Source organism: Janthinobacterium sp. SUN026, from assembly GCF_030397625.1.
Taxonomy (GTDB): Bacteria; Pseudomonadota; Gammaproteobacteria; order Burkholderiales; family Burkholderiaceae_D; genus Janthinobacterium; species Janthinobacterium kumbetense.
In genome coordinates, this window is the sequence record NZ_JAPQNU010000007.1 from 57,672 (window position 1) to 173,014 (window position 115,343).

100 protein-coding genes, 4 tRNA genes and 1 pseudogene (2 of these 105 cut by a window edge) are annotated in these 115,343 nt (G+C 62.2%); 38 read left to right on the forward strand and 67 right to left on the reverse strand.

Annotated elements, in window-relative coordinates; translation table 11 throughout:
- Window positions 1-2,241 carry the 3' portion of an AAA domain-containing protein gene (locus tag OX459_RS24860; RefSeq protein WP_289906947.1) on the forward strand. 1,098 nt of this gene lie to the left of the window's left edge, so the window shows 2,241 of its 3,339 coding nt (coding positions 1,099-3,339); its start codon lies beyond the left edge, outside the window; its stop codon occupies window positions 2,239-2,241.
- 96 nt (window positions 2,242-2,337) lie between these two features.
- Here the strand turns inward: OX459_RS24860 and OX459_RS24865 are convergent, their stop codons facing one another.
- Complete coding sequence (locus OX459_RS24865; RefSeq protein ID WP_289906948.1) at window positions 2,338-3,747, reverse strand: heavy metal sensor histidine kinase; 1,410 nt, start codon at window positions 3,745-3,747, stop codon at window positions 2,338-2,340.
- Window positions 3,744-4,454 (reverse strand): heavy metal response regulator transcription factor, encoded by a 711-nt coding sequence (locus OX459_RS24870; RefSeq protein WP_289906949.1) that lies wholly within the window; start codon window positions 4,452-4,454, stop codon window positions 3,744-3,746. The genes OX459_RS24865 and OX459_RS24870 overlap by 4 nt, the downstream gene beginning before the upstream one ends.
- 138 nt (window positions 4,455-4,592) lie before the next feature.
- On the opposite strand from OX459_RS24870, the gene OX459_RS24875 reads away from it, so the two are divergent.
- Window positions 4,593-5,087, forward strand: a complete 495-nt coding sequence (locus OX459_RS24875) for a heme-binding protein (RefSeq protein WP_289906950.1) — start codon at window positions 4,593-4,595, stop codon at window positions 5,085-5,087.
- Between the two features lie 11 nt (window positions 5,088-5,098).
- Window positions 5,099-5,509, forward strand: a complete 411-nt coding sequence (uraH, locus tag OX459_RS24880; RefSeq protein ID WP_289906951.1) for a hydroxyisourate hydrolase — start codon at window positions 5,099-5,101, stop codon at window positions 5,507-5,509.
- A gap of 7 nt (window positions 5,510-5,516) precedes the next feature.
- Here the strand turns inward: uraH and OX459_RS24885 are convergent, their stop codons facing one another.
- Window positions 5,517-6,215, reverse strand: a complete 699-nt coding sequence (locus tag OX459_RS24885; protein ID WP_289906952.1) for a glutathione binding-like protein — start codon at window positions 6,213-6,215, stop codon at window positions 5,517-5,519.
- Window positions 6,216-6,403: 188 nt separating this feature from the next.
- Here OX459_RS24885 and OX459_RS24890 point away from each other — a divergent pair, with 188 nt between their 5' ends.
- Window positions 6,404-6,829 carry a hypothetical protein gene (locus OX459_RS24890; protein WP_251351680.1) on the forward strand — a complete coding sequence of 142 codons (426 nt, stop codon included), beginning with the start codon at window positions 6,404-6,406 and terminating at the stop codon, window positions 6,827-6,829.
- 16 nt (window positions 6,830-6,845) lie between these two features.
- On the opposite strand, the gene OX459_RS24895 is transcribed toward OX459_RS24890, so the two are convergent.
- Window positions 6,846-8,492 (reverse strand): methyl-accepting chemotaxis protein, encoded by a 1,647-nt coding sequence (locus OX459_RS24895; RefSeq protein ID WP_289900508.1) that lies wholly within the window; start codon window positions 8,490-8,492, stop codon window positions 6,846-6,848.
- 288 nt (window positions 8,493-8,780) lie between these two features.
- Between OX459_RS24895 and OX459_RS24900 the strand changes: the two genes are divergently transcribed.
- Together OX459_RS24900 and OX459_RS24905 are read left to right on the forward strand one after the other, a co-directional pair.
- On the forward strand, window positions 8,781-9,209 hold the full coding sequence (locus OX459_RS24900; protein WP_218965295.1) for an EamA family transporter: 429 nt from the start codon (window positions 8,781-8,783) through the stop codon (window positions 9,207-9,209).
- Between the two features lie 73 nt (window positions 9,210-9,282).
- Entirely contained in the window at window positions 9,283-9,648 is a 366-nt protein-coding gene (locus tag OX459_RS24905; protein ID WP_070224789.1) for a hypothetical protein, read from the forward strand.
- On the opposite strand, the gene OX459_RS24910 is transcribed toward OX459_RS24905, so the two are convergent.
- Complete coding sequence (locus OX459_RS24910) at window positions 9,642-10,079, reverse strand: hypothetical protein (protein ID WP_289906953.1); 438 nt, start codon at window positions 10,077-10,079, stop codon at window positions 9,642-9,644. The genes OX459_RS24905 and OX459_RS24910 overlap by 7 nt on opposite strands.
- A gap of 170 nt (window positions 10,080-10,249) precedes the next feature.
- Between OX459_RS24910 and OX459_RS24915 the strand changes: the two genes are divergently transcribed.
- Window positions 10,250-11,092 carry a helix-turn-helix transcriptional regulator gene (locus tag OX459_RS24915; RefSeq protein ID WP_289906954.1) on the forward strand — a complete coding sequence of 281 codons (843 nt, stop codon included), beginning with the start codon at window positions 10,250-10,252 and terminating at the stop codon, window positions 11,090-11,092.
- A 57-nt stretch (window positions 11,093-11,149) separates the two neighbouring features.
- Here OX459_RS24915 and folE read toward each other — a convergent pair whose 3' ends face one another.
- A complete protein-coding gene (gene folE / locus OX459_RS24920; protein ID WP_099666133.1) occupies window positions 11,150-11,713 on the reverse strand; it encodes a GTP cyclohydrolase I FolE in 564 nt (187 codons plus the stop codon).
- A gap of 74 nt (window positions 11,714-11,787) precedes the next feature.
- Window positions 11,788-12,627, reverse strand: a complete 840-nt coding sequence (gene nudC, locus OX459_RS24925; protein WP_289907060.1) for an NAD(+) diphosphatase — start codon at window positions 12,625-12,627, stop codon at window positions 11,788-11,790.
- Between the two features lie 291 nt (window positions 12,628-12,918).
- Here nudC and OX459_RS24930 point away from each other — a divergent pair, with 291 nt between their 5' ends.
- The 5 genes from OX459_RS24930 (at window position 12,919) to OX459_RS24950 (ending at window position 21,416) form a co-directional block, all read left to right on the forward strand.
- Window positions 12,919-15,252, forward strand: a complete 2,334-nt coding sequence (locus OX459_RS24930) for a catecholate siderophore receptor Fiu (RefSeq protein WP_289906955.1) — start codon at window positions 12,919-12,921, stop codon at window positions 15,250-15,252.
- 384 nt (window positions 15,253-15,636) lie between these two features.
- On the forward strand, window positions 15,637-16,950 hold the full coding sequence (locus tag OX459_RS24935) for a dicarboxylate/amino acid:cation symporter (RefSeq protein WP_077398166.1): 1,314 nt from the start codon (window positions 15,637-15,639) through the stop codon (window positions 16,948-16,950).
- Window positions 16,951-17,058: 108 nt separating this feature from the next.
- Complete coding sequence (locus OX459_RS24940) at window positions 17,059-18,048, forward strand: porin (protein WP_289906956.1); 990 nt, start codon at window positions 17,059-17,061, stop codon at window positions 18,046-18,048.
- A 121-nt stretch (window positions 18,049-18,169) separates the two neighbouring features.
- Window positions 18,170-20,080: an ATP-binding protein gene (locus OX459_RS24945; RefSeq protein WP_289906957.1), complete on the forward strand. Its 1,911-nt coding sequence runs from the start codon at window positions 18,170-18,172 to the stop codon at window positions 20,078-20,080.
- Complete coding sequence (locus OX459_RS24950) at window positions 20,073-21,416, forward strand: sigma-54 dependent transcriptional regulator (protein ID WP_077398169.1); 1,344 nt, start codon at window positions 20,073-20,075, stop codon at window positions 21,414-21,416. The genes OX459_RS24945 and OX459_RS24950 overlap by 8 nt, the downstream gene beginning before the upstream one ends.
- On the opposite strand, the gene OX459_RS24955 is transcribed toward OX459_RS24950, so the two are convergent.
- Window positions 21,417-22,154, reverse strand: a complete 738-nt coding sequence (locus OX459_RS24955; RefSeq protein ID WP_289906958.1) for a metallophosphoesterase family protein — start codon at window positions 22,152-22,154, stop codon at window positions 21,417-21,419.
- Between the two features lie 227 nt (window positions 22,155-22,381).
- On the opposite strand from OX459_RS24955, the gene OX459_RS24960 reads away from it, so the two are divergent.
- Window positions 22,382-23,230, forward strand: coding sequence for a hypothetical protein (locus tag OX459_RS24960; RefSeq protein WP_099666128.1), 849 nt, complete (start codon window positions 22,382-22,384; stop codon window positions 23,228-23,230).
- Between the two features lie 6 nt (window positions 23,231-23,236).
- Here the strand turns inward: OX459_RS24960 and OX459_RS24965 are convergent, their stop codons facing one another.
- Window positions 23,237-23,746, reverse strand: a complete 510-nt coding sequence (locus tag OX459_RS24965) for a GNAT family N-acetyltransferase (protein WP_289906959.1) — start codon at window positions 23,744-23,746, stop codon at window positions 23,237-23,239.
- A 257-nt stretch (window positions 23,747-24,003) separates the two neighbouring features.
- On the opposite strand from OX459_RS24965, the gene OX459_RS24970 reads away from it, so the two are divergent.
- Window positions 24,004-24,921 (forward strand): ABC transporter ATP-binding protein, encoded by a 918-nt coding sequence (locus OX459_RS24970; protein WP_289906960.1) that lies wholly within the window; start codon window positions 24,004-24,006, stop codon window positions 24,919-24,921.
- 10 nt (window positions 24,922-24,931) lie between these two features.
- Entirely contained in the window at window positions 24,932-28,513 is a 3,582-nt protein-coding gene (locus tag OX459_RS24975) for a M1 family aminopeptidase (RefSeq protein WP_289906962.1), read from the forward strand.
- Window positions 28,514-28,602: 89 nt separating this feature from the next.
- Here the strand turns inward: OX459_RS24975 and OX459_RS24980 are convergent, their stop codons facing one another.
- Both OX459_RS24980 and OX459_RS24985 read right to left on the reverse strand, forming a co-directional pair.
- Window positions 28,603-29,001 carry a hypothetical protein gene (locus tag OX459_RS24980; protein ID WP_289906963.1) on the reverse strand — a complete coding sequence of 133 codons (399 nt, stop codon included), beginning with the start codon at window positions 28,999-29,001 and terminating at the stop codon, window positions 28,603-28,605.
- Window positions 29,002-29,139: 138 nt separating this feature from the next.
- Window positions 29,140-29,403 carry a hypothetical protein gene (locus tag OX459_RS24985; protein WP_289900520.1) on the reverse strand — a complete coding sequence of 88 codons (264 nt, stop codon included), beginning with the start codon at window positions 29,401-29,403 and terminating at the stop codon, window positions 29,140-29,142.
- 383 nt (window positions 29,404-29,786) lie between these two features.
- Between OX459_RS24985 and OX459_RS24990 the strand changes: the two genes are divergently transcribed.
- On the forward strand, window positions 29,787-30,203 hold the full coding sequence (locus OX459_RS24990) for a hypothetical protein (protein WP_289906964.1): 417 nt from the start codon (window positions 29,787-29,789) through the stop codon (window positions 30,201-30,203).
- Between the two features lie 98 nt (window positions 30,204-30,301).
- Here the strand turns inward: OX459_RS24990 and OX459_RS24995 are convergent, their stop codons facing one another.
- The 4 genes from OX459_RS24995 to ssb all read right to left on the reverse strand — a co-directional run bounded on the left by OX459_RS24995 (window position 30,302) and on the right by ssb (window position 34,104).
- Window positions 30,302-31,543, reverse strand: coding sequence for a glycosyltransferase family 39 protein (locus OX459_RS24995; RefSeq protein ID WP_289906966.1), 1,242 nt, complete (start codon window positions 31,541-31,543; stop codon window positions 30,302-30,304).
- Window positions 31,543-31,908: a hypothetical protein gene (locus OX459_RS25000; RefSeq protein WP_289906968.1), complete on the reverse strand. Its 366-nt coding sequence runs from the start codon at window positions 31,906-31,908 to the stop codon at window positions 31,543-31,545. Before OX459_RS25000 ends, OX459_RS24995 begins: the two co-directional genes overlap by 1 nt.
- On the reverse strand, window positions 31,905-33,356 hold the full coding sequence (locus OX459_RS25005) for a UbiA family prenyltransferase (RefSeq protein WP_289907061.1): 1,452 nt from the start codon (window positions 33,354-33,356) through the stop codon (window positions 31,905-31,907). The genes OX459_RS25000 and OX459_RS25005 overlap by 4 nt, the downstream gene beginning before the upstream one ends.
- A 238-nt stretch (window positions 33,357-33,594) precedes the next feature.
- Complete coding sequence (gene ssb, locus OX459_RS25010; protein ID WP_034781209.1) at window positions 33,595-34,104, reverse strand: single-stranded DNA-binding protein; 510 nt, start codon at window positions 34,102-34,104, stop codon at window positions 33,595-33,597.
- A gap of 381 nt (window positions 34,105-34,485) precedes the next feature.
- On the opposite strand from ssb, the gene uvrA reads away from it, so the two are divergent.
- Both uvrA and OX459_RS25020 read left to right on the forward strand, forming a co-directional pair.
- A complete protein-coding gene (uvrA, locus tag OX459_RS25015; RefSeq protein ID WP_077398180.1) occupies window positions 34,486-37,335 on the forward strand; it encodes an excinuclease ABC subunit UvrA in 2,850 nt (949 codons plus the stop codon).
- Between the two features lie 197 nt (window positions 37,336-37,532).
- Window positions 37,533-38,618 carry a hypothetical protein gene (locus OX459_RS25020; RefSeq protein ID WP_289906971.1) on the forward strand — a complete coding sequence of 362 codons (1,086 nt, stop codon included), beginning with the start codon at window positions 37,533-37,535 and terminating at the stop codon, window positions 38,616-38,618.
- Between the two features lie 185 nt (window positions 38,619-38,803).
- On the opposite strand, the gene OX459_RS25025 is transcribed toward OX459_RS25020, so the two are convergent.
- On the reverse strand, window positions 38,804-40,675 hold the full coding sequence (locus tag OX459_RS25025) for a phosphoenolpyruvate carboxykinase (GTP) (protein ID WP_289906972.1): 1,872 nt from the start codon (window positions 40,673-40,675) through the stop codon (window positions 38,804-38,806).
- 328 nt (window positions 40,676-41,003) lie between these two features.
- Between OX459_RS25025 and OX459_RS25030 the strand changes: the two genes are divergently transcribed.
- Window positions 41,004-42,017 carry a D-2-hydroxyacid dehydrogenase family protein gene (locus OX459_RS25030; RefSeq protein WP_289906974.1) on the forward strand — a complete coding sequence of 338 codons (1,014 nt, stop codon included), beginning with the start codon at window positions 41,004-41,006 and terminating at the stop codon, window positions 42,015-42,017.
- On the opposite strand, the gene OX459_RS25035 is transcribed toward OX459_RS25030, so the two are convergent.
- Window positions 42,005-42,778: an L-asparaginase gene (locus OX459_RS25035; protein ID WP_289906975.1), complete on the reverse strand. Its 774-nt coding sequence runs from the start codon at window positions 42,776-42,778 to the stop codon at window positions 42,005-42,007. The two genes, OX459_RS25030 and OX459_RS25035, sit on opposite strands and share 13 nt — an antisense overlap.
- Window positions 42,779-42,956: 178 nt before the next feature.
- On the opposite strand from OX459_RS25035, the gene OX459_RS25040 reads away from it, so the two are divergent.
- Window positions 42,957-43,442, forward strand: coding sequence for an asparaginase domain-containing protein (locus OX459_RS25040; RefSeq protein WP_034781194.1), 486 nt, complete (start codon window positions 42,957-42,959; stop codon window positions 43,440-43,442).
- 609 nt (window positions 43,443-44,051) lie between these two features.
- Window positions 44,052-46,733: a TonB-dependent receptor gene (locus OX459_RS25045; protein ID WP_289906976.1), complete on the forward strand. Its 2,682-nt coding sequence runs from the start codon at window positions 44,052-44,054 to the stop codon at window positions 46,731-46,733.
- 132 nt (window positions 46,734-46,865) lie between these two features.
- Here the strand turns inward: OX459_RS25045 and OX459_RS25050 are convergent, their stop codons facing one another.
- Together OX459_RS25050 and dinB are read right to left on the reverse strand one after the other, a co-directional pair.
- A complete protein-coding gene (locus tag OX459_RS25050) occupies window positions 46,866-47,762 on the reverse strand; it encodes a recombination-associated protein RdgC (protein ID WP_034754435.1) in 897 nt (298 codons plus the stop codon).
- Between the two features lie 118 nt (window positions 47,763-47,880).
- A complete protein-coding gene (gene dinB, locus OX459_RS25055) occupies window positions 47,881-49,065 on the reverse strand; it encodes a DNA polymerase IV (protein ID WP_289906977.1) in 1,185 nt (394 codons plus the stop codon).
- Between the two features lie 181 nt (window positions 49,066-49,246).
- Between dinB and OX459_RS25060 the strand changes: the two genes are divergently transcribed.
- From OX459_RS25060 to OX459_RS25095, 8 genes are all read left to right on the forward strand, one after another.
- Entirely contained in the window at window positions 49,247-51,418 is a 2,172-nt protein-coding gene (locus OX459_RS25060; RefSeq protein ID WP_289906979.1) for a S9 family peptidase, read from the forward strand.
- Window positions 51,419-51,597: 179 nt separating this feature from the next.
- Window positions 51,598-51,673 (forward strand) — tRNA-Val (locus OX459_RS25065).
- A gap of 54 nt (window positions 51,674-51,727) precedes the next feature.
- Window positions 51,728-51,804, forward strand: a tRNA-Asp gene (locus OX459_RS25070).
- Window positions 51,805-52,021: 217 nt separating this feature from the next.
- Window positions 52,022-52,097: transfer RNA gene (locus OX459_RS25075), tRNA-Val, on the forward strand.
- Window positions 52,098-52,153: 56 nt separating this feature from the next.
- Window positions 52,154-52,230: transfer RNA gene (locus OX459_RS25080), tRNA-Asp, on the forward strand.
- A 105-nt stretch (window positions 52,231-52,335) separates the two neighbouring features.
- Window positions 52,336-53,439, forward strand: a complete 1,104-nt coding sequence (locus OX459_RS25085; RefSeq protein ID WP_289906983.1) for a hypothetical protein — start codon at window positions 52,336-52,338, stop codon at window positions 53,437-53,439.
- Window positions 53,430-54,056 (forward strand): ATP-binding cassette domain-containing protein, encoded by a 627-nt coding sequence (locus tag OX459_RS25090; RefSeq protein WP_289906985.1) that lies wholly within the window; start codon window positions 53,430-53,432, stop codon window positions 54,054-54,056. Before OX459_RS25085 ends, OX459_RS25090 begins: the two co-directional genes overlap by 10 nt.
- 136 nt (window positions 54,057-54,192) lie before the next feature.
- A complete protein-coding gene (locus tag OX459_RS25095; RefSeq protein WP_289906987.1) occupies window positions 54,193-54,531 on the forward strand; it encodes a CzcE family metal-binding protein in 339 nt (112 codons plus the stop codon).
- A gap of 73 nt (window positions 54,532-54,604) precedes the next feature.
- Here OX459_RS25095 and ahpF read toward each other — a convergent pair whose 3' ends face one another.
- The 22 genes and pseudogenes from ahpF to OX459_RS25205 all read right to left on the reverse strand — a co-directional run bounded on the left by ahpF (window position 54,605) and on the right by OX459_RS25205 (window position 80,371).
- Window positions 54,605-56,200, reverse strand: a complete 1,596-nt coding sequence (gene ahpF / locus OX459_RS25100) for an alkyl hydroperoxide reductase subunit F (RefSeq protein ID WP_099666110.1) — start codon at window positions 56,198-56,200, stop codon at window positions 54,605-54,607.
- A gap of 106 nt (window positions 56,201-56,306) precedes the next feature.
- Complete coding sequence (ahpC, locus tag OX459_RS25105; protein ID WP_077398190.1) at window positions 56,307-56,870, reverse strand: alkyl hydroperoxide reductase subunit C; 564 nt, start codon at window positions 56,868-56,870, stop codon at window positions 56,307-56,309.
- Window positions 56,871-57,065: 195 nt separating this feature from the next.
- Window positions 57,066-57,458 (reverse strand): DUF3597 domain-containing protein, encoded by a 393-nt coding sequence (locus tag OX459_RS25110; RefSeq protein ID WP_099666109.1) that lies wholly within the window; start codon window positions 57,456-57,458, stop codon window positions 57,066-57,068.
- 170 nt (window positions 57,459-57,628) lie between these two features.
- On the reverse strand, window positions 57,629-60,472 hold the full coding sequence (locus OX459_RS25115; protein WP_289906989.1) for an EAL domain-containing protein: 2,844 nt from the start codon (window positions 60,470-60,472) through the stop codon (window positions 57,629-57,631).
- Between the two features lie 134 nt (window positions 60,473-60,606).
- Window positions 60,607-60,999, reverse strand: a complete 393-nt coding sequence (gene rbsD, locus OX459_RS25120) for a D-ribose pyranase (protein ID WP_099666108.1) — start codon at window positions 60,997-60,999, stop codon at window positions 60,607-60,609.
- 13 nt (window positions 61,000-61,012) lie between these two features.
- Complete coding sequence (gene rbsK, locus OX459_RS25125; protein WP_289906992.1) at window positions 61,013-61,921, reverse strand: ribokinase; 909 nt, start codon at window positions 61,919-61,921, stop codon at window positions 61,013-61,015.
- Window positions 61,918-62,976 (reverse strand): LacI family DNA-binding transcriptional regulator, encoded by a 1,059-nt coding sequence (locus OX459_RS25130; protein WP_289906994.1) that lies wholly within the window; start codon window positions 62,974-62,976, stop codon window positions 61,918-61,920. The genes rbsK and OX459_RS25130 overlap by 4 nt, the downstream gene beginning before the upstream one ends.
- Window positions 62,977-62,990: 14 nt before the next feature.
- Window positions 62,991-63,962, reverse strand: coding sequence for an ABC transporter permease (locus OX459_RS25135; RefSeq protein WP_099666105.1), 972 nt, complete (start codon window positions 63,960-63,962; stop codon window positions 62,991-62,993).
- Between the two features lie 18 nt (window positions 63,963-63,980).
- Window positions 63,981-65,531 carry a sugar ABC transporter ATP-binding protein gene (locus OX459_RS25140; RefSeq protein WP_289906996.1) on the reverse strand — a complete coding sequence of 517 codons (1,551 nt, stop codon included), beginning with the start codon at window positions 65,529-65,531 and terminating at the stop codon, window positions 63,981-63,983.
- Between the two features lie 84 nt (window positions 65,532-65,615).
- On the reverse strand, window positions 65,616-66,551 hold the full coding sequence (locus tag OX459_RS25145) for a sugar ABC transporter substrate-binding protein (protein WP_251351573.1): 936 nt from the start codon (window positions 66,549-66,551) through the stop codon (window positions 65,616-65,618).
- Between the two features lie 232 nt (window positions 66,552-66,783).
- Window positions 66,784-67,665, reverse strand: a complete 882-nt coding sequence (locus OX459_RS25150; RefSeq protein WP_289906998.1) for an EamA family transporter — start codon at window positions 67,663-67,665, stop codon at window positions 66,784-66,786.
- Window positions 67,666-67,829: 164 nt separating this feature from the next.
- Complete coding sequence (locus tag OX459_RS25155) at window positions 67,830-68,918, reverse strand: zinc ribbon domain-containing protein (protein WP_289907000.1); 1,089 nt, start codon at window positions 68,916-68,918, stop codon at window positions 67,830-67,832.
- 9 nt (window positions 68,919-68,927) lie between these two features.
- Window positions 68,928-70,058 (reverse strand): zinc ribbon domain-containing protein, encoded by a 1,131-nt coding sequence (locus tag OX459_RS25160; protein WP_289907001.1) that lies wholly within the window; start codon window positions 70,056-70,058, stop codon window positions 68,928-68,930.
- 65 nt (window positions 70,059-70,123) lie between these two features.
- Window positions 70,124-70,849 (reverse strand): hypothetical protein, encoded by a 726-nt coding sequence (locus OX459_RS25165; RefSeq protein ID WP_289907002.1) that lies wholly within the window; start codon window positions 70,847-70,849, stop codon window positions 70,124-70,126.
- A 47-nt stretch (window positions 70,850-70,896) separates the two neighbouring features.
- A complete protein-coding gene (locus tag OX459_RS25170; protein WP_289907003.1) occupies window positions 70,897-71,577 on the reverse strand; it encodes a hypothetical protein in 681 nt (226 codons plus the stop codon).
- A gap of 264 nt (window positions 71,578-71,841) precedes the next feature.
- A pseudogene (locus tag OX459_RS28075) lies at window positions 71,842-71,949 on the reverse strand (zinc-ribbon domain-containing protein); the annotation flags it as partial.
- Between the two features lie 281 nt (window positions 71,950-72,230).
- Window positions 72,231-74,492 carry a YgiQ family radical SAM protein gene (locus tag OX459_RS25180; RefSeq protein WP_289900575.1) on the reverse strand — a complete coding sequence of 754 codons (2,262 nt, stop codon included), beginning with the start codon at window positions 74,490-74,492 and terminating at the stop codon, window positions 72,231-72,233.
- 357 nt (window positions 74,493-74,849) lie between these two features.
- Window positions 74,850-75,128, reverse strand: coding sequence for a DUF4404 family protein (locus tag OX459_RS25185; RefSeq protein ID WP_034753883.1), 279 nt, complete (start codon window positions 75,126-75,128; stop codon window positions 74,850-74,852).
- Window positions 75,129-75,139: 11 nt separating this feature from the next.
- Complete coding sequence (locus OX459_RS25190) at window positions 75,140-75,352, reverse strand: VF530 family protein (RefSeq protein WP_070219603.1); 213 nt, start codon at window positions 75,350-75,352, stop codon at window positions 75,140-75,142.
- 109 nt (window positions 75,353-75,461) lie between these two features.
- Window positions 75,462-77,615: a M3 family metallopeptidase gene (locus OX459_RS25195; RefSeq protein WP_289907006.1), complete on the reverse strand. Its 2,154-nt coding sequence runs from the start codon at window positions 77,613-77,615 to the stop codon at window positions 75,462-75,464.
- 223 nt (window positions 77,616-77,838) lie between these two features.
- On the reverse strand, window positions 77,839-79,998 hold the full coding sequence (locus OX459_RS25200; RefSeq protein ID WP_289907007.1) for a M3 family metallopeptidase: 2,160 nt from the start codon (window positions 79,996-79,998) through the stop codon (window positions 77,839-77,841).
- Window positions 79,999-80,152: 154 nt separating this feature from the next.
- Complete coding sequence (locus OX459_RS25205; RefSeq protein WP_046683207.1) at window positions 80,153-80,371, reverse strand: SlyX family protein; 219 nt, start codon at window positions 80,369-80,371, stop codon at window positions 80,153-80,155.
- Between the two features lie 160 nt (window positions 80,372-80,531).
- On the opposite strand from OX459_RS25205, the gene OX459_RS25210 reads away from it, so the two are divergent.
- A complete protein-coding gene (locus OX459_RS25210; RefSeq protein ID WP_251351553.1) occupies window positions 80,532-80,924 on the forward strand; it encodes a type II toxin-antitoxin system RelE/ParE family toxin in 393 nt (130 codons plus the stop codon).
- The gene (locus tag OX459_RS25215; protein ID WP_052140027.1) at window positions 80,921-81,277 is read left to right on the forward strand and encodes an addiction module antidote protein; all 357 of its coding nucleotides are present in this window, start codon (window positions 80,921-80,923) and stop codon (window positions 81,275-81,277) included. Before OX459_RS25210 ends, OX459_RS25215 begins: the two co-directional genes overlap by 4 nt.
- A 7-nt stretch (window positions 81,278-81,284) precedes the next feature.
- Here the strand turns inward: OX459_RS25215 and OX459_RS25220 are convergent, their stop codons facing one another.
- The gene (locus tag OX459_RS25220; protein ID WP_086137636.1) at window positions 81,285-83,345 is read right to left on the reverse strand and encodes a UvrD-helicase domain-containing protein; all 2,061 of its coding nucleotides are present in this window, start codon (window positions 83,343-83,345) and stop codon (window positions 81,285-81,287) included.
- Window positions 83,346-83,554: 209 nt separating this feature from the next.
- On the opposite strand from OX459_RS25220, the gene OX459_RS25225 reads away from it, so the two are divergent.
- Window positions 83,555-84,040 carry an SRPBCC family protein gene (locus tag OX459_RS25225; RefSeq protein WP_099666092.1) on the forward strand — a complete coding sequence of 162 codons (486 nt, stop codon included), beginning with the start codon at window positions 83,555-83,557 and terminating at the stop codon, window positions 84,038-84,040.
- Window positions 84,041-84,153: 113 nt separating this feature from the next.
- Here OX459_RS25225 and OX459_RS25230 read toward each other — a convergent pair whose 3' ends face one another.
- The 3 genes from OX459_RS25230 to OX459_RS25240 form a co-directional block, all read right to left on the reverse strand.
- Window positions 84,154-84,819 (reverse strand): HD domain-containing phosphohydrolase, encoded by a 666-nt coding sequence (locus OX459_RS25230; RefSeq protein WP_289907010.1) that lies wholly within the window; start codon window positions 84,817-84,819, stop codon window positions 84,154-84,156.
- Window positions 84,816-85,274 carry a hypothetical protein gene (locus OX459_RS25235; protein ID WP_289907012.1) on the reverse strand — a complete coding sequence of 153 codons (459 nt, stop codon included), beginning with the start codon at window positions 85,272-85,274 and terminating at the stop codon, window positions 84,816-84,818. The genes OX459_RS25230 and OX459_RS25235 overlap by 4 nt, the downstream gene beginning before the upstream one ends.
- A gap of 165 nt (window positions 85,275-85,439) precedes the next feature.
- The gene (locus OX459_RS25240) at window positions 85,440-86,888 is read right to left on the reverse strand and encodes a dihydrolipoyl dehydrogenase (protein WP_289907014.1); all 1,449 of its coding nucleotides are present in this window, start codon (window positions 86,886-86,888) and stop codon (window positions 85,440-85,442) included.
- A gap of 129 nt (window positions 86,889-87,017) precedes the next feature.
- Between OX459_RS25240 and OX459_RS25245 the strand changes: the two genes are divergently transcribed.
- Window positions 87,018-87,908 (forward strand): ArgP/LysG family DNA-binding transcriptional regulator, encoded by an 891-nt coding sequence (locus tag OX459_RS25245; RefSeq protein WP_251351549.1) that lies wholly within the window; start codon window positions 87,018-87,020, stop codon window positions 87,906-87,908.
- Between the two features lie 14 nt (window positions 87,909-87,922).
- Here OX459_RS25245 and OX459_RS25250 read toward each other — a convergent pair whose 3' ends face one another.
- Both OX459_RS25250 and hemE read right to left on the reverse strand, forming a co-directional pair.
- A complete protein-coding gene (locus OX459_RS25250; protein ID WP_289907016.1) occupies window positions 87,923-89,974 on the reverse strand; it encodes a primosomal protein N' in 2,052 nt (683 codons plus the stop codon).
- An 840-nt stretch (window positions 89,975-90,814) separates the two neighbouring features.
- Window positions 90,815-91,900 carry a uroporphyrinogen decarboxylase gene (hemE, locus tag OX459_RS25255; RefSeq protein ID WP_099666089.1) on the reverse strand — a complete coding sequence of 362 codons (1,086 nt, stop codon included), beginning with the start codon at window positions 91,898-91,900 and terminating at the stop codon, window positions 90,815-90,817.
- A gap of 200 nt (window positions 91,901-92,100) precedes the next feature.
- Between hemE and OX459_RS25260 the strand changes: the two genes are divergently transcribed.
- The 5 genes from OX459_RS25260 to OX459_RS25280 all read left to right on the forward strand — a co-directional run bounded on the left by OX459_RS25260 (window position 92,101) and on the right by OX459_RS25280 (window position 101,361).
- Window positions 92,101-94,044: a S9 family peptidase gene (locus OX459_RS25260; RefSeq protein ID WP_289907018.1), complete on the forward strand. Its 1,944-nt coding sequence runs from the start codon at window positions 92,101-92,103 to the stop codon at window positions 94,042-94,044.
- Window positions 94,041-98,222: a DEAD/DEAH box helicase gene (locus OX459_RS25265; protein ID WP_289907020.1), complete on the forward strand. Its 4,182-nt coding sequence runs from the start codon at window positions 94,041-94,043 to the stop codon at window positions 98,220-98,222. Before OX459_RS25260 ends, OX459_RS25265 begins: the two co-directional genes overlap by 4 nt.
- A 69-nt stretch (window positions 98,223-98,291) precedes the next feature.
- Window positions 98,292-98,780 carry a hypothetical protein gene (locus OX459_RS25270; protein ID WP_289907022.1) on the forward strand — a complete coding sequence of 163 codons (489 nt, stop codon included), beginning with the start codon at window positions 98,292-98,294 and terminating at the stop codon, window positions 98,778-98,780.
- A 169-nt stretch (window positions 98,781-98,949) separates the two neighbouring features.
- Window positions 98,950-100,809, forward strand: coding sequence for a DUF885 domain-containing protein (locus OX459_RS25275; RefSeq protein WP_289907063.1), 1,860 nt, complete (start codon window positions 98,950-98,952; stop codon window positions 100,807-100,809).
- Window positions 100,810-100,980: 171 nt separating this feature from the next.
- Entirely contained in the window at window positions 100,981-101,361 is a 381-nt protein-coding gene (locus OX459_RS25280; RefSeq protein WP_289907024.1) for a hypothetical protein, read from the forward strand.
- Window positions 101,362-101,445: 84 nt separating this feature from the next.
- Here the strand turns inward: OX459_RS25280 and tatC are convergent, their stop codons facing one another.
- The 20 genes from tatC to OX459_RS25380 form a co-directional block, all read right to left on the reverse strand.
- Entirely contained in the window at window positions 101,446-102,201 is a 756-nt protein-coding gene (gene tatC, locus OX459_RS25285) for a twin-arginine translocase subunit TatC (RefSeq protein ID WP_289907025.1), read from the reverse strand.
- The gene (gene tatB, locus OX459_RS25290) at window positions 102,198-102,731 is read right to left on the reverse strand and encodes a Sec-independent protein translocase protein TatB (RefSeq protein ID WP_289907027.1); all 534 of its coding nucleotides are present in this window, start codon (window positions 102,729-102,731) and stop codon (window positions 102,198-102,200) included. Before tatB ends, tatC begins: the two co-directional genes overlap by 4 nt.
- Window positions 102,732-102,779: 48 nt before the next feature.
- The gene (tatA, locus tag OX459_RS25295; protein WP_034780931.1) at window positions 102,780-103,016 is read right to left on the reverse strand and encodes a Sec-independent protein translocase subunit TatA; all 237 of its coding nucleotides are present in this window, start codon (window positions 103,014-103,016) and stop codon (window positions 102,780-102,782) included.
- Between the two features lie 80 nt (window positions 103,017-103,096).
- Window positions 103,097-103,468 (reverse strand): histidine triad nucleotide-binding protein, encoded by a 372-nt coding sequence (locus OX459_RS25300; protein ID WP_099666083.1) that lies wholly within the window; start codon window positions 103,466-103,468, stop codon window positions 103,097-103,099.
- 15 nt (window positions 103,469-103,483) lie between these two features.
- Complete coding sequence (locus OX459_RS25305) at window positions 103,484-103,855, reverse strand: phosphoribosyl-ATP diphosphatase (protein WP_034753849.1); 372 nt, start codon at window positions 103,853-103,855, stop codon at window positions 103,484-103,486.
- Window positions 103,852-104,289, reverse strand: coding sequence for a phosphoribosyl-AMP cyclohydrolase (hisI, locus tag OX459_RS25310; protein ID WP_034753847.1), 438 nt, complete (start codon window positions 104,287-104,289; stop codon window positions 103,852-103,854). Before hisI ends, OX459_RS25305 begins: the two co-directional genes overlap by 4 nt.
- A 26-nt stretch (window positions 104,290-104,315) precedes the next feature.
- Window positions 104,316-105,077 carry an imidazole glycerol phosphate synthase subunit HisF gene (gene hisF, locus OX459_RS25315; RefSeq protein WP_099666082.1) on the reverse strand — a complete coding sequence of 254 codons (762 nt, stop codon included), beginning with the start codon at window positions 105,075-105,077 and terminating at the stop codon, window positions 104,316-104,318.
- 60 nt (window positions 105,078-105,137) lie between these two features.
- Window positions 105,138-105,911 carry a 1-(5-phosphoribosyl)-5-[(5-phosphoribosylamino)methylideneamino]imidazole-4-carboxamide isomerase gene (hisA, locus tag OX459_RS25320; RefSeq protein ID WP_070219639.1) on the reverse strand — a complete coding sequence of 258 codons (774 nt, stop codon included), beginning with the start codon at window positions 105,909-105,911 and terminating at the stop codon, window positions 105,138-105,140.
- A 54-nt stretch (window positions 105,912-105,965) separates the two neighbouring features.
- The gene (hisH, locus tag OX459_RS25325; RefSeq protein WP_099666081.1) at window positions 105,966-106,604 is read right to left on the reverse strand and encodes an imidazole glycerol phosphate synthase subunit HisH; all 639 of its coding nucleotides are present in this window, start codon (window positions 106,602-106,604) and stop codon (window positions 105,966-105,968) included.
- A gap of 38 nt (window positions 106,605-106,642) precedes the next feature.
- A complete protein-coding gene (hisB, locus tag OX459_RS25330) occupies window positions 106,643-107,233 on the reverse strand; it encodes an imidazoleglycerol-phosphate dehydratase HisB (RefSeq protein WP_010402123.1) in 591 nt (196 codons plus the stop codon).
- Window positions 107,234-107,252: 19 nt separating this feature from the next.
- Window positions 107,253-108,347, reverse strand: a complete 1,095-nt coding sequence (gene hisC, locus OX459_RS25335; protein ID WP_289907032.1) for a histidinol-phosphate transaminase — start codon at window positions 108,345-108,347, stop codon at window positions 107,253-107,255.
- A 33-nt stretch (window positions 108,348-108,380) separates the two neighbouring features.
- Window positions 108,381-109,340: a site-specific DNA-methyltransferase gene (locus tag OX459_RS25340; RefSeq protein ID WP_289907065.1), complete on the reverse strand. Its 960-nt coding sequence runs from the start codon at window positions 109,338-109,340 to the stop codon at window positions 108,381-108,383.
- A 5-nt stretch (window positions 109,341-109,345) separates the two neighbouring features.
- Window positions 109,346-110,671 (reverse strand): histidinol dehydrogenase, encoded by a 1,326-nt coding sequence (gene hisD / locus OX459_RS25345; protein ID WP_289907033.1) that lies wholly within the window; start codon window positions 110,669-110,671, stop codon window positions 109,346-109,348.
- Between the two features lie 26 nt (window positions 110,672-110,697).
- Complete coding sequence (gene hisG / locus OX459_RS25350) at window positions 110,698-111,366, reverse strand: ATP phosphoribosyltransferase (protein WP_077398226.1); 669 nt, start codon at window positions 111,364-111,366, stop codon at window positions 110,698-110,700.
- Window positions 111,367-111,378: 12 nt separating this feature from the next.
- Complete coding sequence (gene murA, locus OX459_RS25355; RefSeq protein WP_289907034.1) at window positions 111,379-112,629, reverse strand: UDP-N-acetylglucosamine 1-carboxyvinyltransferase; 1,251 nt, start codon at window positions 112,627-112,629, stop codon at window positions 111,379-111,381.
- Window positions 112,630-112,633: 4 nt separating this feature from the next.
- Window positions 112,634-112,870, reverse strand: a complete 237-nt coding sequence (locus tag OX459_RS25360) for a BolA/IbaG family iron-sulfur metabolism protein (protein ID WP_034753824.1) — start codon at window positions 112,868-112,870, stop codon at window positions 112,634-112,636.
- A gap of 70 nt (window positions 112,871-112,940) precedes the next feature.
- Window positions 112,941-113,702 carry an ABC transporter permease gene (locus tag OX459_RS25365; RefSeq protein WP_099379209.1) on the reverse strand — a complete coding sequence of 254 codons (762 nt, stop codon included), beginning with the start codon at window positions 113,700-113,702 and terminating at the stop codon, window positions 112,941-112,943.
- A complete protein-coding gene (locus OX459_RS25370; protein ID WP_077398228.1) occupies window positions 113,699-114,616 on the reverse strand; it encodes an ABC transporter ATP-binding protein in 918 nt (305 codons plus the stop codon). Before OX459_RS25370 ends, OX459_RS25365 begins: the two co-directional genes overlap by 4 nt.
- A 210-nt stretch (window positions 114,617-114,826) precedes the next feature.
- On the reverse strand, window positions 114,827-115,174 hold the full coding sequence (locus OX459_RS25375; protein WP_077398229.1) for an STAS domain-containing protein: 348 nt from the start codon (window positions 115,172-115,174) through the stop codon (window positions 114,827-114,829).
- 52 nt (window positions 115,175-115,226) lie between these two features.
- On the reverse strand, window positions 115,227-115,343 hold the 3' portion of the coding sequence (locus OX459_RS25380) for an ABC transporter substrate-binding protein (RefSeq protein WP_099666076.1). It continues 519 nt past the right edge of the window; 117 of the gene's 636 nt are visible here — the last part of the coding sequence; its start codon lies beyond the right edge, outside the window — the gene reads right to left on this strand; its stop codon occupies window positions 115,227-115,229.

Here is a 115,343-nt window from a genome sequence, read left to right on the forward strand (position 1 = left end):
GCTGCCGTGCTGTCTTGCCTGGACCGCGCCGGCGACGCCTTCATCGGCAAGGTAGCCGTGGCCTTCGAAGGCGTGCGCGACCCCATCACCATCGCCCGCTTGCGCCCAGAACTGACGGGCTTTGAAATGGTCGTCGCTTCGTCAAACAATGCGGCCGTGGAAAACATTTCCGGCGACCTCCCTAAACCCAAGCAGCTGGGCAAGGAATGGGCGCGCACGCGCTATTTCGAAAGCGTGGCGCGCCGGGTCGTGGCGGACGGCAATGGCGCCAACCGCGCCCTGGGCGAGGCGGAAGCGCCCTGGGGTTTGATGTCCTGTGCGCTGGGCAACAGCGCGAACCGCCGCCGCTTCGTCAGCAATTTCTATGACGACGACTGGGAAAAGAGCACGGTGCGCAAGACGCCGAACGCGCAGAATATCCGCCAGTGGCTGGCCAGCTACCAGGGCGTGAGCTTCGCCCAGGCCGCGCGCGAATTTCGCGAGACGGAACACGTGGTGGAAAAGGCCCTGGCCGAGCACGCCCAATACGCGGCCCTGTGGCAAGCCGTGGGCACCTGCACGGAAGCCGATTTCATCGAGGCCAGCCAGCACGCGCTAATTGCCGCGGAACAAGAAATGGATGCGGCCAACGGCGCCCTGTCCGGCGCGCTGGCGCAGCAGGACACCTTGCTCGCCAGCAAGAAGGATTTGCTGGAAGAGGAACGCCTGGTAGCGCTGACGCAGCCCGGCTTCTTTGCCCGCCTGTTCCGCACGGCCCCGGCGCGCGCCTACAAGGATGCCGTCGTGGCCAATGCCGAAGCGCAACGCCAGGCTGCGCGCGACGTGTCCGCCATCAAGCTGCTGCTGAAAGGCGAACTGGAGCCGCGCTGCGAGCGCGCCCGCAACAGCCTGCACATCGCCCTGCGCACGGCGCAATCGCGCCAGCGCGAATGGGATGACAGCACGGAACTGCTGCGCCGTGCGCGCATGCGCTTCCCCACCATCCTCGCGCCGGCCACCTTGGACGAGCTGGACGGCGACGCCCTGCAAATTGGCGGCCTGTGGCATGAACCGGCCCTGGCGCGCCTGCGCTCGCGCCTGTTCGCCAAGGCCCTGGCCCTGCATGAAGCGTGGCTGGCCGAGGTGGCGAAGAAGGGCGGACCCGGCTTTGGCGGCAACTTGCTGGCCGTCTCCAAATTGCTGAAAAACAAGCGCGCCTATGACCAGTCGCATATCGCCATGGTGTGGCACAGCCTGTTCATGGTGGTGCCCGTCGTGTCGACCACGTTTGCCTCGTTCGCGCGCCAGTTCCAGGGCATGGGTCCCGAATCGCTGGGCTGGCTGTTCATCGATGAAGCGGGCCAGGCCGTGCCGCAAGCGGCGCTGGGCAGCCTGTGGCGCGCCAAGCGCGCCGTCGTCGTGGGCGACCCGCTGCAGATCGAACCCGTATTCACGGTGCCGGGCCGCCTCGTGCAAACCTTGTCCGCCCTGTCGCCGCACACGCGCGATGGCAGTTACGCGCCGACCAGCGTTTCCGTGCAGACCCTGGCCGACAAGGCCAACCGCTATGGCGCCGTCGTCGGCGCCGGCAGCGCACAGCCGCTGTGGATAGGCAGCCCCCTGCGCGTGCACCGCCGCTGCGTGGAACCGATGTTTTCGCTGGCCAACAGCATCGCCTACGAAGACAAGATGGTCTACGGGCTGGCCGAGCGCACGCCGCAGGCCGGCGCCCGGGGCCTGACGCGGGGCCCCAGCTGCTGGATCGACGCCGTCAGCCCCGTCAGCTACAAGCAGGTGGTGCCCGTGCAGCTCGATTTCGTGCTGGAAGTACTGTTGAAGCTGTATCGCCGCGACGGCAAGCTGCCGGACATGTATGTGATCACGCCGTTCAAGGCCGTGCGCAACGAATTGCGTTCGCGCATCGTCGACATGGACTGGGACCGCCGCCTCGGCTATGGCAAGGCGCCGACGGCGCGCGAATTGCGCCAGTGGAGCAGCCAGATGGTGGGTACCGTGCACACCTTCCAGGGCAAGGAACAAAGCGTGGTGATGCTGGTCCTCGGCGCCGACGACAGCACGGCCGGCGCCGCGCAATGGGCGGCGGCCACGCCGAACCTGCTCAACGTGGCCCTGACGCGCGCGCAGCATTACGTGTACATCGTCGGCAACCCGCTGCTGTGGGGGCAGTTGCCGCACTTTGCGCCGGCGTGTGCGCAATTGCCGCATACGGGCATGCATGAGTTTTTGGTGGAAATGGGGTAAAACACCTGATCAAACCTGCTGCGCATCGCGATTTGCCGCCTCCGATGCTCACTGCCTCGGGGGAGCCGAACCTCTCTTGCGCTCGCTACGGTTTTATCAGGCGTTCTCAACGGGGAAAACAAGGGTAAACGTCGTGGCGGCCGCGTCGGACGCCACGCTTGCGCTGCCGCCATGCAGCTGCATGATGGCCGTGACGATGGCCAATCCTAAGCCTGTGGAAGCGGCCGAATCGCTGCGGGCCGGGTCGGCGCGGTAGAAGCGCTCGAACAGGTGCGGCAGGTGGCGCGCAGGGATGGCGGGACCGAGGTTGCTCACGCTCAATTCCACACCGTCGTTCGTCGCGTGCGAACGCAGCAGTATCGTGCTGCCGGGCGCCGCGTGGCGGATGGCGTTCGACAGCAAATTGCCCAACGCGCGGCGCAGCAGTTGCGGCTCGGCCGTGACATTGCCGCTGCCGTGACAGGCCAGCGCCAGCTCCCGCTCTTCGGCCAAACCTTCAAAGAAATCGGCCAGCCTTAAAAACTCGTCCTGCACGGGCAGGACTTGCTTGACGAGCACCATTTCATCCTGCTGCGCCCGCGCCAGGAACAGCATGCTGTCGATCATGCGCGACAGCCGTTCCAGCTCTTCCACATTCGACGACACCAGCTGTTCATACTCGTGCGCACTGCGGGGGCGAGCCAGCATCACCTGGCTTTGCCCCAGCAGATTGGTGACGGGCGTGCGGAATTCATGCGCGAGATCGGCGGAAAACTGCGACAGCCGCGCATAGCCTTCCTGCAGCCGCGCCAGCATGGCGTTCAGCGCCTGGATCAAGGGCAAGAGCTCCGTCGGCGCCCCGCGCGCATCGAGTTGCTGCTCCAGCTTGCCCGGCCGTACGAGGGCCGCATGCGCGGCGATATTGCGCAATGGCCGCAATCCCCGCAACAACATCACGCTGGCCAGCAAGGCCGCCACCAGCGCGCTGACGGCCACCGATACGACGATCTGCCAGCGGTAGGCGGCAAACATGGCCGTGCGGTCGCCATAGACCCGGGCGACGGAAATGTCGGCCATCTGCGCGGGATCGCCGATGCGCGCGCTGGCCGCCACGACCCTGGCCGGATAGCCGTCGCGGCTGATCCAGCTGACGATATCGCCGGCCGTCACGGGCACATCGACGGCCACGGGAACAGCATGCGCCACCATCTCGCCGTGCGGATTGACATCGATCAAACGCGTGCCATCGGCGCGCACGATGCGGACCAGGGAATTCTCTTGCCCGCTCATGGTGTCGCGGAAATACTGGGGCCGTTCGCGGATGATGTCCAGGGTGCCCGCATTGCCCAGCAACTGCTGGATTTGCCGCAGTTTTCCCAACAATAAAATATCGTCGCGGCGCTCGATTTCCGCCACAAATGAACGGTACAGATGCATGCCCAGCCCGGCTGACACGAGCGCCACGATCAGCACGAACACGAGCGTGACGCGCAGGGTCAGCGAGCGGCGCAGTTGCGAGAATTTCATGCGCCGGCGCCGTTGTCGGATACGATCGGCGCGCGCACTTCGCAGACATAGCCCATGCCCCGCAAGGTGTGGATCAGCTTGGGTTCGAAGGGGTCGTCGAGCTTGCTGCGCAGGCGGCGGATGGCCGCGTCGATGACGTTGGTGTCGCTCTCGAAATTGATGTCCCACACTTGCGAGGCGATGATAGAGCGCGACAGCACTTCGCCCTGGCGCCGCGCCAGCAGATGCAGCAAGCCGAATTCCTTGGCCGTCAGGGTGATGCGCTGGCCTTGCCGGCTGACCTTGCGTTTCATCACATCGATTTCCATGTCGCCGATGCGGATCACGTCGTCTTCGCGCGGCGGGCCCCGGCGCAACAGGGTGCGGATGCGCGCCACCAGTTCGGCAAAGGCAAACGGTTTCACCAGGTAATCGTCGGCGCCCAGTTCCAGCCCTTTCACGCGGTCCTGCACCTCGTCGCGCGCCGTGAGGAAAATCACGGGCACGTCGGCGCCGCCCTCCTGCAGCCGCAGTGCGCGCAAGACTTGCCAGCCATCCATGATGGGCAGCATGACGTCGAGCACGATCAGATCGGGCGCCTCGCTGCCGGCCATGTGCAGGCCGTCGCGGCCGTTGCGCGCCAGGCTCACCGTGAAACCGGACTCGGCCAGGCCGCGCAACAGGTAGTCGCCCGTCTTCGGTTCGTCTTCAATGACCAGGATGCGCATGGCGGCTTTCTAATGGGAATATGAAACCATTTTACGCCGCACGCACGCCGCCGCGGATGATAAAAATGTCATGCGGCGATCATCTTCGCGTAGGGCAAGCCTGGCCATACTGGCGTCACTTGATTCCCTGGACGCCACATGAAAACCCTGTTACTCGGCAGTACCCTGCTGTACCTGCTGGCCAGTCCCGCCCACGCGCAATTGCGCAATATCAATGATCTGCCGCTGGCGGCGGCCAACAAGCTGGCCAACGCGGCCATGGCCGCGTGCCAGGCGCAGGGCCGGCACATCGTCGTCACCATACTGGACCATGGCGGCAATGTCGTCGCCGTGCAGCGCGCCGACGGCGTCGGTCCCCACAACACGGAAGCCAGCCGGCGCAAGGCGTACACGGCCTTGTCCACCAAAAGCGATACCTATGCGCTGGCCGTGGCCGCCCGCAACAATCCGGACATGAGCAATTTGACCACCGTGCCGGAACTCTTGCTGCTGGGCGGCGGCTTGCCGTTGATGGCACAGGGGCAGGTGGTTGGCGCCATCGGCGTCGCCGGTGGCGGTGGCGCCCTGCAAGACCGTGCCTGCGCCCAGGCGGCGCTGGCCGCCCTCCCCGAACTCGATTCCCCCCCACCTTGAAAGCAACAACGATGACTTGTCTGAAAAAAATCACCGCCGCCCTGGCTTTCGCCAGCCTGTCCAGCACGGCCCTGGCCGCCGCCAATCCCTTGAGCGTGCACATCCTCGACTTGCAAAGCGGCCAGCCGACGGCGGGCGTGACGGTGACCCTGGAACACAAGAAGGGAGATGACTGGAAGCAATTGAGCAGCGCCGTGACGAATGCGCAGGGGCGCATCGCGGCCATGTATCCGGCCGATACGCCCTTGCAGGCGGGCGATTACCGCATCGTGTTCAAGACAGGCGAGCACTATGCGCGCCTGAAACAGGAAACTTTTTTCCCGGAAATCCCCGTGCAATTTCACGTGAAAAAGACCGACCAACATTATCACATTCCCTTGCTGCTCAGTCCTTTCGGTTTTTCCACTTACCGAGGAAACTGACCGTCGATCACGCCACCGTCTTCGCCGTCTGTCCGAACAGCACGCTTTTCGCGTCGCCGCTGACGGTGGGCTGCACATTGATTTCGGCCGCCCGCGCATACGCGCGCACGGTGGCGGGACGGGCGGCGATGGCCGCGAACCAGCGCGCCAGGTGCGGGAAATCTTCCAGCTTCTGGCGCTGGCGGGCGTGCGGCACGATCCACGGGTAGATCGCCATGTCGGCGATGGAATAGTTGTCGCCAGCCACGAATGCACGGTCCGCCAGGCGCTTGTTCAGCACGCCGTACAGCCGGTTCGTTTCATTCACGTAGCGCGTGATGGCGTACTCGATGGGTTCCGGCGCATATTGCACGAAATGGTGGTTTTGCCCGGCCATGGGGCCCAGGCCGCCCATTTGCCAGAACAGCCACTGCATGACTTCGGCGCGTCCCCGCACGTCGTCCGGCAGGAATTGCCCGCTTTTCTCGGCCAGGTATTGCAAAATGGCGCCCGACTCGAACAGGGACAGCGGCGCGCCGCCATCTGCCGGCGCCTGGTCGACGATGGCGGGGATGCGGTTGTTCGGCGCGATGGCGAGAAACTCGGGCTGGAACTGTTCGCCCTTGCCGATATGCACGGGAATGAGGTTGTAGGGGATGCCCGCTTCTTCCAGGAACATCGTCACTTTGTGCCCGTTGGGCGTGGTCCAGTAATACAGGTCGATCATCGTGGTCTTTCCAGGTAGATAAGTAGGGCAGGCGGCCTCCGCATCACTATTGTCGCGCCGCAACTGATATGCATGGATATAATGCCACGTAAGCGAAAAACAAGACGGCGCCCAAGCGAGGCAAGCGCCCACTCGCGCCGTCACGCAGGCATCCCGACATTCCAGAGCACAAACAAAGAAAGCCGACCATGCGCAAACTCCTGATCGTCACGCTGTCCGTCCTGCTGTCAGGCTGTGTCCAGGACTTCGCCATCTATATGTTCGATGGACAGGACCATTCCCTGACCGTGCGCCGCCAGCAACGTTATTTTTGGCAAGATACCGTGGAAGTGCAGCTGATGGCGACCAATTTGCCGCAATGCCAGCGCCTGCATACCTTGTCGACGGATGCGCCGGCCGACATCACCGTCGAGCTGTTTGCGGCCGGCGATGGCATATGGAATATCCGCATGGGCAAGCAGCTGTGGCAGGCGGAAACAAATACCTGTAATGAGCTGACGGAAATGGAAAACGACCCGAAAGCCGACCTGGGCCAGCCGATCGGGCAATTCGTGGTCGTCGATGACAAGCTGGAATTCGAACCGGCGCCGCAAGCGGCGGCGCCAGCCCAGTAAGTCCTGAACGAAACCCCTAGCGCGCTGCCAGGCTGCGCAGCGGTTTTTTCGCCACGGCGCGTGGCGCGCCAGCCGAGCTTGCCGCCAGGCGCGGCGCCGTCCCCGATTCCTGCGCCGACAGCTTGAAGCGCGCCACCAGTTGCGCCAGCACGGCCGCCTGGTCTTGCATGCTCGACGCCGCTGCCGCCGCCTCTTCCACCAGTGCCGCATTTTGCTGCGTCACGCTATCCATCTCCGTGATTGCCTGGTTGACATGGCCGATGCCCGTGCTTTGCTCATGCGAGGCGGCCGTGATGTCGGCCATGATGTCGGTCACGCGCGAAACGGAAGCGACCACCTGATCCATGGTCGTGCCCGCCTGTGCGACGAGGGTGCTGCCGGCCGCGATGCTGTCGACGGAAGCGCCGATCAGCTCCTTGATTTCCTTCGCCGCGCCGGCGGACCGTTGCGCCAGGTTGCGCACTTCCGACGCCACGACGGCAAAGCCGCGTCCCTGCTCGCCCGCGCGCGCCGCTTCCACGGCCGCGTTCAAGGCGAGGATATTCGTCTGGAAGGCGATGCCGTCGATGACGCCGATGATGTCGACGATCTTGCGCGACGAAGCGTTGATGGTATCCATGGTGCCGATCACTTGCGCCACCACGGCGCCGCCCTGGCGGGCCACGGCGGAAGCGGACTGCGCCAGTTCATTCGCCTGCACGGCGTTGCCCGCGTTCTGGGTCACGGTCGACGTCAATTCCTCCATCGAGGCGGCCGTTTCTTCCAGCGAACTGGCTTGCATTTCCGTGCGCGCCGACAAGTCCATATTGCCGCTGGCAATCTCGCTCGATGCCGTGGCAATCGTCTCGGCGCTGTGGCGGATTTCGCTGATCGCATCGACCAGGTTGGTCTGCATGGTTTTCATCGCGTACAGCACGCTGTGGCGGTCGTTGGCATGCGTGCGCACGACGCCGCTCAAATCGTTATTCGCGATCTTTTCCGCCACGTCGGCCGCATACTCGGGATCGCCGCCCAGCGCATGGCGCAGGCTGCGGTTGATCACCACGACGACGGCCGCCAGCAAGCCGCATACCAGTACCAGCACGCCCAGCGAGGTGAGCAGCGACTGGCGGAAGGCCGCATCGATATCATCCATGTACACGCCCACCACCAGGGTCCAGGCCCATGGCTTGTAAGCCACCACGCGGCTCATCTTCGGTTCGGGGGTTTTCTGGCCGGGACGGGGGAAATAGTAATGGACGAAGCCCTTGCCCGCATCGCTCTTGCCGACGGTAACGATGTCGCGGTACAGATAAGTACCGTTGGCATCTTTAAAATCCGACATGTTCTTGCCGTTCGTTTGCGGCGCGGCGGGATTCATCACGACGACGGCATCGAGGTTGATAATGGACAAATAACCGGTCTCGCCGAAACGCATGCTCTTGATGACGGCCGTGGCCTGCTTCTGCGCTTCTTCCTTCGTCAGGGCACCGCTGGCGGCCAGGTCGCCGAACATCTTGACGGCGCCCAGGCCCAGGTCGGCGGCATTGCTCAGGTCGGCGCTGCGCTCTTCGATGCGGATCTTGCGCACTTCCAGGGCGTTATAGACAAAAATAACGGTGATGCACAACAGGCTGCAAATCAGGGGAATCCATAACTTTTGCTGGAACGTCAATTTCTTCATGCTGTGTCTCCAACTATCTATTTGCGGCAAAGGGGCGTGGCCCGCTTCCAGCTCGGCTGGCCAGGAATGCGGCGGCGACGGTGCTCTGGCGGCACCGTTCAGACTGCTTCAGCATACGCTCGAACGACCGATATTTACAATGCCGGGAAGCAATGAATTTTGCCCAGTGTTGTTAATGCGTTGCGACAATTGATGAGAATTGATGGTGCATTGCAATAAAATTGAGGCCAGCGGCCGCCGTTCTTTTGCGCTACAGTCACTCCCATTCCCCACCGCGCAAGGAGTTCCATGTCCACCACCATGAGCTGGCAAGGCTTTGCCATCCTGTCGGCCGTGTTCGCGGCCCTGACGGCCATCCTGGGCAAGCTGGGCGTGGCCCACCTGAACAGCAACATGGCCACCTTGATACGCACGGGCGTCATCCTGCTGGTGACGGCGGCCATCATCTCGCTGCGCGCGGAATGGCAGCGCCCCGCCGGCGGCAACTGGGTGGGCTGGACTTGCCTGATCGCCTCGGGCGTGGCCACGGGCTTGTCGTGGCTATGCTATTTCCGCGCGCTGCAGCTGGGGCCCGTGTCGCTGGTGGCGCCCGTCGACAAGCTCAGCGTGGCGCTGGTGATGCTGGCCGGCTGGCTGGTGCTGGGCGAACCGTTCACGCTGAAAGGGGCCCTCGGTGGCGGCTTGATCGTGCTCGGCTCGCTGATTTTGCTGCTGTGACGCATTCCACGGCACGCGGCGGCGCGCCTGTGTCAGAATGCACGCCGCATAGATCGAATCACGAAAGAACAGCATGACCAAGAATGAAGCCATGAAACGCATCAACGACCGCCTGGGCAAACCCACCCTGACGGACAAGAACACGCACTTTGCCAGCGTCGCCAGCTATGGCACGGACGAAGGTTGGTGGCTGAAGATCCCCTTCCTGACGTTCAAGCAGGAATTGCACTTCATCCTCAACAATGAAAAAACGAAAAGCTTCCAGCACCTGAAGATCGGCGCCAACCAGATCCTCAGCCCCGGCATGAAGTTCCGCAGCACGGGCGGCGCCGCCGACGCCTTCATGTCGGCCTCGGCGCCGAAACGCCTGATCGACTTGCTCGACGGCGGCAGCAAGTACAACTTTACAAAACACTTCGTCAACGATTATCGCTACTGATGCACAGCCGTGCTGGCGTCGCCCGGCGGCAGTTGTGGCGGCAGCCACGCCCTGAGCAAATGCTGGGCGATGTCGAGCGCGTCGTCGCGGCTGGTGCCGAAATGCAGGGGATAGCCCCAGAACTTGCCAAATAGAACGGCAAAGGCCTTGCCGGCCAGGCGCTTGGCGGCGCTCGGTTCGATCAGCACCATGCCCTGGATATACGCGCGGATGGCGGCCTTGTTCTGCTTCATCCACAGCGATGCGCGCTTGCGCTCCGCCTGCGGGTGTTCATGCCCGTCCTCGTCAAAGCCTTCTTCGCTGAGGATGACAAACGCCTGCCGGCGCGCCAGCAGCGCGTCGAACTGGGCAAAAAGCACATCGGCCTGGGTATCTGCCGCGCCGTCGCGGCGCATCCAGACGAGTGGGAATGTGGAAAAATCGAGTTGCATGGGATGACTCCTTCAAGGGGGTTGCCGTTCCTCCTCACCTTCATCAGAACACTGGCGGCGGCGGTTGCCGTGGAAGCGGGGCTGCGGATGCCCATACGATAGCGTTGGCAGTGCTGCGCGTCATTGCATAAAATAGCCACAATATTATTCAATCCAGCCAAAGTCTTCCCATGCCCCATCCCCTTTTGCCCAGCATGCTGACGCCCCGCCTGGGCCTGGACGACGACGCCTCCATCCTCGATTTCGATGTCGATGGCGTGCTGCGACCCTTGCTGGCCGTGGGCCTGGCCAGCGTGCGCGAGGATGCGGAACAGGCGCCGCACCAGCACCGCAAGGGACAGCTGCTGTATGCCACGCGGGGCGTGATTCATTGCGAGGTGGAAAGCGGCGTGTGGATCGTGCCGCCCCAGTGCGCCGTGTGGATACCGGGCGGCCTGATGCACGCGGCGCAGGGCGTGGGCGAGGCGCAATGTTACTGCCTGTTTGTCGAGCCAGGCATGGCGCCGGCCTTGCCCGCCGTCTGCTGCACCGTGGCCGTCTCGCCATTGCTGCGCGAACTGATCGCCAAGGCGGCCGGTTTTCCCACCCTGGCCGCGCTGCAGGGCGCGCAGGAACGCCTGGTGCTCACCCTGCTCGATGAATTGGCGGCCGCGCCCGTGGAAGACTTGCATTTGCCGATGCCGCGCGATGCGCGGCTGCGCCGCCTGGCCGCCCTGCTGCTGGCGCAGCCTGCCGATAAACGCACGCTGGCCGAGTGGGCCAGCCGCATCGGCATGAGCGAGCGCAGCATGACCCGGCAATCCCTGGAGGAAATGGGCATGAGCGTGGGCCGCTGGCGCCGGCAATTGCACGTCATCCTGGCCTTGCAACGGCTGGCGCAAGGGCGCAGCGTGAAAGCGGTGGGGCTGGAACTCGGCTATGAAAATACCAGCGGTTTTGTCACCATGTTCCGCAAGGCGGTGGGCAAGCCGCCGGCCCGCTACCTGGCGGAACGGGAATCCAGGAGAATCTAAAAACGCATAAAAAAAGGCGGCATATGCCGCCTTCGTCTTGCATTGTCGCTCAAATCATCATACTTCGCGCGCCAGCGCCAGGAACTCCGTGCGCAGCGCCAGGTTCGGCTGCATCTCGCCCAGCATGGCCGAGGTGATGGTTTCTTCGCCCGGCGTGCGGATGCCGCGGCTTTCCATGCACAGGTGGCGGCAGCGTACGACCACGCCCACCGATTTCGGTTCCAGCACTTCCATCAAGGCATTGGCGATCTGCATCGTCATGCGCTCCTGCACTTGCAGGCGCTTGGAGAAGCAATCGACGAGGCGCGTCAATTTCGACAGGCCGACGATCTTGCCATTGGGCACGTAGCCGATGGTGGCCTTGCCGAAGAACGGCGCCAGATGGTGTTCGCAATGGCTGTAGACGGGGATGCCGCGCACGACGATCAGCTCGTTGTACTGTTCCGCGCCATCCTCAAAGGCTTTCAGCAAATCGACCGGGTCCTGGCCATAGCCGGAGGTCCAATGCTTCCAGGCTTTTGCCACGCGCGCCGGCGTTTCCAGCAAGCCAGGACGCTGCGGATCTTCACCAAAGCTGCTGATGAGCCGGCGCCAGTCGTTTTCGGAGAATTCTTGAGACATGCTAAACCACCCTAAAATTTGCAATTGCCGCCAGTATATAGAAAATGCGGCAAGCTGCCTGAGCAGCCCCCGCTTTACGGCACTGCCGGCGGGCGGTGCGCCTGCACCAGCAGCGCGGAAATCGACACGCTGGAACTCGCTTCCGGCCAGGCATCGCCGGGGCCGAACCAGCGCGCCTCGGCGATCTCGTTCTCGTCGAGGCGGATCTCGCCATCGAGGTAATCGGCCGTAAACGCGATCATCAGCGAATGGGGAAACGGCCAGGATTGGCTCATGAAGTACTGCAGGTTATGCACGCGCAAGCCCACCTCTTCCATCACTTCGCGGTGCACGGCTTCCTCGATCGATTCGCCCGCTTCCAGGAAACCGGCCAGGGGACTGAAACGCTGCGATGGCGAATGCTTGTGCATGGCCAGCAGCACTTGCTCGCCCTTGCGGATGAGTACCATCATGGCGGGCGAAATGCGCGGATACGCGAGCATGCCGCAGGCCGCGCAGGTGAAACAGCGTTCGCCGCGCGTGCGCTGCATGGGCCTGGCGCACACGCCGCAATGACAGTGCGTGCGCGCCCACTCGGCCAGTTGCGCGGCGCGGCTGGCCAGGCCCAGGAAAGCATCGTCGACGGCATGGAACAGCGAGCGCATGCCGTGCCAGGCCAGGGGGCCGTCGGCGGGCAAGGCCTCGTCATCCGTCCAGACGGTCTGGCAATAGCGGCCCTGCCACAAGCCCACGGGCTGGGCGCGGCTCAGGTCGATATCGAGCGCGGCCGCCTCGGCGGCAGTGGGCAGGGTCAGCTCGGGGGTACGCAACAATAAACGCCCGCGGTGAAAGACGAAGGTGAGCGTGTCTGCTGCCGCCGGGGCCGGTTCGGGAGCATCGATCAGGGGGACGAAGGCATCGGGTGTCTGCAGCATGCTTGGCGGAAATTTGTAAAGGTTGCTCATCATACTCCCGCCGGCGGACGCCTGCGCGCGTAGCAGCGGCCATGCAGCAAAGCAAGCATTCATGGGCCATGACAGTGTTTTTTTTACGGCACACCCAATCCGTTGCGTAAACGAGACTGATAACGATTCTCATTTACGAATTAGCGCCCAATAATTACAATGTCTGCCAACCCGTCCATCGCCAGCCACTTGCCCGCTTGCCACAGCACAGCGTCGCGCAGCCAGCCAGGAACCACTACCTGACCTTATCGAGAGAGCAAGATGGCAATCAAGAGCCGCAAACACGTCCAATCCCGTTTCAACCAGCACATCGGCGCCGCCCTGGCCGTGATGCTGCTGCCCGTTGCCGCCCAGGCCGCCGATCCGGCCGGTCAGAGCGCGCCCGCATCGCAGCAAACCCTGAACGAAGTCAAGGTCATTGGTTCCAAGGAAAATGATTTCAAGGCCGAAAAAGCCTCGTCGCCGAAATACACGGAAGAGCTGGTCAACACGCCGCAAACCATCGTCGTGATCAAGAAGGAATTGATCGAACAGCAAGGCGCGCTGACCCTGACGGATGCGCTGCGCAACACGCCGGGCGTGGGCACTTTCTTCCTCGGTGAAAACGGCAACACGAACACGGGCGACGCCGTCTACATGCGCGGTTTCGATTCGTCGGGCAGCATCTATGTCGATGGCGTGCGCGACGTGGGCTCCATTTCGCGCGACGTCTTCAACATCGAACAGATCGACGTCTTGAAGGGCCCGGCGGGCACCGACAGCGGCCGCGGCTCGCCGACTGGCTCGATCAATCTGGTCAGCAAGACGGCCACCATGGAAAACAAATTCAATTCGCTGCTGACGGCGGGCAGCGGCAAGCAGAAACGCGCCACGGCCGACTGGAACCGCATCCTCGACAGCGATACGGGCACGGCCTTGCGCCTGAACCTGATGACGCAGGACAGCGGCAATCCGGCACGCGATGAAGTCAAGAACAAGCGCTGGGCCTTCGCGCCCACCGTCACCTTCGGCATCGGTAAACCAACGCGCATCACGGCCAGCTACCTGCACGTGGATCAAAACAACGTGCCCGACGGCGGCGTGCCGACCATCGGCTTGCCGGGCTACTCGACACCGGACGTTCCAACGAAGGATCAACCGGTCATCCGCAGCTTCCTGAACAGCGCCGCCAGGGTCGATCCGAAGAATTTCTACGGTTCTACCTCGGACTACGACAAGATCAAGGCCGACATGGGCACCTTGCGCATCGACCATGATTTCTCGCCCAACGTGCAGCTGCAGAACACCACGCGCTACGGCAAGACCCAGCAAGACTACCTGCTGACGGCCTTCATGGGCAGCATGGGCAACCTGAAGACACCGGTCACCACCGATCCGTCGACCTGGACGCTGGCGCGCTCGCTGCGCACCGTGAAGGACCAGGAAAACACGATCCTGACCAACCAGACCGTGGTCAGCGCGCAATTCGACACGGGCGTGCTGAAGCACTCCGTGGTGGCCGGCGCCGAGTTCACCAGCGAAAAACAGACCAACTACAGCTATGTGCCCGCCAGCCTGGGCACCTTGCCGGCAGCGAACCTGTACAAGCCGAATCCGCGCGACACCGTCACCGGCCACAACCCTGTGCGCAGCGGCGCCTTCACCGAAGGCGAAGTCAACACGCAAAGCCTGTATGTGTTCGATACCATCAAGTTCGGCGACAAGTGGCTCTTCAACGGCGGCGTGCGCTTCGACCATTTCAACACCACGTATGACGCCGTCGCCCTGCAAGGGGCCGTGACTGCGCCTGCGGTACAGCCATTGCCAGTGGGCACGCCAATTCCCACCCACCTGACCCTGAGCGACACCCTGGCCAACGGCAAGATCTCGGCCATGTACAAGCCGACGCCGGACAGCAGCGTGTACGCCTTGCTGGCCACGTCGAAAGCACCGCCAGGCACCAATTTTGCCCTGAGCACCGCCGCCAGCAGCGCGCAAAACCTGAACTATGACCCACAGGAAACCATCACCAAGGAAATCGGCACCAAGTGGGACTTCCTGAAGCAAAAACTGTCGCTGTCGGCCGCCGTCTACCAGACCACCGTCAAGAATGAAGTGGAGCAAGATCCCGTCATCTCGACCATTTATTACCAGACCGGCAAGAAACGCGTGCAAGGCCTGGAACTGGGCGTGGTGGGCGAAATCATGCCGAACTGGCTGGTCAGCGCCGGCTACACCCGCATGAATACCAAGGTCGAGTCGAACAAGGTCTTCACGGCCAGCGGCGACAAGAACCTCACCTACACGCCAAAACAGGCGTTCACCAGCTGGACTTCGTACACCCTGCCATTCGGCCTGAAGATCGGCGGCGGCGCGCGTTACGTGGGTGAAATGCTGCGCGGCACCGACGGCGCCGTCGGCACGCCGGCCCGCGTGGATGCCTACTGGGTCTTCGACGCCATGGCAACCTACACCGTCAACAAGAACCTCGACGTGCAGTTGAACGCCTACAACCTGGCCGACAAGACCTATGTGGCGGCCATCAACAAGTCCGGCTTCCGCTACACCCCGGGCCAGCCCCGTTCGTTCAGCCTGACGGCGAATATCAAGTTCTAACGTCAAGAGAACACGCATTGCGTCACATCAAGCCCCTCTTCGGAGGGGCTTTTTTATTGTCCTGATAATCTTGTCTTTTTGGCGCACCGCCGCCCTGCCGCGACTAGCGTATGAAAAGTCATACAGCGATGTCCCGCCGCGTCCAATATTTCGCGCAAGCGCGCCAAGTTGCGACATCTAAACAACAAAAAAGCATCCTTAAATCAACAACTTAAGAAGTTAGGTTCCAAATTCCCATTTCAGGCATATCCTTTGCTATGTACAGGTTTTGCTGCAAATAATCGCTGGCACGCAAGGGCTTGTTTTTGAGAAATATTGACTCCAAGCTTGAGTTGCTCGCTATCAATAATCCGCTCACAGCGGCGTTTCACCGGAGGAGTCAAAATGAAAAAGAAACGGCCATTAACCCTGTACATCCTGATTGCCATGATCCTCGGCATTGCCGTGGGCTATGGATGCAACACCGCTTTCCCTGATGCCAAGCTCAGCGCTCAAATCGCTGGCAATATTTCTATCGTCACCGACGTCTTCCTGCGCCTGATCAAGATGATCATTGCGCTGCTGGTGTTCTCCACCCTGACCGTCGGTATCGCCCACATGGGCGACGGCAAGACGGCGGGCCGCATCGGCCTGAAAGCCATGTGCTGGTTCGTGGTGGCCTCGCTGGTGTCGCTGGCGCTGGGCATGGTGCTGTCGAACCTGATGCAGCTGGGAACCAACCTGGGTTTGCCATTGCCGGACATCCACGCGTCGACCAATCTGAAAACGGCCGCCTTCACCTTGAAAGATTTCTTCACGCACCTGGTGCCGAAGTCGCCGATCGAGGCCATGGCCAACAATGAAATCCTGCAAGTGCTGGTATTCTCGATCTTCTTCGGCGGCGCACTGGCCGGCCTGGGCGAATCGGGCAAGACCCTGACGGCCGTCGTCGACCAGCTGGCGCAAGTCATGCTGCGCATCACCGGCACCATCATGAACCTGGCCCCGCTGGCCGTGTTCGCCGCGATGGCTTCCGTCATCACCACCCACGGCCTGGGCGTGCTGGTCACGTTTGCCAAGTTCATGGGCGGCTTCTACGTTGGCCTGCTGTGCCTGTGGGCTCTGCTGATCGGCGCCGGTTTCGTGGTCATCGGCCCGCGCATCTTCAAACTGGTCGGCCTGATCCGCGAACCGTTCCTGCTGGCATTCTCGACGGCCAGCTCGGAAGCGGCCTATCCAAAACTGCTGACGGCGCTCGACCAGTTCGGCGTGGACCGCAAGATTTCCAGCTTCGTGTTGCCAATGGGCTACTCCTTCAACCTCGACGGTTCGATGATGTACTGCACCTTTGCCGTGCTGTTCATTGCGCAAGCCTACGGCATCGACCTGTCGATCGGCACCCAGATCACCATGCTGCTGCTGCTGATGCTGACCTCGAAAGGCATGGCCGGCGTGCCGCGCGCCTCGCTGGTGGTGATTGCCGCTACCCTGAACCAGTTCAATATTCCGGAAGCGGGCTTGCTGCTGCTGATGGGCGTCGACCAATTCCTCGACATGGGCCGTTCGGCCACCAACGCGGTCGGCAACGCCGTCGCCACGGCCGTCGTCGCCAAGTGGGAAGGTGGCCTGGCCACCGAGGAAGAAGCCGCCGCAGCCAACGCGGCCAGCCTGAACACGGAAAGCCATTGGGGCGAAGCGGATCACGCTAGCAAAGCCTGATAGCGCCATGGCCCGCCACAAGCGGGCCATTTATTTGTTGTCGATGTTGAGTAACAAGCAGTCAGGTAGTGCGATCAGTAGTCATTCCAACTTATTAGAGAGATTTTCATGAAAAAAGTCCTGTTTACCCTGCTGACCCTCGGCGCAGCCTCCACTGGCGCCATGGCCCAATCGAGCGTGACCATCTACGGCGTGGCTGACGCCGGCCTGGTGTTCGACAAGGATGCGGCTGGAGACCGCCTGAACCGCGTCGCTTCCGGCGTCGCTTCCGGCTCGCGCATCGGCTTCAAGGGCAAGGAAGACCTGGGCGGCGGCCTGGCCGCTACCTTCGTGCTGGAAAGCGGCTTCAATATCGACACCGGCACCTCGGGCCAGGGCGGTCTGCTGTTCGGCCGCCAGGCATATGTCGGCCTGACCGGCAGCGCCGGCGCCGTCACCCTGGGCCGCCAATATTCCCCGTACTACCTGGCCCTGCGCGACGTGGCCGATCCGTTCGTCATCGGCCTGGCCGGCACGGCATCGAACCTGATGGTGACGAATATCCGCGTCGATAACATGGTGCAATACACCACGCCGACCTGGAGCAAGCTGTCGGCCGACCTGGCGTATGGCTTTGGCGAAGTGGCCGGCGACAATGCGAAAAACCGCAGTATGGGCGGCGCCGTGCATTACATCGACGGTCCGCTGAACGTGACCCTGACGCACCACCGCAAGGAAAACTTGGTAGCGCAGCAAACGCGCAACACCCTGCTGGCCACGCGTTACGACTTTGGCGTGCTGCAAGGCAACTTCGGCTACGCCGACAACCGCGCCCTCGACAACAGCAAGAGCAACGACATCCTGCTCGGCTTCAGCGCCCCGTTCGGCGCCACCAAGCTGGTCGCGTCCTACATCCGCCACAACGACAAGAGCAACGCCAACCGTGACGCCCAGCAGTGGGCCATCGGCGCCTTCTACGCCCTGTCCAAGCGCAGCGACCTGTACACCGGTTACGGCCACATCAGCAACAAGAACGGCGCCACCTTCGTCGTCGGCAATGCCACGGACAATGGCACCGGCAACAGCGGCTTCAACCTGGGCATGCGCCATACCTTCTAAGGACGTCGAGCTGTCCGTGACATAGAAGTGTGAGCCGCCGGATGCATATCCGGCGGCTTTTTCTTTTTACGCAATATTTAAATGCGATACTGTGGGTTCTTGCAAGTTGGCAGCTGATTTTATGAATAGCAGTACTACGAAACCCTCCCTTTCCTGGCGCCAGCGCCTGTCGCAACGGTCGGGCCGCGAAACGCTGGCCTGGGGCGTGGTGCTGGCCGCCTGTCTGGCCACCGTCTGGCTCGTGTATTTCTGGACCGAACGCATCGCCATCGGCAAGCTGCAGGCCAGCGGCGCGCAGCGCCTCGAGGTATATGTCAGCAGCCTGGAAAATGCGCTGGAAAAATACGATTTCCTGCCCAAGACGCTGGAACTGAACCGCGACGTCATCCGCCTGCTGCAACATCCGGAAGACCCGGTGCTGGTCGATACGGTCAACCATTACCTCGAGCAAATGAATGCTCAGGCGAAATCATCGACCATTTTCATCAGCAACCTCGACGGCAACACGCGGGCCGCCAGCAACTGGCAACAGCCCGATAGCTTTATTGGCGACAATATCTCGTTCCGCCCCTACGCCCAGGACGCCCTGCGCGGCACGCCGGGCCGCTTCTATGGCGTGGGCACGACGCGGCTCGAACCCGGCTATTTCTTTGCCCACGGCATCTACCAGAATGGCCACATGCTGGGCCTGGCAACGGTGAAGGTGAACCTGGAAAACCTGGAAAAACGCTGGGTGCAAGGTGCCGACAAGGTGATGCTGGCCGACGAGCACGGCGTGATCTTCCTCAGCTCCATGGCGGACTGGAAATACAAGACCCTGGCGCCGCTGTCGCCCGCCATCGTCGAGGAACTCAACCGTACGCGCCAGTATTATTCGAAGCAGCTGGCAGCCATCCCCTTCGTTTCCGACCGCCAGCTGGGCAATGGCGCCCGCGTGATCAGCGTGCGCGAGCAGGAACACGCCGACACGCCGCCGAAGATCAGCTCGAGCGTCATGACGCAGATCAAGCTCAAGTCCCCGCAAGGCTGGACGTTCATTTACCTGTCCGACCTGGCGCAGGCCAAGGCCAGCGCGCGCGCCGCGGCCGCCTTTTCCTGCGTGCTGCTGGGCTTTTTCATGCTGCTGTTCTTTTACCTGCGCCAGCGCCGCGCGGCCGTGGCGCAAAAATTGCGCGCCCGCGAAGATCTGCAGCATGCCTATGACAACCTGGAAGCCATGGTCGAGGAACGCACGTCCGAACTCAATGCCATGACGCAAAGCCTGAGCCAGGAAATCGACGTGCGCAGCAAGGCCGAGCAAAAACTCCACATCACGCAAAACGAACTGTTTCAAGCCGGCAAGATGGCCGTGCTGGGACAAATGTCCGCCAGCATCACGCATGAACTCAACCAGCCGCTGACGGCGCTGCGCACCATGTCCGACAATGCCGTCATCCTGCTCGAACGGGGACGGCTCGACGACGCACGGCGCAACCTGGCAAAGATCTCGCAAATTGCAGCCAGGATGGGGACCATTACGGGTCAATTGAAGATTTTTGCGCGCAAATCGACGACCAGCCTGACCTCCGTCTCGATCCCCACGGCGATCAGCAACGCCCTGTTCCTCGTCGAACGCCGGCTGCAGGTGGAAAATGTGCGTTTTACTTTGCAACTGCCGCCCGAAGACATCTTCGCCATGTGCGAAAGCAACCGCCTGGAGCAAGTGCTGGTGAACCTGTACGCCAACGCGCTCGACGCCATGAACGGCAGCGACGTGCGCAGCCTGCGCGTGGCCGTCGAATGCACGCCGGAGCACGTGCTGATCCACGTGGCCGACACGGGACCTGGCCTGTCGACGGAAGTGTGCGAACACCTGTTCGAACCGTTCTTCACGACCAAGCCGCAAGGCCTGGGACTGGGACTGGGGCTGGCCATTTCCGAACAGATCACGCGCCAGTTCGGCGGCGTGCTGCGCGCCGAAAACGCCCCCGGCGGCGGCGCCATCTTCACCATCGAACTACAGATTGCAACGCAGGAGGAAAAACATGTTTGACGGCTTGAAGGTCTTGCTGGTCGAGGACGACCCCACCGTACGCGAAGGCAGCGAGCAGGCACTGCAGCTGGCCGGCCTGGACGTGCTGGCGTTTCACTCGGCCGAGCTGGCCTATAAACTGCTGACGCCGGATTTCCCCGGCATCGTCGTCAGCGACGTGCGCCTGCCCGGCATGAGCGGCCTGGAATTGCTGCAAGCGGTCAAGACGCTCGACGCCAACCTGCCCGTGATCCTCGTCACGGGCCACGGCGACATCACGATGGCCGTACACGCCATGCGCACGGGCGCCTACGATTTCATCGAAAAGCCGTATTCATCCGAGCAACTGGTCGACGTCATCCTGCGCGCGCTGGAAACGCGGCGCCTGACCCTGGAAGTGCACAGCCTGCGCCGCCAGCTCGAGGACGGTGGCGGCATCGAAGCTCGCCTGCTGGGCAATTCCGTGGCGATGCGCGACATACGGCGCCTGATACTCGACGTTGCCGACGAACCGGCCGACGTGCTGATCTATGGCGACACAGGCACGGGCAAGGAAATGGTGGCGCGCTGCCTGCATGACTTCAGCCACCGCCGCAAGCACAACTTCGTCGCCGTCAACTGCGGCGCGATTCCCGAAAGCATTTTTGAAAGCGAAGTCTTCGGCCACGAACCGGGCGCGTTCACGGGCGCGGCCAAGCGGCAGGTGGGCAAGATCGAGCACGCGGATCAAGGCACGTTTTTCCTCGACGAAATCGAATCGCTGCCCCTGTCCCTGCAAGTCAAATTGCTGCGCGTGCTGCAGGAACGCTATATCGAGCGCCTGGGCTCGAACGTGCCCACGCCCGTCGACGTGCGCGTCATCGCGGCGGCCAAGCTGGACCTGGAAGACTTGTCGCAGCAACAGAAATTCCGCAGCGACCTGTACTACCGCCTGAATCTGATCGTGCTGCATCTGCCGCCGCTGCGCGAACGGCGCGAGGACATTCCCATCCTGTTCGAACACTTCGTGCTGGCCGCCGCCGCCCGCTACAACCGCGCCGCGCCCGTCGTCTCCAGCGCGCAGATGCGCAACCTGATGGCCCATTCCTGGCCCGGCAATGTGCGCGAGCTGCGCAATATCGCCGACCGTTTCGTGCTGGGCATCGCCGGCGGCGCCTCGAGCTTGCTGGCGGCCGGGCTGGCCAGTCCCCTGTCGCTGGCGGAGCAGGTCAACGGCTTCGAACGCGCACTGATCGAACAGGAACTGCGCGCATATTCCGGCAACGTCAGCGAAGTGAGCGCAGTGCTCGGCTTGCCGAAGCAAACCTTGTACCACAAGATGCAGAAGTACAACCTGGTGGCCGAAGAGTTCCGCTGATCAGCCGACCCGGCCCGTGCGCAAGGGCGCGGCCCAGTCGGGCCGCCCGTTCGCCAGCGCCAGCCGGGCTGCCTTTTCCCAGTCATATACCACGGCGTGCAACTGCGCCGTCCAGGCACCATCGGTGCCCTGTTCGGCGATCGCATAGCGCGCATGCGGCGTGCCGTTTTCCATCACGTGCGGATAACCATGTTCGTCGTCGTAGGCTTGCAAGCCCACGCTGCCCGGATTGACGACCAGTCTGCCATCGGGCAAGCGCACCTGGCGCGGCATGTGCGTGTGGCCGCACAGGATCAGGGCCGCGTCCGTCGTCCCCGCCCGTTCGGCCACCTCGTCCGGCGTGGCGGCACGGCTGCCTTGCGGCGTGACGCTGTCGAGAAAATACACGAGATCGCTTTGCGGCGTGCCATGCACGAGCAGCACATCCTTGCGCAAGCGCAAGGTGGCAGGCAGGGCATTGATCCACGCGAGTTGTTCAGGCAACAGCTGCGCGCGCGCAAAAGCGTCCGACACGCCCATGCGGGCCGGGTCGCCGAACAATTGCCGCTCGTGGTTGCCGCGGATGGTGGGCAAGTCCAGCCCCATCAGGCGCGCCGCCGTGGCGCGCGGCTGCAGATGGCCCGAGACGATATCGCCCAGGTTGACGATCATGTCCACGCCACGCAGGGCGATGTCGGCCAGCACGGCCTCGAGCGCATCGAGGTTGCCGTGAATATCGGAAATGGCGGCAATTTTCATGCGGTGTCTCCTCCTCGTACACACCATTCTGCCCGCGTTCCCCCTTGCAGGCAATGCCGGCATGTGTACCGGCTCTTACACACGGTAGGACAAATCCGACGGGAATTTGCGTCGTGCGGCTACGTGATCCAAAAGTAACAATTGCTACCATTTCCTCATTGCATTACCGCATCACGCCAGCCGCCCCGACGTCGCGGCCCGTTCACTTTATTTTGAGGAGTAGCCCCATGTTTGCCACGCCCGTTCCCGCCCGCCTGACCCCGCCACGTTTGCGCCATCTTGCCTTGCGCAGCACCATGATGCTGGGCGTGCTGGGTGTCGCCACGGCCGCCGCCACGGCGCGGGCGGAACCGTCGCCCGCGCTGGATCGCGTCAGCATCTCGGTGGGGGCGTTTTCCGCCGATCCGCGCATCAATATCGGCGCCGACACGCAGTTTGGCCGCATCGATGCGCCCGAATCGAAGCAAAGCCACACGACCATCCCCCGCATCAAGGCGGACTTGCTGATCGGCGACCGCCATGGCCTGGCATTCGACTACTACCGCTACGACAAATCCTACACGCCAAGCCTGACAGGCGACACCATCATCAATGGCCAGCCCGTCACGGGCACGGCCACGGCGAATGCCGATTTAAAACTGGACCTGGCCAAGCTGGCCTATAAATGGTGGCTGGGCAGCGGCAACGATACCTTCGGCATCGGCCTGGGCGCCGCCTACTACCACGCCAGCCTGAATGGCACGGCCACCGGCATCGTCAATGGCGAGACGGCCACGGCGCGCGATTCCATCGGCGAGCACGCGTTCGCGCCGCTGCTGGAAGTGGGCTGGCGCCACGCGTTTACACCGGACTTGCGCATGTATGCGGAAGCGTCGGGCATCAAGAAAAACGGCGGGCGCATCAACGGCCACATCTACGGCGGCAATATCGGCGTGGAATGGTTTCCGTTCAAAAATATCGGTTTCGTGGCCGACTACGGCATTTCGAAAATCAAGCTGCACCGCGACAGCGAACGCGATGCCGACCTGAACGTGCGCCTGACGGGGCCGTCGGCGTATGTGAAAGTACGCTTCTAAACGCGCTCAAGCCGCCGGTTTCAGCAAGGTCAGCTGGAACTGCGGCAAGGCAGGGTCGTCATACGCCTCGACCCTGGCAAACGGCAGACGCGCAAACGCGTGATGCCAGAACGCGCAGGCAGCGGCATCGTCGCGGAATGTCGCCACCAGCCACGTCTGCGCGCTGTCCAGCAGCACCCTGCGTACCACTTCCAGCGCCACGCCCCGGCGCCGGTATTTCTTCAGGACAAAAAAGTCGCTGAATTCCTGCACCGGCAGCTCACCCGCCATGCCAGGTTCCGTGAGGAAAAAGCCGGCCAGTTCGCCATCGACCTCGATCCAGCTGGCCGTGTGGCCGGCTGCGTGCACATACGACGCCAGCCCCGCGTCGCACACGTCATAGCGGCCACCGGCCAGCAGCGCCTCGCCGCTCCAGGCGGAATTGTCATAGCAGTACAGTTGAAACAGCTGCGCCAATGCGCCCTCTTCGCCCGGGGCAATGGCGCGCAACGCGATGACCTTGTTTATTGCATGCATGAAGAGCTTTCCCGCACGATGGCGCCCATCCAGTCCGCGATCTTATCACCGTCACTCACCCCCGCCCTCCCGCATTTCATGCCTGCATTTCCTCCCTTGGTCGCAAAAGCATTAATTTTCTTCCAATTGGTTATATATTATTGTTTTTAAGTAACATCCGCCATCGCGGTTGACGAAAAACAAGGGTGATCCCCTTCCACAGACCGGCAGACACGCATCTGCCGGCTTTCATACCCAAGCTCTGGAGAGTGCTGCACATGCTATCGATCAAACAGCTGAACAAAACGTATGCGAATGGCGTCAAGGCCATCAACAATGTCAGCCTGGAGATTCCCAACGGAATGTTCGGCTTGCTGGGGCCTAACGGCGCGGGCAAGTCCTCGCTGATGCGCACCATTGCGACATTGCAAGATCCCGATAGCGGCAGCATCCATTTCGATGGCATCGATGTGCTGCAGGACAAGGCCGGCCTGCGCCGCCAGCTCGGCTATCTGCCGCAGGATTTCGGCGTGTATCCGAAGGTCAGCGCGGAAACCCTGCTCAACCACTTTGCCGTCCTGAAAGGCTTGACGGAGAAGGGCCCGCGCAAGGAAGCAGTGGAAGCCCTGTTGCAGCAAACCAATCTGTGGGAAGCGCGCAAGCGCAACCTGGGCACGTATTCGGGCGGCATGCGCCAGCGCTTCGGCATCGCCCAGGCGCTGCTGGGCGCGCCGCGCCTGGTGATCGTCGATGAGCCGACGGCCGGCCTGGACCCGGACGAACGCAACCGCTTCCTGAACCTGCTGGCGAAGATCGGCGAACAGGTGGTGGTGATCCTGTCGACCCACATCGTCGACGACGTGACGGACCTGTGCCCGCGCATGGCCATGATCGTCAAGGGGCAAGTGCTGGTGCAAGGCGAGCCGCAGGCGGCCATCGACACCCTGCTCGGCAAGGTGTGGCGCCGCAGCGTCGGCATGGACGAGCTGGCGCAGTACCAGCAGTCGCACAATGTGCTGTCGACGCGCCTGGTGGGCGGCAAGCCGCAAATCAATGTGTATGCCGACAGCCAGCCCGACAGCGGCTTCGTGCAGATCGCCCCGGACCTGGAAGACGTGTACTTCTTGCATGTGCGCAACGCTGCCCGCAACGGCGCCGCCGTTCCCGCTGCGGCACCGTCCGCCATCGCGGCGTAAGGAGCGCGCCATGTGGAAGGAATTTTTCAAGTTTGACCTCGGCTATCAGCTGAAACAGCCGCTGCTGTGGGTATTTGCCGTCATCCTGGCCTTGCTGGCCTTTGGCGCCAGCAGCAGCGATTCGATCCAGATCGGCGGCGCCATCGGCAACATCAACCGCAATGCGCCCACCGTGGTGGCGCAGCTGCTGACGATGTTCAGCCTGCTGTCGATGTTGCTCATCACCATCTTCATCGCCGGCGCCGTGCTGCGCGACAGCGAAGTGGGCATGGCCGACATGCTGTTCGCCACGCCCATGCGTAAATGGGATTACCTGTTCGGCCGCTTCGCCGCCGGCTTTGTCGCCTGCCTGGTCATCTTCGCCTGCATCGCCTTCGGCACCATGCTCGGCCCCCTCATGCCCTGGGTCGATGCGCAGCGCGTGGGCGCGTTCCCGCTGCAGGCGTATGCGTGGAGCTTCGCCGTGATGGTGATCCCCAACCTGCTCTTCATCGGCGCCCTGCTGATGCTGCTGGCGGCCACCACGCGCTCGATGATGCTGGTCTACGTGGGCGTGCTGGGCTTTTTCGTGCTGTGGGGCACGGCCGGCGCCTTTACGCGCGACATCAACAACGAATGGATCGCCGTCCTGCTCGACCCGTTCGGCATGCGCGCCCTGGGCCGCATGACGCGCTACTTCACGTCCGCCGAAGCGAACGCGGGGCTGCCGCCGTTTGCCGGCTTCCTGCTGGCCAACCGCCTGCTGTGGCTGGGTATCACGGCGGTGCTGTTCGCCGCCACCGTGATCCTGTTCAAGCCGCAGCGCACGGGCACGGGAAAACGCCTGTTCGGCAAGCACAAGGCCGAAACGAGCGGCCCCGCCGTCACGGCGCCGCGGGACCTGCCGCGCAGCGTCCCCACCTTGACGGCCGCGACGGCCTGGCGCCAGTGGTGGCAAATCCTGCGCTTCGACGCCGTCGGCGTCTTCAAGAGCCTGCCCTTCCTCGTCATGCTGCTGTTCGGCATGATCAACCTGATCGCTGCCGCGAATGTCGGCAAGAATATGTATGGCACGGCCGTGTATCCGATGACACATTTGCTGTTACAGCAGATCAGCAACAGCTTCAGCTTCCTCCTGATCATCATCGTCACCTTCTATGCGGGCGAACTGATCTTCAAGGAACGGCAAGCGAGGATGGCCGACGTCAGCGACGCCATGCCCGTGCCCGACTGGGTTCCCCTGCTGGCCAAATGCACGGCCCTGATCGGCGTCATCGCCGGCTACCTGCTGGCGGGCGTCCTCACGGCCATCGGCTTCCAGCTCGTCAAGGGCGGCGCGCCCGTGGAACTGGGGCTGTACCTGAAAGGCACCCTGCTGGGCGCCCTCTTCTTCGTGCTGATGGGCTTGTGCGCGCTCACCCTGCAAGTGTTGTCGAATAACAAGTTCATCGGCTACCTGCTGGTGATCCTGCTGATGGTGGCGCAAGCCGTGCAGGGCATGCTGCACTTCGAACACAATCTGTACGCGTTTGGCGGCACGCCGGCCATCCCGTATTCGGACATGAATGGCTATGGCCACTTCTTGACGGGCTGGGCCTGGTTCGCGCTGTACTGGAGCCTGTTTACCGTGGCCCTCGTCATGCTGGCGCAGGCGTTCTGGGTGCGCGGCCTGCCGAACGGCTGGCGCGCGCGCGTGGGCCTGGCCCATCAGCGCCTGCAGGGCCGTGCAGGCGCCGCGCTGGCCGTGGTGCTGCTGTGCTGGGCAGGCACGGGCGGCTGGATCTTCTACAACACGAACGTGCTGAACAAGTACGAGACGTCGAACATCGGCATGGACAAGCAGGCGCGCTACGAAAAACTGTACCAGCGCTACCAGCACTTGCCCCAGCCGAAGATCACGGAAGTCCAGGCCAATGTGGATATTTATCCTGAGCAGCGTAAAGTCTTGATCAAGGGCCATTATGTGCTGCAAAACAAGACGGCGCAGCCACTCGATACCCTGCGCATCCAGCTCGACCCGCAACTGAAGACGACGTGGTTGAACTTGCCGGCGCACAAGGTCGTACTCGACGACAAGGAGCTCGGTTTCAGCATCCTCAAGCTGGCGCAAGCGCTGGCGCCCGGCGCCACCCTGCCGCTGGACTTCACGGTAGCCGTCACGCACCAGGGTTTCACCAACAGCGGCGCGCCGGACCAGGTCAACCTGAACGGCAGCTTCTTCAACAACCAGGCTTATTTCCCCCACTTCGGCTATGCGAAGGAAATGGAATTGCTTGACCGCAATGAACGCCGCAAGCGGGGCCTGGGCGAACCGCAGCGCATGGCCAAGCTGGAAGACACGTCCGCGTATGGCAACACGGTGCTGGGCGGCGATGCCGACTGGATCCATTTCGACACGACGGTGTCCACCAGCGGCGAGCAGATCGCCCTGGCGCCCGGCTATCTGCAAGGCAGCTGGGAAAAGGATGGCCGCCGCTATTACCGCTACAAGATGGACCAGCCGATGCTGCCGTTCTTTGCCTACCTGTCGGCGCGCTGGGAAGTCAAGAAAGGTGCGTGGCGCGGCTTGCCGATCGAAATTTATTTCGACAAGAAACACGGCTACAACACGGATCGCATGATCACGTCCGTGCAAAAGTCGCTCGACTATTACAGCACCGAGTTTACGCCCTACCAGCACAAGCAGGTGCGCATCCTGGAATTCCCCGGCTACCAGAGCTTCGCCCAGTCGTTTGCCAACACGATTCCGTATTCGGAAGGCATCGGCTTCATCGCCGACCTGCGCAACAAGGATGACATCGACTATGTGTTTTACGTCACGGCGCATGAAATGGCGCACCAGTGGTGGGGCCACCAGGTGATCGGCGCCAATGTGCAGGGCGCCAGCATGCTGATGGAATCGCTGGCGCAATACTCGGCCTTGATGGTGATGGAAAAGGAATACGGCCGCGACAAGATGCGCCGCTTCCTGCGCTATGAACTGGACCGCTATCTGAGCGGACGCGGCGGCGAAGCCATCGAGGAATTGCCGCTGGCGCGTGTAGAGGGACAGCAATACATCCACTACAACAAGGGCAGCCTGGTGTTCTACCGCCTGCGCGATGAAATCGGCGAAGCCGCCCTGAACCGTGCCCTGAAACGCTATCTGCAGGACAAGGGTTACCAGCAGGTGCCGTTCACCACGTCGTCGGAATTGCTGGCCTATATCCGCGCCGAAGCACCGCAGGACAAGCAAGCCCTGATCACGGACCTGTTCGAGAAGATCGTGTTCTACGATAACCGCGTCACGCAAGCGACGGCCGTCAAGCGCCCGGATGGCCAGTGGGATGTCACCATGCAATTGCACCTGGCCAAGCTGGAGTCCGACGGCAAGGGCAAGGAAAGCCCGCGCGCCTACGACGAACCGGTGGAGATCGCCATCTTCGCGCGCGCGCCGGGCGCCGGGGAGAAGGATGAAAAAGTCTTGTTCACCGACAAGCGCATGTTGTCCGGCAGCGACCCCGTGGTCACCATCACGGTGAAGGAAAAACCATTTGAAGTGGGTGTCGATCCGTACAACAAGATGATCGACCGGGTCTCGCGCGATAACCGCAAGGAAGTCAGCGTGAATTAAGGCTGCAATGAAACCTTGATGCAACGCAAACAGGCCGCCCTATCCGTGATAGCGCGGCCTGTTTTTTTTACGGCGGACCCGGTACTTTTTCAGGCCAGAAAAAAGATCTGGCGCAGCGCACAGCCCACCTGTACCACACAGAACACCATGGCAAGGAGCAATAGCCCCAGATGGATTTTTAAAAAGATATCCAGTCGTTCCCGGCAGGCCACGGGCGGCACGGCGGCCGTTTTAAAACGCAGCCCTTTGCCGGCCAGTAGCAACAACACTATGCTGACTGGAAAAGATTGCAGAAAAATACGTCCTGGATACAAAGTCCACGCCAGTCCGATCAGGATGGAAATCAATGCCAGCACATCGCACAAGAGAAATAGATATTTTCTTTTTTGAAAATTCGCCAGCGATGCAAGCAGCCATCCCTTTTCCTTCCCGAATATGCGCTCCAGAACCAGCCATTGCGAACCTGATGAATCGACAGCTATATGCATTGCAAGATTTTTCTTCAATTAAGCCAGTGACATTATCTGCGCACCAATAGCCGCAATATACGCACAGCATATTGCGGCCACGTTACGAGCAGCGGCATACATCAAGCGGGCATGTTCAACCCGCCATTATCTGTCCGCTTATGCCGAACAATAGGAATTATAGGCATACATCACGCCGGCGCCAATCAAGATGCCGCCACCGAGCGCCTGGCCGCCTGGCACGGTAGCCACGCCCGCACCGACAGTGCCGACACCGCCCCAGAAACCTGCCGTGGCGGTATATTCGCTCGACGACATGCTATCCGAACAAAATGCACGACCGCCCGAGATGTCTTGAATTTCCATTTCCGATAAAACTTGCATTCTTACTCCAGTAATTACATCAGCATGGAAAATGTCCATGCGCCACGTCTGCAGAAAACACGATATCGGTAAATAGCATGTCTTCCATCAGATTCGTATTCATCGCATGCTTGAATTACATGCAATGCAGCCCTCCGATAAAATTTATTCAGAGAAACATTGCAAACAATATACCATCGCATAAACAATCGCCAAAATAACTTTATTGGCGAAATAAACAATGGCAAAGCGATTATTCTCCTTATGCGAAAATATCATAAGAATATTTGTATTTTGTTTTATTCAAACCGGGGCTTGAAGAGAAGCGCAATCCGCACCATGCGATGGAAATGCGGATGGCACTGCGGTACAGGCAAAGCCTGGCGTAAGATGGACGGTATCGTCGGCGAGAGCGCCGGCACCACGTTCAAGGGGAATTGCTTATGCTGCATCGTCACCTGCCCATCCGCGCCAGCCTGCTGCTGGCGGCCCTCGTTTTCACGGCGCCCGCCTGGAGCGCCGATGCTGTCCACAAGGAAACAGTAGAGCTAACGGCAGGCAAGGCTGCGCTCAGCGTGAAAGGCAAGATCAAGGGCTATGCCACGGCCGAATACACGCTGGCAGGCAAGGCGGGCCAGACTCTCGGCGTCAAGCTCAAGACCAATCAACCGTCGAATTATTTCAACCTCCGTCAAGCCGGGCAGGAGGACGCCCTGTTCATCGGCTCGAGCGGCGGCAACAGTTACGAGGCAACACTGCCGGCCGATGGCGAGTACACGGTGCAGGTGTATTTGATGCGCAATGCGGCGCGCAGGAATGCCGTGGCCAGCTACAGCCTGGAGATGCGGCTGCGCAATTGAGTCTCCGCGGCCATGACAGCGCAAGAGGTGCGTTCGCCACCACATGCTCCCCATGTTATGGCAAGGGGCCAATAAGATGCGGGAGCGCCGCCCCTGTCTTATCTGGCCGGATGCGCGGCCTGGCGTCGGGCGGTCACGAGCGATTCCAGCACCAGGCCCGTCATCACGGCCAGGACCGGCATCATGGGTTCACGGTATCGGAAGATCACGTAAAACAGCATGTGAACGCCCGTGTAGCACGCAAGCGCCAGCCAGAGCAGGGCGACCTGCCGATTCCTGAGCCTTGGCATCAGCACAGTCCCGATAGCACCGGCAATCAGGAGCAGGAACTGTATCGTCCACAGCAGACGTACAAGCTTTTCTGCCGGCGACTGGTTGCCTTTTCCCGCATGCAGGGGAGGCGTCCAGAAGTACGCCGCTTTTTTCGCTGCCAATGCCAGGAACGCTGCCGGGTGGGCCTTCACCCAAGATATAGCCTCCTGTTTCAAGGTCTCGGAAGCCTGGACTTCCCCCGTTTTCCGAAGGGCATCCCAGGTAGGGCCGCGTGGAGTTTCCGAGATGGAAATGAACATGCCTGTCGCGGCGGGATTGTTACCCAAATACAGATTGAAGCCGCCATTGGTGTTCAAGACAGGGGCGCCTATCACTTGCATGTTCCGGAGCAGCCATGGGCTGGAAATCACCAGCGCCGCTGACAGCGCGAGCATGGCCAGGCTTGCCCGCCGGGCCGTCGATGCGGGAGACAGCAGCAACGCCCATGCAAGGACTGCAAGCAGTGACAAGGCGGCATTGCCCGTCAATGCCAACAGACCGAAGAGTACTCCGCACCCGGTCGCCACGCTCTTCGAGGGCTGGCGTGCCAGTCTCAGCGCACACCACATGACACCCAGCATCAGGGGAATCATCAGGTTTTCCTTCGCCAGATAGATCCCGTAGATGCCGCCTGGCAGATAGAGCGCCCAGGCAGCCGCGGCGATGAGACGCCCCGACCGGCCTGCGCCAGCCTCTCTGGCCACCAGGTAGCACAGCACGATTGCCGCGCCGCCCAGGCACATGTTCACCAGGCGAACCGCCAGGAGATCGTCGCCAAAGAGGAAAAAGACAGGCGCGAGTATCAACAGGGGATAGCCCACGTTATACATCGCGCGGTTACCCATGCTGTCGACGATGCCATTCCCGCCAAGCAAGTTAAGCGCCATGCTCCGGTAGGCAAGTTCATCGCCTTCCGGCACATGCTGGAAGCCCGCAATTGCCGCCACCCTCAGGGCAAGGCCGATGCCTGCGATGATTGCCAGCCACAGCCAATCTCGCTGTTGTTGGGCATCATGCTTGTCATTCATCAACTCCTCCCCACCAAAAATACTCCCGCACAAATCAGCGCCACGCCCATCACACGGGGCAGGCTGACCTGCTCGCCCAGCAGGCAGGCGATTGGCAGGGTGAGCACGAATCCCAAGCCTGCCAGCGGATAGGCCTTGCTCACTTCCCATTGCGACAGCACGCCTAGCCAGGCCACCGCTCCCAGGCCATACAGGAGGAATCCCCCCAGCACATACTTGTCCGTGAGGATATGCATGAGGGTCATGAAGGACTTGGGCTGCGCCATCATCGCCTGCACCCCGTCACTGGACATGCCGGTCTTCAATGAGAACTGCGCCATGACGGATAGCGCGATGCTCAGGATGGCAATGCAGAACGTGTTCATGGGTAAGTACCCAACACCAGAAAATGCGCGCCCAGCATGACGGCCACCATGGCGCAGACGGTCATGCGGCTGCCGTGGTCCTTGAGGGCGTAGATCACCGGGTCATCGTGCATTTCACCCCGGGAAGTTTTCACCCACAGGCGCGCAAGCCAGTAAATCAATCCCAGGGCAACCAGCCACAGCATCTGCGGGGTGCCATAGCGCCCCTGCGTTTCCGGCGCACTGATGAACAGTCCGAACACCACCACGGCGGAGAGGGCCGCCCCGCCCCCCAGGGGCCACAACACGGCCAGGTCGCTCACCCGGTAATCCCGTCCACGCGTGGCTGCCTTGCCATTTCCCTCCAGGGTGACCAGCTCCGCACAGCGCTTCACCAGGGCGAGGCTGAGGAACATGAAGACCGAGAAAGCCAGCAACCAGGAACTCGTGGCAGTGCCAATGGCAACGGAACCGGCCAGGATCCGCAAGGTATATAGCAAGGACAGCATGAGCACGTCGATCAGCACGTATTCCTTGAGCACCCAGCTATACGCGCTGGTCAGCACCAGGTAAAGCAGGAGCATCAGGAGAAAGGCATTCGACACGGACCAGGCCAGAACGAGGGCCAGGAGCAAGGCCCCCGCGGCCACGACCAAGCCCTTCAGAATCGGCAGGCGGCCGCTGGCAAAAGGGCGAAGCCGCTTGCGGGGGTGCGCCCTGTCGCTTTCCAGGTCCCACAGGTCGTTGACCATGTAGGTGGCGGAGGCCGCCAAGGAGAACGCCAGGAAAGCCACGGCCATGGTGCTCATCTTGCCCAGGTCGAGGAAGGAAAATGCCGTCAGCAGGGGCACGAACAGCAGCAGATTCTTTAACCACTGGTGGACACGCAGGGCTTTGAGCCACACGCCAAGCCCGCCGCTCGCTCCCGGAAACTCGCGTTCGATCGGAACGTGCCGCCGCACGGCTTGGGCCGTATTCCAGGCGACATCCACCAGCACCGCCGCCTCGGCGGCTTGCCAGATGGGAATATCTGCCTTGCTGTCGCCGGCATACACAAAGCATGGCCCGACTTGCTCCCGAATGGCTTGCAGCTTGGCCTTGCCCTTGAGGTTGCGACCGGCCTGCGTCGCCAGCACCTTGTCGAACAGGCCCAGGTGCCCGGCCACGTTGCGGGCAATCGAATGGTGGGCCGCCGTCGCCAGGACAATCATGCGGCCCTTGCGCTTTTCCTCGCGCAGGTAGTCCAGCAGGGACGCGCGGTAAGGGAGATGTTCGCCCGAGATGCCGGCATGCGCCGCAATGGCTTCCTTGAAGCCCGCCCGCCCTCGCATGAGCCAGAACGGCATGCGGAGCACATTGAGCGGGGAGTGCTTCACCACCTGGATGACGGATTCCAGCAGGGTATCGGTTGGCGTCAGCGTTCCGTCAAGATCGACAACCAGGGGCGCTTTGGTCGAAATAGCCACCATTTTCTCCCGATTCTGGTGTGGCATGGCAGATGGAGTGCTGAAAGCAGTGATTAAATTATAGGGGGAGCCACGATGGCGATGACCAACATATATCAAGGAAGAGAGCGGTTATCTGCTTGAGCTGAACGCCCGTAGCACCTGAAAGAGACCCGCAAAAAAAGAAACCCGCAACAACAAATAAAAACGCCTCGCAAATCCAGGATTTGCGAGGCGTTATGCAGCAATGACGTAGTGCGTCTTAGAACGGAATATCGTCATCCATGTCCGAGAAGTTCGGCGCCGGCTTCGGTGCCGGACGTGGCGCCGGGGCTGGTGCCGGACGCGGGGCCGGTGCCTGGCGTGGGGCCGGGGCTTCGTAGCCGCCGCCACCGCCGTAGCTGTCATCGCCACCGCCGGCGTCGCCGCCCATGCCGGAACGGCCGCCCAGCATTTGCATCTGTTCCGCGATGATGTCGGTTGCGTACTTCTCGACGCCGTCCTTGTCCGTGTATTTACGGGTTTGCAGGCGGCCTTCCACGTAGACGGACGAACCTTTTTTCAGGTATTGGCCGACGATTTCCGCCAGGCGGCCGAAGAACGAGATACGGTGCCACTCTGTCAATTCTTTTTGTTCGCCCGTGTTGCGGTCCTTCGATTTGTACGAAGTGGCCACGGCGATGTTGGCGATCGCGTCGCCGCTAGGCATGTAGCGGATTTCCGGGTCACGGCCCAGATTGCCGACGATGATGACTTTGTTGACTGATGCCATGAATAACTCCTGATGAACTGCAGCGGGAGCCGGTGTCCCGCGCGTTAGTTTAGTGTACTAAACGAGGATTATAAGCGACCACGCGGCGCAAAGCACCCGCTTTCTGGCGGACGCCCTCTCCCGTGCGGCAGCACGTTTTTTTCACGGCAGGTGAAAACAAGAAACTTGAATACTGGTATTATATACAGTGTTTAAACGTCTGCACGCATCTGTATCAAACTTTGTCAGGGCACGTTCGCCTGGCGGCGCAATCCGCCCGTGGCTGCCTCAGGCATGCAGAGCAAAACCCGGCTATAGTAACAGGTTGACCCGTTGTGGCTCCTCATCTGCACCCAGGCACAATGCGCCGGCCGCACCACTCACTGAAAGCAAGGCAATCACATGGAACAGATCCGCATTCGCGGCGCTCGCACGCATAACCTCAAGAATATCAATCTCGATTTGCCGCGCAATAAGCTGATCGTGATTACCGGCTTGTCCGGCTCCGGCAAGTCTTCGCTGGCCTTCGACACCCTGTATGCGGAAGGCCAGCGCCGCTATGTCGAGTCGCTGTCGGCGTATGCGCGCCAGTTCCTGCAGCTGATGGAAAAACCGGACGTCGACCTGATCGAGGGATTATCTCCCGCCATCTCCATCGAACAGAAGGCAACTTCGCACAACCCACGCTCGACGGTGGGCACCGTGACGGAAATCCACGATTATTTGCGCCTGCTGTATGCGCGCGTGGGCACGCCCTACTGCCCCGACCACCCGGAAAACGCGCTGGCCGCCCAGTCCGTGTCGCAAATGGTCGACGCCGTGCTGGCCATGCCGGAAGACACCAAGCTGATGATCCTGGCGCCCGTCGTCGCCAACCGCAAGGGCGAACACGTAGACCTGTTCGAGCAGATGCAGGCGCAGGGCTTCGTGCGTTTTCGCGTGCAGAGCGGCACGCACGCGGCGAAAATCTATGAAGTCGATGACCTCCCGAAATTAAAGAAAACAGAAAAACACACGATCGACGTCGTCATCGACCGCGTCAAGGTGAACCAGGACATCAAGCAGCGCCTGGCGGAAAGTTTCGAAACGGCCCTGCGCCTGGCCGATGGCCGCGCCATCGCCTACGAAATGGATACGGCCCAGGAACACGTGTACTCCAACAAGTTCGCCTGCAATGTGTGTGGCTATTCCCTGCAGGAACTGGAACCGCGCCTGTTCTCGTTCAACAACCCCATGGGCGCCTGCCCCGAATGCGACGGCCTGGGACACATTGAATTCTTTGACCCGAAACGCATCGTCGCGTTCCCGAACCTGTCGCTCGCCTCGGGCGCCGTCAAGGGCTGGGACCGCCGCAACCAGTTTTACTTCCAGATGCTGTCGAACCTGGCCGCATATTACGAGTTCGACCTGGACATGCCGTTCGAGCAGTTGGCACTGAATGCCCAGCAAGCCGTGCTGTACGGTTCCGGCAAGCAAGTGATTCCGTTTACCTATGTCAACGAACGGGGCCGCACCGTCATCAAGGAACACACGTTCGAAGGCGTGGTCAACAATCTGCAGCGCCGCTACCGCGAAACGGACTCGATGGCCGTCAAGGAAGAGCTGGCCAAGTTCATCAATGAAAAATGCTGCCCCTCATGCGATGGCGCGCGCCTGCGCGTGGAGGCGCGCTTCGTCAAGGTCGGCACGGGCAAGCAGCAGCGCGCCATCTATGAAGTGGCGGAAAAACCGCTGCGCGAGACGCTGGAATTCTTTGAAAAGCTGAAACTGACGGGCGCCAAGAAAGAGATCGCCGACCGCGTGGTCAAGGAAATCATTTCTCGCCTGAAATTCCTCAACAATGTGGGCCTCGATTACCTGTCGCTGGACCGCAGCGCCGACACGCTGTCCGGCGGCGAAGCACAACGCATCCGCCTAGCGTCGCAGATCGGCTCCGGTTTGACGGGCGTCATGTATGTGCTCGATGAACCGTCGATCGGCTTGCATCAGCGCGATAATGACCGCTTGATCGAAACCTTGAAACACTTGCGCGACATCGGCAACAGCGTGCTGGTGGTCGAGCATGACGAAGACGCCATCCGCACGGCCGACTATATCGTCGACATGGGCATCGGCGCGGGCGTGCACGGCGGCGAAATCATCGCCGAAGGCACCTTGCCCGAGATCTTGAAGAACAAGAAATCGCTGACGGCGCAGTACCTGAACGGCAAGCTGAAAATCGCCGTGCCGGCCAAGCGCCACGCCAGCAATCCGGAAAAGCAGTTGCTCATTACTGGCGCGACGGGCAACAACCTGAAAAAGGTGTCGCTGAGCTTGCCGGTGGGCTTGATGACGTGCGTCACGGGCGTGTCCGGCTCGGGCAAGTCGTCGCTCGTCAACGATACCTTGTATCCTGCCCTGTCGCGCCATTTGTATGGTTCGCAGACGGAACCGGCGCCGCACGACTCGATCAGCGGCCTGGAACACTTCGACAAGGTCATTTCCGTCGACCAGGCGCCGATCGGCCGCACGCCGCGCTCGAATCCCGCCACCTACACGGGCTTGTTTACGCCGATCCGCGACCTGTTCTCCACCGTGCCGACGGCCAAGGAACGCGGTTACAGCGCGGGCCGCTTCTCGTTCAACGTGAAGGGCGGACGTTGCGAAGCCTGCCAGGGCGATGGCGTGATCAAGGTCGAGATGCATTTCTTGCCCGACGTCTACGTGCCATGCGACGTGTGCCACGGCAAGCGCTACAACCGCGAAACGCTGGAAGTGCAATACAAGGGCAAGAACATCACGGAAGTGCTGGGCATGACGGTGGAAGAGGCGCATGAATTCTTCAAGCCGGTCCCCTTGATCGCGCGCAAACTGCAAACCCTGCTCGACGTGGGCCTGGGCTACATCAAGCTGGGGCAAAGCGCCACCACCCTGTCCGGCGGCGAGGCGCAGCGCGTGAAACTGTCGCTGGAATTGTCCAAGCGCGACACGGGCCGCACCCTGTACATCCTCGATGAACCGACGACGGGCTTGCACTTCCACGACATCGACTTGCTGCTCAAAGTCATCCACCGCCTGCGCGACCAGGGCAACACCCTCGTCATCATCGAGCACAACCTGGACGTCATCAAGACGGCCGACTGGATCGTCGACCTGGGCCCCGAAGGGGGCGCCGGCGGCGGACAGATCATCGCCACGGGCACGCCGGAAGACGTGGCCCTGAATCCGGCCAGCGTGACGGGTAAATACCTGGGGCCGCTGCTCAAGCAATAAGCCGCGCCTCCCGCTCGATCCCCCGGCGAATGATCTTGTCCGGGGGATTTTTCTATGGGAAACTATTTTCTCTGGTCACAGCACCGGCTTTCAGAGAAAACATGCCGCACTTCCCTTCACGTTTATCCAGCTGGGTTCGCCATTGCGTAACCACGTCATGGTTGCTGTCGTCCAGCGTGGCGGTGGCGTGTTCCTGCATGCAGGCGATATCCGGCGAGTTCCTCCATGCGGCACCGGCCGCATCCGGCAAGCCGGCCGTGGTCACGGTGCCTGCCAATGCACGCGGCATCCTGTTTCTTCCAAATCAATCTCCCGATTTCCTGCTCAGGGATCAGGATGGCCATATCCTTGTCGGCCCGCCAGTCCCCCTTTCCACCAAGCGGTTTCGTATTATCGAACGCGGTACGGGGCGCAAGCTGACACCGGTGGCGGTACGATTGCGCGTGGAAAAACAGGTGGGAGTACAGCCCTATATTTACTATCTGGCCAGCCCGGAAATGCAGCAATGCGCCGAAGAGAAGAACGCGTCCATGCCGATATGCCGCAGAGTGAAAGCCATGGAACGGAGCTGGGACAAACCGGAACCGGAGGGGCCGAGCGATGCTGTCAAGCGCTTCGCCATGCAGCAGGGCTTGCGTGAGGTCAGCGAGGAAATCGATGCCAACTATGGCTTATACAGGATCGAGGCGCGCGAAGGCTTCAAGCCTGGCAAGCTGTACGACATCAGCTATCGCTCTACAGAGCGCAAGCTAACAGCGGTGCTGCGCATGGGCACCACGCCCTTGCGCATCAATGCCCCAGGCCAATTTTCCATTCGCACAGACGGCGCACCGCGGCGTGAGCGTTTGCAGATGGCGCAGGGTGGCACTTGCTCCAGGACCGCCAAGCTGGCCAGCCAGCCCTTGCAACTGGCTTGGCCACCAGCCTACGACGCGTATGAGTCGCTTGTGATGTACTTCATGCGGCACAAATTACATCAGGAAGACAGGCAGCAAACCGCGCCGCCAGGACGCTTTTTTTCATTCCAATACTGGCCGTCCCTGTGTACCGACATCGCCCATGGCAGCAGCTTTCATGGCAATGGCCGCGAACTGGCGGTCGGCGATTGCCAGGCGCCTGCCGCACGCGAGGTCAAGGCCTACGCAGGCGTGCTGGAAGTGGAAGACCGCTTGCATGAGACAGCGTCCCTGTCAGTCACATTTCCAAAGGCAAAGCCGGATGAATGCCCAGCAATGATGGACGAGGTCTATCCGATTTACTTCGTGCCGGCCCAGACAGGCTAGACGCCTCAAACGCGCAATAAAAAACGGCGCGGATTGCTCATGCAATCCGCGCCGTTTCTCTTTTTGCTAGCACCCCAGTCATTGCCGGCGTGTCATTTATCTCACGCCAGTCTTTGCCGGCGTGTTTCTCCCCCACTACAACTCTTCACACCTGACAAGCTTGTCAGGCGCCGCTTGACGCTAACTTACGCACTCAGCCGCTTTTCCAGCGCCGCCTTGTGACCTGCCAATTCCTGCGGCAGATGATACGCGAGTTTTTCGAACAACTCCGTATGCAATTTCAATTCTTCCACCCACGCGGCCTTGTCGATCGAGGTGATGGTGTCGAACTGTTCTTGCGTGAATGGCAAGCCATCCCAGTTCAGGTCGCCATACTGCGGCGTCGTGCCGAACAGGTTTTCCACGCCGCCCGCCTTGCCTTCGATACGCTCCAGCATCCATTTGAGCACGCGCATGTTGTCGCCAAAGCCAGGCCAGACGAATTTGCCAGCCTCGTCCGTACGGAACCAGTTGACGCAATAGATCTTCGGCAGGGCAGCCGAGTTGACCTTGCCCACCTTGACGCCCATGTCCAGCCAGTGCTGGAAGTAATCGCTCATGTTATAGCCGATAAACGGCAACATGGCAAATGGATCGCGGCGCACGACGCCCATCTGGCCCACGGCGGCAGCCGTCGTTTCCGAGCCCATGGTGGCGGCCATGTAGACGCCCTCGACCCAGTTGCGCGCTTCAGTGACGAGCGGCACGGTGGTGGAGCGGCGACCGCCGAAGATGAAGGCCGAGATCGGCACGCCGGCCGGATCGTCCCAGGCGGCGTCGATCACAGGGTTTTGCGTTGCCGCAACCGTGAAGCGCGCGTTCGGATGCGCCGCCTTGGTGCCGGACGCGGGCGTCCAGTCCTTGCCCTGCCAGTCGATCAGGTGGCTTGGCGCTTCTTTCGTCAAACCTTCCCACCAGACGTCGCCGTCGTCCGTCAACGCCACGTTGGTGAAGATCGTGTTGTCGCGCATGGACGCCATGCAGTTGTAATTGGTTTTTTCGTTGGTGCCCGGCGCCACGCCAAAATAACCGGCTTCCGGGTTGATGGCGTACAAACGGCCGTCGGCACCCGGCTTGATCCAGGCGATATCGTCGCCGATGGTCGTCACTTTCCAGCCGTTAAAACTTGCCGGCGGAATCAGCATGGCGAAGTTGGTCTTGCCGCAAGCGGACGGGAACGCTGCCGCCACGTAGTGTTTCTTGCCTTCCGGCGATTCCACGCCGAGGATCAGCATGTGTTCGGCCAGCCAGCCCGGGTTGCTGTCCGATGCTTGCGCTTCCTGGTAACCCATGTTCGAGGCGATGCGCAGGGCGAAACATTTCTTGCCCAGCAAGGCGTTGCCGCCGTAACCCGAACCGAAGGACCAGATTTCGCGCGTTTCCGGGAAATGCACGATGTATTTGGTGCTGTTGCACGGCCATTTCACGTCGGCCTGGCCGGCGGCCAGCGGTGCGCCCACGCTGTGTACGCACGGCACGAACTCGCCATCCGCGCCCAGCACGTCGTACACGGCACGGCCCATGCGGGTCATGATCTTCATGTTGACGGCGACATATGGCGAATCGGACAGTTCCACGCCGATGTGCGCGATCGGCGAACCCAGCGGGCCCATCGAGAAGGGCACGACGTACATGGTGCGGCCGCGCATGCAACCATCGAACAGGCCATTCAAGGTGTGGCGCATTTCGCCAGGCTCGGTCCAGTTGTTCGTCGGGCCGGCCGCTTCTTTTGTTGCCGAGCAGATATACGTGCGGTCTTCGACGCGGGCCACGTCGCTCGGATCGGAGCAGGCCAGGTAGGAATTCGGGCGCTTTTGCGCATTCAGTTTTTTCATGGTGCCGCTGGCAACCATTTCAGCGCACAGGCGCTCATACTCTTCTTGCGAACCATCGCACCAGTAAATACGCTCTGGCTTGGTCAGCGCAGCAATGTCGGCCACCCAGTTGATCAGTTTCTGTTGTTTAATATAAGCTGGGACGTTGAGTGCGGCGACGCCACCCATGACGGGCTGATTCATATTACCTCCAATACCAATAAAAGAAATTCTGGTCATTCCGGCAAGACAGGCAGCATCGTTGAGAGGTGGCTGCGGCTCACTGCGGGCGGTATGCTCACGCCGGCAGGGCTCTGGTGTCGTTTACCTGGATCATGCACCCAGGCTGCAGGAACAGTTTGCGCTATAACTATAATCAGGAAGCTTCAAAAGTGCCGGCGATTGTACACCCGCGTAACGGCTATTCTCGCAAAAATGTAGGAGAATAGCTTGACTAATGTAGTAGGCTATTCAGCATTTCCCGTATCCTGTTATTTCCCTACCAAATCCTCACTAAAATCGGCCATCCACCATGAAAATTGCCATACTCGATGATTACCAGGATGCCGTGCGCGGCCTCGATTGCTTCCAGTTGCTCGATGGCCACGAGGTCAAGGTGTTCAGCAACACGGCGCGGGGCCTGGGCCAGCTGGCGATCCGCCTGGCGCCATACGACGCGCTGGTGCTGATCCGCGAACGCAGCAGTTTCAACCGCGCCCTGCTGTCGAAACTGCCGAACCTGAAACTGATTTCGCAAACGGGCAAAGTCAGCGGGCACATCGACGTGCCGGCCGCCACCGAGCTGGGCATCGCCATCGCGGAAGGCATCGGCTCGCCCACGGCGCCGGCCGAACTGACGTGGGCGCTGATCATGGCGGCGCAGCGCAAGATCGTGCCGTACGCGCAACATTTACAGGAAGGGCTGTGGCAGACATCGTCGCTGGAGCCACAGCGCAATACGCTCGGCACGGTATTGAAAGGGCGCACCCTGGCGATCTGGGGCTACGGCAAGATCGGGCAATTGATCGCCGGCTATGGCCGCGCCTTCGGCATGACCATCCTCGTGTGGGGCAGCGAAGCGAGCCGCGCGGCGGCCGTGGCGGCCGGCGATACGGCCGCCACATCGCGGGAAGCGTTCTTTGAACAGGCCGACGTCTTGACCCTGCACCTGCGCCTGTCCGATGCGACGCGTGGCCTGGTAACAGCCGAGGACCTGGCGCGCATGAAGCCGACGTCCCTGTTCGTCAACACGAGCCGCGCCGAGCTGGTGATGGAGGGCGCGCTGGAAGCGGCACTGTCGCAGGGTCGCCCGGGCGCCGCCGCGCTGGACGTATTTACGGACGAGCCGCTGCCGCCAGGCTCGCCATTGCTGCTGCTGCCGAACGTGCTGGCCACGCCACACCTGGGCTACGTCGAGCGTGACAGCTATGAACTGTATTTCCGCTACGCCTTGCAAAACATCGTTGATTTTGCGCAAGGTCAATGCACGCGCCTGCTCAATCCCGAGGCGCTGGCGCATGCGCGGCAAGCTCCTCAGGAACGCTGAAAGCCCTTCAACAAGTCCGGTTCGCCCGTGATGCGGATGGCGGGCGCGGGCAGCACGTGGCGGCCGCGCCACAGGCCGGCCCAGCCGGGCGGCCAGGCGATGTCCGGTCCCGTGTACGCCGCCACGCCGGCGCGCACGGCAACGACCGGCACGGGCGGCATGTCGGCCAAGGGTTCGCCTGGCGTGCGCTGCATGTCCAGGCTGTACATGTAATCGGGTAATAAAGCATCGCAGACGCGGCCAAACCAATCGCTATGGTCATCGTCGCGTCCCAGCGCCTGCGCCAGGCCCTGCGGGTCGAAACGGGCCAGGGCATCGATCAGCTCGCCAGTGGTGGCGCCCGGCGTATCGCCCCAGCCCATCACCGGGTTGACGTTGTAATCGGCGCCCGAACCGTACCAGCCTTCGCGCCAGGGCCGCTGCATCCAGTCGCGCGGCCCCGTAAACAAATGCCAGCGCCAGTGCAGGCCGGACGGCTTGGGCCACGAGTACAGATACAGCTTCTGATAGCCGGCCTGGTGCAGTTCGCGCACCATGGCCATCAGGCGCGCATGCGGCATGCGGTCCGGCGGCGCGCGGCGAAACAGGATCGCTTCGCCATCGGCAAACTGCACGTCGTCGGTCGACAGGTTCAGGTCCAGGGTCCGCGCTTCGCTGCCGAAACGGGCGGCGATCCAGCCCGTCAGCAAATTGACGGACGTGATCACCCCGTAACCGCGGTGGCGGTGAAAAATGACGGTGCCGGGAGCGAGCGCTTTCATACGGAGTCGGGGTGGCAGGCAAACAAAGAAACCAGTGTACTCACAGATGGCCAAATTTTCCAGATGCGGCGCGGTAGCGGGGCGGCAGGCACGCTGGCCCATCTGCGGCAGCATTCACGCAACGCTGCCAATCCACGCTATCATGCGCGTCATTCTCCACTGACATCGTGACCACATCATGACTTTGCGCATACTCGCCACTGGCGGCACTTTCGACAAACACTACAACGAATTGAACGGTACCCTGGGCTTTTCCGACAGTCATTTGCCGGCAGCGATTGCCCGCGCGCGCATGACGGCGCCCGTGGCGCTGGAGCAATTGCCCCTGCTCGATTCGCTCGACATGCAGGATGCGGACCGCCAGCGCGTGCTGGCCTCGTGCCGCGCGGCACAGGAAAAAGCCATCGTCATCATCCACGGCACCGACACCATGCGCGAAACGGCGCAGGTGCTGGGCGCGGCGAACCTGCAGCAAACGGTCATTTTGACGGGCGCCATGATTCCCTACGAAATCGACAACTCCGACGCCCTGTTCAACCTGGGCTTTGCCTGCGGCGTGGCGCAAACCTTGCCAGCCGGCGTGTACGTGGCCATGAATGGCCAGATCTTCGCCTGGGACAATGTGCAAAAGAACCGCGCCGCCGGCGTATTCCAGCCCTTGTAAGCCGATGCCAGGACAGGGGGTAAAAGCAGACCGGCCCGCGGCCTGACTGACCCTTTGTCACAATTCGACCAGCCCGTTTTCAACGGGCTTTTTTTATGTTTTTTGGCCATTCATAAATTCTGCGAAACCACAGATTTCATCGAATTATTGCAGGTAAAACATCAAATTGCCAATACAATAATTTTATGTTGTAAAAAAACGCCATTGATCATTTTTAAAAACACCGATATTATTAAATATAAAACTGCAATTTAACAATTAAATTAAATATTCTTCTGTATCCATAATTTATTGCCAAATCTGACACGGTTGATATGCATTTTTTCTTGCTGAGACGACATAATGTTCGCCTCGACAAGTCAAAAGTGCATTTATAACAATATTGCGCTAAGTAGTCTTCCACCTCCCACCGACGTGGTTCCGCCTACCGTACACGAGCACCGCTGGTCATCTACCCGATGGCCAGAGCGGTGCTCGTGTACTGCTTGTCGTTATTAAAACTACTACGGAGTAATTGTTACAATGGCATTTAAAGAAAAAATTGGCGTACGCAGCGTACGCCTGGCCCTGACCGTACTGGCAGGTAGCGTCTTGTTCTCTGGCCAATCCATGGCGGACGAAGCAATTCAAAAAGTTGAAATTACCGGTTCGAGTATCAAGCGTATCGCTGTCGAAGGCGCCTTGCCTGTGCAGCGCCTGTCGCTCGAAGCGATCGCCAAGACCGGCGCCACCACGATTGCCGACCTGGTGCAAAATCTGCCTGCCATGCAAGGTTTCCAGATCGGCGCCACGGCAGCCGGCTCCGATTCCGGTGGCCGTACCAGCGCCTCGATCCATGACATCGGCGAAAGCTATACCCTGGTCCTGCTGAACGGCCGCCGCATTGCTCCGCAAGGCGCCGACAACACGGTCAACCTGAACGCCATTCCGATGAGCGCGGTTGAACGTGTCGAAATCCTGACCGACGGCGCTTCGGCCCTGTACGGCTCGGACGCCATTGCCGGCGTGATTAACTTCATCCTGAAGAAGAACCTGCAAGGCGGCAACGTCGAAGCCACCTACACCGCGCCAGAACACAGCGGCGGCGGCAATAGCTGGAATACCAACATCACCTACGGTTTCGGTAATCTGGACGAAGACCGCTACAACGTGATGGTCAGCTATCGTCACGATGAGCAAGAGAAAGTGCGCGCCACCGACCGCTCGTTCGCCCGCAGCGGCTACATTCCGTTCAGCCGCAACGGCAAAAACTACGTCTACAACAACACCAGCTCGTCGGCAGCTCCGGCCAACGTCGCGCTGTCCTTCAAGGACAACAATCCGACCGAGGGCTACACCTACAATCCCTACAAGCAGGCCAACGGCGATTGCGCACCGCAAAACTATGTCTCGCACACGAATAGCAATGCGTGCGGCTTCGACGGCGCCTCGATGGTGGAAATCGTGCCGCAATCGAAACGCGACAGCCTGTTTACCCGCGCCAGCTACAAGGTCTCGGACGACATGACGGCCTTTGCCGAAGTGGCGCTGTCGCACTATGACCTGACGGCGCGTATCGCCGCCAATCCGGTACCGATCACGCTGTTCAACCGCGATGAAAAAACTGGCAAGATCACGCAATTGCCTGGTTACGGCCAATACATCCAGCCTGGCCTGACGGATGCCCAGCAAGACGGCCTGTCATCGGTCATCGCCAACTACCGTCTCGTCGACTGGGGCCCGCGTGCCAGCCAGTCGATTACCGACACCAAGCATCTGGTGGTCGGTGTCGAAGGCGAGTTCGCCGGCTGGAACTACAGCAGCGGCCTGACCTGGTCGAAAAACGCGATCAACGAGCGCTACGTGGGCGGCTATGCGAAACGCGGGAACCTCCTGTCCTTGCTCAACAACAAGGATTTCAATCCCTTGGCGTTGCCAGGCCAACAATCGGCCGCGATCCAGCAACTGATCAACGACTCGCAATTCAGCGGTTCCGTGCGTACCGCATCGACCACCCTGCGCGGCGTGGATGCCCATGGTTCGCGTGAAGTGTTTAGCTTGCCAGGCGGTATGGCCAACATCGGTATCGGCGGCGACTACCGCGAATACAGCTACGAGCAAACGCCAGATGCCGGTGCCACCAAGGACACCATCTATGGCTTTGAAAGCAAGAAGGCCTATGACCTGAGCCGCAAGACGTATGGCGTTTTCGCCGAATTGCTGGCCCCAGTCACCAAGACCGTGGAAGTGACCATCGGCGCGCGTCTGGACAATGTGTCGGCAGTCGACAATGGCTTGACCCACACCACCACCGGCAAGAGCGAAAGCGCATCGACCTACAAGGTGTCGGCACGCTGGCAGCCAGTGCAGTCGTTGTTGATCCGCGGCTCCTACGGCACGGGCTTCAAGGCGCCAAGCATGCTGGACCTGGGCCAGCCACTGGTCAGCTCCGGTTTCACCTCCACCTCGTATGACTGCCCATTCCCGGGTACGCCAGGTTGCCAGGACAGCAAAAAGCAATACAACCGCCTGTCCGGTGGCAATCCTGAGCTGAAATCGGAAACGTCGAAGCAATTCACGGCCGGTTTCCGCGTCGAGCCTAACTCGAGCTTCTCGTTCGGCGCCGACCTGTGGGATGTGAAAATCTTTGACGCCGTATCGTCGGTGGCCGAATCGCTGGCCTTCTCGAATCCGGAAAAATACAAGGATTACTTCGTCATGTTCACGCCGGCGGAAAGCCCGAAGGCATTCTATGCATTCAAGTCGCTGGCCATGAACATCGGCCAAATGCATAACCGCGGTATCGACTGGGACATGACGGCACGCAAGAAGCTGGACTTCGGCAACCTGACGGTCAACCTGAACGGCACCCACATGCTCAAGGCAGACTACACCGTGCCAGGTACGCGTAACGACTGGACCAGCAGCCTGAACATCTACGGCATCAACCAGGCCGTGACGTTCCGCGATCTGATCAAGCTGACCGCCACGCTGGACACCGGCAAGCTGAGCAACACGATGGTGATGAACTATCGCAATGGCTACACCGATGCCCTGACCGAGGTATACAACGTCGACACCAAAGGCATCGAAAAGATCCGCCTGGACGTGCCGTCGCACATCACCTTCGATTGGCAAGGCCGCTACGCGATCAACAACAAAACGTCGATCCGTGCCGGTATCAAGAACCTGTTTGACCGCAATCCACCGCTGTCGCTGCGTGCGTCGTCCGGCCACCAGGTTGGCTTCGATCCGCGTTACGCCGATCCGATGCTGCGCACGTTCTACATCACCGGCAACTACAAGTTCTAATTTGACGTCGTGAATTAGCTTGTCCGAAAGCGCCTTGCACTTCACCGTGCAAGGCGCTTTTTTTATCTTTTCGCAATCCACAGGCGAAAAAAAAGGAGCCGCAGCTCCTTTTTCGTACCGGTATGACTGCGCTTATGCAGTCGCTTCGCCGCCCAGGGCTTCGACCACGTCGGCCATCAGCTTGCTCAACTCGCCCGTCATCAGCATCACGTCGCCGTCGAAACGCTCTTCGTCGTTCTTCGTGCTCGATTCCGTTTCCTTGATCACGTCCAGCGGCTTGACGCTCTTGATGGCCAGCGATTCCGTCAGCACGAACGAAATCTTGTCGTTCCACGTCATGGCCAGGCGCGTGCACTGCTTGCCGGCCGCGATGTGGCGGCGCACGTCGTCCGCTTCCAGGGTGTGGCGCACGTAGCGCACGGTGGCCTTGCTCTCGCCCGTGGCGCGCAATTCCGTATCCATGTCGACCGTGAAGCCGGCAGGCGCATCGTCCGCCTGCAGCCATTCCGTCATCACCGCCACGGGCGAGCGCTGCACGCGCAGGCTTTCCAGCGGCAACTTGTCCACGGCTTTGAGCAGCAGCTTGATGACTTCATCGGCTTTCGCCGGGCTGGCGGCATCGACCACCAGCCAGCCATTGACGGGATCGATCCACGTCCAGACGTTGCTGCGGATGCTGAAGGCGCGCGGCAACAGCTCGTCGGCCACGCGTTCCTTCAATTCCTTCATGGCTTTCTTGCCTGGTGCAAAGCCTTGCGCTTCTTCCATCTCGGCGGCGCGGGCCTTGGCCACCTGGTTGATGACGGTCGCTGGCAACAGTTTCTTTTCCGTACCCAGCAAGATCAGCATCTGCTTGTTGACCACGTGGACCAGGCCGCCGTTCGGGCGTGGCGTATCCCAGCCCTGGCGCATCAGATCCATGCTGGTCGCCGGCGTAAATTTGTTCGAGGACAAGGCCTCTTCCAGTTGTTCTGGCGTATAGGCCCATGGTGCGGGCAGGCGGTAAATCTGAAGATTCTTGAACCACATAGTTTTTGTCTTCCGTTTGTTTCAGTAGTGCCAGGGGAACGCCATTCTACACTTTCGACACGGGAATGCCGTCAAAAGCGCGGACTGACGCGGTGTTGTTGATGCGTGGGGAATGCCGCTACAGGGCTGGAAACAGCTCCGCCTGGGCCGGCGCCTGCCGCATCACGATGGCCGGATCGGACAAGGTCGAGATACGCACGCCCAGCAGGCGGATTTTCTTTTCAAATGGCACGCGCCGCAAGCAATCGCGGCTGGCCCGCAGGATGGCGGCGGCGTCCGCCGTGGCGCTGGGCAAGGTGATGTCGCGCGTGACGGTGCTGAAATCCTCGAAACGCAGCTTGATGCCCACCGTGCGCCCCGCCAGCGACTGCTTGTCCAGGTCGCCCGCCACGCGCGTGCACAGGCTTTCCAGCTTTTCCGACAGCGTGGCGCGGTCGCGCACCACCTGCAAGTCGCGCTCAAACGTCGTTTCGCGGCTGACGGACTTGGTTTCCCGGCTCGTCTGCACGGGCCGCTCGTCGATGCCCAGCGCCGCCTGGCGCAGCCAGCCCGTGTACAGGTCGCCAAACTGCGTGCGCAGCATGGCCATGTCGGCTTGCGCCAGTTCGCCGATGGTGATGATGCCCAGGGCTTCCAGCTTGGCCGTCGCCTTCGGGCCGATACCGTTGATCTTTTTCGCCGGCAAGGGCCACACGCGCGTGGCGATATCCTCGGGCGACAAAATGGTGAGTCCGTCGGGTTTTTCCAAGTCGGAACAGATTTTCGCCAGCAATTTGTTGGGCGCCAGGCCAATCGAGCACGACAGGCCCGTCGCCTCGAACACGGCCGCCTTCAGGCGCGCCGCCATGGCCGGCGCCTGCGCGCCGTGTTCCGTCAGGTCGACATAGATTTCATCGATGCCCACGTTCTGGATGATGGGGCACAACTGGGCCACGGCTTGTTTGAAGCGGGCCGAATACTCGCGGTAGGCCTCGAAATCGGCCGGCAGCAGGATGCTGTCGGGCGCCAGTTTCGCCGCCTTCATGATGCCCATGGCGGAAAACACGCCAAACGCGCGCGCCGCATAGGTCGACGTGGTGACGACGCCGCGCCCCACGTAATCGCGCATGCGCGCAAACTGCCGCGTGCCGTCTATCTGCAGCACGGGCTGCTGCAGGCGCCCGCCGCCGATGACGACGGCTTCGCCGCGCAATTCCGGATATTTCAACAGTTCCACGGAAGCGAAGAAGGCGTCCATGTCCAGGTGGGCGATCCAGCGGCGCGCGGCGGGTGCTTCGGCAAGTGTGGGGGCAGATGAAATCAAAAAACACCTCGCGGCGGATCGGCTTGCCTTCATTGCGGCAAGATACTGTGCATGCATACAGTATTACCGGAAATGACCGCGGATGCAAGTTGAAACGCACGGGACCCGATGGCGACGATCAGCGGTTGCTTTTCTCAATAGCAAGATTACAATCCTGACACAACTATTCAAAGGAGTTGCCTTGTCTACAGCACATCATGCCTTGCGCCGCCGGTCCGTCTGGTCATCCATCCTGCCGGCCCTGCTACTGTCCACGCTGGCGCCATCCGCGCTGGCCGCCGACGCCACCACCACCATCGCCACGGCCGTCGCCCCCGTCGCCGCCAAGACGGCCTGGCAGGAAACGCGCCACGGCACGGTCGTCACGGACGACTACCGCTGGCTGCAAAAGAAAGCCGATCCTGCCGTGATCGACTACCTGAATGCGGAAAACGCCTACACGGCCGCCGTCACGGCGCCGATCCAGCCGCTGGCCGACAAGGTATATGCGGAAGTCAAGGGACGCATGCAGGAAGTGGACTTGTCCGTGCCTGCGCGCCAGGGCAATTTCTACTATTACACGCGTGTGGAAGCGGGCAAGCAATACCCGATTCACTGCCGCCGCCCCGTCGGCGCCAGCGGCGCCTATGATGCGCAGGCGGCCGAGGAAATCTTGCTGGATCAGAATCAATTGGCCGAAGGCCACAAATTCTTTGCCGTGCGCGCATTTAGCATCAGCCCGAATGAACAGTTGCTTGCCTACACCACCGACACGACGGGTTTCCGCCAGTACGAGCTGCATGTCAAGGATTTGAAAACGGGCAAGTTGCTAGGCGACAGCATGCCGCGCGTGACATCGCTGGCCTGGGCGGCGGATAACGCCACCCTGATGCTGGCGCAGGAAGACGCCACCACCAAGCGCTCGGACCGCTTGTTCCGCCTGGCCCTGGGCGGTGCGCCGCAACAGGTCTACCACGAGCCGGTGGAGCAGTTCGCCATCCATGTGGACCGCACGCGCGACAAGCAATTCTTCGTGCTCACCTCGGGCAGCACGGACACGAGCGAAGTGCTGCTGCTGCCAACGAGCAAGCCGCAAGGCACGTTCCAATCCGTGCTGAAACGTGAAAAAGGCCACCGCTACGGCATCGAGCACCGCGACGGCCAGCTGTATATTCTGACCAACAAGGGGGCGAAGAATTTCCGTGTCGTCAGCGCGCCATTCTCCGCGCCGCAGCCGAAGAACTGGAAGCCCGTCGTGCCGCACAACAAGGATGCCGTGATCCAGTCCATCGACGTCTTCCAGGGCTACCTGGTGGTGATGGAAAAGGCACGCGCCCTGAACCGCGCCCGCATCTTTGATTTTGCGCAAAAGAACTGGAAGGCGGTGCAGTTCGACGACCCCGTCTACCTGGCCACGGCGGCCGGCACGCCGGAATTTTCCGCCACGCAATTTCGCATGTCCTACCAGTCGCCCGTCACGCCGCCCACCGTCATCGACGTCAGCATGCAGGACGGCAAGCGCACGGTGCTGAAGCAGCAGGAAATCGTCGGCGGCTTCGACAGCAGCCGCTACACCACGCAGCGCTTGTGGGTGAAGGCGCGCGATGGCGTGCAAGTGCCGCTGTGGGTCGTCTACAAGAAAGGCGTCAAGCTCGACGGTTCAGCGCCGCTGCTGCTGTACTCGTACGGCTCCTACGGCATTTCCACGGAAGCCACTTTTTCCATCAGCCGCATCAGCCTGCTGGAACGGGGCGTCATCTATGCGCAAGCGCATATCCGCGGCGGCACCGACATGGGCGAAGCCTGGCATGAAGACGGCATGCTGATGAAGAAGAAAAACACCTTCAATGACTTCATCGACAGCGCCGACTACCTGGTGCGCGAAAAATGGACCAGCCCGAACCGCCTCATCATCCAGGGCGGCAGCGCGGGCGGCTTGCTGATGGGCGCCGTCGTCAACATGCGCCCCGACCTGTTCCACGCCGTGCACGCGGCCGTGCCGTTTGTCGACGTGATGAACACCATGATGGACGCCAGCCTGCCCCTGACCACGGGCGAGTACCTGGAATGGGGCGACCCGAACCAGAAGGCCGCGTACGACTACATGCTCAGCTACTCGCCGTACGACAACATTGCGCGCAAGAACTATCCCGCCATGCTGGTGACGACGGGCCTGAACGACAGCCAGGTCATGTACTGGGAACCGGCAAAATATGTGGCCAAGCTGCGCGCGTATAAAACGGACAGCAACCCCCTGCTGCTGAAAACGAATATGGGTGCCGGCCACGGCGGCGCGTCGGGCCGCTATAACGCCATCGCCGAAAACGCGTTCAATATGGCGTGGATGCTATCGCAATGGGGCATCACGGAATAGGAGCCCTGAGAAAAAGCCCATGGCAGCGTTACATTGCCCTGCACTTTTTTCAGATGCTCCCAACCGCATTCGGGCAATAATGTGAAAAAAGCGCTTGCAGAAGGATTTTACCCGTCCTATAATAGCGCCTCTTCCAGACGTGGTGACAAACGTCGGGATGGTTTTCTGAGACAAGCAACGGGTGCTTAGCTCAGTTGGTAGAGCGGCGCCCTTACAAGGCGTAGGTCGGGAGTTCGAGCCTCTCAGCACCCACCAAATCAGAAAACTGTCCAGTGCTTCATGGATCAGCAATACAGATCATACGAGCTTGGAGTGGTAGTTCAGTTGGTTAGAATACCGGCCTGTCACGTCGGGGGTCGCGGGTTCGAGTCCCGTCCGCTCCGCCAATAAAAGAAAAGCCCTTTGGTTCCTTGAACCGAAGGGCTTTTCCCATTTCAGAAGCCAAAAACACGTCCATCCCCCCTCGCCTGAACATTTTTGCGCTTTTCAGCAAAAAAACTGCCATTCCCCCTCAAGAATAGTTGCACAAGCATGAAAGCGCCCCCTATAATAGTGCCTCTTCCAGACGTGGTGACAAACGTCGGGATAGTTTTCTGGGTATGCGGGTGCTTAGCTCAGTTGGTAGAGCGGCGCCCTTACAAGGCGTAGGTCGGGAGTTCGAGCCTCTCAGCACCCACCACCAAACAGAAAATTATCCAGTGCTTCATGGATCAGCAACACAGATCATACGAGCTTGGAGTGGTAGTTCAGTTGGTTAGAATACCGGCCTGTCACGTCGGGGGTCGCGGGTTCGAGTCCCGTCCGCTCCGCCAATAAAAGAAAAGCCCTTTGGTTCCTGGAACCGAAGGGCTTTTCCCATTGTGGGAGCGCAAATGCACTAGAATCAGCGCTCTTGCCGACTCCGCCGTTCCTGCCTGATGCGCCTGCCCCGCAGCTTTTCCCCCTACCTCGCCCTGCGCTTGCGCCTGGCCCATCATGCTTTGCTGCAATTTGCCGCCAGCCTGGCCAGTTCCATGGAAATTCTCGTGTTCCTGGCCGGTCCCGTCCTGCTGGGTCTGCTCAGCGTCATCGCCCTGCCCGGATTTCTCGCCATGAACCTGCCCTGGCCAGCGGCCCTGGGCTTGCTGGCGGCGCAAGTGCTGCTGACATGCCTGCCCGCCTGGCTGCTGCGCAAGCGATTGTTGCCTGCCGCCACCGCCGCGTGGCTGCGCCAGCTGCCCTTGCCGCGCCACCTGCGCTGGCAAGCCGACATCGCCGTGGCTGGCCTGCTGATGCTGCCGCTGGGCCTCGCCTATGCCGTCTCGGCCACCATCTGGCTGCTGCAGTCGCCGCCCTGGCTGCGCCCCATTGCCGCGCCCGGCATGGCCGCCACCCTCGCCGTCTGGCTGCTGGCGTGGCTGCTGACGGCGCGCATCGTGGCGCAACGCCTGCGCGCGCCGCGGCCCACATACAGGGCGCGCCCGCCCACGATGACGGCGTATGTGCCGCAACGGCCCCGCTGGCGCACGATATTCCTGTGGCGGCAGCTGTTCTGGCTGCCATTCTGGCGCAATGAAAATGTGATCGGCCAGCAGCAAAGCGTGCTGCTGGCCACGGCTGGCGCCAGCATGCTGGCCTGGCTGCTGCGCGCGCCGCTCGTGCCCGCACCGCTGCTCGGTTTGCTGGCCAGCGCCAGCCTGGTCATCGTGACGGACCGGGGCGACAAGGCCGTGCGCGAACAGATCGCCGTGCTGCGCCCCGCATTGGACGCCTGGCCCCTGGCCAGCACGGCCTTGACGCGCCTGGCCTGCGCCGCCAGCCTGCTCCCCGCCTTTGCCGTGCTGCTGGGCGCTGGCGTCTTGCTGTATTGCATCGATCCCGCCGCCCTGCAGCGGCGCGTGACCGGCGTCTACGCCCTCACCGCCAGCGCGACCCTGCTGGCCATCGTCGGCCTGCCCCGTCTGACGCCGCGCGGGCGCGTCGCCCTCGTCGTTTTCTCCATCCTTGCCTTGAGCGCCATCGGAAGCGAATTATGGAATTGAACCTGCCAACTCCCGTGCTGCACCTCGAGCACCTCGATTTTCACTTCCCCACGCACAGCGTCTTCCAGGGCTACAACCAGCAATTCGGCCCCGGCGTCACCTGGCTGCGCGGCGCAAACGGCGCCGGCAAGACAACCCTGCTGAAACTGGCGGGCGGCGCCCTGCTGCCCGCGCGCGGCGCCATCCGCCTCGATGACGTCGACAGCGTCGCCATGCCGCTGGCCTACCGTGCCCAAACCTTCTATTGCGGCGGCGACACGCCCGCCCTGCCCTGGCTGCAAGTGCACGAGTTTCTCGACCTGCACCTGGCCCTGTACCCAGGCAGCGACCAATCGCTGCTGAACGCGGAATTGCACGCCTTTGCCATGACATCAACCTTGCAGCAAAGCATCACCGCCCTCTCGCTGGGCCAGCATAAGAAGCTGCAACTGGCCCTGGCCCTGGCCTTGCCGGTGCGCCTGCTGCTGATCGACGAACCGTTCAACGGTCTCGACGCGGCCGCCATGACCCACTTGCGCGCGCGCCTGGCCGAACCATCCCGCCTGGCGCGCCAATGCATCGTGCTGACCAGCCATTTGGCGCCGGACGTGTCGCTGGCGGCGACGCTGGAAATATAGACAGGAAATACAGCTTTGCAGATCGGCCAAGGACAGCTTACGATGCCGTGTTGCAAAAACCGGCGATCCCGGTGCAGCCATTACCCATAACACGGCGCGCTTATTCACCGCGCCTGGCTTATTCTTGGAGATTACTATGTTGAACACCCACCGCCGCGCCCTGGCGATTTTGTGCGCCGCCTTCGCCACCTCGGCCATCGCCGCCGGCCCCACGGGCACGGCTACCGACTATGGCTGCAGCGCCCCGCACGCCGCCGCCCAGCGCACCATCGAGCTGCAGGCCGACGCCCGCCACATCAACGTCACGCACGGCGAAACCGTCACCATCGCGCGCGCCGGCCAGCGTTTTACGTGGCACGTGCACACCTTCAACAACAGGACCGTCTTCGCCCTGGCCGACATCGCGCCGAAGGACATGCCCGTCGACGGGATTCAAGTGTATGTGGCCGGCAACCCGCTGTACGCGGGCAGCTAAGTTTCTTCTATGCATAAAAAAAACCGGAACCCCCTTGCGGCAGTTCCGGTTTTTTCTTGATACGGCTCAATAGTTACGCCGTCAGTGCTTCCTTGGCGGCAGACTCTTCGACCACTTCCTCGTCGTCCGAGCGGATCAGGTGGTCAAAGGCGGACAGGGCTGCCTTGGCGCCTTCGCCGGTGGCGATGATGATCTGCTTGTACGGTACCGTGGTGACGTCGCCGGCCGCAAACACGCCGGGGATCGAGGTCTGGCCGCGTGCATCGACTTCGATTTCGCCGTGGCGCGACAACGCTACCGTGCCTTTCAGCCATTCCGTGTTCGGCACCAGGCCGATTTGCACGAAGACGCCTTCCAGCTCGACCTTCTTCGATTCGCCGCTGACCCGGTCCGTGTAGCTCAGGCCATTGACGATCTTGCCGTCGCCGTGGATCTCGGTGGTTTGCGCCGAGGTGATCACGGTCACGTTAGGCAAGCTGTGCAGCTTGCGTTGCAGCACCGCATCGGCGCGCAGTTCCGCGCCGAACTCGATCAGGGTCACGTGTTTCACGAGGCCGGCCAGGTCGATCGCCGCTTCCACGCCCGAATTGCCGCCGCCGATCACGGCCACGCGCTTGCCCTTGAACAGCGGGCCATCGCAGTGCGGGCAGTAGGCGACACCGTGGTTGCGGTATTCCTTCTCGCCCGGCACGTTGATTTCGCGCCAGCGGGCGCCGGTGGCCAGGATGACGGTCTTGGCTTTCAGGATCGCGCCATTCGCCGTTTCGATCTGCACCAATTTGCCCGGCGTCAATTTCGCGGCGCGCTGGGTGTTCATGATGTCGACTTCGTATTCCTTGACGTGCTGTTCCAGCGCCATGGCAAACTTCGGACCATCCGTTTCCTTGACGGAAATAAAATTCTCGATGGCAAGGGTGTCGAGCACCTGACCGCCGAAACGCTCGGCCAGCACGCCCGTCTTGATGCCTTTGCGGGCCGCGTAGATGGCCGCTGCCGCGCCGGCAGGGCCGCCGCCGACGATCAGCACGTCGAACACGTCTTTCTTGTTCAGCGCTTCGGCCTGGCGGGCGCCGGCATTGGTGTCGAGCTTGGCGAGGATTTCCTCGACATTCGTGCGGCCCTGGCCGAAGTGTTCACCGTTCAGGAACATCATCGGCACGGCCATGATCTGGCGCGCTTCCACTTCTTGCGGGAACACGCCGCCATCGATGGTGGTGACCTTGATGCGCGGGTTGATCACGGCCATGGCATTCAATGCCTGCACCACTTCCGGGCAGTTATGGCAGGAGAGCGAAATAAACGTTTCAAACTCGTAATCGCCGTCGAGGTTGCGGATCTGCTCGATCACGGCATCGTCGAACTTGATGGTGTGGCCGCCCACTTGCAGCAGCGCCAGCACCAGCGAGGTAAATTCATGGCCCAGCGGCACACCGGCGAAACGCACGCCGATATCGGTGCCTGGGCGGTTGATGCTGAACGACGGGGTCCGTACGCCAGCGTCAGTGCGCTCGACCAGCGTGATCTTGTCGCTCAACAGGACTATTTCCTGGAGCAATTCTTTCATCTCGCGGGCTTTTGCGCTGTCATCGAGAGAAGCGACCAACTCAAGCGGATACACCACTTTTTCCAGGTAGGATTTCAGTTGGGTTTTGAGGGTGGCGTCTAACATGATGTTTTCCTTTTCTACAAATATTTAGGCGAATGCCGGGCCGGACACCCGGTCCGGCATCGCGGTAACTACTTGTTTGCTGCTAGATGTTGCAAGGTTTCAAGACTTAGATCTTGCCAACCAGGTCCAGCGATGGGGTCAGGGTCGCTGCGCCTTCCGTCCATTTGGCTGGGCACACTTCGCCTGGGTGGTTCGCCACGTACTGAGCGGCTTTGACTTTGCGCAACAGTTCCGCTGCGTCACGGCCGATGCCGTTGTCATGCACTTCCAGTACTTTGATGAAGCCGTCAGGATTGATGACGAAGGTACCGCGCAGTGCCAGGCCTTCTTCTTCGATCATGACTTCGAAGTTGCGCGACAGGGCGCCGGTCGGGTCGCCGATCAGTGCGTATTGCACTTTCTTGATCGCGTCCGAGGTGTCGTGCCAGGCTTTGTGCGCGAAGTGGGTATCGGTCGAGATACCGTAGACATCGACGCCCAGCTTCTGGAATTCAGCGTGGTGATCGGCCAGATCTTCCAGTTCGGTTGGGCAAACGAAGGTGAAGTCGGCTGGGTAGAAGACGAATACCGACCACTTGCCTTTCAGCGACGCTTCCGTCAGGTCGACGAATTTGCCATTGTGGTAAGCGGTTGCCTTGAATGGTTTAACTTGGGTATTGATCAGCGACATAGTCATTTCCTCTCGTGTGGTGAATCAGTAAGACTCTAGTGTAAGGGGTTTTAACCCATATGCAAAATTGATTGTCACAATAGTTTCAATTAGTTTTAGCTATCATGACGCCATGGGAACTCCATGATAGGCAGTTCCCACGGGATTGGATAGCGGTGACAGTGGATACCCCTGCCGCCGCCAGGTGTTCAATTCTTAATTCTTCAGCTCTTCCGGTACCTTGCCGCCGTTTTCCGCCAGCTTGATCATCACCTGGCGGTGCAGCCAGATATTCATGCTGGCCGAATCGTTGGTGTCGCCCGTGAAATGCAGTTCTTGTGCCAGTTCCTTGCGCGAAGCCAGGCTGCTGTCCAGTTGAAGCAGTTTCATCAGGTCAACGATGGACGTGCGCCAATTGAGTTTTTCCGCGTTCTTGCTGGCCAGGTCGACCAGCACCACTTCCACGTCCACCACCGGCACGGCAGCCGCTGGTGCAGCAGCCGGTGCGGCGGCCGCTGGCGCGTCGGTAGCGGCGGCTGGCGTGGCTGCCGGGGCAGCGTCGGACGAATGGTGGAAGATCTTGTTGTAGATATTGCTGAAAATGCCCATGAGGTCACCTCGAGTTGAGTGAATGGAAGAAATACTGCCTGCGCTCCCGGTGTAGGTACCGGTGACAGCAAAGCCGGGCGCAGGCGCCAGCCCGTCGAGTATAAGCCCGTTCAAGCCGGGAGCCCTGTCCCGCAGGCGTGAATGCCATCTGGTGGCAGGCGATGCCTGTTTCAAGGGTGCAAGGGGCGCTGTGCGCGCAGCAGCGCGTCGAACGCTTCGATGGCCAGCGGCGGCGCAAACAGCTCGCCTTGCGCAAAATCGCAGCCGATCTCCAGCAGGCGCGCGCGCTGCTCGTCGGTCTCCACCCCTTCGGCAATCACCCGCAAGCCCAGCTTGTGGGCCATGGTGACGATGGCTTCGCACAGCACCAGCTCGCTGGCGCCGGGCGCCAGCTTGCGCACCAGCACGCCGTCGAGCTTCAGGTAATCGATGCCGCATTGCTGCAATTGCGTGAGCGAAGCATGGCCGCTGCCGAAGTCATCCAGGGCGATCTGCAAGCCCGCTTCGCGCAAGTGCTGCAAGCGTGGCGCCATGCTGGTGCCGCCAGGTAAAAGCACATCTTCACGCATGTCGAGCACGATGGCCGAGGCCGGCACACCGAGCGCCGCCAGCTGGCGCAGCCAGGTGCCGGGCGCCTCGACTTCGCGCTGCAATTCCAGCGACGACTGGTTCAGGCACAGTTGCAGCCCCGGCAAGCCGATGGCATGGCCCTGCGCACGCCAATGCAGCAGTTGCGCCGCCGCCGTGCACAGCACCCAATCGCCGATCTCCACGATCAGGCCGCTGCTTTCGGCCAGCGCGAGGAAATCCGGCGGGCACACGAGGCCCCGCTGCGGATGGTGCCAGCGCAGCAAGGCTTCCGCCTTCTCGATGCGTCCGCCATGCAGCGCGACGATGGGCTGGTAATACAGCTGCATCTGCTGTTCGCGCAGGGCCGTGCGCAAGTCCGCCCCAAGGCGCATGCGGTTGACGGCCGCCACCTGCATGGCGGGCGTAAAGTAGCTGTAACGGTTGCGCCCCGCCCCTTTCGACACGTACATGGCCTGGTCCGCGTGCTTGAGCAATTCCTCGATGGTGCCCGCGTCGTCCGGATACAGGGTGATGCCGATCGAGGCCGAGACGAACGCCTGCTCCTGCCCCAGCAGGAATGGCGCCAGCAAGCCGTCGAGTATCTGCCGCGCGATGCGGTCGACTTGCTGCAGATCATCGAGGTCGGACAGGATCACCGTGAATTCATCGCCGCCCAGGCGCGCCACCGTGTCCGTCTCGCGCACGCCCACGCGGATGCGCCGCGCCGCCTCGATCAGCAGGATATCGCCCTGGTGGTGGCCGAGGGTGTCGTTGACTTCCTTGAAATGGTCGAGATCGATGAACAGGATGGCCACGCGGCTCGTATCGCGCCGCCCCTGGGCCAGCGCCTGGCGCAGGCGTTCGTGGAACATGCGCCGGTTCGGCAATTGCGTCAGGGTATCGAAGTTGGCTTGCTGCCAGATCAGCGCTTCCGTTTGCCGCTTGTCCGTCACGTCTTCAAGCATGCACAGGTGGTGCGGGCCGCCATGGCGCGCCGTGGCGATGGCCGTCACCGAGGCGTCGACCCACACCACGCCGCCATCGGGCCGGACGATCCGCTTGGCGTGGCGAAATCCCTGCAGACTGCGCGCCAGCAACTGCGCCACCTGCTCCTGCTCGCCGGGCACATCGTCGGGATGGCTGATTTCCATCCAGCTCGTTTGCTTCATGTGTTCCAGGCTGCGCCCGCTGATGGCCAGGTAGCGTGGATTGATGTCGAGAAACTGTCCGCTCACGGTATCGATCAGGGCGATGCCCATGGGCGCTTCCTCGAACATGGTGCGAAAGCGCAATTCCCCCTGGCGGATGGTTTCCTCCGTGCGGCGGCGCTCGCGGGCCAGGTTGTTGAAGTGAAAGGCCGCCGACACGGCCAGCAAGCTGCCCGCCAGGCCCAGCGACAGGTAGAGCCAGCCCAGGTCGGCGCCCGGCACGGGGCGATACAGGAAACCCTTGTAGGCGCGGCTGTCCGTGGCATTGCGCGGCAGCACGCCCATGCTGGCATACGTGTCGGCGATGTGCTGCCAGCGCTGGGGATTCATGTAGCCAAGCTCCACCAGCACGGGCTGCAGCAGCAATTCCATCTGCTGCGCCTCGTACAGCAGGTGCGCGCGGTCGTGGCGCTGGCTGTACTTGACATGGATCAGTTGCGCCATTTCCTCGCGGTGCGCCATCGCGTATTGCCAGCCGCGCAGGCTGGCCGCGCGGAACGCTTTCACGCGCTCGGGATGGCGGCGCAGTTCGTGCTCGCTGGTAAACAGGTTGTCGCCGTAGAAATCGATGCCGGCCGTGCGCGGCGTAAATTGGTAATAGGGAAAGCCCGCCCGGTCCAGGTAGTCCGGTTCGTTGGTGGAATACGCGGCGATGGCGTCGACCTTGCCATCGATCAAATCCTCGATGCGGTAGCTGGGCGGCAGGTGGCGCATCTGCTGCGGCGCGACGCCCATTTTCGCCAGGAACAGCGACACTTCATCGGCGGCAAGGGCCACGTCGCCGGCCGCGCCGATCATCACGGGCGCCCCCACCAGCTTGCGCACGTCGGGCGCGCCGCCCTGCTGGCGCATCAGCAGCACGCTGGGCGAATGCTGGAACACGACGGCCAGCACCACCAGGGGCTTGCCGGCCAGGCGGCTGAGCAGCAAGGTGCTGTTGCCCACGCCATACTCGGCCTGGCCCGCCAGCACGGCCGCCTCGGCCAGCGGCCCGCCGCCCCCTTCGACCAGCCTGACTTCCAGCCCCGCCTCGCGGTAATAGCCTTGCTCGATGGCCGCGTAATAGCCGGCAAACTGGAACTGGTGCGTGAAATTGAGTTGCAGGGTAACGGGTTCCAGCGCCCGGGCTGGTGTGGCCAGGCACAGCAGCAGGAAGACAAAGCCACGCCAGGCGCGCGCCAGCCTGCCGGCGAGCGGCAAGACAAGGCGGAAAGCGTCGCGGGCTTTCATCGGCATGGCGGAACACCACAGGAAGCTGCCGAGCTGGCAGGGGTAAGGCTATTGTAGCCGCCCCTTTTGCCAATGGATAACTATTTCAGTGAGGACAATAGCGTTGATGTTTTTGGCAAACAATGTCGCCATTGTTTGCGCTAGAACACGACGCCGGCCACCAAAATGATGTTGGCGTACGGACTGCACTCGCCCGTGCGCACGATGGCGCGCGCGCCCTTGCTCAATTGCTTGAACTCCTCATGCGTCACCTGGCGCGCATCGGGCAGGGACAAGGCCGCCACCTGCGCCGCCATGGCCGGATTATGCTGCGGCAACTCGCTGGCGAGCAAATGGTATTCCACCTGCATTTCAGTCAATACCGTGTTGACGGTATCGATGAAGCCGGGGATGCCGCGCGTCAGGGCCAGGTCGATCAGGGGCACGCCCGGCTGCGACGGCAAGCCCGCGTCGCCGATGACGAGCATGTCGCCATGGCCGAGCGACGCGATCAGTTGCGACAGTGCGATATTGAGCAGCGGTGATTTTTTCATGGGCGTCGTGTCGTTAGAACAGCTCGTGCAAGTGAGGGATCGAGGTTTGCGCACCGGGCTTGGTGACGCTCCAGGCAGCCGCGCGCTGGCCTTGCTGGATCGCTTCCGCCTCGTCCATGCCGGACGCCAGGCCCGCCACAAAACCGCCGATGAAGGTGTCGCCGGCGGCCGTCGTGTCGACGGCTTGCACCACTTCGGCGGGGAAGGTGTAATCGCCACCGTACAGGGCCGCATGCACGCCCTTGGAACCCAGGGTGATAATGACGTTGTCGCTGCCCAGCTTTTGCAGCGCGGCGGCCAGCGCCTTGGCATCCGCGCCATCCGGGCTGACGCCGGCCAGCATGGCCGCTTCGATTTCATTCGGTATCAGGTAGTCGACCAGTTCCAGCACGCCGTCCGGCAGGCTGGCCGCCGGGGCCGGGTTCAGCACCACGGTCTTGCCCAGCGAACGGGCCAGCTTGATCGCATGCACGACGGTGGCCATCGGCGTTTCCAGCTGCAGCACGACGATATCGGCCTGTTCGATCAAGCCTTGCGCCGCATCAATGTGTGCCGGGCTCAACAGATCGTTGGCGCCGCCGGCGATGACGATGCTGTTCTGGCCATTGTCATCGACAAGAATCGAGGCGATGCCGGACGCCACGCCCGGCAAGGTGGTGATGTGGCTATCGATGATGCCGTCGCCGACCAGCGCCGCGCGCAACGTCGCGCCGAACGCGTCGTCGCCCACGCATCCGACCATGGCCACTTGCTGGGCGCCCGCCACTTTGCCGCTCAGGCGCGCGCAGGCCACGGCCTGGTTGGCGCCTTTGCCGCCAGGAATGGTGCGAAAGGCGCCGCCCGTCAGGGTTTCGCCGGGGAGGGGCATGCGCGGCACGCGCAAGACCAGGTCCATATTGATGCTGCCGATAACCACGATCATGATGTCATTCCCATCAGTTCAGTTGCAGGTGAAGAAGTAGGTGCGGAAGAAGGTAGCGTGACGGCCGCGCTGGAGCCGCGCACGTGCAATTCCGGGGCGATGCTGCGCTGCTGGCGCGGCAAGGCGGGGTCGGCGATGCGCGCCAGCAGGCAGGCGGCCGTGATGCGGCCCAGTTCGCGCGTATTTTGCGCCACGCTGGTCAAGGCCGGATGCACGAAGCTGGCCAGGTCGATATCGTCGAAGCCGACGACGGCCAGTTCGCCCGGCACGGCAATGCCCCGCTCGGCGGCGGCGCGCAAGGCGCCGAAGGCCATCAGGTCGTTGCAGCAGAACAAGGCGTCGGGGCGCTGGTCTGGCGGCAGCGCCAGCAAGTCCAGCGCGGCCGCATAGCCGCCGGCGCTCGTAAAATCGCTGTGGCGGCACAGGGCGTCGGCCAGGACCACGCCGGCGTCCGCCATGGCGCTGCGCGCGCCGGCGATGCGGTCGTTGGAAATGCTCACTTCGCGGGGACCGGCGATGCAGGCGAGGCGCCGGCGTCCCAGGCCCAGCAAATGGCGCGCGGCCAGCACGCCGCCGGCGCGGTTGTCGACGGCCACGGCATCGATGGACAAGTCGCTGGGCGCGCGGTCGAGCAGCACGGCCGGCACCTTCATCTTGCGCAGCAATTCGCCGTCGCTGTCGGCCAGCGCGGACAAAATCAATCCGTCGCAGCGCTTGGTCAGCAGCACGTTCAGGTAATCGCGCTGCTTGACGGGGTCGTCATCGGAATTGCACAAAATGACGCTGTAGCCGGCCGCGTAGCAGCTGTCCTCGATGCCGCGCGCCACTTCCGAAAAATACGGGTTCGTATTGTTGGGAATGATCAGGCCGATGGTGCCCGTGCTGCGGCTGCGCAGGGAACGCGCCAGCGCGCTGGGCACGTAATGCAATTGCTCCGCCGCCGCCAGCACGGCGCGGCGCGCCTCGTCGCTGACGGGGCGGGTATTGTTGAGGACGTGCGACACGGTGGTAAACGACACCCCCGCCGCCTGCGCCACTTGCTTGATGGTTGCCATGGGCGATGTGGCGCTTAGGCGCGTTCGCCGCGGCGGCGGTAGGTGTCGAGCACCACGGCGGCGACGATCACCAGGCCCGTGACGATGCGTTTCACGGGTTCCGACACGCCCACTTGCGCCAGGCCCGCTTCCAGCACGGAGATGATCAACACGCCGATAAAGGTGCTGATGACGGAACCGCGCCCGCCCATCAGGCTCGTGCCGCCGATCACCACGGCGGCGATCACTTGCAATTCCATGCCCACGCCGCCGTTCGGGTCGGCCGCTTCCAGGCGCGACACCTGGAACAGCGCGCCCACGCCGGCAAGAAAGCCCATCAGGGCGAACACCAGCACCTTCGACGGTTTTGTATTGATGCCGGACAAACGTACGGCTTCCTCATTCGTGCCGATGCCGATCCAGTGGCGGCCCAGCACCGTGCGCGTGAGCACCAGGTGGCCGATGACGACGATGGCGATCGAGGCGATGAAGGCGGGCGACAGGCCGAACGCGATTGGCGAGCTGATGCCGTCAACGGCGCTGCCGATGTACTCCGTGCGCGAGTTCGTCACTTGATACGCCATGCCGCGCGCCATTTCCAGCACACCCAGCGAGACGATGAACGAGGGAATGCGCCAGCCGACGGAAATGAGGCCCGTGGTGGCGCCGCACAAGGCGGCGACGAACATGCCCAGCAGGGCCGCGCTCCACACGGGCCAGCCCCAGTGCACAACGGCCAGCGACAGCACGGACGCGGCCAGCGCCATCACGGAACCGACGGACAAATCGATGCCGCCGATGATCAGCACGAACGTCATGCCGACGGCCATCACCACCAGGGTCGGGATGTTGTTCGACAGGGTGCTCAGGGTGGCGAGCGTGAAGAAGTTTTCGCTGGCAAACGAGAACAGTACGCACATGGCGACCAGGGCGCCGATCAGGCCCGCATAGTTTTTCAGGTCGGCCAGGCTGCGCTGCAGATACGAAGGAGAGGAGTTGGTGGTCATGGGAATCTTTCCGGCGGATCAGTCCGCAGCTGGAGTGGAAGTGGGGGTCAAATAGCCGGAGAAGGCGGCCGACAGCAGCGCGTCCTGGCTCCAGGCGCCGCGCTCGAAGGTGTCGACGATGCTGCCGGCGCTCATGACGGCGATGCGGTCGCAGATCAGCATCAGTTCGCGCAAGTCGCTCGACACGATGACGAGGCCCTTGCCCTGGCGCGCCTGTTCGGCCAGCACCTGATAAATATCAAACTTGGCGCCGATATCGATGCCGCGCGTAGGCTCGTCGAACAGCATGACGGGGCAGTCGCGGTACAGCCAGCGGGCGATCACCACCTTTTGCTGGTTGCCGCCGGACAATTCCGCCACCGTTTGCGCGCTGTTGCGCGAGCGGATGCCCAGGCGCTGGATATAGTCGTCGGCCACCGTCGCTTCGGCCGCGTCGTTGAGCCAGCCAGCGCCGCTGACGGTGTCGAGCGACGCCAGGGTCGTATTCACGGCGATGGACTGGCGCAACAGCAAGCCTTGGCCCTTGCGGTCTTCCGTGATCATGGCGATGCCCGCTTGCACGGCGGCCTGCGGCGAGTGCAAGGCGGCGGGCGTGGCGCTGTCGCCGAGGAACACGTCACCAGCGTCGGCGCGGTCGGCGCCAAAGATCAGGCGCAGCAATTCCGTGCGGCCCGAACCGATCAGGCCGGCGATGCCGAGAATTTCGCCGGCGCGCAAGTCGAACGAGGTGGGGTTGACGACCTTGCCGCGCGCCAGGCCCCGCACGCGCAGCAGCGGTGCGCCGATGGTTCGCCCGCTCAGGTCGACGGCGTCGTCGGCCGAGCGGCCCACCATCAGGCTGACCAGGTCGGCTGCGGAGTGGCCCGCGATATCGTCGTCGCACACGAGCTGGCCGTCGCGCAGCACGGCGATGCGGTCGGCCACGCGCTTGAGTTCTTCCAGGCGGTGGGAAATATAGATGATGCACACGCCTTCGGCTTTCAGGCGTTCGATCTGCAGGAACAGCAATTCCACTTCGCGGTGCGTCAACATGGCCGTCGGTTCATCGAGCACCAGCAAGCGGCAGGCGCCAATTAGATTGCGCGCGATCTCGATCATTTGCTGGTGGCCGATGCCCAGTTCGCCGACCAAGGTCCACGGGTCGAGGCCGCCCAATCCCACTTTTTCCATCTGTTCGCGCGCGTCGCGCTCGAGGCGCGTACGGTCGATGAAGCCGAAACGCTGCGGCAAATTCTTCAGGTACAGGTTTTCCGCGATCGACAGGGTGGGAATCAGGTTGAGTTCCTGCATCACCATGCGGATGCCCAGCGCCTCGGCGGCGCCGCGCGAGGCTGGCTGGTAAGGCTTGCCGTCGAGCAACATCGTGCCCGTGGTGGCTTGCTCCAGGCCGCAGATGATCTTCGACAGGGTGCTCTTGCCTGCGCCGTTCTCGCCCGTCAGCGCCAGCACCTGGCCAGGGGCGAAGCGCAGGCCCACGCCACCGAGGACGGGGCCGACATAGGACTTGCCGATGTTATCGAGCGTTAACAAGGGGATGGCGGCTGGCGCCGGTGGAATGTCGGTGGGCATGATAAAACTCCGCGGTAGTGGCGGCGGGGCCGGCGCCGCCTGCTCGGTGAGCAAGCGGGCGCCGGCCCCGGCGGGATCAAACGATCAGGACTTGGCGCCCTTGGCGACCAGTTCGACCTTGGTTTCGATGACGCCACCAAGCTCGGCCTGTTTCTTCTTCTGCGCCAGGGCTTTCAGCACGGTCTCGATGCCGAACACGGCTTGTTGCGAACCGAACTGGTCGGCTGTAGCCAGCACGCGGCCATCGGCCAGCATCGGCTTGATGGCGTTGATGTTGTCGTAGCCGACGACGAGCACCTTGCCCGTCTTGCCGGCCGCCTTGATGGCGGAAATGGCGCCGATGGCCATGTTGTCGTTACCGCACAGCAAAGCCTTGATATTCGGATTGGCGTTCAGCATGGCGGCCGCCACCGTGTTGGCGGGGGCGATTTCCCACTGGCCCGACTGCACGCTGACGACTTTCGCACCGGCTGCCGTCATGGCATCCTGGAAACCCAGGGTACGTTGCTGCGCGTTGTAGGTGGTGGACACGCCTTCGATGATGCCGACGGGGTCGCCCTTCTTGATTTGCTGCGCCAGGTAGTCGCCGACGACCTTGGCGCCCTTGCGGTTGTCCGGGCCGACGAACGGCACGGTGATGCCCTTCTCTTTCAGGGCGCCCGCGTCGAGCTTGTTATCGATATTGACGACGATGATGCCCGCGTCGATGGCTTTTTTCAGCACTGGCACCAGCGCTTTCGAGTCGGCCGGCGCGATCACCAGCGCGTTGACGCGCGAGACGATCATTTGCTCGACCAGCTTGATCTGGCTCGACGTATCCGTTTCATCCTTGATGCCGTTCGACAGCAGGTCGTACTTGGCGGCATTCGCCTTCTGATGCGCCTTGGCGCCATTTTCCATGGTCAGGAAAAATTCATTGGCGAGCGACTTCATCACCAGCGCCACCTTTGGTTTGGCAGGTGTCTGCGCCATCGCCGGCACGGCGGGCAGGGCACACACCAGGACAGCGGCGGCAATCATTTTCAGGCGAATACGGGATGTCATGAGCGTCTCCAGAGTTGTTGGTCAAGCACGTGTACTGCATGCTTTTTAGGAAATTCGTTGCGCGCAAACGTTTGCGCGAAGCGAATAGTGCCTCAATGCCCCATATCAGTGCAAGCAAAACTGTATGTGCGGTGCAGCAAAAAGGGAGCGCCCAGAGGGAAACAGGCAGGCTGATGCCATCAGCCTGCCGGAGGGAAATACGTGGAAGTCAGGACTTTGTTGCGGGACGGGCGCTGGCCCACTGCACGGCCAGCACGCTGGCCAACACCAACAGCAAGCCCAGCATCGACCAGCCCGTCATGGCCTGGCCCAGCAAGGCCCAGCCCAGCACGACGGCCATCAGGGGGCTGAGCAAGCCCAGCGAGGACACGGCCACGGGCGACAGGCGGGCGATGCCGCGGAACCACAAGGCATACGCCAGCAGGGCGCCGGCCAGGCACAGGTAGGCGTAGGCCAGCACTTGCTGCACGGACAGTGCCGGCAAGGGCGCGTCGGCCAGCCAGGCGACGGGCGCCAGCATCAGGCCGCCGAGCAGCAATTGCCAGCCCGTCAGCGCCAGCACGGGCAAGTCCGGCTTCCAGCGCCGCGTCAGGTAAGTGCCGGCCGCCATGCAGGCCGTGCCACCCAGCGCGGCGGCGATGCCGATGGGTTCCCACACCGTGCGCGGCGACAACAGCAAGACGCCCATGCCGGCCACGCCCAGCACGCTGGCGCCCAGGGCCAGGCGGGCGGGCCGGCGCCCTTCCACGCCCCAGGCGAGCCCCATCACCAGCAGCGGCTGGATGGCCCCCACCACGGCCGCCAGGCCGCCCGGCAAGCGGTAGGCGGCCACGAACAGCAGCGCCTGGAACACGCCGATATTCAGGGCGGACAGGATCAGCACGCGGCCCCAGTCGCGCCGTGCGGGCAGGCGCCGCATCAGCAGCAGCAACAGCAGACCGGCCGGCAGCACGCGGATCAGGGCCGCCGTGAAGGGACGGTGCGGCGGCAGCAGTTCGGACGTGACGATATACGTGGAACCCCAGATCAGGGGCGCCAGCGCCGTGAGCAGAATATCGCCCCAGGCGGGGCGGACAAAGGAAGAGGTCATGAAACTATCTCGACATTAAGATAAAAGACCAGTGTGGGCGCGAACTATCTTGATGTCAAGATAAATACCTGCCTCCCTTGCCTGGCCGGCGGCGTAAAAAAACCCGGCATGGCCGGGCTTCTGGAATGCTGCAAGGCGGCAAGCTGCGCCGCCTGGATAGCTGCCTAATCGCGCATGCGGCGCAGGGTCGTCACCCGCATGCCGCCCATGCTGATCTGCGCCGTGCTGCCGTCGTCGCTGACGATAATGTCCATGGCCGCTTCGCCCGCGCCTTCCGGCGCGATCGTCACGGTATTGCCCTTGGTGGTGAAAGTGGCCCTGGTCGAAGTCCCGTTATTGATCACGCTGTCGCGTGTAAATTCCAGGACATTGCCCATCGCCGCCTGCCATTTTCCCACGGCCGGGTGACCGCCAAAGCTGAACACGCTTTTCAGCTTGTCCAGCATGCCCGCGCCCTGCGCCGCCCGCGCTTTGCCCATCACGCCGGTCATGGCCGCCTGGCTCATCTGCGCTTGGTCGATGACTTGCCACTGCTTGTCGACCAGCGCCAGCGGCAGCCGCACTTCCAGGTCGCCGTCCGGCAAGCGTTGCAGGATCAATGCGCGGTCCGGCGACTTGGCGAACCACGCCGCCTCATCGGTCAACGCCAGGGTGGCCTTGGCCATCGCCACCTGCTGTTCGCCCAGGTCGCGCATCTGATCGTAGCCGCTGACCTTGGCCACTTTCACGCCCTTGGCCACGCACAGCTTGTCGCCGCGCAAGGCCGCCTTGCCCGGCGCGGCCAGCGCGTAGACGAATTGCGATTGCGCAACCCAGCCGCCGCTGCTTTGCTCGACGGGAGTGTTGTACAGCCCGCTACGCACGAGGATATCCAGCCATTGCCGAGTGGAACTGTCGTACGACGCCACGCGGATCTCTTCCTTCTGATACGGCAAGTTGGCAAGGCACAGCAACTTGTCGCGCGCCGCCTCGTCGGCCGCCAGGTGGGCGTCGATGGCGCGGCTGAAACTGCTGGACGAGGCTGCCTCTGGCGCCAGCAACCACGCCAGTGCGCCACCGGCCACGACGACCACCGCCAGCACGCCGCCGGCAAGGAGGAGGTGGCGCCGCTGCACACCGGCCGGCTTGACGGGCGCGACGGGCGACGGCGCAGGTGCGGGCGACGGCGCGGCGTTTACGGCCTTGCCGCATTCATCGCAAAAACGCGCGCCGGGAACATGGGCGGTGCCGCATTGGGTGCAGAAGTGAGCCATGGCGTGCCTTTACTTGAGTTTATGCGCGCAATCGCCGCAGAAGACATCATCGGATGCGACCGGTGCCTTGCAGCTTGGGCACTGCAGGCTGTCAGCCGGCGCGGCGGCCGGTGCAGCGGCAGCGGCGGGCGCGGCGGGGGCGCTCGCCTGCTCGGCCAGGGCACGCGCGCGCTCGCGCGCTTCCTCGGCTTTTTTCTTGACCGTAGCCAGGCCGTCGTTCAGGCTCGCTTCCGAGGCGCTGAAGTCGACATTGCGCGTGGCGTCCAGGTAAATGATGCACACGCCCTTGGTAAAGATCAGGCCAGGCACTACGGCCGCGGCCGCCATCAGCAAGCCGCCGCCCAGGCCGGCTGCGACGATGTAGCCGGAACCGGAGCCGCCGCGACCCAGGCCCGCAGCCAGCGCATACATATTCATCTCGCCCAGGCTGAGGATGCCAGCCGACATGCCCGTGGTGAGCGACACGCCGGTACCGAGCACTCCAAAGATCAGCAGGGCCACAAACGCGGTGATCAGGAACAGCAGCACTTCCAGCAAGATCACGGACACCAGCTTGGTGCGCACGATCTGGTTCAGGCGGGCAATGATCTGGAACACGCTGGCGCCCGACCAGGCGGCAGGGCCGGCCAGCGGCAGCATCACGTAGAACAGTGCAAACACCAGCACGCCCAGCACGATGGCCGACAGCGGGAAAACGACCGCGTACAGCACGGGGCCGAGCACGGGGATCTTGCAGACGAACAAGATGATGGCGATGGCGATCATGGCCGCCAGCACGATCAGAAATTCAAGGAAGACGACCGCGATCAGGCGGTGGCTCGTGTACAGCGAAACGAGCACGGCATCCACCAGGCTCATGCCCGGCTGGCCTTGCGCATCGCGCATCAGCAGGATGCCCACGGCATTGGAACCGTAGAACATCACGAGGAAGGCCATCAAGGCGCCCAGGAAGGCCAGCAGCGCACTGCTCATGCCGCCGGCAAGCATCGTCAGCACGCCACCGACGAGCACGGCGCCGATGAAGGTCAGGGCCAGCAAGGCAATCGCGCGGAAGTTCCTGATGGCGTCGGTCGCTTCGATCAGCGAGCCCACGGCGGAAGAAAAGGGAAGAGGTTTAGCTGCTTCTGTGGAAATGGTCATGTCTAGCCTGAAAGGGGGAAATCGGGAGGGGACGGCCTGCCTGGCCGCCCCGTGGTAACACGGTGTTAGTAGGCCTGCGCCAGTTGCAGCTCGGATACAGGCGCCTGGCGCTGGACGATCTGCAGCTTGACGTCCTGGCCACCGACGCGCTTGCTATTCAGGTACAGGGCCGTGCGCACCGGGTAAATGCCCTGCGGCACGCCTTCGGGCATGGGAATCGAGAAGCCGCCCTTGTAGGCGCCGCTGCCGTTATTGCTGCTGACCACCTTGCGCACGGTTTTGATCAAGTCGCCATTTGGCTTGTACAGGCTCAATTCCTCTTCCACCAGCGGGTTCGGATCGCGCGTGCCGGCTGCCACTTCGATATACGAATTGGTCTGCGCCTTCTGGCCCGGACGCACGGAGGAAGGCGTAAAGCCCGTCTCGTATTTCACCAAGGTCGACTGCTCGGGCAGCTTGCCCTTGTTGGCCACCTTGTAGTCGGTCTGCACTTGCTGCGCCGTCTTGACTTGCTGGCTTTGATAATTCAAGGCCACGCAAGCGAGCGCGCCCAGGCTGGCGCCCAGGGCCGCGCCGCGCACGGTATTGTTGCCACCGCCCAGCAAGCCGCCCACGACGGCGCCGATGCCGGCCAGCATGGCCGTATTGCATTCGCCGCTGGCCGCTTCCGTGCCGGCGGCGGTGGTATTGCCGGTGGCGCCAGGGCCGCCCGGCGCGGCGCAACCGGCCAGCATCGAGGACACGACCAGCATCGCCACCAGGGGCTTGGCCATTTGTTTCAGGTTTTTCACGTTATTCTCCGGAAAGGTCAAAATAGGGGGAAGGCAAGCAGCGCGGCTTACTCGATCTGGATTTGCGACAGCGCCTTGTCCTGCGCTTCTTTCGCCTTGCGCTTGATGTCGAGCGCGTAGCGGTTGCCCGTGTCCATGCGCAACACGGCATTCGCGTTGGCAATGGCACAGTCGTATTTGCGCTGGCTCATGCAGTGGCTCGCTTCCGACAGGCTGTCCGTGATCACGCTTTCGAGACCGGAAGGCTTGCTGACAGGCGCGGCCGGCGGCGTCACCTTGATGGGCTTGGCGGGTTTTTCCGCGACAGGTGCCGGTGCAGGCGCTGGCGCTGGCGCCGGCGCCGGTGCAAGAGCTGCCGCTGGCTCAGGCTCAGGCTCGGCAGCAGGTGTCGCGGCATGGTCGGCCGTCGTGGCGCCATCGAGCGCAGGGTCGCTGATGGCCAGCGGCTGCTCGGCGGCAGCCGTCGTGTCTTCGGCGGGAAGCGTCGGCGTGGAGATTGGCGCGGGTTCGGCAGGCTTGGCTGACAGGTAATAGTATCCGCCTGCCGCACCCACTACCACTACCGCCGCGACGGCTGCGACGATCAGCTTGATGCGGCTGCCACCGGCCGGGCTGTCGGATGCCGCTGCGGGCACGCTGGCGGGTGCGGGAGTAGGTTCCGCTGCGGGGCCAGGATCGGCACGGCGCTTTTCCAGCACTGGCGCTGGCGGCGCGACAGGCTCCGCCACGGGCGCTGGGGCAGGCTCAGGTTCCGGCTCAGGCACGGGTATGGATGCAATGACGGGCTCAGGCTCGATAACGGGTACGCTCGCAGCCTCGATAAGCGGCTCGATCACGGGGGCGATCGCAGCCTCGATGACCGGCTCGATGACCGCTTCTGGCAGCGGCGGCGGCACCGCTGCGGCAACGGGCGCCACGGCAAAGCTGAATGCGCACTTGGGGCAGAACTTGGCGTCCGGCTTGCAGTCATGGCCGCACTGGCCGCAGGCTTTGCCTGGCACGGGAGGGGCGGCGGCAGGAGCAACGGCAAACGTCGTGCCGCAGGAAGAACAGAATTTTGCGCCCGGCTTATTCTCGGCCTGGCAGGAAAGGCATTTCAATTGGCATCTCTTTTCATCTAAACGCTGGAAGGCGCGTACGCTGGCGCTTGCCAGAATGGCAGCATTGTTGCCGTACGGCTAAATATTCAACGAGTATATTTTCAAACACCAAGTTGCCACAAGGGAAAATTGCCTTTTGCTCTATTCATTTTTTAAATATTGGTAAAAATTCTGCTGCCCCCACATTTTTGCGCCCCATCCTGGTGCGCAGATAACAAAAAACCCGGCAACGCTGTGTGCGTTGCCGGGTTTTCAGGCGATGCCCGGGTGCCGAGGGCCGTCTACTTGCGTCCGCCCCGTGCCGGCGCGGCATGGCCGCCCTTGGCTGGCGGCTTGCTGCCACGGCCCATCGGCACGGCGGCCGGCTTGGCCTTCGTCTTGATGGTCGACAAGATCGATGGACGCACCTTCGACTCGACGGCGGTCGCCTTCGGCGCCGCGGCCGTACCGCCCAGGGCGATACGGTTCTTGCCCGGCGTGACCTTGAACTTGTCCGGCGTGCCGGCGCCATGCGTCTGGCGGCTGCGTTCGCCGGCGGCCAGGCCGCCCGACTCGGACGAGGTCCAGGCAGGAATCAAATGCTTGTCGCCATTGCCGATCAAGTCGCCACGGCCCATGTTGACCAGCGCTTCGCGCAGGATAGGCCAGTTGGCCGGGTCCTGGTAGCGCAGGAACGCCTTGTGCGTGCGGCGGATCTTGCCGCTGCGCGCCGTTTCCACCACTTCCGAGTCTGCCGTGACCTTGCGCAAAGGATTCTTGCGCGTGTGATACATGGTCGTCGCCATGGCCATCGGCGTGGGCATGAAGGTTTGCACCTGGTCCAGCTTGAAATTGTTTTTCTTCAGCCACAGGGCCAGGTTCAGCATATCCACGTCCGTCGTGCCCGGATGGGCGGCGATGAAGTAGGGAATCAAATACTGCTTCTTGCCTGCTTCCAGGGAGAAACGGTCGAACATTTCCTTGAACTCATCATACGCGCCGATGCCGGGCTTCATCATCTTCGACAAAGTCCCCTCTTCCGTATGCTCGGGCGCGATTTTCAACAGGCCACCCACGTGGTGCGTCACCAGTTCCTTCACGTACTCGGGGGAACGCACGGCCAGGTCGTAGCGCAGGCCCGAGCTGATCAAGACTTTCTTGATGCCGGGAATGGCGCGCGCCTTGCGGTACAGGGAAATGAGCTTGCTGTGGTCCGTGCCCAGGTTGACGCAGATGGACGGGTACACGCAGGACAGCCGGCGGCACGAGACTTCGATCTCTTTTTCCTTGCAAGCGAGGCGGTACATATTCGCCGTCGGGCCACCCATATCGGAAATGGTGCCCGTAAAGCCTTTGGTTTTATCGCGGATATGTTCAATCTCGCGCAAAATCGACGGTTCCGAACGGCTCTGGATGATGCGTCCTTCATGCTCCGTGATCGAGCAGAAGGTGCAGCCGCCGAAGCAGCCGCGCATGATGTTGACGGAAAAGCGGATCATTTCCCAGGCGGGGATATGCGCCTTGCCATAGCTCGGGTGCGGGGCGCGCGCATAATTCATGTCGTACACGCCATCCATCTCGTCCATGGCCAGCGGCAGCGGCGGCGGGTTAAGCCACACGTCGCGTTCGCCGTGCGCCTGCACCATGGCGCGCGCATTGCCGGGATTCGATTCCAGATGGAACACGCGCGAAGCGTGCGCATACATGACGGGGTCATCCTTGACGACGTCGTAGGCGGGCAGGCGCACCACCGTCTTGTCGTGCTTTTCCTTGGCCATGGCCAGGCGTTCTTCGCGGCTCATGATGCGGATCGGCTTGATGACTTCGGCCGACTTCGACGCATTTTCCGTGGCGCAGGCGGTCTTGTCTTCCTGCACCATCTCGTACGGGCTGTAGTGCGGGTCGATCTTGCCGGGCACGTCGACGCGGGTGGAATTGTGCACGCCCCAGTCGTCGCCGGGCAGCCAGCCGGACGGCACCATGAAGGCCGTACCGCGCAAGTCGCGGATATCCTTGATCGATTCGCCGGCGGCCAGGCGGTGCGTCAGGTCGACCAGCGCCCGCTCGGCATTGCCGAAGATCAACAAATCAGCCTTGGAATCGGGCAAGACGGAACGGCGGACCTTGTCCGACCAGTAATCGTAATGGGCGATGCGGCGCAGCGACGCTTCGATGCTGCCGATGACGATGGGCACGTCGGGATACGCTTCGCGCGCGCGCTGGGCGTACACGGTGACGGCGCGGTCCGGGCGCTTGTTCGGTTCCGCGTTCGCCGTGTAGGCGTCGTCGGAGCGGATCTTGCGGTCGGCCGTGTACTGGTTGACCATGGAATCCATGTTGCCGGCGGTAATGCCGTAGTACAGGCGCGGCTTGCCGAGGATGCGGAAGGCGTCGGCCGACAGCCAGTCCGGCTGGCTGATGATGCCGACGCGGTAACCCTGCGCTTCGAGCAGGCGGCCGACCAGGGCCATGCCGAAACTCGGATGGTCGATGTAGGCGTCGCCCGTGACGAGGATGACGTCGCACTGGTCCCAGCCCAGCGTGTCCATCTCGGCACGCGACATCGGCAGGAAAGGCGCCACGGCAGCGCGGGCAGACCGCTTGGGAACGGTCGCAAATAAATTGGTAGGGGAGCTCATAGGGTACGGATTGTACCGGAATTGGCCATTTCCAACCTGACGGCCTGCTTTTTACTGTTGGATTTCAGTACAAAAAACGTTTAATTTTCAATCACTTGGGAAATTCCCATCAAGAAATTGTGACTGAGGAGCAGTTTTTTATCATTACATCAATACCGTCTCGGCGCCTCTCAAAACCGTAGCGAGCAAGCTCAATGCCGGGTTGAGTAGCGGAACCGTACGAAGGTACGGTGAGCAAGGCATGCCCGGCAGTGGGCTGCGCAGTAGGTTTTCAGAGGCGCATCAGATACCCATATTGGCGAGAATTTCACCCAATTCGCGTAAGGCAGGCTCCAGTTTCGGATGCTTGACGGCAAACTTGGCCGACAATTCCTGGCTGCGCTCGGCCAGTCCATAGGTGGTCGACTCTTCTTCCTGTTCCTGCGCGGCACGCTTTTCCATCAGCAACTTGATGTCGACATCGAGTTTTTGCAGCAAACCATGCAGTTCTTCATCGACGGGGCCGCTGGTTTCCAGTGTCGAATGCAGTTGTTGCAGCGATTCCTTGAGTTTGCTATCCATGTTTTTTCCTGTCAGTCAGTAAATTGCGTGTCCAGAAACAATTGTTCCACCTTGCTCCTGGCCCACGGGGTCTTGCGCAAAAACTTCAGGCTCGACTTGATGCTGGGATCGCTGATGAAGCAATTGATATCGATGTGCTTGGCCAAGCCGTCCCAACCGTAGTGGGCGTGCAGGCGCGTCACGATACCTTCCAGGGTAATGCCATTCAAATCTTGCTGACTCATATACTCTTTCGACTGCCTTCTTGTTTACATCTTACTCAATTCTACGCCGCCGGCACGGAAAGCTTGCGTGCGCCAGGTCAACGCAACGCAAGCTTCTGATGGGGACGTCTTACTTGGCGTTCAAGCCGCGGCGTTCCAGCAATGGTTCCACGGTGGCATCGCGGCCGCGGAAGTCGCGGAACAGCTGCAGCGCATCGACACTGCCGCCGCGCGACAGCAATTTGCTGCGGAACCAGTCGCCATTTTTGCGCGTCAGGCCGCCGTTTTCCTTGAACCAGTTGACCGATTCCGCATCCAGCTTTTCCGACCACAGGTAGGCGTAATACGCCGCCGAGTAGCCGCCGGAGAAGCTGTGCGAGAAGTAGCTGGTGCGGTAGCGCGGCGGCACGGGCGCGTAATCGACGCCCGCATCCTTCAGCGATGCCGCTTCAAAGGCCAGCACGTCGGTCGGGACCTGGCTCGGCGCCAGCTGGTGCCAGCGCTGGTCCAGCAGGGCCGCCGACAGGTATTCCGTCGTCATGAAACCCTGGTTGAATTTCTTCGCCGCCGTCACCTTGTCGAGCAATTCCTGCGGCATGGCCGCGCCGCTCTGGTAGTGCTTGGCATAGTTTTGCAGCACTTCCGGCCACACGGCCCACATTTCATTGACTTGCGATGGATACTCGACGAAGTCGCTCGGCACGCTGGTGCCGGCAAAGCGCGGGTATTTCACGTTCGAAAACATGCCGTGCAGCGCATGGCCGAATTCGTGGAACATGGTCGTCACTTCATCGAACGTCAACAAGGTCGGCTGGCCGGCGGGCGGCTTCGGAATGTTCAGCTGGTTGGCGACGACGGGATGCGTGCCCATCAGCATTGACTGCGACACGTATTCATTCATCCATGCGCCGCCATGCTTGTTGCCGCGCGCATAGAAGTCGGCGATGAACAGGGCCAGCGGCTTGCCGTTGGCGTCGAGCACATCGTAGACGCGCACATCCGGGTTGTACACCGGCAAGTCCTTGCGTTCTTTGAAGCTGATGCCGTACAGTTTGTTGGCGGCAAAGAAGACGCCGTTGTTCAGCACGCTGTTCAATTCCAGGTACGGTTTCAACTCGTTTTCATCGAAATTGAAACGCTGCTTGCGCAGCTTGTCCGTGTAGATGGCCCAATCGGCCGCAGCCACCTGGAAACCGCCCTTCTCGGCATCGACGATTTGCTGCAGGTCGGCCGCTTCGCGGCGCGCATTGGCGACGGCCGGTTTCGCCAATTCCGACAGCAGGGTATTGACGGCCGTGGTCGTCTTGGCCGTCTGGTCTTCCAGCGAGTACGCGGCGTAGTTGGCGTAACCGAGCAGGGTGGCCCGTTCGGCGCGCAGCTTGGCCAGCTTCAGCACGATGGCGCGGTTGTCGAACTCGCCGCCCTGGCTGCCGCGGTTCAGCGACGCATCCATCAGGCGCTGGCGCGTCTTGCGATCCATCAATACCGCCAGCGGCGGCTGGCCGCTGGTGTTCACGAGGGCGATGACGAACTTGCCGTTCAAGCCACGCTCCTTGGCTGCCGTGGCGGCCGTATCGATATCGCTGTCCGTCATGCCGGCCAGCTCAAGACGCGTGTCGACGACGATGCTCTTGGCATTCGTTTCCTTCAGCACGTTTTGCGCGAAGGCCGTTTCCAGGCCCGCCTGTTCGGCGTTATAGGCTTTCAGTTTTTCCTTGTCCGCATCGGACAGCTTGGCGCCGGCGCGCACGAAATCCGTGTGATAGCGTTCCAGCAGGCGCAAGGATTCGGCATCCAGGCCCAGCTTGTCGCGCTTGGCGTACAGGGTGTCGATGCGGTTAAACAGTTTCGGATTCAGGGTGATGGCGTCGCCATGCGCGGCCAGCTTCGGCGACACGTCCACTTCCACCGCTTCCAGCACGCTGTTCGTGTTGGTCGAGGTCATGTTGCTGAAGATGCTTTGCACGCGGTGCAGCAACTGCCCCGTGCGCTCGAGGGCCACGATGGTGTTCTCGAACGTGGGCGCCTGGCGGTTGCTGGCAATCGCGTTGACTTCGGCCAGCTGGCGTTTCATGCCTTCGGCAAACGCCGGCGCGTAGTGTTCATCCTTGATCAGGCCGAACTGCGGCATCTGGAATGGCAGCGGGCTCGCTTTGAGCAGGGGGTTCTGCGCGCTGACGGCGGCGGCAGGCGCGGTTTTTGCAGTGGCGGCAGCCATGGCGGATGGGGCGGCGTGGGCCAGCATGACGCTGGCGGCGATGACGAGCAGTTGTGGACGGATCATGACATCTTTCAGGAAGCGCGGGAAGAACCGCGATCGCGTCGCGGGCCAGTGGCAGATCATAGCAGTCTGTCACACAGGCGTCATCCAACATGGGCGATCCTGTGGTGCATCACGCCAACTGCGCGGTTTACCACGGTTTACGAGCAGAATCGCCAAATAAAAATGGCCGCCCGTTGCGGGGCGGCCATCGATATTCAGCACCGGCCAGGCCGGTGACGGGAGATTACTTGCCGTTCAAGCCACGGCGTTCCAGCAGCGGCTCGATCTTCGCATCGCGGCCGCGGAAGTTGCGGTAGATATCGAGCGCATCGGCGCTGCCGCCGCGCGACAGCAGTTTATTGCGGAACCAGTCGCCGTTCTTGCGCGTCAAGCCGCCGTTTTCCTTGAACCACTCGACCGTGTCGGCGTCGAGCTTTTCCGACCACAGATACGCGTAGTAGCCGGCCGAATAACCGCCCGCGAACGCGTGCGAGAAATACGTGGTGCGGTAGCGCGGCGGCGCCGGCGCGAAATCGACGCCCGCGTCGCTCAAGGCGGTCTTTTCAAACGCCAGCACGTCGGTCGGGATCTGCGCCGGGGTCAGCTGGTGCCAGCGCTGGTCCAGCAGGGCCGACGCCAGGTATTCCGTGGTTTTATAGCCCTGGTTGAAATTGTCGGCCGCCGTCACCTTCGCCAGCAGCTCGGCCGGGATGGCCGCGCCCGTCTGATAGTGCTTGGCGTAGTTTTGCAGCACTTCCGGCCACAGCGCCCACATTTCATTGACTTGCGACGGGTATTCGACGAAGTCGCGCGGCACGCTGGTGCCGGCGAAGCGCGGGTATTTCACGTTCGAGAACATGCCGTGCAGCGCATGGCCGAATTCGTGGAACATGGTGTTGACTTCGTCAAACGTCATCAGGGTCGGCTGGCCCGCTTCCGGCTTCGGAATGTTGAGGTTATTCGCAATCACCGGCTTGCGGTTCAGCAAGGTCGACTGGCCCACGTAGGCATTCGCCCAGGCGCCGCCGCGCTTGTTGCTGCGCGCGTAAGGGTCCAGGGTAAAGATGGCCAGCTGCGTGCCGTCTTCATTGAAGACGTCGTACACCAGCATGTCGGTGTTGTAGACGGGCAAGTCGGTGCGCTGCTTGAAGGTCAAGCCGTACAATTTACCTGCGGCAAAGAACACGCCCTTGGTCAGCACGCTGTGCATTTCAAAGTACGGTTTGAGTTGATTTTCATCAAAGTTGTAGCGTTCGGCGCGTACCTTGTCGCTGTAGAAGGCCCAGTCGGCGGCACCTACCTTGAAGCCGCCTTTGCCTGCATCGATGACCTTCTGGATATCGTCCGCTTCACGGCGCGCATTGACGACGGCCGGCTTCGCCAGCTCGCCCAGCAAAGCGTTCACGGCGGTCGTGTCGTGCGCCGTCTGGTCTTCCAGCGAGTAGGCCGCGTAGTTCGGGTAGCCCATCAGCGCGGCACGTTCGGCGCGCAGTTTCGCCAGTTCCAGCACTTCCTGGGTGTTGTCGAACTCGCCGCCACGGCTGCCGCGCGCTTGCGAAGCGGCCATGATGCGTTCGCGCACGGCGCGATTGGTCAGCAGCGACAGCGGCGCCTGGCCCGTCGTGTTGACGAGGGCGATCACGTATTTACCGTCCAGGCCGCGCTTCTTGGCCAGGCCGGCGGCCACTTCGATGGCGGCCGGCGACAGGCCGTCCAGCTCTTCACGCGTATCGACGACGACGGCCGAGGCGTTCAATTCTTTCAGCACGTTCTGTGCGAACTTGGTCGACAGGGCAGCCAGCTGGCCGTTGTAGGCGCGCAGCTTTTCCTTGTCCGCCGCCGACAGTTTGGCGCCCGCGCGCACGAAGTCCGTGTGATAGCGTTCCAGCAAGCGTTTCGATTCCGCATCGAGGCCCAGCTTGCCGCGCTTGGCGTACAGGGTATCGATGCGCTTGAACAATTTGTCGTTGAGCATGATCGCGTCGCTGTGGGCCGCCATTTTCGGCGCCAGTTCGCGTTCCAGGCCCTGGATCGTGTCATTCGTGTTCGAACCGGACATCACGGAAAACACGGTGCGCACGCGGCTCAGCAGCTGGCCCGAGCGTTCCATGGCCACGATGGTGTTGTCGAAGGTGGCTGCTTTCGGGTTATTTGCGATGGCATTGATTTCCGCCAGGTTGGCGGCCATGCCTGCCGTAAAGGCGGGCGCGTAGTCGGCGTCCTGCACCTTGTCGAACGGCGGATAGTTGAAAGGCAGGCTGCTGGCCTGCGCAAACGGGTTCGAAACGGGCAGCGCCGCGGCCGCGGTAGCGGCGGTGGTTGGCGCGGTGGTGGCGGTAGCGGCAAAAGCGGCTGGCGCCAGCATCAGGCTGGCGGCGATGACGAGCATTGTTGGACGGGTCATGTCTACTTTCAAGGAACGCAAGAGAGCCGCGATTGTGTCGCGGGCCAGCCTGAAATAATAACAGCCTGAAACACTTGCGTCACCAGCAACTACCGATGGTAGCGCGCCAGCCAGTGATGAACGGTTTTCATGCGCCCCGCATCACGATGCCGATTTAGTAATGCGGCGGACGTTCGTTGACCAGCCCGCCATTTGCCTGCTGCGCCCCGTCGCGCACGTGCTCGCCCAGCTTGTGCAGCATGGCTTCCAGCTGGTCGATGCGCTTGCCCTGCTGGTACACCATCTGGTTCAGCGACTCGACCAGGTCTTCCTGCTGCGCCAGCTTGATTTCGATATCGACGAAACGTATTTCCATCTGTTCTGCATTGTCCATGGTGCTTCTGCTCATTTCTGACTGAAAGCGGCATTCTACCGCCGCAGCGGCGTGCGCCAGGACAAACAAACGGCATTCGTCCCGGTGCGGCGCCGATTCTTGCCTATTCTCTCCTTATAGCTTGATCAAGCCGCTTGACGAATGAGAACAAACGATTACAATGGTTGAACCAACACCAACACCAACCGAGCCACTGCTGATTGACACGCGCAAGACGGCCGAATATCGGCGCTGGGAAGATTCCCTGCACGATGTGGCGGCCGCCGCCATCGATGCGCGCATCAAGCATTTGCAGCACGGTAAAAAGGGCGACTGGCGGCCAGTGGGTGAAGGCGTGTGCGAACTGCGTTTTTTACAGACGGGACCGGGCTGGCGCGTGTATTTTCATGAAACGAACCGGGGCACCCTGATCTTGCTGCTGTTGGGCGGCAATAAATCCAGCCAGCAGCGCGACATCAGGCAGGCGCAAGCCATCCTGCGGGAGCTGAAAGCCCGGCAGGCGGCCCTCAAGAAAGCAGCAGCAAGCCCCTCGACAGGAGTACGAAAGAAATGAACCACGACATCGACCACGACACCTTCGACCTCGACGACCTGGAAGCATTGGGACTGAGCAAATTCGACCCGACGCAACACCTGACCAGCAAGGCCGCCGTGGCCGCTTACATGAGCGAAATCGTCGCCACCGGCAATGCCGAACTGTTCCAGTCGGCCATGAACGACGTGGTGCGCGCCTACGGCATGGGCAAGGTGGCGGCCCGTGCCGACATCACGCGTGAAGGCGCGTATAAAGCCTTGCGCGAAGGCAGCAAGCCGCGCTTCGAAACCATCTTGAAAATGCTCGATGCGCTGGGCATGCAGCTGGCCATCGTGCCGAAAACCACGCCGGACGGCGCCGTGGAAGCCTGAGCGCCGCTCAAGCCTTGGGCGCGGCAAGCAAGGCCTTCATGCGCGCCAGCCGTTCTTTCGGCGAAATCACTTCCGCCTCCGTGGGCACGGCGTCGCCCACGTCGAGTTGCATTTCCTTGATGAAACGCGACGGGTCGCAATGGACTTGCTCGCCGGCCCGCTTGCGCTTCTTGCACCAGGTGACGTGCAAGGTGCGCTGCGCGCGCGTGATGCCCACGTACATCAAGCGGCGCTCTTCCTGAATGCGTGCGGCGATGGTTTCGGCCGGCGCATCCGCGTCGCCCTTGTGCGGCAAGATCCCCTCTTCCACGCCGACCAGGAATACGTGCGGAAACTCCAGGCCTTTCGACGCGTGCAGGGTCGACATGCGCACGGCGTCCTGCTCCTCGTCCTTGCCTTCCAGCATGGTCATCAGGGCCACCATCTGCGTCAATTCCAGCACGTTCTTTTCTTCGCCGTCGCGGTCCTTGCCGCCCCGGCCCCGCTCCTTGAGCCAGTTGACGAATTCCAGTACGTTCTGCCACTTGCTTTGCGCTTGTCGTTCCTCGAAGGCATCGTACAGATACGATTCGTAGTGGATTTCCTTCATCATGTCGTCCAGCACTTCGGCCGCGTTGTCGCCGCTGCCGGCCGCACCCGGGCGGCTGGCGCGCGATTCCAGGTCGTTGATGAAGTTGCAGAAGTCCCGCAACGGCCCCAGCTGGCGATCCGTCAGTTTGGCCTCGATGCCGCCCTTGAAAACGGCCTGGAACAGCGAGCACTGCCACTGGCCCGAAAACGCGCCCAGCACCTCCAGCGTCGACTGGCCCACGCCCCGGCGCGGCGTCGTCACGGCGCGGATAAACGCCGGATCGTCGTCTTCGTTCGCCAGCAGGCGCAGATAGCTGATGATGTCCTTGATCTCGGCCTTGTCGAAGAAACTCTGGCCGCCCGAAATCGTGTACGGGATGCGCTCCTTGCGCAGACACTGCTCGATGATGCGCGCCTGGTGGTTGCCGCGGTACAAAATGGCGTAATCCGAAAATTTGTTCTTGCGCTCGAAATGGTCGGCCGAGATCATGATGGCGACCTGCTCCGCCTCCTGCTCGTCCGTCTGCATGCCCAGCACCTTGATCGGCTCGCCCAGGCCATGTTCCGACCACAGCGACTTTTCAAACAATTTGGGATTGTTGCCGATGACGGCATTGGCCGCATTGAGCACGCGCATGGTGGAGCGATAATTCTGCTCCAGCTTGATCACGCGCAAATCGGGGAAATCCGTCTCCAGGGTCTTCAGGTTTTCCACGGTGGCGCCGCGCCACGCATAGATCGCCTGGTCGTCGTCGCCCACGGCCGTAAACATCGGCTTCTTGCCGATGCCCGTCACCATCAGTTTCACCAGTTCGTACTGGCAAGTGTTCGTATCCTGGTATTCATCGACCAGCAGATAGCGCAGGCGGCGCTGCCACTTGTCGCGCACGGGGCCGTTGTTGCGGAACAGTTCCACCGGCAAGCGGATCAGATCGTCGAAATCGACGGCCTGGTAGGCGGACAGCGTTGCCACGTAGCTGCGGTAGATGCGCGCCGCATTCGCCTCATCCTCATCCTTGGCTTGCGCCAGGGCCATGTCCGGATCGATCAGGCCATTTTTCCACAAGGACATGGCGTTCTGGATGCCACGGATCACCTGTTTATCGGTGGTAATGGCGAGGTCTTGCACGAGGGAAAAACAGTCGTCGCTGTCCATGATGGAAAAGCGGTCCTTCAGCCCCACACCATTGGCTTCCTGGCGCAGGATTTTCACGCCCAGCGAGTGGAAAGTCGACACCGTCAACTGCTTGGCCTGGCGCGGCTGTTTCAACAGCTTGGCGATGCGTTCCTGCATTTCCAGTGCCGCCTTGTTGGTGAAGGTCAAGGCGGCGATGGTGCGCGGGTCATAGCCCCGGTCTTCGATCAGATGGGCGATCTTTTGCGTGATCACGCGCGTCTTGCCCGAGCCGGCGCCCGCCAGCACCAGGCAGGGGCCGTCGAGGTAGGTAACCGCTTCGCTTTGGGGCGCATTCAGACCGAACTGTGGTGCTTTGGACATCAGGGTATTTCCGCAGGGAACAGCAGCCCATTGTAACAGCGTCGCGCCCGCCTTTTGCACGCTGGCGCATGCCCGAAAAACAGGCAATGGCATTGATATATCGCCATATGCCGCCATCTGGGCCGCTGCAATGCGTGCGGCGATGCCACGCCTGGAGTACCATTCCGCCTATATCGCCCCTGCGCGCCCACTTACCGAATGGCAGTCCCATGAAATTTGAACACCTGATTGAAATCAACGATCCATTGAACCCGCTGATCGACACCTTGACCCTGGAGCAAGTCTGGCGCGGCCTCGTCTTGCGCGCCGAATCGCCGAAACTGTTCGTGCCCCACCTGGACGAATGCCAGATCAGCGAGCGCAGCGACGCCGGTTTCGCGCGCAGCCTGCGCTATGGCGAACTGGTCATCAACGACAAGGTGGTGCTGGTGCCGCAACTGCAGGTGCGCTACGAAGTGCCGGCGCAAAAGGATATCAGCGCCTCCTCGCTGGTGATGACCATCGAGATGCCCGACGAAGCGAGCCTGTGGGTGCGCTTCCAGTACGACGACGGCCACGACGCGGCCACCGATGCGGCCAACGCCCTGTACGACGACTTCCGCCGCTCCGCCTACAAGGAGTCCGACATCGACACCGTGCGCATCATGCGCGAACTGGCGCTCGAAGGGCGGCTCGATGCGGGTTTGCTGAATTAAGCTATTCGTGTAGAGAGTGTCTGGAAAACGCTCAGGGCTAGGCGCATTGCCGAAGGCAGTACGAAAGTACGACCAGGCAATGCAACAACGCCATGGGCGTCTTTCCAGGCGCTCTACGTTCTTGCGCTGCGGCCCCACAGCTGGTCGGGCCGGAACTGCAAGCCCGCCTGCTCCGCGCTGAGCACTTCGCGGATGGCGTGCAAGTCCACGCGCGTATCGCGCCGCAGCGGCACGTCCAGGCGCGCGCCGCGGGGGCCGATCAGCGATTGCACGTGGGGCGTGGTGGCATTCAAGCCCTTGCGCGTGACGACGCCGATTTCTCCATTCAGCAGTTTCACGAAGGTGCCGACGGGGTAGATGCCCAGCTCGCGCACCAGCAGCGAGGCCAGCGGCGCATCCAGGGTGGCCTTGTCGGCCATCAGCATTTCGCGCAGGGCCACGTTCGGCAGCAAGGGCTGGCGGTAGCTGCGCTTCGACACGCGCGCGCAATAGCGGTCGGCCAGCATGATCAGGCGGGCGCCGATGCCGATCGCCTCGCCTTGCGTGCCCAGCGGATAGCCGCTGCCGTCGATATTTTCATGGTGCTGCAACACGGCTTGCAGCCAGACGGCGTCCGTCACGCCCGTCGCGCGCAGCAAGTCGACACCGGCTTGCGGATGGGCGCGCAAATAGGCGCGTTCCTGCGCATCCAGCGGCCCCGCCTTGTGCTGGAAATCCGCATGGCGTTCCAGCATGCCCACATTCATGCTCAGCGCGGCCAGCACCACGCTGCGGATCACGCCCTCACGAGTTTCAGGGCGCGCGCCAGCAGGGCCGTGATGACGGCCGTGTCGACGCTGTGGCGCACGGCAAAGTCGCCCGCGCCCTGATTGTGCAAGATGCAGGCCAGCGCCACGTCGGCGTCCAGCACGACAGCTTCTTCCACCAGCTGCGCCAGCGCGGCCAGCGGTGCGTGGCTGCCCGCTTGCCCGGAGGCAATCGTCGGCAAGACGAGGGCCAGGCCCGCCGTGACAAGGTTCAGCATGCGCAAGGCCGACGGCGCTTCCGTGGCCGTGCGCGGCACGTCGGCACTGGCATCGGCGATGACGCCGCGCGCCAGCAGCAATTCGATCTGGTTTTCGCTGCTGATGACATGGCCCAGCCTGGCCAGCAAGCCGCCCGTTTCGCCGTGCACGTCCCAGGGCAGGGCCACGCCCAGTGCGAGTTCTCCCGCGTAAATGCGCCGAATTTTCACATCGTCTCCATCATCGCCTGCACCCGCCTGTTTTTACCATCCTGGCATCAGCGGTATGTACCGATTGAAATGTTTTTTGCTTTTAATCAATATTTCAATGTGGCAGCGATGATCGCGCAATCATGTGAGCTTGTCTACAAAATTATGTAAATCGCAAAGTTGCATTCAAGGGCCGGGAGTGCAGTCGGCGCAGCCGGGCGCGTGTTCCGGGTCTTTTTCCAGGTGCAGCGCCAGCTCGCGCAGGGCCGTGCGCACGCCTTCCTCGATGACGGGGTGGTAGAACGGCATGTCGAGCATGGCGGGCACCGTCAGCTGCGCCTGGCACGCCCAGGCCAGCAAATGGCCCAGGTGTTCCGCCCGTGGGCCGATCAGCTCGGCGCCGAGAAAGCGCTTGCTGCCGAATTCCGCATACACGCGCAGCAAGCCCTGGTTTTGCAGCATCACGCGGCTGCGGCCCTGGTTGCCGAACGACACGGCGCCGACGGCGAAGCGGCCCGCGTGACTCACGCACAATTGCTGGTATGTCGCGCCCAGGGTGGCGATCTGCGGCTCCGTGAAGGCGATGGTCAAGGGCGTGCGGCGCAAACCCGGTTTGACGTCCGGAAAGCGCGCCGCGTTGTCGCCCGCGATGCGGCCCTCGTCGGCCGCTTCGGGCAGCAGCGGCAGCGCATTGTCGGCATCGCCGGCGATGAAGATGGCGCTCTTGCCGCACTGCATGGTGTGCGCATCATGCAGGGGGACACCATGACGGTCGAGCTCGATTTGCGCCGTTTCCAGGCCGATCTTGTCCACGTTCGGGCGGCGGCCGACGGCGGCCAGCACATACTCGAACTGCTCGGTTTTTTCCACGCCCGCGGCATCGCGGCTGGTGAGCAGGATGCCCTTGCCATCGGGCGTTTTTGCCACGTGCGCGACGCCGGTCATGAAGCGGATATCGAGTTCGCGCGCCAGCACGGCGTCCGCCTCGCGCAGCACCAGAGGGTCCGTCAGCTGCGCGACCTTATTGCCACGCGCAAACAGGGTCACGCGCACGCCGAGACGCGCCAGCGCCTGGCCCAGTTCCAGGCCGATCACGCCGCTGCCGACCACGGCCACGGAAGCGGGCAAGTCCGTCCACTCGAACACGGCGTCGCTGGTGATGACTCGGTCTCCCGCCGCCTGCCACTCGGGCGGCACGATGGCCGTGGAACCGGTGGCGATCACCACGCTGGCCGCTTCCACCAAGGTATGTTCATCCACCTGCAATGTGCCGGGGGAAATAAAACGCGCATGGCCGCGCAATTTTTCTTCGTCGGCAATGGCATTGACGCCGTCGAGCACGAAGCCGACAAAACGGTCGCGCTCGCTACGCACCCTGGCCATCACTTGCCGGCCATCGATGCGCACGGGGCCAGCATGCACGCCGAAAGCCGGCGCGGCAGCCACGGCATGGGCCGCCTCGGCCGCCGCGATCAAGAGTTTGCTGGGCATGCAGCCCACCCTGGCGCACGTTGTGCCGTACGGCCCGCTTTCGATCATCAGCACGCGCTTGCCCTGCATGCGCGCCGCCCTGTGCGCCGTCATGCCGGCCGTGCCGCTGCCGATCACGGCCACATCCACTCGTATCGTCTTCATGCCGCTGCCCATCCGTTTGAGGTTGCTCACAGCGTTCGATACTACCCGTTTGCTGAAAATAAGGTTTTACTTTGCAGCAATATATGCATTAGTATAACTAATCATTTTCAAAATTTATAAGCTGAGCTAATGGGATCACTCGATTATCGCGCGCTGGCCGTGCTGGACGCCGTCGCCAGCCATGGCAGTTTCGACAAGGCCGCCCTGGCGCTGGGCATCACCCAGTCGGCCGTCTCGCAGCGCATCAAGGCGCTGGAAGACGCCAGCGGGCGCCTCTTGATCATCCGTGGCCAGCCAGCCGTGCCGACGGGCCTGGGCCAGCGCCTGATCGTGCATCACCGCAACGTCAAGCTGATGGAAGCCTCGCTCGACATCGACCTGGGCAACAGCGTCAGCATGCCGGAAATCGCCATCGCCATCGATGCCGACAGCCTGGCCACGTGGTTCCCCGACACCTTGTCCGCCCTGCTGGCGCCGCCGCGCTGCCAGCTCGACGTGCGCCTGGCCGACAGCGACAGCGCCTTGCAGATGGTGCGCGACGGCTCCGTGTTCGGCTGCGTGGCGGCCGAGTCGGGCACAGCGATCGATGCGGCGGCCGCCACCAGCGTCACGCCGCTGGGCACCTTGCGCTATGTCTGCGTGGCCACGCCCGTGTTTGCGGGCCACTGGTTCGGCGACGGTTTTATTGCCGAAGCGGTGCAACTGGCGCCCGCCGTCGTGGGCCAGCACGGCTTGCTGGCGCGTTTCCTCGCGGAACAATTGAACATGCGTGAACCGTTTCCGCACCACACCTTGCCGGTGGAAGCGGCGCGCCGCGGCTGCGTCCAGGATGGCCTGGCCTATGGCTTGATGCCGCAGCGCCTGGCCGCGCAGGCGCTGGCGACGGACCGTCTCGTGGATCTGATGCCGGGCAGCACCCTGGACGTACCGCTGAGCTGGCACGCCTGGACCCTGGACACGCCGTTTACCAAGCTGCTGTCCGAGCAGATCGTCAAGTCCGCGCGCGATTATCTGAACTAATTCAGTGAATTAATTTAAATATCCAGCGGGTCCACTTCCAGCGACCATTTCACGCGCGTCTTCATGGCGCGCAATTCCATCAGCCATTCCTTTAAAAACGCTTGCAGGGCGGGACGCGAGGCGGATTCCAGCAGCAGCTGGGCACGGTCCACGTTGTAGACGCGCGTCATGCTCATGGGAATCGGGTCGTTGATGGTCACCTGCGGGTGCTCCATGCATTCCTTGGCCGCCTGCAGGAACTCGATGGCCGTGGCCAGCTCGGGTGCTTCCGCGCGCAGCAGGGCCTGGAACAGGTACGGCGGCAGCGCCGCCTGCGCCCGCTCTTCCAGCAAGGTGGTGGCGAAGTGGTCGTAATCGTGGTTGACGACGGCGTCGTACAGCGGATGGCGCGCATAGCGCGTCTGGATCAGCACTTCGGACACGCTGCCCCCTTCCGTCTGCGCAGCGCGCCCTGCCCGGCCCGCCACCTGCATCAACTGGGCGAACAGCCGTTCGCTGGCCCGGTAATCCTGGGAAAACAGGGCCGTGTCCGGATTCAGAATGCCGACCAGGGTCAGCTTTTTGAAATCGTGGCCCTTGGCCACCATCTGCGTACCGATCAGGATATCCACTTCGCCCCGGTGCACGGTGTCGAACGCTTCCTGCGCGCTGCCTTTCTTGCGCGTGGAATCGGCATCGATGCGCAAGATCCGCGCCTCTGGAAACAATTGCTGCAAGCCCTCTTCCACGCGCTGCGTGCCCCGTCCCAGCGGCTGCAGGTCGACGTTGCCGCACGTGGGGCAATGGCGGGGAATGCGCAGTTCCAGGCTGCAATGGTGGCAGCGCAGCCGGTGCTCGGGCTTGTGCAGCACCATGAACGAGGTGCAGCGCGTGCAATTGCTGATCCAGCCGCACGATTCGCAGCAGATCACGGGCGAATAGCCGCGCCGGTTCAAGAACAGCAGCGACTGTTCTCCGCGCTCCATGCGCAGTTTCAAGGCGGCTACCAAATGCGAAGTCAGGCCATCTTTCGGCCGGTCGCGTTCCATGTCGAGAATCTTGACGCGCGGCAACACCGCATTCTTGACGGCCCGTTCGCGCAACTCCAGCTTGCGGTAGCGCCCCGTCTGTGCATGGTGCCAGCTTTCCAGCGACGGTGTGGCCGAACCGAGCACGATGGGAATCTGCAATTGCCAGGCGCGCCACACGGCCAGGTCGCGCGCGGAATAGCGCAAGCCTTCCTGCTGCTTGTAGGAAGGATCGTGCTCTTCATCGATGACGATCAATTTGAGTTTCGGCAACGACGCCAAGATGGCCAACCGCGTGCCGAGCACGATGCGCGCCTGGCCCTGGTGGGCAGCCAGCCAGTGCAGCATGCGCTCGCCTTCGGACAGGCTGCTGTGCAGGGTGGCCAGCATGACGCCGGGAAAGCGCGCGCGGATATTGCCTTCCAGCTGGGGCGTCAGGTTGATTTCCGGCACCAGGATCAGGATTTGCGCATCGTCCTCGCGCGCCAGCACCTGGGCGCAGGCTTGCAGATACACTTCCGTCTTGCCGCTGCCCGTCACGCCGTACAGCAGGGTCGGCTTGAAACCCCGGGCGCCGCCGATGGCGTCGGCCGCCTCTTGCTGGGCAGGATTCAGGGCCGGCATGTTCAGCGGCGTGCCGTCGTGCGCGTCGGCCAGCTTGCCCAGCTTCTTGATGGCGCGGTCGAGCGCCACGGTGGTGAGCACGCGCAAATTCTTCGGTAAACCCGGCAGCGCCACTTCACCGAGCGGACGCTGGTAGTAATCGGCGGCAAAGGCGGCCAGCGCCAGCCATTGTTCCGACAGGGGCGCCAGCTGGCTGCGCACGGCCAGCACGTCCTTCAGTTTCGCGGCGGGCACGTCGGTGCTGTCGGACACGCCGACGATCAGCCCCATCACTTCGCGCCGGCCGAACGGCACCAGCGCCAGTTGCCCCACTTGCGGCAGAGGCACGGCTGCGTCCGCATCCGCCGCCGCGTTCCAGCGGTAGTCGAACAGGGCGTTCAAGGGCGTGTCGAGCGCGATGTTCAGGATGCACGACGTCAAAATGCACTGCGACATGGGGGTAGGGCCTATCTCAATAAAAAAGCGCGCCGCAGAATCGATGGCGCGCGGGATGTCCGGCATCAAGCCAGCGGGCCATGATACTTGTTTCGCCCCTCAAACGCCTAACGGCAGGCAGGATGGCGTGGCATCGTGCCTGAAGAAAATTCTGTGGATAACTTTGTGGACAAAGCAAAATTAACTTTCGGAAAAATGTGGACAGAAAATTTCGATCGCCGTCAAGAGCGGCACGCAAGAAAAATTAAGTATTTAAAATCAACGACTTAAAAATTGACGCCCGGGAGGCTGGAAAACCGCGGGGCATTTCCGCCGCTGTGCATAACTGAACCATTTGTAATTTATTTATACAGAAATCAGCCCGCTTTTGCGGCGGCCGATCCGAAAAAACGGTGGCGGCATGCTGCAAAGTTGACAATTGCCGGGCAAGCGTTCGTTTTTCCCTGCCGGGCGGCGAAACATTGTTCAATTATCATGCAGTGCAACATGCACTTCAGGTGAAACCTGAACATCGGCGCTAAGTATCGGTTAACAAAATACTTTTCAATTTTATCCACAGAATCTGTTGATAACTTTGTGGACAATGAAGGAATAAGGCAGGCGAACGAAAGAATAACCTTATCAATAGCAACAAAGTCCGCCGAACAAGGCTTTTTTTATGTCTTAATAATCAAGCACTTGCAGAGTGTCTCCGGGCATGGCTTTTCGACTGCCTCTTATTTCCGCAGCAAAAAAAATTGTGCATAAGTCGGTATTTCTTGCGAAGGCGTAGCAAAGAAAAAGGCAGGCTTCCGCTGGAAAGCCTGCCTTTCTGCCCCTGCGCCAGGGGAAAACGGCTACTTACTGGCCGCTGCGCATGGCGCGGCTCATGCTGTGCACGGCTTCCACCATGGCTGCCACCGATTCCGGCGGCGTGAACTGGGAAATACCGTGGCCCAGGTTGAACACGTGGCCCGTGCCTTCCGACGGCGCGCCGAAGGCGTTGAGCACTTTCGCCACTTCGGCGCGGATCTGCTCGGGGCTGGCGAACAGGATGGCCGGGTCCAGATTGCCCTGCAAGCCCACTTTATGGCCCACCAGCTGGCGCGCGCGCGTCAGGTTGACGGTCCAGTCCAGGCCCACGGCGTCGGCGCCGATGTCGGCGATCTGCTCGATCCACTGGCCGCCGCCCTTGGTAAACACGATGGCAGGGATTTTCACGCCATCCTTGTCACGTTTCAATTGCGCCACCACTTGCTGCATGTAGGCCAGCGAGAATTCCTGGTAGGCGCCATCGGCCAGCGCACCGCCCCAGGAATCGAAAATCATCACGGCTTGCGCGCCGGCATCAATTTGCGCATTCAGGTACTGCGCCACGGAAGTGGCGTTGATGGCCAGGATGTGGTGCATCAGGTCCGGGCGGTTGTACAGCATCTTCTTGATGGTGTGGAACTCTTTCGAACCGCCGCCTTCCACCATGTAGCACGCCAGGGTCCACGGGCTGCCGGAAAAACCGATCAGCGGCACGCGGCCGTTGAGTTCCGTGCGGATCTGCGTGACGGCCTTGAAGACGTAGTCGAGCGATTCCAGGTCCGGCACTTGCAACGCCTTCACGTCCTGTTCCGTGCGCAGCGGGCGCTCGAACTTCGGGCCTTCGCCATCGGCGAAATACAGGCCCAGGCCCATGGCGTCAGGCACCGTCAGGATGTCGGAAAACAGGATGGCCGCGTCGAGCGGGAAACGCTCCAGGGGCTGCAAGGTCACTTCCGTGGCGTAATCGGGATTCTTTGCCAGGCCCAGGAAGGAACCGGCCCGCTCGCGCGTGGCGCGGTATTCGGGCAAATAGCGGCCCGCCTGGCGCATCAGCCAGACTGGGGTGTGCTCGGTCGGCTGGCGCAGCAGGGCGCGCAGGAAAGTATCGTTCTGGAGCGGAGCAAATTGTGGCATGGAAGGCAATCAATAGCTTGGAGAAGCGGTATTATCGCATCCAATCGCCGCCATTTCATTGATTCCGGTGCCGCTTTGCAGCATTTGCCACGCACAGCGATGACTTTCGTTGTGCCAGCCCTTCCATTATGATGATGCACGCCGCCGCGCGCCTTGACCCTGCCTGGCGGCCCTTGATCCCCTCACTATACGGAGCCCGCATGACCTCGACCGCATCCAGCACCCCTTATGGCATCTGGCCATCGCCGATCAGCGCAGCCATCGTCGCCGCCGGCGCCTCGCCGCTGACGCAGCTGGCCCTGGGCGGTGCGGATGGCGGCGACGTGTTCTGGCTGGCCGGGCGCGCCAGCGAGGCGGGCCGCAACACCCTGCTGCGCCAGCGCGGCGCGCGCGTCGATGAATTGACGCCGGCGCCCTTCAATGTGCGTACCCGCGTGCATGAATATGGCGGCGGCGCGTATGCCGTGGCCGGCGATACCGTCTACTTTTCGCATTTCGCCGACAACTGCCTGTATCGCGTGAGCGGCGACGCCGCGCCCGCAGCGTTCACCACGGGCGGCAACACGCGCCATGCGGATTTCGTCGTCGATGCGGCCCGTTCCCGCCTGATCGCCGTGCGCGAGCAGCATCCGCAAGAAGGTCATGCCCTGCCGGAAAACTGCCTGGCCGCCGTCGGCTTCGACGGGCGCGAAACGGTGCTGGCGCGCGGCCACGATTTCTATGCGGCACCGCGTTTGTCGCCGGACGGCAGCCAGCTGGCCTGGATCAGCTGGGACCACCCGCGCCTGCCGTGGCAAGGCACGGAACTGTGGCTGGCCGACGTGCAGGCGGATGGCAGCCTCGGTTCGCCGCGCCTGATCGCCGGCGGCGCGCGCGAGTCGATTTGCCAGCCGGAATGGTCGCCGAACGGCTTGCTGCACTTCGTGTCCGACAGCAGCGGCTGGTGGAATCTGTACCGCCTGCACGGCGCCAACATCGAGGCGCTGTGCCCGATGGAAGCGGAATTTGCCACGCCGCACTGGACCTTCGGCGGCAGCATGTACGGTTTCCTGTCCGACGACGAGATCGTCTGCACGTATATCCAGGCCGGCATCAGCTACCTGGCGCAATTGAACGTGGCGGCGGCCAAGCTCGAGCCGATTCCCCACCCGTACCAGGAAATCCGCGAGCTGCGCGTGGGCCCCGGCTTCGTCGCGCTGCTGGGCGGCAGCCCCACCATCGCGCTGGAACTGGCGCGCATCGATTTGGCTAACCATGAACTGGAAGTGCTGGCGCAATCGATCGCGGCCCTGCCTGCGCTCGGCTACCTGTCCGTGCCGCGCAGCTTGAGCTATCCGAGCAACAATGGCCGCACGGCGCACGCCTTCTTTTATGCGCCCACGAATGGCGACGTGCAGGCGCCAGCAGGAACGTTGCCCCCCGTCATCGTCATCAGCCACGGCGGCCCCACCAGCATGGCCAGCAATACCTTGAAACTGGCGACGCAGTACTGGACCAGCCGCGGCATCGGCGTGCTCGACGTCAACTATGGCGGCAGCAGCGGCTTTGGCCGCGAATACCGCGACGCGCTGCGCGGGCAATGGGGCATCGTCGACGTGGAAGACTGCATCGCCGGCGCGCGCTACCTGGTCGCCAACGGCCTGGCCGACCCGGAGCGCCTGATCATCCGCGGCGGCAGCGCCGGCGGCCTGACCACCCTGTGCGCCCTGACGTTCCACGACGTCTTCAAGGCGGGCGCCAGCTACTATGGCGTATCCGACCTGAAGGGCCTGGACAACGATTCGCACAAATTCGAATCGCGCTACACCGACTACCTGATCGCTTCGCAGCCGCAAGCCGAGGCGCTGTACCGCGAGCGCTCGCCCATCCACCACACGGATAAATTGTCGCGCCCAATGATCTTCTTCCAGGGCCTCGATGACAAGGTGGTGCCGCCGCAGCAGTCGCAGCTGATGGTCGACGCCTTGCAGGCGCGCGGCGTGCCCGTCGCGTATGTCCCGCTCGAAGGCGAGGGCCACGGCTTCCGCAAGGCGGAAAACATCGTGCGCACCCTGGACGCGGAACTGTATTTCTACCAGCGCGTGTTCGGCCTGCCCGTGGCGGCCGGCGAGCCTCCCGTGCATATCGCCAATTTGCCCGCATGACCGAGCAAAATGTCGACCAGCATCTGCTGGACGAGTTCGCCGCACTGGAGCAGCATGAGCAGATGATCCTGGCCCTGCTGGCGATCACGGGCGAACCGGTGGGCAAGCATGCCGTGTACGAACACTTGCAGCGCGCCAATGTCGTCGAACCGGACGGCACGCCGTTTTCCCTGCTGGTGGTGACGAACATGCTGCTGCGGCTGACGCGCCTGGCGCTGGCGTCGGAAATCGTGGGACGGGGCTTTGCCTGCGAAGCGAGGCTGCGCTGGCCCGCCATGCGCGCGGCCATCGAACACCTGGTGTTTCGCGACCTGTGCCAGGCCATCGAGCTGATCAATCCCGTGCGCCGCAACTGGGATGGCTACGTGGAGCTGCGCAGCTACCGCCAAGGCGTGGCGCGGCTGCGCATCGCCCTGCTGCGCAATGACGAGGTGCGCCACGTGGCCGCCATCCTGGCCGCCTGCATGGCCTGCTATGAAGCGCAGCAACTGCATCCGCTGATCGAAATCTTCGGCCGGCCGTTCGAGCCGGAAATGTTGTCTTTCGTCATGCCGCAACTGCAGGATGACATCCTCGCCGTGCTGCTGGGCAATGCGCCGCGCGAGCCGGGTACGGCGCACGCCATCCGCGCGTACGCGCGCGCCCACCACGCGCGCCAGGCGGCGGCCGGCGACCATATCGGCGCCGCCCTGCCGCTGGCCCTGGCCGAAGACGCCCTGCTGTGCGGCGAACTCGACGCGGCTGCGCGCTACCTGGCAGGCCAGCAGGGCCCGCAGGTGCTGTTTCTCGATAGCAGCATCGCCTTGTTGCGCGGCGAACATGCGCACGCCGTGGCGGGCTTCGAGACGGCCTTGAAGGGCTTGCGCAAGGAAACAGGCAAGCGCAAGCTGTGCTTCACGGGCATCGGCGGCCACTTGTACGTGCTGGCCTTGCTGCGCAGCAACGACGCCAAGCTGCTGAAAAGCGCGGAAACTTACCTCGATATCGCCCTGCACGCGCAACCGAACCACGACAGCATCGTCTACCAGCAACTCAATACCCTGCGCCTGGTGCGCGCCGGCGTGCAGCTGGCGGAAAGCATCCCCACGCGCAGCTGGGAAACGGCACTGCAGGCGCAACTGTTCCAGGCCTTGTTGTACTACTGGCTGGCCTTACCGCAGTTGAGCGAACGCAAGGATCAGCTGCGCCTGTTGGTGCTGCAAGCGGACGCGGCCGGCTACGATTTGATCGCGGCGCAGGCGGCCGGCTTGCTGGGCTTGATGGGCGAGCCGCAGCAGGAGCGCTATGCGACGGCCAAGCGGGCGCAACATGGCTTGACGGACATGGCACCGTGGTTCGAGCGCCAGGAAGCGTGGCAGCGCCAGCTGAGCGCCCTGATCAACCTGCAACAGAACGCGCCCGCCGAAGCGCTGGGCGGCGTGTCGCGCCTCGTGTGGCTGGTGGCGTTCGACCCGCGCTTCGGCTTGACGGCCGTGGAGGTGCGCGAGCAGAAGCGCGACGCGCGGGGCGGCTGGAGCAAGGGTCGCGCCATGGGCTTGAAACGCCTGGCCGAAGAAGCGGGCGACATCGATTTCCTCACGCCGCAAGACGCGCGCGCGGCGGGCAGCATCGCGCCTTTTAAACAATATTATTCATCGGCACCCCGCTATGAAGTCGAGCTGGACAAGGCCGCCGTCTTGCTGGTGGGCCACCCGCTCGTGTTCTGGCTCGACCACCCCGACACGCGCGTGGAGCTGATCGCCGGCGCGCCCGAGCTTCTCATCAAGTCGCACGAGGGGCAACTGTGGCTGGGCATGCAGCCGCCATTGCCCGACAACGGCAGCAATGTCGTGGTGCAGCGCGAGACGCCGACGCGCCTGCGCGTGGTGCACATCCTCGACGAGCACCGGCGCATCGGCGCCATCGTGGGCCTGGGCCTGTCCGTGCCCCTGCATGCGGAAAAACAGGTGATGCAGGCGATCGGCGCCATCTCGTCCATGGTCACCGTGCAATCGGACATCGGCGGCGGCGCGGGCGATGCGGAAGCCATCACGGCGGACCACCGCCTGCACGTGCATCTGCTGCCCTACCAGCAGGGCCTCAAGATGCAGATCCTGGTCCGCCCCCTGCTCGACAACGGCGCCTATTACGCACCGGGCAGCGGCGCCGAAAGCGTGTTTGCCGATGTGGCGGGCCGGGCCGTGCAGGCGCGGCGCGACTTGAACGCGGAGCGCGAAGCGCAGCGCCAGCTCATCGGTCGCTGCCTGGTGCTGGAAGAGGCGGAAGAAGAGCATGGCGAGTGGCTGCTGGGGCAGCCTGCTCTGGGCTTGCAATTGCTGGTGGAATTGCAGGCGTTGGACCCGGACGGCATGGTACTGGCCTGGCCGGAAGGCGAAACCATGCGCGTGTCGAAACGCATCGACAGCGGCCAGATGCGCCTGAATATCAAGAGCGAGAAAGACTGGTTTGCCGCCAGCGGCGAAGTGCAGATCGATGAAGACAAGGTGATGGATTTGCGCGCCCTGCTCGATTTGATGCAGAACAATAAAAGCCGCTTCGTGGCCCTGGGCGACAACCAGTTCCTCGCCCTCAGCGACGAATTGCACCGCCGCCTGTCGGAACTGGCCGCGTATGGCGAGGCACATGCCGATGGCGTGCACATCCACCCGCTGGCCGCCTTCGCGCTGGAAGAGCTGGCCAACGATGCGGGCGGCGTCAAAGCCGACAAACTGTGGCGCGAACACTTGCTGCGCCTGCGCGCCCTAGACGACTATCAGCCGCAGCTGCCCAGCACCTTGCAGGCGGACTTGCGCGACTACCAGCTGGCCGGTTTTAACTGGCTGGCGCGCTTGGCGCACTGGGGCGTGGGCGCCTGCCTGGCCGACGACATGGGTTTAGGTAAAACCTTGCAGGCGCTGGCGCTGATCCTGGCGCGCGCGCCGCACGGCCCCACTCTCGTCGTCGCCCCCACATCCGTATGCATGAACTGGATCAGCGAGGCGCAGCGCTTCGCGCCCACCTTGAACATCAAATTGTTCGGCAGCGGCGACCGCGCCGACATGCTGGAAACACTGCAGCCGTTCGACGTGGTGGTGGCCAGCTATGGCTTGCTGCAACAGGAAGCCACTATGTTTGCCGGCGTGCGCTGGCATACGATCGTGCTCGACGAAGCGCAAGCCATCAAGAATGGCGCCACCAAGCGTTCGCAAGCCGTGATGGCCCTGCAGGGGGACTTCCGCATGGTGGCCAGCGGCACGCCGCTGGAAAACCACCTGGGTGAATTGTGGAACCTGTTCCGCTTCATCAACCCCGGTTTGCTGGGTACCCTCGACCAGTTTAATTTGCGCTTTGCCGGGCCTATTGAGAAAGATCAAGACAAGCGGGCGGCGGCCGGCGCGCGGCTGCGGCTGCGCCGCCTGATCGCGCCATTCATCCTGCGCCGCACGAAGACGCAAGTGCTGTCGGAATTGCCGTCGCGCACGGAAATCGTGCTGGAAGTGGAATTGTCGCCGCAGGAAACGGCGCTGTACGAATCACTGCGCCGCGAAGCGCTGGAAAAGCTGGCCATGGTGGAAGGGCCGGCATCGAAAAAAGCCATCCAGATCCTGGCCGAGATCATGAAGCTGCGCCGCGCCTGCTGCAACCCGCAACTGGTGGCGCCCGAGCTGGGCCTGGCCAGCAGCAAGCTGACGGCGTTCGCCCAGTTGTTGTCGGGCTTGCTGGAAAACCGCCACAAGGTGCTCGTCTTCAGCCAGTTCGTCGACCATTTGACCCTGATCCGCCGGCACCTGGAGCAGCATGGCGTCAGTTACCAGTATCTCGATGGCAGCACGCCCATGCAGGAGCGCAAGCGCCGCGTCGACGCCTTCCAGGCGGGCGAGGGCGACGTTTTCCTCATCAGCCTGAAGGCGGGCGGCATGGGCATCAATTTGACGGCGGCCGATTACGTGATCCACATGGACCCGTGGTGGAACCCGGCCGTGGAAGACCAGGCGTCGGACCGCGCCCACCGCATGGGGCAATTGCGCCCCGTCACCATTTATCGCTTGGTGGCGAAGCACACGATCGAGGAAGGCATCGTCGAATTGCATCAGCACAAGCGCGACCTGGCCGACAGTTTATTGGAAGGCAGCGACGCGGCCGCGCGCATGTCGGCCAATGACATGCTGGGCATGCTGCAGGAAGGGTTGAAGCAATGAGATTGAAAAAATGAGCGGCGCCACCGCGTTCCATGCGATGATCGTTTTTCCCTGTTTTGATGCCACGCCATGACCGACTATATCGCCACCAGCGCCGGCCAGCGCGCCACCTTTTTATGCGGCAAATCCTGGACCGCCTACGTCAGCACCTTCCTCATCGCCGTGCTGCTGTTTTTTGCCGCCCTGCCGCTGGCCTTCAAGTACAACGCGCGCGCCGCCTTCGTCGTGCTGATCGGCTCGGCCCTGATCGTCGGCTACCGCCTGCTGACCATCCGCAGCTATCAGCTGTACATTGATGAGGCGGGCGTGTGGCTGGCGTCCGGCATCTTGCCGTGGAAAAAGAAACTGACGGGCGTCAAATGGCGCGACATGGATGAAGCCGTCTATGAAACGAACTTCTGGAGCTGGCTGTTCCAGTCCTATACGGTACGAGTCAGCCAGCGCTACACGCAGGAAACGGAAATCCACGCCACCGGCATGGCGCGCGGCAAGGATGCCGTGGCGGCCATCAATGCGCGCCACCAGGAATTGCTGCACGGCAGCGCCATCGTGGTCTAGCGCCGCGCGCTCCCGGCGCAAAAAACTGCGCAGCGGCGGCAATTAATGCTAATCTTTGGGCCGCCCAGGCAAGCAAGGCCAACCTTTCAATAGTTGTTTGTTACTTATATTATCAGTTTATTATTTTCTGATCAGGACAAACAGCAAAATATTCAAGAGATAAACTATGCTGATAAAAAATAAAGTTGCGCTCGCCGCATTGATGATGGCCTTTACCCTGACACCGGCCAGCGCCGCCAAGAAGCCGCAGAAGCAAGGCAAGGCCAGCACCAGCAGCAGCAAGAAAAAAACCGTCGGCAAGAAGGCGGCCGTCGTCAGCGCCGCCACGGCAGCCACGGTAGCGGCCGTCGCCAGCGAGAACAGCAGCGACCGTTCCATGAATAACCTCAGCGGCCAGTTCCTCACGGCCCTGTGGCGCCTGGACCCGGAAAGCGCGATTTCGGTCGGCAAATACGATGGCGCCGCCAACCTGAGCATTCCCGACGCGGCCAGCCGCCAGAAGCAACTGGCCTTCATCGAGGAATGGCTGGGTAAATTCGGCAAGCTGAATGCGAGCAAAATGTCGGACAAGCAACGTACCGACCTGGCCTTGCTGACGAATAAACTGCAATCGGACCGCTGGTATCTGACCACCTTCCGCGAATTCGAATGGAATCCCGCCCAATACAACGTGGCCGGTTCCATCGACTTCATCCTGAACACGGAATACGCGGCCCAGCCGCAGCGCCTGCGCACCTTGCTCAAGCGCATCGCCAGCGTGCCGCAATACTATGCGGCCGCGCGCGCCAGTATCAATCACCCCACGCGCGAACACACGCAGCTGGCCATCGCCCAGAGCGCCGGCGTGCTCAGCGTGCTTGACGACCTGAACAAGACGGCACAGGGCTCCATCCTGACGCCGGTGGAAAAACAGCTGTACGCCGCCCGCATCGCCGCGGCCCGCACGGCCGTGCAAGGCTACGCCGCATGGCTGACGGAACAGGATGCCGCGCTGGCGCAGAACGGCAACGCGCGCTCCTTCCGCATCGGCAAGGAGCTGTATGAGCAGAAATTCGCCTACGATATCCAGGCCAGCGTGAGCGCCGAGCAGATGTACCAGAAAGCCCTGGCCGCGCGCGAAAAGCTGCTCGAGCACATGGATAGCCTGTCCGACGAGCTGTGGGTGAAAACCATGGGCGCCACGGCCAAGCCGGCGGACCGCACGGCAAAGATCGGCATGGTGATCGACAAGCTGTCCAGCAACCATGTGGCGCCTGCCGATTTCGTGCCGGAAATCCGCCGCCAGATTCCCGAACTGCAGGAATGGGTGACCAGCCACAACCTGCTGACGATGGACCCGAAAAAGCCCCTGGTCGTGCGCGAAACGCCCGCCTACCAGCGCGGCGTGGCCGGCGCCAGCATCGAGGCGCCCGGCCCGTATCGCCCGCAAGACCGCACCTATTACAACGTGACGCCGCTCGACGGCGAAACGCCGGAACAGGCGGAAAGCAGCTTGCGCGAATACAACCACTGGATCTTGCAGATCCTGAATATCCACGAAGCCATCCCCGGCCACTACACGCAGCTCGTGTACGCCAACAAGTCGCCGTCGCTGGTCAAGTCCATCTTTGGCAATGGCGCCATGATCGAAGGCTGGGCCGTGTATGGCGAACGCATGATGCTCGAGTCCGGCTATGGCAATAACGCGCCGGAAATGTGGCTGATGTATTCGAAGTGGAACTTGCGCAGCGTCACCAATACCATTCTCGACTACAGCGTGCACGTGCTTGGCATGACGGAAGCGCAGGCGCTCGACCTGCTGACGCGCCAAGCCTTCCAGACCCAGCGTGAAGCCAAGGAAAAATGGCGCCGCGTGCAGCTGAGCTCGGTGCAACTGACCAGCTATTTCAGCGGCTACAGCGAAATCATGGACTTGCGCGAACAGCGCAAGCAAGCGCTGGGCAGCAAATTCGTGCTGAAGGATTTCCATGAGCAATTCCTCAGCTACGGCAGCGCGCCCGTGAAAGTCATCAAGGAACTGATGAATTAACTGGCGCTCGTCGTCAGCTTGCAAAGGGCGCCGCGGCGCCCTTTTTGCATGCGTTTGCGCCGCCGCAAACCACTGGCGTGCCGGTCCACTAAGCTGATGGGAAGGCAGGCGCCACCGCACTCCTCACTGGCAATTGCCGATTTTCCTGCTAGGCTGGATACAGGAGCGTCCATGCATATGCCCATCCAGTTCGACACCCTCGATGACGCCAAACGCCTCGCCTCGGCCGGCGTGCCCACCCAGCAGGCGGAAGCGCATGCAACGGCACTGGGTGAAGTACTGGGCTCGGCCGTGGTCGTGCATGGCGAACTGGCGGCGCTGGAGCGCAATCTGCTGGGGGAAATCAAGCTGGTGGCGCAAAAGGTCGATACCAGAGTGGATGCGCTGGAACTGAAATTCGATACCAGAATAGATGCACTGGAGCAAAAATTCGACGCCCGCCTGGAACGCATGGACTTGCGCCATGGCGCCGACATGAAACACGTATACTGGATGATGAGCACCCTGATCCTGCTCAACCTGGGCATCCTCAGCAAACTGATGCTGCAGTAAGCACCCACTAACTTTCTTGGCGATAAAAAAGCCGCGGCTCCCGAAGAAGGCCAGCGGCTCGTATCGGCACGCGTTGCGGGCCGTCTAGGACGCTTCTTCCGGCGCCTGGGTAGCCCTGACGAAGATCGGCGCCACCAGCAGGCCCAGCTCGAACAGCAGGCACATCGGGATGGCCAGCGAGAACTGGCTGACCACGTCCGGCGGTGTGACGATGGCGGCAATCACGAAGGCGCCGACGATGATGTAGGGACGCACTTCCTTGAGTTTCGCGATAGTAACCAAGCCCATGCGCACGAGGATCACCACCACCACGGGCACTTCGAAGGTGGCGCCAAAGGCCAGGCACATCGACATGACGAAATCGAGGTAGTTTTCGATATCGGGCGTGACGGCGATCGACGAGGGAGAGAAATCGCTGATGAAGTGGAACACGCGGCCAAACACAAAGAAATAGCAGAAGGCCACGCCGGCCATGAACAGCAGGGACGACGAGATGACCAGCGGCGCGATCAGGCGCTTCTCATGCGTGTACAGGCCGGGGGCGATAAACGCCCACATCTGGTACAGCACCCAGGGCAAGGCGACGATGAAGGCGCTCACCAAGGTCACTTTCATCGGCACCAGGAACGGTGAAATGACGCCGGTGGCGATCATTTTCGAGCCGGCAGGCAGCGAGGCGATCATCGGCGCAGCGATAAAATCGTAGATATGCGAAGGCCCAGGCCAGTAAAACAGCACGGCGCAGACGACGGCGATACCGATCGAGGCCTTGACCAGGCGGTTGCGCAACTCGACCAGATGCGAGATAAAGGTTTCTTCCACCGGAGATTTGCTACTCATGAGTAAAAGGAGGAGGAACTGGCGCGCGGACGAAAGCGCGCCACGCGGGCGGCCGCCGACTGCACGTGCAGCTTGCCGCCATGGCGCTGCTTGTACCAGCCGGGAATGGCGGAATTGCGCACCAGCTTCTTGCGGCGGAATTCGCGCGCCTTGCGGGCCAGGTCATCGTTGGTCGCGCGCAGCATGGCTTCATGGGCGTCGTGATGCCCCTCATACGAACTGGCATCGCCGCGCCAGGCGCTTTCCACCTCGGCCAGGTTGCCGGAGATCGAGTTTTCCACGCCATGCATGGATTTCTCCACGCTTTGCTTGACGGAATGGGCCGCATCCTGCACTTCCTTCTGCAGGTTTTTCAGCTCTTCCATTTCAATTTCGCGCGAGACTTCGGATTTCACCTGGTTCAGATAGCGTTGCGCGCGGCCATACAGGGTACCGGCCATGCGCGCCACTCTCGGCAACTTTTCAGGGCCGATGACTATCAACGCAACCACGCCGATGATGGCGATTTTAGAGAGACCGAGATCGATCATAAGCGGACAAGGGCTGTTACCGGACGAGGCAAGCGCCCCGCCACGCTATCAGAACTTGCTTTTCTCTTTCGTTTCGACGTCGATGGTGCTTTTGTCGGCCACTTGCGATGGCGCAGCAGGAGGGGTATTGGCTGCCGGGGCGTCATCTTCGCCCTTGACGCCATCCTTGAAGCCTTTGACAGCCTTGCCGATATCACCGCCGATATTGCCCAGTTTCTTGGTGCCGAAGACCAGCATCACAATGACCAGAACGATCACCCAGTGCCAAATACTCAATGAACCCATCACATTCTCCTTGCGGGACGGTGCCCGAATAGCGTCGACCAATGCCGGTAGTATACACGCGAACCCGGCGCGCAGCGAAATCAGTGTTGACCGCGCCAGGGGCGGGGACCGCCGTACACATGCATGTGCAGGTGATACACCTCTTGCCCGCCGTTCGGGCCGCTGTTGATCATGGTCTTGAAGCCGCCGGCAGGCGCGCCATCGGCGTCATACGTGACGGCGCAGCCGAACTCGGCAGCGAGCTTCGGCGCCAGGCGCAGCAGCTTGCCCAGCATCTCCGTATGGCTGTCATCGCAGTCGGACAGGCTGGCCACGTGGCGCTTCGGGATCAACAGCAGATGCACGGGGGCGGCCGGGTTGATGTCCTTGAAGGCCAGCAAGTCCTCGTCCTCATACACGATAGTCGAGGGAATTTGTTTTGCAGCAATTTTGCAAAAAATACAGTTATCCACGCACGCTCCAGTAGGTCAGTGTTTGTCTGTTTCGCCAGCGTCGCGCAGCTCATCCTTGCGTGCCGCCTTTTCTTCCAGGCCGGACAGGCCTTCGCGGCGCGCCAGCTCGTCGAGCACCTGCTGCGGCGTCAGGTCGAACTGCGCCAGCATCACCAGACTGTGAAACCACAGGTCGGCGCATTCGTACAAGACCTTCGACGGGTCGTTGTCGCGGCGCGCATCCTTGGCGGCCATCACCGTTTCCGTCGCTTCTTCGCCGATTTTTTTCAGGATGGCGTCATCGCCCTTGGCAAACAGACGCGCGACATAGGAGGTGGCGGGGTCGCCGCCGTTGGCCAGCTTGCGCGATTCGATCACGGCGGCCAGGCGTTTTAACGTTTCACTCATTTGCTCTTGCTTTCCGCGTAAATCGTCTCGGGGTCTTTCAGGACGGGGTCGGTGACTTGCCATTCGCCCGTTTTTTCGTCGCCTTCGAATTTCTGGAAGAAGCACGAATGGCGGCCCGTATGGCAGGCGATGCCGCCGGCTTGCTCGATTTTCAGCAAGACCACGTCTTCATCGCAATCGAGGCGGATTTCCAGCACCTTTTGCGTGTGGCCGGACTCTTCGCCCTTGTGCCACAGTTTCTTGCGCGAACGGCTCCAGTACACGGCTTCGCCCAATTCCACCGTGCGCGCCAGCGCGTCGCGGTTCATCCAGGCGAACATCAGCACGTCATTGCTGCCCGCTTCCTGCGCGATCACGGGCACCAGGCCGTGCTCGTCCCATTTGACCTTTTTCAGCCACTTGGCATTGCTTGCTACGATGGTTCCGTTTTGCATGTTCTGTATCCTGGGTACTATTTTATTTACGCCAGGCGCATGGGAATGCCCTGCTGCGCCATAAACTGCTTGGCTTCCTGCACCGTGTGCTGGCCATAGTGGAAGATGCTGGCGGCCAACACGGCGTCCGCTCGGCCCACCTTGATGCCATCGACCAGGTCTTGCAAGCCGCCCACGCCGCCCGAGGCGATGACGGGGATGCTGACGGCGTCGGACACGCCGCGCGTCAGGCCCAGGTCGAAGCCCACCTTGGTGCCGTCGCGGTCCATGCTGGTGAGCAAGATTTCGCCGGCGCCCAGGCTTTCCATTTTACGCGCCCAGTCAAAGGCGTCCAGGCCCGTGGCAGTGCGTCCGCCATGGGTAAACACTTCCCACTTGCCGGGCGACACCTGCTTGGCGTCGATGGCGACGACGATGCATTGCGAGCCGTGCTTTTGCGACGCCTCGTACACCAGTTGGGGATTCGTCACGGCCGAGGTGTTGATGCTGACCTTGTCGGCGCCCGCGTTGAGCAGCCGGCGCACGTCTTCCACCACGCGCACGCCGCCGCCCACGGTCAGCGGAATGAACACTTGCGACGCCACGGCTTCGATGATGTCGAAGATCAGGCCGCGGTTGTCGCTCGAGGCGGTAATGTCGAGGAAAGTGATTTCATCGGCGCCCTGCTCGTCATAACGGCGGGCAATTTCCACCGGGTCGCCGGCGTCGCGCAATTCCGTGAAATTGACGCCTTTGACAACGCGGCCATTGGTCACGTCCAGGCAGGGGATGATACGTTTTGCAAGCATGATGGTATCCAGATTGTCGCCAGGCCAGGGCGTGCACGCGCACACCCCGGCCGGGCTGGCTTAAACGGCGGCGTCGGTCAGTTCGTCGGCGCGTTCCTGCGCCTGCGCCAGGTCGATCGTGCCTTCATAGATGGAACGGCCGCAGATCACGCCTTCGATGCCTTCGGCCTGGACCGCGCACAGCGCTTCCACGTCGCCGATATTGTGCAGGCCGCCCGAAGCGATGACGGGGATCTTGACGGCTTGCGCCAGCTTGACGGTGGCCTCGATATTGATGCCGCCCATCATGCCGTCGCGGCCGATGTCCGTGTAGATGATCGATTCGACGCCGTAGGCTTCGAATTTTTTCGCCAGGTCGATCACTTCGTGGCCCGACATCTTGCTCCAGCCATCCGTTGCCACTTTGCCATCCTTGGCATCGAGGCCGACGATGATGTGGCCCGGGAAGGCGCCGCAGGCGTCGTGCAGGAAGCCGGGGCTTTTCACGGCCGCCGTGCCGATGATGATGTAGGTGATGCCGGCGTCGAGGTAGCGCTCGATGGTGTCGAGGTCGCGGATGCCGCCGCCCAGCTGCACGGGGATTTCCTCGATGTCATTTTCCACGGCGAAATCTTGCACGGCCTTCAGGATGGCCTTCACGGCGCCTTCGTTCTTCGGCTTGCCGGCAAAGGCGCCGTTCAGGTCGACCAGGTGCAGCCGGCGCGCGCCTTGCATCAGCCAATGGCGGGCCATCTCGGCCGGGTCTTCGGAAAATACGGTGGCAAGTTCCATATCGCCTTGTTTCAGGCGTACGCAGTGACCGTCTTTCAGGTCGATGGCGGGAATGAGCAGCATGGTCAGTGTGATTTAGAGTGAGTGAGAGGCGGAAAAAAAGCCGGATAGCTAACGTTAAGGTTGCCAGTGAACGAAGTTCTTGTACAGCTGCAAGCCAGCGGCAGCGCTTTTTTCAGGGTGAAACTGTGTCGCGAAAATATTATCACGGGCGACGGCACAAGCAAACGGCGCGCCATAGACAGTCTCGCCCACCGTGTGCGCCGCTTCTTGAGGTTGAGCAAAATAGCTGTGCACAAAGTAAAAATAGGCGTTGTCGGCGATACCATCCCACATGACATGGGACGCCGTTTGCCGCACTTGGTTCCAGCCCATTTGCGGCACCTTGAAGCGCGAGCCGTCTTCCTGCACCTGGCCGTCGAGCTGGAAGCGCACGACTTTGCCTGGCAGCAAGCCCAAACCGGCCGCATCGCCCTCTTCGCTGCCGTCGAACAACATTTGCTCGCCGATGCACACGCCCAGCACGGGCTTGCTGTCGGCGGCGCGCAGCAGCGCTTCGAGCACGCCCGATTCGCGCAGGCTGCGCATGCAGTCGGGCATGGCGCCCTGGCCCGGCAAGACGATGCGGTCGGCGCTGTCGATGTCTTGCGCCAATCCGGAAATGCGCACGTCGGCTTCCGGCGCCACGGCGCGCAGGGCCTGCGCTACCGAGCGCAGGTTGCCCATGCCGTAATCCACCACCACAATTTTATTCATGTTTGATCCCGGAATCTACAATATAGCGAGAGCGGCGTTTACAGGCTGCCCTTGGTCGATGGAATGATGCCGGCCGCGCGCTCGTCGAGCTCGGCAGCCATGCGCAGCGCGCGGCCAAAGGCCTTGAACACGGTTTCGCATTGATGGTGGGCATTCGTCCCGCGTAAGTTGTCGATATGCAATGTCACGCCCGCATGGTTGACGAAGCCGCGGAAAAATTCCAGCGTCAGGTCGACGTCGAAGCCGGCGATCATGGCGCGCGTAAACGGGATGTGGTATTCGATGCCCGGGCGGCCCGAAAAATCGAGCACCACGCGCGACAGCGCCTCGTCCAGCGGCACGTACGCATGGCCGTAGCGGCGGATGCCCTTCTTGTCGCCGATAGCCTTGGCCACGGCCATGCCCAGGGTGATGCCCACGTCTTCCACCGTATGGTGGTTATCGATATGCACGTCGCCCGTCGCTTCGATATCCAGGTCGATCAAGCCGTGACGGGCGATCTGATCCAGCATATGGTCGAGGAAGGGCACGCCGGTATTGAGCTTTTGCTGGCCCGTGCCATCGAGGTTGAGGGCGACGCGAACTTGCGTCTCATTGGTGTTGCGCGTGATTTCTGCGGTGCGGTTCATGGGAGGCTCTGGCGATAGGCTAAACGAGGGATGCCTTGAAGGCATCGTAAAAAAGGGAATTCTCTTCCGGGGTGCTGACGCTGATGCGCAGGCAATTGGCCAGCGCAGCATGCATTTTACTCATATTTTTAATTAAAACCCTGCGGGCAAGCAGTTTTGCACAAACATCGTCGGAATCAGCCACACGAATCAGAAGAAAATTTGCCTTCGAGGGAAACACGGTCACGCCCGGCAGTTCCGCCAGGCGCAGCGCCAGCGTATCGCGCGCGCTGTTGAGCAGATCCGCCTGGGCATTCAACACATCGAGGTGGTCGAGCGCGAATTCGGCCGCCGCCTGCGTCAGCACATTCACGTTATACGGCGGGCGCACTTTTTCAAATTGCGCCAGCAGGGCCGGCGCGGCCGACATGTAGCCGAGGCGGATGCCGGCCAGGCCCAGTTTCGACACGGTACGCATCACCACCAGGTTCTCGAACTCGGGCAGGCGGCCCATGAAGCTGTGCTGCGCGAACGGCTCGTACGCTTCGTCGACGACGGCGATGCCCGTGTCGCCCAGGGCGGCCAGGATGCGTTCGATGTCGGCGCTGGCAAACAGGTTGCCCGTCGGGTTGTTCGGATAGGCGAGGAATACCAGCGCCGGGCGGTGCTGTTCGATCGCCGCCAGCATGGCCGGCATATCCAGGCTGAAGTCGGCCTGCAGGGGCACGCCGACGAAATCCATACCGGCGAACTGCGCCGAGCGCGCATACATGACGAAGGCGGGCACGGGCGCCAGCAGCACGGCGCGCTTGCCCGGCTCCTGATGCGCGCACGCCATGGCCAGGATGGAAATGAGCTCATCGGAGCCATTGCCCAGCATGACGTCGAAGCCGGCGGGCACGCCCAGCTTGGCGCAGATGGCCGCCTGCAGGCTGGCGTACGACGGCGGATAGCGGTTCAGCGCCACGCCGGCCAGGCGCGCGCCCAGCTCTTCGCGCAGCTGCGGCGGCAGCGGATACGGGTTTTCCATCGCATCGAGTTTGATGTAACCGCTGGCATCGGCTACCTGATAGCTTTTGACGGCCCGCACATCGGACCGCACGGTGTTGCTGATTAACTGATCGAGGAAAGACATGCTGCAAACACTCCTGATGGAATTAAATGGAGACTAAATGACGACGTCTTCCGGCACGGCGGCGCTGCGCGCCTTGCGGGCCGGCGCTTTTTTCGCGGCGGGCGGTTTTTTCACGGCAGCCGGTTTTTTACTGGCCGCCTTGGCGGCCTTGGGCACGGCGGCGGCGGCGCGGCGCTTGGCCGGCGCCTTCTTCTTTTCCGCCTGCGGCGCGGCCGGTTCGGCCAGCTCCTGCGCGAGCGCCGCCAATCGCTGTTCAATGATGGCGCAGTAGTCGGGATTCAACTCAAAGCCGACGAAATCGCGCCCGCAGCGCTTCGCCGCCAGCGCCGTGGTGCCGCTGCCCATGAACAGGTCGAGCACTACGCCGCCGGGCGGGCACGAGGCCTTGAGCATGCGCTCGATGATTTCGAGCGGCTTTTGCGTCGGGTGGTCGGCCCGTTCCGGGTGTTCCTTGTGCAGGCGCGACACGCTCCACAAGTCTTTCGGGTTGTAGCCCACTTCCAGCCATTTGGCGCCGATGAAGATCGAGCGCGAACGGGCTTTCTTGGTGGCCGCGTCGTAGGCGATGCGCACCGCGTCAAGGTCGAAGTAGTAATCCTTGCGCTTGACGAAGAAGCCGATGGTGTCGTGCACCGATGAAAAGCTGCGCACGCTGCCGCCCATGGACGGCACGCGGCGGTCCCAGATGATTTCATTCATCATCGCCATGCGCTGTTTCAGCATGACGAAGATCTCCGGCGAATAGCGCCAGGTGAGGAAGATATACAGGCTGCCGTTGGCTTTCAGCTTGGGCAGCGCCGCATCGATCCACTGCTCCGTCCAGCGCAGGTAGTCGGTCACCGACTGCTGGTCCGAGGCATTGCCGTAATCCTTGCCCAGGTTGTACGGCGGATCCGTCAGGATCAGGTCCACCGAGCCATCGGGAATGCGCGCCAGCCCCGCCAGCGCATCTTCGCAATAGACCCGGTTGACCCAGTCCGGCTGCTCCGCCATATTCGTCATGGCTGCGACTTCAGACGCAGTTCGGCGCTGCGCGCGTGCGCCTGCAAGCCTTCGCCATACGCCAGGGTGGCGGCGACTCGGCCCAGGGTTTGCGCGCCCGCTTCACTGACGTGGATGATGGACGAACGCTTCTGGAAGTCGTACACGCCCAGCGGCGACGAAAAGCGCGCCGTGCGCGAGGTCGGCAGCACGTGATTGGGGCCGCAGCAATAGTCGCCCAGCGATTCGGACGAAAAGCGGCCCAGGAACATGGCGCCCGCGTGGCGGATCTGCTCGGCCCACTGCTGCGGGTTTTCCGCCGAGATTTCCAGGTGTTCCGCGGCGATGGCATTGGCGATCTCGCACGCTTCTGCCATGCTGCGCACCTTGATCAGCGCTCCGCGGTCGGCCAGCGACGTGCTGATGGTGGCCTGGCGCGGCATCGTCGGCAGCAGCTTGGCGATGCTCTCCTCGACTTGCGCGATGTAATCCGCGTCGGGGCACAGCAGGATCGCTTGCGCCAGTTCGTCGTGCTCGGCCTGCGAAAACAGGTCCATCGCGACCCAGTCGGGGTCCGTCGTGCCGTCGCACAGCACGAGGATTTCCGACGGTCCGGCGATCATGTCGATGCCGACGATGCCGAACACGCGGCGCTTGGCGGCGGCCACGTAGGCGTTGCCGGGACCGACGATCTTGTCCACAGCGGCAATCGTCTGCGTGCCGTAGGCCAGCGCGCCGACGGCTTGTGCGCCGCCGATGGTGATCACGCGCGTCACGCCGGCAATCGCGGCGGCGGCCAGCACCATCTGGTTTTTCACGCCATCGGGCGTCGGCACGACCATGATGATTTCGCCCACGCCCGCCACATGCGCGGGAATGGCGTTCATCAGCACGGACGACGGGTAGGCGGCCTTGCCGCCCGGGACGTAGATGCCGACCCGGTCCAGCGGCGTGATCTTCTGGCCCAGCACCGTGCCATCGGGCTCGGTGTAGGTAAAGCCGCGCAATTCCTCGCGCTGGCGTTCGTGGAAGGCGCGGATGCGCTGCGCGGCGATCTGCAGCGCCTCGCGCTGGGCCGACGGCAAGCCGTTCAAGGCTGCCTGCAATTCGGCTTGCGAAATATCAAAGGCCGCCATTTCCGCCGCGCCGCCATGCGGGATGCGGTCGAAACGGTTGGTGTATTCCAGTACGGCGGCGTCGCCGCGCGTTTTCACATCGGCCAGGATTTTTGCGACCGACGTTTCAATCGCTGCATCGGTGCCCGCCTCGAACGCCAGCAGCGTATCGAGCGATTGTTGGAAACCATCCTGGCTTGAATCGAGCTTGCGTATCTGTATCGGCATAATCGGCTTTCTGCTACTGAAGGTATCTAGGCTTGCGAAGCGCGTTCAAACGCCTCGATGATCGGCTGCAAGCGCTCGCGCTTGAGCTTGAGCGCAGCCTGGTTGACCACCAGGCGCGACGAAATTTCCATGATGTGCTCGACCTCGACGAGGTTGTTCGCGCGCAAAGTGCTGCCCGTGCTGACCAGGTCAACGATGGCGTCCGACAGGCCCACCAAAGGCGCCAGCTCCATCGAGCCATACAGCTTGATCAGGTCGACGTGGACGCCCTTGGCGGCGAAATGCTCGCGCGCCGTGTGCACGAACTTGGTGGCCACGCGCAGGCGCGCGCCCTGGTGCACGGCCTTTTCGTAATCAAAACCGGCCTGCACCGCCACCGACATGCGGCAAGAGGCGATATTCAGGTCGATCGGCTGGTACAGGCCTTCGCCGCCGTGCTCGAGCAGGACGTCCTTGCCCGCCACGCCGAAATCGGCCGCGCCGTACTGCACGTAGGTCGGCACATCGCTGGCGCGCACGATGATGACGCGCACGTTCGGATCGTTGGTGGCCAAAATCAGCTTGCGCGAGGTCTCCGGGTTTTCCAGTACCTTGATGCCGGCCGCTTCCAGCAGCGGCATGGTGTCCTCAAAAATGCGGCCTTTCGAGAGCGCCAGTATCAGCTGCGAATTGTCGCCCGTGTTCGATCCGTTCATGCTCGTTCCTTGTTATTTAATGCGTACGATGTTCGCGCCGACGGCCGACAATTTCACTTCCATGCGGTCGTAGCCGCGGTCGAGGTGATAGATGCGGTCGATCAGGGTTTCGCCATCGGCGGCCAGGGCCGCGATCACCAGCGACGCCGAGGCGCGCAGGTCGGTCGCCATCACGGGCGCGCCGCGCAGCTGCTTGACGCCGGCGATGATGGCCGTGTTGCCCTCGATGGTGATGTCGGCGCCCAGGCGGTTCATTTCCTGCACGTGCATGAAGCGGTTCTCGAAAATCGTCTCGGTGACGCGGCTGGCGCCATTGGCGATAGTGTTGACGGCCATGAACTGCGCCTGCATGTCGGTCGGGAAGCCCGGGTATTCCGTGGTGCGGAAACTGACGGGGTTAGGACGGGCCGACATCTCGGCGCGGATCCAGTCGGCGCCGAAGGTCATCGTCAGGCCCATGGCGCGCAGCTTGTCGAGCGCCGCGTCGAGGATATCGGTGCGTACGTTGCGCAGGGTGATATCGCCGCCGGTGGCCGCCACGGCGCACAGGAAGGTCCCCGTTTCGATACGGTCGGCGATCACCGCGTGCGAAGCGCCGTGCAGGGTATCGACGCCCTGGATCACCAGGCGGCTGGTGCCGATGCCGTCGATCTTCGCGCCCATGGCCACCAGCAGGTGGGCCAGGTCGGTCACTTCCGGTTCGCAGGCGGCGTTTTCCAGGATGGTCTCGCCTTCGGCCAGGGTCGCTGCCATCAGCAGGTTCTCGGTACCGGTGACGGTAATCATGTCGGTGACGATGCGCGCGCCTTTCAGCTTGGCGCACTTGGCGTAGATGTAGCCCGCTTCGATGCGGATCTCGGCGCCCAGCGCTTCGAGGCCCTTGATGTGCTGGTCGACGGGGCGCGAACCGATGGCGCAGCCGCCCGGCAGCGACACCTTGGCTTCGCCGAAGCGCGCCAGCAGGGGGCCCAGCACGAGGATCGAGGCGCGCATGGTTTTCACCAGTTCATACGGCGCTTCCAGGGTGTCGATGGCGCTGCCGTTGAGAACGACGCGGTCGCCGTCCTGCTGCACTTTCAGGCCCGTCTGGCCCAGCAGCTTCAACATGGTGGTCACGTCGTGCAGGTGCGGCACGTTCGTCAGGTCCAGGTCGCCCGCGGTCAGCAGACCCGCGCACAGGATGGGCAGGGCGGCGTTTTTCGCGCCGGAGATGGCGATGTCGCCGTTCAGGCGGTTGCCGCCGTTGATGAGGAGCTTGTCCATGTGCTTATCCTTGGAATTCTTCGGGTGTCAGGGTTTTCATCGACAGCGCGTGGATTTCTTCGCGCATGCGGTCGCCCAGCGCCGCGTAGACGATCTGGTGGCGCTGGATCAGGCGTTTGCCGGCAAACGCGGGCGAAACGATCACGGCCTGGAAGTGCTGGCCATCGCCCTCCACTTCGAGGTGCGTGCATTCGAGGCCGGCCGACAGATAGCCGTGGATCAGTTCTGGAGTGGTGGTCACGATAAGTCCTTGATATTGAATAATGTAGTGATGTGATGTGCCGCAATCAACGGCGCAATGAGTGTCGTAATCAATGTCGCAAACGATAGCCGCTCTTCAGCAGGCGGATCGACGCCAGCGCCAGGATCACGAGGAAGCCGGCGACAATGGACAAGCTGAGCCACGGGCTGACGTCGGACACGCCGAAGAAGCCGTAGCGGAAACCGTCGATCATGTAAAAGAAGGGGTTCAGATGCGATACCGTCTGCCAGAACGGCGGCAGCGAGTGAATCGAATAGAACACGCCCGACAAGAAGGTGGCCGGCATGATCAGGAAGTTCTGGAAGGCGGCCAGTTGGTCGAATTTCTCGGCCCAGATGCCGGCGATCAAGCCCATGGTGCCCAGCATAGCGGCACCCAAAAAGGCGAAGACGACGATCCACAGCGGCGCGACGAACGACAGGTCGGCGAACCAGCAAGTGATGGCAAACACGCCAAAGCCCACGGCCAGGCCGCGCGCGACGGAAGCGAGTACATACGCCGAGAAGATTTCCCAGTGCGACAGGGGCGTGAGCAGCACGAACACGAGGTTGCCCGTGATCTTCGACTGGATCAGCGAGGACGAGGAATTGGCGAACGCGTTTTGCAGCACGCTCATCATCACCAGGCCGGGAATCAGAAAGGCCGTGTAGCTGACGCCGGGGCTCGGCTCCACGCGGCCATCTAACACATGGCCGAACACCAGCAGGTACAGCATCGACGTGAGCACGGGCGCGGCCACGGTTTGCGTCGCCACTTTCCAGAAGCGCAGCGTCTCTTTGTAGACGAGGGTGCGAAATCCTGTCGAAATCATACGGTACCTTTATCCATGATCTGCAAGAAGATATCTTCCAGGTCGGCTTGTTGCAATTGCATTTCATCGATCTCGGCGCCCGCTTCGCGCAGGCGGGCGAGGATTTTTTCGACTTCGCTGTATTCGTTGACGCGCAGGCTGAACTTGTTCGGCGCCTGTTGTTCTTCCGGGTGCAGCACCAGGTGCTGCAAGTCGGCCGGCAGGCTGCCATTCTTGAGGTGCAGCTGCAGCTGCGAGCCGGCGATGCGGCGGATCAGGGCCGACATGGTGTCGAGCGCCACCACCTTGCCGGTTTTCAGCATGGCCACGCGCTGGCACATGGCTTGCGCCTCTTCCAGATAGTGCGTGGTCAGCACGACCGTGTGGCCGCCTTCGCGGTTCAGGCGCGAGATGAACTTCCACAGGGTCTGGCGCAATTCCACGTCGACGCCGGCCGTCGGCTCATCGAGCACGATGACGGGCGGCTTGTGCACCAGCGCCTGGGCCACGAGCACGCGGCGCTTCATGCCGCCGGACAGGGCGCGCATGTTGGTGTCGGCCTTGCCGGTCAGGTCGAGGTTTTCCATGACCTCGTCGATCCACTTGTCGTTGTTCGGCAAGCCAAAATAGCCGGACTGCAGGCGCAGGGTTTCGCGCACGGTGAAAAACGGGTCGAATACCAGTTCCTGCGGCACCACGCCCAGGTTGCGGCGCGCATTGCGGAAGTCCGTGACCACGTCGTGGCCATGGATCTTGACGGTGCCCGCGTCGGGGCGTATCAGGCCGGCGATGATGGAAATGAGGGTGGTCTTGCCGGCGCCGTTCGGGCCAAGCAGGCCGAAAAATTCGCCTTCTTCGATGGCCAGCGACACGCCGCCCAGCGCCTTGAGCGATTTATAGCTCTTTTCTACATTCGTTATTTGAATTGCGGTCATGTGCTTGTTTCAAGTGTAATGCGTCTGGTGTGATGCGCCAGTTGCCGGTGCAATGCAGGCCGGCTGGCCGGTGCAGGGCGCCCCTTCCGCAGAGGGTGGCGCAACAGTCAATTATAGTTGGAAACTTCGTGGAACACTTGGAGATCAATCCGACGGCGCTGCTGGCCTGCCGGCTTGAAAGCTACTGCTGATGCGGGGAGTGGGACAGGATCAATGATGATGCAGGTCGGACGGGCTGCGTTCGGCGTGGCCGCCGGCACTGGCGCAGTCGTCGGTCGTCAACGTGCTCGAAACGAGCGAGCAGACGCCATACAGCTTGGTGAGGTTTTTCAGGTTGTCCGGCAGGTTTTTCAGCTCCAGCACGCCGCCGGCATCCTGCGCCGCGCGCTGCCACGTCAGCATGACGGAGACGGCTGCCGAATCGACGGCCTTGACGTTGCGCAAGTCAAACTTCGTCTGACCCGAGCGGATGGCGTCCAGACCCTGCTCCAATGCCGAAGTGGCATTGTGCACGGTCAGGGAAGTCAGGGACTGCAAAGTGTCGAGAGAGTCGGGCATGGCGTCGGGCTGCGCTGGTCTGGAGCTGGGTCAGGAGCTATATGATAGCCGATTATTTGGCTTTGGCAGCGGGACGGCTGGCCAGGGCCTTGTTTTTTGCCTGCAAGGTCTTGATCAGGCCATCGATGCCGCCCTTGCTGATCTCGCTGGCGAAGCTGCTTTTGTACGT

Bases quoted from the DNA above. Each gene is read 5' to 3' on its own strand.
- OX459_RS24865 (WP_289906948.1), bottom strand. From the start codon at position 3,747: ATGAAATTCTCGCAACTGCGCCGCTCGCTGACCCTGCGCGTCACGCTC.
- OX459_RS24870 (WP_289906949.1), bottom strand. From the start codon at position 4,454: ATGCGCATCCTGGTCATTGAAGACGAACCGAAGACGGGCGACTACCTG.
- OX459_RS24875 (WP_289906950.1), top strand. From the start codon at position 4,593: ATGAAAACCCTGTTACTCGGCAGTACCCTGCTGTACCTGCTGGCCAGT.
- uraH (WP_289906951.1), top strand. From the start codon at position 5,099: ATGACTTGTCTGAAAAAAATCACCGCCGCCCTGGCTTTCGCCAGCCTG.
- OX459_RS24885 (WP_289906952.1), bottom strand. From the start codon at position 6,215: ATGATCGACCTGTATTACTGGACCACGCCCAACGGGCACAAAGTGACG.
- OX459_RS24890 (WP_251351680.1), top strand. From the start codon at position 6,404: ATGCGCAAACTCCTGATCGTCACGCTGTCCGTCCTGCTGTCAGGCTGT.
- OX459_RS24895 (WP_289900508.1), bottom strand. From the start codon at position 8,492: ATGAAGAAATTGACGTTCCAGCAAAAGTTATGGATTCCCCTGATTTGC.
- OX459_RS24900 (WP_218965295.1), top strand. From the start codon at position 8,781: ATGTCCACCACCATGAGCTGGCAAGGCTTTGCCATCCTGTCGGCCGTG.
- OX459_RS24905 (WP_070224789.1), top strand. From the start codon at position 9,283: ATGACCAAGAATGAAGCCATGAAACGCATCAACGACCGCCTGGGCAAA.
- OX459_RS24910 (WP_289906953.1), bottom strand. From the start codon at position 10,079: ATGCAACTCGATTTTTCCACATTCCCACTCGTCTGGATGCGCCGCGAC.
- OX459_RS24915 (WP_289906954.1), top strand. From the start codon at position 10,250: ATGCCCCATCCCCTTTTGCCCAGCATGCTGACGCCCCGCCTGGGCCTG.
- folE (WP_099666133.1), bottom strand. From the start codon at position 11,713: ATGTCTCAAGAATTCTCCGAAAACGACTGGCGCCGGCTCATCAGCAGC.
- nudC (WP_289907060.1), bottom strand. From the start codon at position 12,627: ATGCTGCAGACACCCGATGCCTTCGTCCCCCTGATCGATGCTCCCGAA.
- OX459_RS24930 (WP_289906955.1), top strand. From the start codon at position 12,919: ATGGCAATCAAGAGCCGCAAACACGTCCAATCCCGTTTCAACCAGCAC.
- OX459_RS24935 (WP_077398166.1), top strand. From the start codon at position 15,637: ATGAAAAAGAAACGGCCATTAACCCTGTACATCCTGATTGCCATGATC.
- OX459_RS24940 (WP_289906956.1), top strand. From the start codon at position 17,059: ATGAAAAAAGTCCTGTTTACCCTGCTGACCCTCGGCGCAGCCTCCACT.
- OX459_RS24945 (WP_289906957.1), top strand. From the start codon at position 18,170: ATGAATAGCAGTACTACGAAACCCTCCCTTTCCTGGCGCCAGCGCCTG.
- OX459_RS24950 (WP_077398169.1), top strand. From the start codon at position 20,073: ATGTTTGACGGCTTGAAGGTCTTGCTGGTCGAGGACGACCCCACCGTA.
- OX459_RS24955 (WP_289906958.1), bottom strand. From the start codon at position 22,154: ATGAAAATTGCCGCCATTTCCGATATTCACGGCAACCTCGATGCGCTC.
- OX459_RS24960 (WP_099666128.1), top strand. From the start codon at position 22,382: ATGTTTGCCACGCCCGTTCCCGCCCGCCTGACCCCGCCACGTTTGCGC.
- OX459_RS24965 (WP_289906959.1), bottom strand. From the start codon at position 23,746: ATGCATGCAATAAACAAGGTCATCGCGTTGCGCGCCATTGCCCCGGGC.
- OX459_RS24970 (WP_289906960.1), top strand. From the start codon at position 24,004: ATGCTATCGATCAAACAGCTGAACAAAACGTATGCGAATGGCGTCAAG.
- OX459_RS24975 (WP_289906962.1), top strand. From the start codon at position 24,932: ATGTGGAAGGAATTTTTCAAGTTTGACCTCGGCTATCAGCTGAAACAG.
- OX459_RS24980 (WP_289906963.1), bottom strand. From the start codon at position 29,001: ATGCATATAGCTGTCGATTCATCAGGTTCGCAATGGCTGGTTCTGGAG.
- OX459_RS24985 (WP_289900520.1), bottom strand. From the start codon at position 29,403: ATGGACATTTTCCATGCTGATGTAATTACTGGAGTAAGAATGCAAGTT.
- OX459_RS24990 (WP_289906964.1), top strand. From the start codon at position 29,787: ATGCTGCATCGTCACCTGCCCATCCGCGCCAGCCTGCTGCTGGCGGCC.
- OX459_RS24995 (WP_289906966.1), bottom strand. From the start codon at position 31,543: ATGAATGACAAGCATGATGCCCAACAACAGCGAGATTGGCTGTGGCTG.
- OX459_RS25000 (WP_289906968.1), bottom strand. From the start codon at position 31,908: ATGAACACGTTCTGCATTGCCATCCTGAGCATCGCGCTATCCGTCATG.
- OX459_RS25005 (WP_289907061.1), bottom strand. From the start codon at position 33,356: ATGGTGGCTATTTCGACCAAAGCGCCCCTGGTTGTCGATCTTGACGGA.
- ssb (WP_034781209.1), bottom strand. From the start codon at position 34,104: ATGGCATCAGTCAACAAAGTCATCATCGTCGGCAATCTGGGCCGTGAC.
- uvrA (WP_077398180.1), top strand. From the start codon at position 34,486: ATGGAACAGATCCGCATTCGCGGCGCTCGCACGCATAACCTCAAGAAT.
- OX459_RS25020 (WP_289906971.1), top strand. From the start codon at position 37,533: ATGCAGGCGATATCCGGCGAGTTCCTCCATGCGGCACCGGCCGCATCC.
- OX459_RS25025 (WP_289906972.1), bottom strand. From the start codon at position 40,675: ATGAATCAGCCCGTCATGGGTGGCGTCGCCGCACTCAACGTCCCAGCT.
- OX459_RS25030 (WP_289906974.1), top strand. From the start codon at position 41,004: ATGAAAATTGCCATACTCGATGATTACCAGGATGCCGTGCGCGGCCTC.
- OX459_RS25035 (WP_289906975.1), bottom strand. From the start codon at position 42,778: ATGAAAGCGCTCGCTCCCGGCACCGTCATTTTTCACCGCCACCGCGGT.
- OX459_RS25040 (WP_034781194.1), top strand. From the start codon at position 42,957: ATGACTTTGCGCATACTCGCCACTGGCGGCACTTTCGACAAACACTAC.
- OX459_RS25045 (WP_289906976.1), top strand. From the start codon at position 44,052: ATGGCGGACGAAGCAATTCAAAAAGTTGAAATTACCGGTTCGAGTATC.
- OX459_RS25050 (WP_034754435.1), bottom strand. From the start codon at position 47,762: ATGTGGTTCAAGAATCTTCAGATTTACCGCCTGCCCGCACCATGGGCC.
- OX459_RS25085 (WP_289906983.1), top strand. From the start codon at position 52,336: ATGCGCCTGCCCCGCAGCTTTTCCCCCTACCTCGCCCTGCGCTTGCGC.
- OX459_RS25090 (WP_289906985.1), top strand. From the start codon at position 53,430: ATGGAATTGAACCTGCCAACTCCCGTGCTGCACCTCGAGCACCTCGAT.
- OX459_RS25095 (WP_289906987.1), top strand. From the start codon at position 54,193: ATGTTGAACACCCACCGCCGCGCCCTGGCGATTTTGTGCGCCGCCTTC.
- ahpF (WP_099666110.1), bottom strand. From the start codon at position 56,200: ATGTTAGACGCCACCCTCAAAACCCAACTGAAATCCTACCTGGAAAAA.
- ahpC (WP_077398190.1), bottom strand. From the start codon at position 56,870: ATGTCGCTGATCAATACCCAAGTTAAACCATTCAAGGCAACCGCTTAC.
- OX459_RS25110 (WP_099666109.1), bottom strand. From the start codon at position 57,458: ATGGGCATTTTCAGCAATATCTACAACAAGATCTTCCACCATTCGTCC.
- OX459_RS25115 (WP_289906989.1), bottom strand. From the start codon at position 60,472: ATGCCGATGAAAGCCCGCGACGCTTTCCGCCTTGTCTTGCCGCTCGCC.
- rbsD (WP_099666108.1), bottom strand. From the start codon at position 60,999: ATGAAAAAATCACCGCTGCTCAATATCGCACTGTCGCAACTGATCGCG.
- rbsK (WP_289906992.1), bottom strand. From the start codon at position 61,921: ATGATCGTGGTTATCGGCAGCATCAATATGGACCTGGTCTTGCGCGTG.
- OX459_RS25130 (WP_289906994.1), bottom strand. From the start codon at position 62,976: ATGGCAACCATCAAGCAAGTGGCGCAGGCGGCGGGGGTGTCGTTTACC.
- OX459_RS25135 (WP_099666105.1), bottom strand. From the start codon at position 63,962: ATGACCACCAACTCCTCTCCTTCGTATCTGCAGCGCAGCCTGGCCGAC.
- OX459_RS25140 (WP_289906996.1), bottom strand. From the start codon at position 65,531: ATGCCCACCGACATTCCACCGGCGCCAGCCGCCATCCCCTTGTTAACG.
- OX459_RS25145 (WP_251351573.1), bottom strand. From the start codon at position 66,551: ATGATTGCCGCCGCTGTCCTGGTGTGTGCCCTGCCCGCCGTGCCGGCG.
- OX459_RS25150 (WP_289906998.1), bottom strand. From the start codon at position 67,665: ATGACCTCTTCCTTTGTCCGCCCCGCCTGGGGCGATATTCTGCTCACG.
- OX459_RS25155 (WP_289907000.1), bottom strand. From the start codon at position 68,918: ATGGCTCACTTCTGCACCCAATGCGGCACCGCCCATGTTCCCGGCGCG.
- OX459_RS25160 (WP_289907001.1), bottom strand. From the start codon at position 70,058: ATGACCATTTCCACAGAAGCAGCTAAACCTCTTCCCTTTTCTTCCGCC.
- OX459_RS25180 (WP_289900575.1), bottom strand. From the start codon at position 74,492: ATGTCGCGTGCCGAGATGGACACGCTGGGCTGGGACCAGTGCGACGTC.
- OX459_RS25185 (WP_034753883.1), bottom strand. From the start codon at position 75,128: ATGGATAGCAAACTCAAGGAATCGCTGCAACAACTGCATTCGACACTG.
- OX459_RS25190 (WP_070219603.1), bottom strand. From the start codon at position 75,352: ATGAGTCAGCAAGATTTGAATGGCATTACCCTGGAAGGTATCGTGACG.
- OX459_RS25195 (WP_289907006.1), bottom strand. From the start codon at position 77,615: ATGATCCGTCCACAACTGCTCGTCATCGCCGCCAGCGTCATGCTGGCC.
- OX459_RS25200 (WP_289907007.1), bottom strand. From the start codon at position 79,998: ATGACCCGTCCAACAATGCTCGTCATCGCCGCCAGCCTGATGCTGGCG.
- OX459_RS25205 (WP_046683207.1), bottom strand. From the start codon at position 80,371: ATGGACAATGCAGAACAGATGGAAATACGTTTCGTCGATATCGAAATC.
- OX459_RS25210 (WP_251351553.1), top strand. From the start codon at position 80,532: ATGGTTGAACCAACACCAACACCAACCGAGCCACTGCTGATTGACACG.
- OX459_RS25215 (WP_052140027.1), top strand. From the start codon at position 80,921: ATGAACCACGACATCGACCACGACACCTTCGACCTCGACGACCTGGAA.
- OX459_RS25220 (WP_086137636.1), bottom strand. From the start codon at position 83,345: ATGTCCAAAGCACCACAGTTCGGTCTGAATGCGCCCCAAAGCGAAGCG.
- OX459_RS25225 (WP_099666092.1), top strand. From the start codon at position 83,555: ATGAAATTTGAACACCTGATTGAAATCAACGATCCATTGAACCCGCTG.
- OX459_RS25240 (WP_289907014.1), bottom strand. From the start codon at position 86,888: ATGAAGACGATACGAGTGGATGTGGCCGTGATCGGCAGCGGCACGGCC.
- OX459_RS25245 (WP_251351549.1), top strand. From the start codon at position 87,018: ATGGGATCACTCGATTATCGCGCGCTGGCCGTGCTGGACGCCGTCGCC.
- OX459_RS25250 (WP_289907016.1), bottom strand. From the start codon at position 89,974: ATGTCGCAGTGCATTTTGACGTCGTGCATCCTGAACATCGCGCTCGAC.
- hemE (WP_099666089.1), bottom strand. From the start codon at position 91,900: ATGCCACAATTTGCTCCGCTCCAGAACGATACTTTCCTGCGCGCCCTG.
- OX459_RS25260 (WP_289907018.1), top strand. From the start codon at position 92,101: ATGACCTCGACCGCATCCAGCACCCCTTATGGCATCTGGCCATCGCCG.
- OX459_RS25265 (WP_289907020.1), top strand. From the start codon at position 94,041: ATGACCGAGCAAAATGTCGACCAGCATCTGCTGGACGAGTTCGCCGCA.
- OX459_RS25270 (WP_289907022.1), top strand. From the start codon at position 98,292: ATGACCGACTATATCGCCACCAGCGCCGGCCAGCGCGCCACCTTTTTA.
- OX459_RS25280 (WP_289907024.1), top strand. From the start codon at position 100,981: ATGCATATGCCCATCCAGTTCGACACCCTCGATGACGCCAAACGCCTC.
- tatC (WP_289907025.1), bottom strand. From the start codon at position 102,201: ATGAGTAGCAAATCTCCGGTGGAAGAAACCTTTATCTCGCATCTGGTC.
- tatB (WP_289907027.1), bottom strand. From the start codon at position 102,731: ATGATCGATCTCGGTCTCTCTAAAATCGCCATCATCGGCGTGGTTGCG.
- tatA (WP_034780931.1), bottom strand. From the start codon at position 103,016: ATGGGTTCATTGAGTATTTGGCACTGGGTGATCGTTCTGGTCATTGTG.
- OX459_RS25305 (WP_034753849.1), bottom strand. From the start codon at position 103,855: ATGAGTGAAACGTTAAAACGCCTGGCCGCCGTGATCGAATCGCGCAAG.
- hisI (WP_034753847.1), bottom strand. From the start codon at position 104,289: ATGCAAAACGGAACCATCGTAGCAAGCAATGCCAAGTGGCTGAAAAAG.
- hisF (WP_099666082.1), bottom strand. From the start codon at position 105,077: ATGCTTGCAAAACGTATCATCCCCTGCCTGGACGTGACCAATGGCCGC.
- hisA (WP_070219639.1), bottom strand. From the start codon at position 105,911: ATGCTGCTCATTCCCGCCATCGACCTGAAAGACGGTCACTGCGTACGC.
- hisH (WP_099666081.1), bottom strand. From the start codon at position 106,604: ATGAATAAAATTGTGGTGGTGGATTACGGCATGGGCAACCTGCGCTCG.
- hisB (WP_010402123.1), bottom strand. From the start codon at position 107,233: ATGAACCGCACCGCAGAAATCACGCGCAACACCAATGAGACGCAAGTT.
- hisC (WP_289907032.1), bottom strand. From the start codon at position 108,347: ATGTCTTTCCTCGATCAGTTAATCAGCAACACCGTGCGGTCCGATGTG.
- OX459_RS25340 (WP_289907065.1), bottom strand. From the start codon at position 109,340: ATGGCGGAGCAGCCGGACTGGGTCAACCGGGTCTATTGCGAAGATGCG.
- hisD (WP_289907033.1), bottom strand. From the start codon at position 110,671: ATGCCGATACAGATACGCAAGCTCGATTCAAGCCAGGATGGTTTCCAA.
- hisG (WP_077398226.1), bottom strand. From the start codon at position 111,366: ATGAACGGATCGAACACGGGCGACAATTCGCAGCTGATACTGGCGCTC.
- murA (WP_289907034.1), bottom strand. From the start codon at position 112,629: ATGGACAAGCTCCTCATCAACGGCGGCAACCGCCTGAACGGCGACATC.
- OX459_RS25365 (WP_099379209.1), bottom strand. From the start codon at position 113,702: ATGATTTCGACAGGATTTCGCACCCTCGTCTACAAAGAGACGCTGCGC.
- OX459_RS25370 (WP_077398228.1), bottom strand. From the start codon at position 114,616: ATGACCGCAATTCAAATAACGAATGTAGAAAAGAGCTATAAATCGCTC.
- OX459_RS25375 (WP_077398229.1), bottom strand. From the start codon at position 115,174: ATGCCCGACTCTCTCGACACTTTGCAGTCCCTGACTTCCCTGACCGTG.